We start from the raw sequence: 115343 nt of genomic DNA, 5'->3' as shown, positions 1-115343 counted from the left end.
AGAGATTGAGCATGTTCATCCTCGACTCCCGCATGTGGAATGCGAGGATGAGACATTCTTTGTAAGAACTGGCGGTGAGACAATGGAGGAGTCAGTCTTATCGAATCATTTCTTGCGATGGAGCATGAGTGACTCGTATGGACGTAACAGGAGTCTTCGTCCGTCCGTCTGCACTTGAGAGTAATTGTGAAGCAACACCGTATAATCCGATCCGTCACGAGGTAACGTGAACGTCGTATCTGTTCCGTAAAAGTTCGAGACGACGAGCAACTCTTCGTCACTCGTTACACGTTCGTACGCCCAAAGTGACGAATCGTCTAGCGTCAACAGGCGATAGGTCCCGTCCGTCAACACATCATACTGCTTTCGTAATTGAATCAAACGTTTGTAATGATGGTAGACAGAGTCAGGATCCGCAATAGCGGTCTCGACGTTGATTTGATCATACGTCGGCGAAACAGGAATCCAGGGTTCGCTTGTACTAAAGCCACCGTTACGTGCATCCGACCACGGCATCGGTGTCCGCGCATTATCGCGCGATTTTTGTCGAATCGCAGCAAGAATCGCGTCTTCTGATACACCCTGTTCTCGTGCTTCTTGATAGGCGTTCAATGTCTCGACATCGCGGTAGTCGGATAGATCCGTAAAGTCCGGATTCGGCATACCGATTTCTTCTCCTTGATAGATGTAAGGCGTTCCTTGTAAGCCGTGGAGTGTCGTCGCAAGCATCTTCGCACTCTCGACGCGATACGTGACGTCATCACCGAATCGACTGACGACGCGTGGTTGGTCGTGGTTACACCAAAAGATCGCATTCCATGCTTGTCCGTTCATGCCGGCTTGCCAGTCGGAGAAGATTTGTTTCAGTTGCTTAAAATCAAACGGAGCCGCCGTCCATTTCTCACCGTTTGGGTAATCGACCTTCAAGTGATGGAAGTTGAACGTCATTTTCAGTTCCTGATTCTCAAGCGATGAATAACGAAGACAATGCTCAAGAGATGTCGAAGACATCTCACCGACGGTCAACAGGTCGTGCCCAGTAAAGACTTCTGCGTTCATCTCTTGCAAGTAGTCATGGACGTTCGGTCCGTCCGTATAATACGCACGTCCGTCTCCATTTGGGTCGTTCGGTAATCCAGGCGTCTTCGAGATCAAATTGATGACATCGAGTCGAAAACCAGCGACACCTTTATCACGCCAAAAGCGCATCATCTTGTAAACGTCTTCTCGAAGACGTGGGTTTTCCCAATTCAGGTCCGCTTGTGTCTTATCGAACAGGTGCAAGTAATACTTACCAGCAATCTCATCAAATGACCAAGCAGGACCGCCGAATTTCGACACCCAGTCGTTCGGCGTATCGTGCCAGATGAAATAGTCATGGTAAGGACTATCCGGGTGACGTCCTTCTTCGAACCAGACATGCGACGTCGAGCAGTGATTGACGACGATGTCCATCATGACGGACAGATCACGTCGTTTCGCTTCTTTCAGTAACGTCTCGAAATCATCCATTGTTCCATAAGACGGGTCGATGGCGTAATAGTCGCTGACATCATAGCCATTATCGTTTTGCGGTGAAGCGTAGACCGGCGTCAACCAAAGGTAATCGACACCAAGATCCGCCAAATAATCGAGTTTAGCCGTGACCCCACGTAACGTACCGGTCGCTTTGCCTTCTGGACTATAGAAACTCTTCGGATAAATTTGATAGACGGCGGATTTGCGCCAATCGGTTGTCGTGATCATCAGATACACACCTTTCTAGAATTACGCTGCTTTTTTCAGGGCAGCTTTTTTTGCGCGTTTCGTTGAGACATAGTGGAACAAGAACGTACAGGCAACAGGAACGATGATCGCGATCACCATACCGACGATGAACGATAGAATCGAGCCTGGTACGATCGAAATGAAAGCAGGTAATCCACCGACACCAATCGCAGGAGCAAGAACACCGCTGACGGCGATGAAGGAAGACGCAATCGCTGAGCCGACGAGTGCCGCGTAAAACGGATACTTGAACCGGAGATTGACACCGAACATGGCGGGTTCCGTGATCCCGAAGTAAGCAGAGAGTGCCGATGTCGATGCCATGTTCTTATCGTTGACGTTTTTCGCGAGGAAAAGCATCGCAAGCGTTGCTGAACCTTGAGCGATGTTCGAAATCGCGATCATCGGCCAGATGAACGTCGTTCCGCTTTGTCCGATCAATTGTAAGTCGACAGCGATGAACATGTGGTGCATACCGGTGATGACGAGCGGAGCATAGAGTGCACCAAAGAGTAAGGCACCAAGTAACGGAACAGCTTCGAACGTATTAACGACACCAATCGTAATCCAGTCACCGACTTGACGTGTGACCGGTCCGATGACGGCAAGAGCAAGGAAGCCCGTCAACGTGATCGTCGTAATCGGTACGACGAGTAATTGAATCGCATTCGGTACCCGTTGTTTAAGCCAACGTTCAATCGTACTGAGAACATATGCGGCTGCAAGTACAGGGAGGATTTGTCCCTGATAGCCGACTTTTTCAATTTCAAAGAGACCGAGGATATTGAACGTCGGGATTTCACCTTTTAGAGCACTTTGTCCGTAGTTCCAAGCGTTTAAGAGGTCTGGGTGAACGAGCATCAGACCCATGACGATCCCGAGAATCTCACTTCCACCGAAGCGTTTCGTTGCCGACCAACCGACGAGTGCCGGGAGGAAGACGAAGGCAGTGTTTGCCATCATATTGATTAAATCCCAGAGTCCTTGTAAGTTCGGATAACGGTCAATCATCGTCTTACCACCGAACTCGATGCCGAACAGGTTATTGATCCCCATCAGGAGACCAGCGACGATGATGGCGGGAATGATTGGCATGAAGACGTCAGAAAAGACTTTGATTAACTTTTGGAACGGATTCATCTTTGCCGCTCCGGACGACTTGACGTCTGCGATCGTCGTCGCCTGCAAGCCGGTCAATTGAATGAATTCAGCATAGACCCGGTCGACATCTCCAGCACCAATGACGATTTGATAGACACCCGCATTCAAGAACGCTCCTTTGACGAGTGGGACTTCAAGCAAAGCGTCTTGGTCGACGAGCTCTTGGTTTTTAAGCGTTAAACGAAGACGAGTGACACAGTGAGCCGCCTGTTCGACGTTCTCCTTGCCCCCGATGTTCTCAATGATTTGCTCTGCAATTTGACGATAGTTTGGTTTCATCTCGATGCTCCTTTTTGGAAGTGACCTACTCGACACCTATTGAAATGAAAACGTTTTCTTATCTGCGCACACTTATCTTAACTTATCTATATAAGTAGGTCAAGAACTTATATAGATAAGTTAAGGGAACAAAAAGAGAGAACCCGTCATGTACGGATTCCCTCTTGGATCATCGTGTATTCAACGACGGGCAATATCAGTGAACTGAAACTTATCGAGACGATGGCGCGATTCGGTCCGTTCGAAATGCTGTCCTTCATAGAAGTACGTATCGTTCGTGACGACGATGACGTGGGTCATATCGTGAAGGTCAAGTCGTTCCCGGTCTTCAGCTGTCGCAGGACGAGCCTCGATTTTTCGCTTCGCGTAGCTGATTTGGCGTCCGAGTGTCTCCTCGATGTAGTGATAAATCGAGCCAGCAGCAATAGATTTCGTTAAACCGGGTACGAGATCGGTCACAAAATGATTGATGTCACGAATGACACGTTCACCGTCAATTCGACGGATCCGCTCGACGCGAGTCACGTCTGTTCCTTCTGCAACATGTAATAGCGAAGCGAGCTCGGAGGAGGCTGAGAGGACATCGCATGAGAGGACATCCGTCTCAACAGTATGACGCCCCATCCGGCGATGTGCTTCCGAAAAGCTGACGATACCATTGAACTGGAACTCGATTGCTTCTTGCGACAAGACGAAGACACCTTTTCCTTGATGTTTGCGGACGAAGCCTTTTTCCTGTAGGGCATCAATCGCTTTTCGGACCGTACCGCGGCTCGCTTCGAACTCCTGCATCAGCTTCGTTTCTGACGGCAACTTCGTCTCAGCAGGTAACGTTCCTTCCTGGATACGTTGCGCGAGCTCATGGTAGATGTTTAAATACTTCGGCATATCATCCGTCCTTTGCATTCAAATAGTGCTTTTAGTGTAGCATGGAACGATTACAGGCATCAAAATAGCTCCACCTATGATCCGGGCATGACCGGAAAATAGATGGAGCGTAGAAGCAGAAATGACATTCAACGAAGGGATGTCGAAAACGTCGTGCCTTTTTTGAGGACATCTTGTTTTTCATCGAGGACGTCACTCGTCAAGAGCTCGATCGAATCAACCGGTCGTTCTAAAATGAAGCCGAAGTTACCGCTCCGTGACTCGGACGGAGCGTACGTCTTCGCGAGCGATTCCAGATAGACGTCGTCCTCAAGTGTCTTTTCGGTCGCGGCATCGAGTTTAAAATGGGCGACCGGATTGAACGTGACCGGTTCATCACTTGTGTTCTTGATCGTGACGCGTGTCTTGATCAAATCAAAAGATTCATCGTGCGTGAAACCATGGAAGAAATCAATCATGCCATAGCTTGGACGCGCATGAAATACTTTGACTTCTTCGATCGTCATCTCGATTGGACCAATCTTTTGCGTTTCGTTCACTCGCTTGAATTGTTTAAGCGTCAGGTCACCCTTATCATCCGTGACGGTCTGATCGATTTTTGTTAGTTCACGATCGTCTGGAATTTGCGGGTTCGGAACATAGGCGCTTGTTTTTTCAAGCGATACCGGCTGCTCCTGTTTCGCAGACGATGGTTCTTTCGGCGTGTCTTGTGATGCGGAAGTGCCACAACCTGCGAGCACCGTCCCGAGCATCAAAGTAGCAAGTATCTGTTTCATGAACATTCTCCTTATTTTTTCGATTTCAAGAGATCAAAGATGATTTTCGCGTGATCCGTGTTGTCGACTTGTCCCGCGAAACGTTCCTTGGCAGGACCGAACGCATAGACGGGTACGTCTTCACCTGTATGTCCACCTGTCGTCCAGCCTGTATGCGAGCGTTCGTTGAAGATTTCTTCGATCGCATTATCAATCTCGAGTAATTTCTTCGATTCAGCAGCGCGGGAGACGCTATCGATTTCTTTGTCCGTTAAGGCGAGTTTGTCTTGATCGATATACGTCGTCAACGTCTTGCGGACGTCCGCACCATCAACGATTTTTTGCGCCATGAAGTCAGGTGTTTTCTTTGCTGCTTTGATCGGTTCAGCGAACCAGTTATAGATGCCATCCGCACCGATCGAGTATCCGCCTGTTGAGTGGTCAGCCGTTGCGACGACGAGTGTATGTTTATCCTTCTTCGCAAAGGCGATTGCGGCTTTGAATGCCCGCTCGAAGTCTTCCATCTCACTCATGGCGCCGACGATATCATTATCATGACCAGCCCAGTCGACTTGACTTCCTTCGACCATCAGGAAGAATCCTTTTTTATTCGAGTCGAGTCGCTTGATGGCAGAGTTCGTCATTTGAGCAAGCGATGGGACCGAGTTTTCGCGGTCGATCCGTTTTGGTAATCCACCATCTGCGAACAGACCAAGGACTTGTTTATTTTTATCAGCTTGCATTTGATCGAGGTCCGTGACGTAACTGTACCCGTCTTTTTTGAACGCTTTCGTCAAATCGACATCCGGACGGACGAAGTTTGACTTCCCGCCACCGAGCATGACGTCGATTTTATGCTTCCCATTGACGCGTTCCTTGAAGTAGTCGTCTGCGATGGCGTTCATGTTCTTCCGGCTCTCATCATGAGCACCGAACGAAGCAGGTGTCGCATGCGTGATTTCAGATGTTGCGACGAGTCCTGTTGATTTACCGCGTTCTTTTGCCGCTTCGAGGACGGTCTTGACTTCCGATTTATCGTTATCGACAGCAATCGCTGCATTGTACGTCTTTACGCCAGATGACATCGCCGTTGCTGCGGAAGCGGAATCGGTGACGTTTTCTTTCGGATCTTCTGGATAAGTCATCTGTTGACCGACGAGGTATTGGTCAAACGCTGTTTTTTCAGCGACCGGTGTCGATGGGTCATTCTTTAAGTAACGATGGGCTGATGTATACGAGACACCCATTCCGTCGCCGATCAAGAAGATGACGTTCCGGATTTCCGGTGATTTAACAGGTTTTGTCTTCGCTTCAGCTTCTGGCATTGAGAACATCGTACTGAGGGAAAGTGTCGATAAGGCAAAAATCGGGATGATACGTTTTAATTTCATGATGGTTCCTCCTCGAAAGGTGATGGGTTTGACGATCGATACGACCTACAAACTCCACCTTACGGGTGGAATGTGAAATCCATGTTTATCGTTTGTAAAGCTTTGTGAAGAATCGATGACAAGAGGTTTTTAACTCAAATGAAGCAGTGAACATGTGTGTCCACTGCTTCATTGAAAATAATTTGAATTTCTCGACCCATTAGCGTTGTTTCAGTCCTTGCATCGCTTCGAATATATAATGGGACTCTTTCATATCCATGAAACTGCATTCATACTCTGTTAGTCCATTCTCGAGCTCAAATGCCTGCGTTGGTTGGATGATCAGAATATGATCGTTGATTTTTAAAGCGAGTTCAATTTCTTCGTTGATTGGAAGATGAAGTGATGAATAGAAGGAAACGGAATGCAAAGTCCCTTTGGAAATCAGGATATCCGTATAGCCAACATGAATTTGTTTTCCTTTCAAACGGTGAATCGTGATTGCAGCAGTCACTGTTAATTGGTTGGCGGTAACACTCATCGCCTCAATAGCGCTGACTTGACGTTCCTTTAGAACAGATTCAAACTCTCCTTTCGGGAGAGGGCGACTAAACAGATATCCTTGAATCGTCGTACAGTCTAGCTGGCGTAAATAATGCAACTGCTCCATCGTTTCAACCCCTTCAGCAATGACATCCATTCCGAATTCATTTGCCATGAATAATACACTTCGGACGACTGATTGTGTTTTTTTATCATGTGCCAATGACGTAGCGAATTGCCGATCAATTTTGATCGTATCGATTGGATACTGCTGTAGATAAGAAATAGAAGAATAACCTTTTCCAAAGTCATCAAGTGCAATTCGAATCCCCATAGCACTCAGCATCTGTAATGATTGATGAATTTTTGTGTTATCAAAGAGTACATCTGTTTCAAGAATCTCAATTTCAAGCATTCCAGGTGAGACATCGAATCGACGCAATGTTTCTTTAACCGTCTCAGCGAAGTTTCCATACATCAAGCGCTTTGGAGAGACATTAATGGAGACAGGAACAGCTGGAAGACCTGCTAGTACCCATTGATTTATACTACGACAGGTTTCTTCAAGCACCCAGTCTGCAATCAAGATATGCATATCACTTTCTTCAGACAAAGGAATGAAATCGTTTGGAGGAATACGCCCCCACTCAGGATGTTGCCAGCGTACAAGTGCTTCCGCACCAACGATGATACCAGACCACGCATTTACTTTAGGTTGGTATTCTAAAAACAACTCATCACGACGAATCGCAGTACGTAGGCTATTTTGAAGTTGGTGTCTTCTATACGTCTCGATATTGTAAGTAGAAGAATAGACGCTGTAAGAATTCGTATTCGCACGACCAAGTGCAATGTTAGCTGCTTTGATCAATTCGTCCGGCTGAGAAGCGTCTTCCGGGTAACGGCTAACACCGATTGTCATCGAAGGATACCACTCATAGGAATCCACTGCTATTTTCTCCTTCGAGCTTCGGAGAAAGGTTTGGCAGATGGTCTGAATATCAGATTCGCTGACAAGATGGGGGAGCAAGACGATGTATTCGTCTCCATATAAATGACCGACGTAAGTCTCCTTAGATAAATGATTCAAAAGACGCGTTGCAGTCTGTGTTAACCAACGATCTCCGATTTTATAACCAAAATCATGATTGATGGAACGAAGTAAGTTATAGCTTACTGTAAAGACGCTGAAGCATTCATATGTATCAATCCAGTGTTGAAGTTGCTCAAGGACAAGTGCACGGTTTGGTAGTCCAGTGACTGGATCGTGCATGGCTAATTGGAAAATACGTTCTTCCTGATGTTTTAATTGCGTAATGTCTTGGACGACGCTTTGGTAGGCAATGATGCGATTCATCTCGTCTCGCAAGGGAGTTCGGTTCTCAAGAATCCAAAATAATGAATCATTAGTACGGATACGATATGCGATTTCAACATCGTGACCGGTTAAAATTCTAGCGTGTGCTGATTCGAGTTTCGTCTGGTCTTCCGAAACGACGATGTTTTGTAACCATTCGATGGGACGTGTTTTATACTCGGACAGCAATCCTTTGAATAAATTTTCAAAGCCTTGCGTGGAAAAATCGATTTTTTGATCCAATAGATTAAAACGATATATGGCACTTGTAGCAACTTGCTGGAACGTGGAAAGCTTATGACGTTCGTCATGAAGCTGCTGATCTAATTGTTTGTGATCGGAAAGATTATAAATGGCGCATGTAATTTCGGCATTTTCGCCGTCTTCTGGATTACGATACGCACACCGACAAAAGACATCTTGATAACCATCTTGTGAATGCAAGACACGAGTCTCGATTTCAAGAGGTTCGGTTGTTTGTTGAAAACGAAGGATATCTAAATAAGCTTGAAATGCGTCTAAATTTTCTGGATGAATCAGACGCAAAATGCTCTTCTTATCAAAACGGTCCAATTGACGATTAGAAATACCAAGTAACTGACCAAATGAATGAGAGAAGCGTAACAAATAGCCTGCTTGATTGAAGGTGGCAGTCGCGATGCCTGGGAGACTCTCGACGAGTTGATGATCGAAAGTAATCGATTCTACTTTCGACTTCAGTAAACGTGTTTGGGTGATATCTCGAGCAATACCGTAAGCCCCGACGATGAGTCCCTGATCAAAAATTGGAATGTTAGCAATGAGCATCTCTAGGTAATGACCAGATGCGTGACGAACACGAACGATGTAGTTGACGCTTTTTCCTTGTAAGACTTCTTGGAAATATTCGTTTGCAATGGTGTGATCATCAGGATGAATGAAATCATTCTTGTGGCGTAACAAATCATGTTTTGTATAACCAAGTAACAACGTTGTTTTTTCATTCAGACTCGTAGTGACGCCTGAAAGATCTAATGTATAAACAGCGTCCGGATGATGTTCGATGAAGTTTGCATCAATCGATGTTGTGGACAGTACATTAGAAGAGGATTTTTTTGGAGAAAAAAGTGTTGATAATCCTTTTTTTAGCGGCAATGAAATCCCCCCTCGATAGAGTATTCAAAATATATTGTACATTTTTATTATATAACAATTATTTGGTTTTGAAATCTTCATTTGTATGATTTTGAAATAAATACAATTTAATACAGTAGATTAACAAAAAAGAAACCGGAGTCGAATAAACTCCGGTTAAAACATATGATATTAGCGACTCCATCCGATCATCCGACGATAGGAGCTAAATGTCGGCCATGCGAGAATTGCAATCGCGAGCCAGTAGAGGAACTGATTCTCAGATGAGATCAGACCTATGATACCGGCAAGCAGAATCGTCGTATAGATCGAGAAGGTGATGATGAGTGCTGGGTGTAGCTTTGGAAAAATCGTGAAACGACCGAGTCGTTCATTCGCGCCTTTGACATAGAGACGACTACCAAAAATCAGTAAGGCAATCGTTAAAGCCACGTTGAACAATACAGCATAGGTAATGTTAAATTCGGTATTGTACTCGAAGAAGAGTGCAAATGGCGTCGTGATCGTCATCAGGAAACTGAGTGGTTTATCTAGCTCTTCATAGCCGACGCTAAAACCAAGCTGAGCGACGGCATAGATGCTGAAGTACGTGAAGTAGTTCAGGAACAAGAAGAACGTTCCGAGTAAGAGTTGTCCGATGATATCACCAGCGATCGTTCCAGCGAACAGGAAGATCGTCAAAATCGTCACATCAAATAGAAGGAACAGACCAAAATCTTTTAAGAGTGATGAGAGAGTGACGTAATCAAACGGATCGATACCGAATCCTTGCAGTAATAACCAACTGGCGAAAAAGCCGATGATCGGGAATACGATTAGCGTCACAGTGCCAATCGCCCATTTAATCCAGAACAGCCAGACCTTCGGAAACGGCAACGCATGTAAGATCAGACTGCGACCACTTCCGCGCTCAGAACCAAGCATCAAAATCGCAAAGACGGCAATCAGGATGGCAGCGAACCCAGCGAAGAACGGACTGACGAGGACAGCTTGGAGCGAGTCTGTTTGATAGGAGACTTCATATGTTTCAAAGTCATTGATGATTGTATAACTCCCAAATCCATAACTGAAGATCGCCAGTAAAATGAAACAAGCGAGCGGCCAAATGCCTTGCTTGATGTGATAGCGGATCAATTGCTTAACCATGTCGTTTCCCTCCAAATGTCCCTAAGAAGTAATCTTCCATCTGCACCGGCAAAGCATCCTTTAATAGAGGATTCGTCGTTTCAAGATACTGCGCGCCTGCATCGGATAAGACGAGCAATGTCACGACCCGACCGGTTTGGGATAAGACGTGGAGATCGGCATGACCGAGCTCTGGAACATCTTCATAGACGACTTGCCACTTCTGCATGCTAGCTTTGGCATCATCGAGTGCCTTCGGTTCGCGGACGAGGTGTTTTTCGATCGTCATGACGCGATCAGCGAGTGAATCAAGTTCCTCAAGTTGGTGTGAGGCAATCAAGACGGCAGTTTGGCGCTCCGCGAGCAACGAGACGAGTTGTTTTAAGTAATCACGTTTATTAATCCGGTCAAGTCCATCGGTCGGTTCATCGAGCAATAAGACAGGTGCATTCGTCGCAAACGCGAGTTGGAGAAGGAACAATTGTGCTTGTCCTTTCGATAAGGACGTCACGCGACGTCCACGATCGAGATTCGAGGAGCGACAATAGTTTTCGATATACGTCTTCTCGAAGTTCGGATAGAACGCGTGATAGAAGTTGATCAATTCACCGAGCGTCATCTGACGGTAGACGGAGACGGAGTCTGGAACGAGAAAGAGGTGTTCCCGCGTCTTTGGGACGTGGTGGATCGACTCGCCGTTCCATTCGACCTTTCCGCGTGTCGGCTCAAGGGCACCGACGAGTGTTTTGAGTAATGTCGTTTTTCCGGCGCCATTACGACCGATCAAGGCAGTAATCGTTCCTGCTGGAAGGGTGAAGGATGCATTTTCATAAATCATGGTACGGTCAATTTGTTTCGTTAAATGAGAAACGATCAACATGAGGAATCCTCCCTTATGTGTAAGATGAGTTGATAGAGTTCTTCGTTTGAAATAGAGAGTTCGTCGGCGACGGAACAAAGTCGGATGAGTGGATCTTGAATAGCGGCTTGTTTGACTTCACTGAGGGGGATGTCTGAGATGAAGGAGCCTTTGCCGCGCATCGTGACGATGAAGTTGCGGCTCTCGAGTTCCTGATAAGCACGGGAGACAGTATTCGGATTGACAAGGAGTGTACCGGCAAGTTCACGGACAGATGGCATCTGTTCGCCAGAGCGGAGTAGACCACGGGCAATCGAGCGGATGATTTGCGTCACCAACTGTTCGTAAATCGGTAACGGACTTTTCGGATCGACGGTGAACATTTCTTCACCTCCTTAAGTGTACTAATTCAATTAATACACCAATTATAGGAAGAGGATACCAATCTGTCAATGCTTCTTTTCGAGAAGACGGTTACGCCAACGATCGCAATATTTGCTATACTGACGACAGAAGAATCGCCAGGAAGGATGACCGAGATGTTGGATCGATTGAGTGCCTTAGAGGACCGTTATGAAAAACTGAATGATATGTTGGCTGATCCAGCCATCATTAATGATACGAATCAATTGCGTGAGGTCTCAAAAGAGCAGGCACAACTTGCTCCGACTGTTGAGACGTATCGCGTCTATCGTGAGAAGATGGAGGCTTATCAAGAGGCACGTCAAATGTTGACGGATCCGGAGATGCGCGACCTTGCAAAGGAAGAAGTCGCGATGCTTGAGCCGGAGATCAAAGAACTCGAAGCTAAGCTGAAGGCTTTATTATTACCGAAGGATCCGAACGATGATAAGAACGTTATCGTCGAGATTCGTGGTGCGGCAGGGGGAGATGAGGCAGCCTTGTTTGCCGGGGATCTTTTTAAGATGTACTCGAAGTTCGCGGAGAAACAGAGCTGGAAGATTGAGATCATCGATGCGAGCTATACCGAACTCGGTGGCTACAAAGAGATCATCTTCATCGTCAAAGGAACGGGCGCCTACTCGAAGCTGAAATACGAGAACGGGGCACACCGCGTGCAACGTGTCCCGTCGACGGAATCCGGCGGACGGATTCATACATCGACCGCAACGGTTGCGGTGTTACCGGAAGCAGAAGACGTCGAAGTCGAAATCCACGACAAAGATGTCCGGGTCGATACATTCACGTCGAGTGGCCCAGGTGGACAGTCCGTCAATACGACACAGTCCGCTGTCCGTGTCACGCACGTGCCGACAGGGATCGTCGCGAGCTGTCAGGATGAGAAGTCGCAAATCAAGAACAAGGAAAAAGCGATGAAGGTCTTGCGTGCGCGCGTCTACGATAAAATTCAACGCGAGCAGCAAGCTGAATACGATGAGAAACGGAAATCGGCTGTTGGAACGGGTGACCGTTCGGAACGCATCCGAACGTACAATTTCGCCCAAAATCGCGTGACGGACCATCGCATCGGATTGACGATTCAAAAGCTTGACCGAATCTTGCAAGGCGAGATGGATGAAGTCATCGATACGCTCGTCATGGAACATCAGGCGCGGGCATCGGAGGCGGCAAACTGATGCGGATCGCAAAACGACTAAATGATGCAAAAACGATGATGGAACAAGCAGGACGAGAGGGTTCGAGTGCCGAATGGTTACTCATGCACGTCTTAGAAGTCGACCGGACGGGACTCCTTGTCCGTTTATCGGATGAATTGACACCAGAGCAGCATTTACGGTTCAGTGAATACTTGCTCGCTCACGTTCACGGGGTTCCCGTTCAGCATCTAATCGGGTATCAGCCCTTTTATGGACGGGACTTCAGTGTCACACCGGATGTCTTGATTCCACGACCGGAAACGGAAGAATTGATTGTCTTCGTCACGGAGCGTCTGAAAGATGAGACGTTCACGACAGGACAGATCGTTGATATCGGAACGGGGAGTGGCGCGATCGGAATCACGCTTGCGCTTGAACTCGAACAACCGGTCACGACCGTCGATATTTCACCAGCTGCAATCGCGGTCGCAAAACAAAATCAAGCAGTGCTTGGTGGAGACGTGACATTCCTTGAAGGAGACTTGCTAGCACCGCTCGCGGATAATTCCGTGCGGGTGCTCGTCTCGAATCCGCCTTATATCGAGGAAGAAGAATTACTCAGTGAGGTCGTATTCGACCATGAACCACATCTCGCCCTGTTCGGAGGTAAGGACGGTCTTGTCTTTTACCGACGTCTCGTCGAAGAGAGTGGACGGGTCCTACGCGATGATTTCCGACTGATTGCGTTTGAAATTGGACACAATCAAGGACCAGAAGTGCAAATGATGTTAAAAGAACGTTATCCAAATGCGGAAACGGGTATTTTAAAAGATATAAACGGTAAAGACCGTATCGTGTATGCGGAACGAAAGGATTGTACAGCGTGAAGACGGAAATGATTGACTTACAGACAATGGATGAAGCAGTAAGGTTGTTGCAGGAAGGAGAGGTCGTAGCGATGCCGACCGAGACCGTCTATGGTCTCGCAGGGGACGCCACGAACGAAGCGGCTGTTCGGCGAATCTTCGCCGCGAAGGGTCGACCTTCCGACAATCCGTTGATTGTCCATGTCGCATCCGTAGAACAGGCACATCAGTTCGTCACGCACATTCCAGATGTCGCGGCTCGTTTGATGGAGGCGTTTTGGCCAGGAGCCTTGACGATCATCCTCGAATCGAACGGCACCGCATCCACACTCGTCACAGCAGGACTAGATACGATCGGATTACGGATGCCAGACCATCCACTCGCGCTTCAGTTAATTGAGGCGACAGGGTTGGGTCTCGCAGCACCGAGTGCAAACCGTTCCGGAAAACCTTCACCGACGTCATCTGCGCACGTCGCGCATGACCTCTCGGGACGCATCGCTGCGATCGTCGATGGAGGGGAAACGGGCATCGGGGTCGAATCGACTGTCATCGATTGTACGATGATGCCGCCGGCGATTTTACGACCGGGTGGCGTGACACGCGAACAAATCGAGACAATCATCGGCCCTGTCACACTCGATCCTGCCTTATCGATGAAAGATGTTACACCGAAGGCACCCGGGATGAAATATACCCACTATGCGCCGGAAGCAACACTGTCCGTCGTCGAGGGGGATCTCTCATTCTTACAGCAACTCATCGATGATGCACGACAAACCGGACACAAGACGGGCGTTCTTTTGTTTGATGGGGAGGACGTCGACGCAGATGTTCGCTGCTCCCTTGGTAATTCGATGGAGACGGCGGCACAACGTCTTTACGATTGTTTACGGCGATTTGATCAGACGACGGTGGATCAGATTTTTGTACGAGACCTATCAGAAGAAGGGGTGGGGCTTGCGGTCCGCAACCGCCTCCATAAAGCAGCAGGTGGTCGGGTCATTCGCCCTTGAAGAAGGAGGATACGGAGATGAGCACACGTCGCGTTTTATTCATCTGTACAGGAAATACATGCCGTAGCCCGATGGCGATGGCGTTACTACGCTCGAAAGTCGCTGATCAGGAATTTGACGTCCGTTCAGCAGGACTACGTTCGATGCAAGGATTCGATGCGTCCGAGAATGCATTACAAGTGTTACGCGAGCGCGGGATCGAACTCGAGCACTATACGCAAGTCTTTGATGATGTACTCGGACGTTGGTCCGACATCATCTTGACGATGACGCGTCAGCACAAGCAGGAAGTCGGTGAACGCTATCCGGAACTGAAGGAACGGACGTTCACCTTATATGAATACGTGACAGGGCTTGAACGGGACATCAACGATCCGTACGGCGGATCGATGAACGTCTACCGGCAAGTACGCAATGAACTCGAACCCCTCGTCAACCGTCTTGTGTTAAAATTGACGCAGAACGGAAACGGAAGAAAAGCTCCGGATACACGGAAACTTCCGAAAAAACAACCTAAACAAACGGGGGAATAGTAAAGATGAAAGTAGCAATCGGCGCGGATCATGGCGGTTTTAAGTTAAAGGCAGAAATCAACGACCTCTTACAAGAGCTCGGCATCGAATATACGGACTTCGGTACGTATTCGTCCGACTCAATTGATTATCCGGATGTAGCGATTCCTGTCGCTGAGGCAGTCGCGAACGGAGAGTTCGATCGTGGTATCTTGATTTGTGGCACAGGAATCGGAATCGGTATCGCAGCGAACAAGGTCAAGGGCATCCGAGCAGCACTCGTCCATGATACGTTCAGTGCGAAAGCGACGCGTCAACACAACAACTCGAACATCTTGACGATGGGCGAACGCGTCATCGGTCCAGGACTGGCTCGTGAGATCGCACAACTTTGGCTTGAAACGGAATTCGAAGGCGGACGTCATGAGAACCGCGTTTGCAAAATCTCAGATTATGAGGTGAAGTAATGGACGTAACACGCATCCAGCACGATTTAGAAGAAGCACTGAACGCTCTGGATGAACGATTTTCCTTAAAAGGAAAATTGCTCGTGATCGGCTGTTCGACGAGTGAAGTCATCGGTAAACAGATCGGCAAAGCCGGTTCACCAGAAGTCGCGGACGCGTTGTTCGACGTCTTCGATGCCTTCCGTCGTTCGCATCAAGTCGATCTCGTCTTCCAAGGCTGTGAACACATCAACCGGGCGTTGACGCTTGAGCGACAAACGGCAGAGCGACTTGGACTCGATCCAGTAACCGTCGTTCCCGTTCCAGAAGCCGGTGGATCGATGGCGAGCGCTGCCTATCAGCGGTTCTCGGCACCGGTCGTCGTCGAAACGATTCAGGCAGATGCCGGGATTGATATCGGTGACACGTTCATCGGTATGCATTTGAAGGCTGTTGCGATTCCAGTGCGTTTGCCACATAAAGAAATTGGTGAGGCACACGTGACAGCAGCCGTGACACGACCGAAATTGATCGGTGGAGCACGTGCTAAATACGAATGATTGATGCAAGGGGTTGCGCACCCCTTGCTTTTTTGATGTTGTTTTGGGGGATGCCTGGAATGAAACATTCGTGTTAAGATAGGTCTATCGAAATGAAATGGGGGAATTCAGATGGAACAAACACCGCTTACGTATCTGAAACAACAAGATGAGGCACTCTTTTCGGCAATGCGCCAGGAACTAGGTCGTCAACGCGATAACATCGAATTGATCGCATCCGAGAACTTCGTCTCGCAAGCTGTCATGGAAGCACAAGGCAGCGTCTTGACGAACAAGTACGCAGAAGGTTATCCAGGTCGCCGTTATTATGGTGGCTGTGAGTACGTCGATCTCGCTGAGAATCTCGCACGTGACCGCGCGAAGGAAATCTTCGGTGCAGAACACGCGAATGTGCAACCACACTCTGGTGCACAAGCGAACATGGCGGTTTACTTCACGATTCTTGAACAGGGCGATACAGTCCTCGGGATGAATCTGTCACACGGTGGCCATCTGACGCACGGTAGTCCCGTCAATTTCTCCGGTGTCCAGTATAACTTCGTTGAATACGGTGTCGATCAAGAGACAGAGATGATTGATTACGACGTCGTCGCGAAATTAGCAGAAGAGCACAAACCAAAATTAATCGTCGCGGGCGCATCGGCGTATCCGCGCGTCATCGACTTCAAACGTTTCCGTGAAATCGCGGACAGTGTCGGTGCTTACTTGATGGTCGACATGGCGCATATCGCGGGACTCGTCGCAGCTGGTCTGCATCCGAACCCAGTCGAGCACGCCCACTTCGTCACGACGACGACGCATAAGACGTTGCGTGGTCCACGTGGTGGAATGATCCTCTGTAAAGAAGAGCACGCGAAAGCAATCGATAAAGCCATCTTCCCAGGAATCCAAGGTGGTCCACTCATGCACGTCATCGCTGCAAAAGCTGTTGCATTCGGTGAAGCACTTGCACCAGAGTTCAAGGACTACATCGGTCAAGTCGTCACGAACGCAAAAGTTCTCGGTGAAGAATTGACGAAGCGTGGTCTCCGGATCGTCTCAGGCGGAACGGATAATCACTTGCTCCTCGTCGACTTGCAACCACTCGGTATCACAGGGAAACTTGCAGAGCACGCGCTTGACGAAGCAGGTATCACAGTTAATAAGAATACGATTCCGTTCGATCCAGCGAGCCCGTTCGTCACAAGCGGTATCCGGATCGGAACGGCAGCGATGACATCACGCGGCTTTAAAGAAGCAGAGATGAAAGAAATCGCCGAGTTGATCGAACTCGTCTTGAACCACCCAGAAGAAGCCGACGTTCTCGCACAAGCACGCGAGCGTGTCGTTGCCTTGACAGGTCGTTTCCCACTCTACCCAGAGCGCGGATGATCGTCATCCCCTTCGTCCTTTTCATTATGAGAAGGGGAAGGGGATTTTTTGTTTGTCTAAAAAAGGAGGAGTACGATGCATATTTTAGTCGTAGAAGATGACCCACATATTCAAGCACTTGTCTGTTCGACGTTACAAGCCGACGGACATTCCGTACAAGCGACAGCAGACGGAAACGAGGCGCTTGCGTGGATTGAGACGATGACGTTCGAAGCAGCAGTACTCGACGTCTTAATTCCGGGTCAGACCGGTCTCGTCCTGTGCGAGCAGTTGCGGCAAAACGGGGATATCCCGATCTTGATACTGACGGCACTCGGCGAACTGACAGATAAGCGAGATGGTTTTGCGGCAGGTGCCGATGATTACATCACAAAACCGTTTGATCCAGAAGAACTGCTGTTTCGGCTCCATGCTGTTGCTCGGCGCTATCAAAAAGCGGCGCAACCCGTTCTGCATCTCGGAGACGTCACGATCGATAAACGCAGTCAGCTCGTCACGATTCAGTCAACCGAGTGGACGTTACCACGGCGCGAATTCGAATTATTACATCAGTTGGCCAGTTTTCCGGGACGGGTCTTCAGCCGCGAGGAATTGATCGAACACGTTTGGGGTCTTGATTTCATGGGGGATGACCGGACGATTGATGTCCACATCAAACGACTCCGTGGACGCTTGAAGGAAACGAAGCAAGTGAAGATCGAGACGGTGCGCGGACTCGGCTATCGGTTAGAGGTGAACGCATGAGATCACTCTATACGAAGATCGTTGGTCTCGTTTGTGTCGTTCTACTCGTGTCCGCACTGCTGGCACTTTTAATCAGTAACATGGCCTACTATTCATTCTGGCAGGACAGCTATAGCCAAAAAGTCGAGGAAGCGGTCGAGACAGCGATCGATTATTACGAGACGCATGGGGATGGGAAAACGGAATCGTTTTATCAAATGTTGCAGGCGACCGGATTTCAACTGTATGTGCGAACCGATGACGGGATTGAGCGTTACGGAAACGCCTTTCGTGATGAAGCCCTCTCGAATCAAGTCGTCGAGCAAGTGAAGAACGGTCAACCGTACTATGGAATGCGTGAATATCCGTTCCATCTTTTCCTGCTCGGTCTATTCGATAACGAAGTCATCAATACGTACGGGACGTCGGTCAAGACGGCGCAAGGAACGGATGCGATGTTCGTTCGTCCGGACTTGAGTCGACAAATCCGTGAGTTGCATCTGTTCGTTGGTCTGTTTCTCGGTCTGCTTGTCGTCATCAGCTTCCTCCTGCTCGTCTTCTCGATCCGGTATCTCGTTCGTCCAATCCGTCGATTGACAAAAGCAACGGAACAGATGGCGGACGGGGACTACGGAATCCGGGTCGGAACGAAGGCGCGCGATGAGATTGGTGAGCTGTCTCGCCGGTTCGATGAGATGGCAACGGCAGTCGAAGCATCTGATACAGAACGACGCCGGTTCGTTGCGAACGTCTCCCATGAATTTCAGTCACCGCTCACGACGATCTCAGGATATGCGGGACAACTCAATGTGACGGGAGAAGACGTTACGAAACGGGCGATCATTCAACAAGAAGCGGAGCGAATGTCGGAGTTGACGCGTCAACTGTTGATCTTAGCGAAGCTCGATGAAGGACGCCGATTCAAGCGGCAAGCTCTCGATCTGCGCACGAGTCTAGAGGCGACACTAACAACACTTGCTTTTCAGCTGGATGAGCAAGGGATTGCGGTTGCGTTTGACGTACCAACGACATTGCAGATTCAAGCAGATGCCAGTGCACTCGAACACGTCTTTCAGAACGTCGTTCGAAACGCCGTCTCGGTCTCGGCAGAAGGAGCGACGATTCACATTCAAGCGCAAGAACAGGCGGATCAGGTCATTGTCCGAATCCAGGACGAAGGACCAGGCATGACCGAACAACAGATTGCACATGCCTTCGAACGTTTTTACCAAGGCGATGTTGCCCGGACGTCGCGCGGGGCGGGACTCGGTCTTGCAATCGTTAAAGAGACGATGCGTCAACTCGGTGGGGATGCGAGCTTGTCGTCTAATGCATCCGGTCTGACCGTGACGTTGACTTTTTTACGCGCATGATGCGTTCGTTCATGTTCCGTTCATATTGCAGTCGTATCATCAATCCTGTAGCGAACATACAGGAGGGATCACGCAATGAAATTAGGATGGAAAGAACTCGTCCGGATGAAAGGGCGATTCAGTTGGATGACGATCGTGACGATGTTGATCGTTTTATTGATTTTGATGATTACCGGACTTGCGGATGGACTGGCTTATGACAACGGTGCTGCCGTCCGTAATCTGCCGGTCGAGCAGTTTGCGCTGAGTAAAGATGCAGAAGGGCAGCTGACCCGTTCATTCCTAAAGGTGGACGAGACACCGAAGGGGGCGGAAGCGCTCGGCGTCCAGAACATGGTGCTTGAGAAAAAGAATAGAACAAAGGATGATGTCACGGTCTTTGCTTTACCGCAAGCGACACAGTACGGTCCAAAACAGTTGCAGTCGTTACAAAAAGGCGAAGTTCTCGTCGATGCCGCATACGCGGAGCAACGGGGAACACGTGTCGGCGATACGATCACTGATTTTCGGACGAAAGAGACGTTCCGGATTGCCGGTACGGTAACAGACGGTCGTTATAGTCATGCCCCTGTCCTTTGGATGACGGATGAATCATGGCAAGCGTGGCAGTCAAAGATGGGGACATCATATGTCTCAGCGTACATCGGTCAATCACTTAAAACGGATCAATCGCTGTTTACGAAACAAGAAGTCGTTAAGAACGTACCAGGTTACGCAGCGGAGCAAAATTCCTTTCAGATGATGCGCATCGCACTCGTCGTCATCGGGGCGTTGATCCTGACCGCATTTTTCTATATCTTGACGATGCAGAAAATGAAACAACTCGGTGTCTTAAAAGCAATCGGTATCCGGACCCGGACGATGGGAATGAGTCTGCTCGTACAAGTCGTCATCCTGACGAGCCTTGCGTTTTTAGTTAGTGTTGCGATCACTTATTTGACGAGTCGTTTCCTCCCAAGCGATCTTCCGTTCCGTTTTGAATGGACGACTAGCCTGATATACGGCGGAATCTTACTCGTCACGGCAATCCTCGGAGCACTCGTTCCGTTACGGATGGTTAAGAAACTAGAGGCGGCAGACGCGATGGGAGGAATGAACGGATGATTCGATTAGAACAGATTGAGCAAAGTTATGGTGAGATGACGGTTCTGCATGACATCAACCTACAAGCAGAAGCGGGTGAGTTGATTGCCCTCGTCGGACCGAGCGGTAGTGGGAAAAGTACGCTGCTCCAGTTACTCGGTTTATTGCAGACACCAACGAATGGTGCCGTTTATTTTGACAATACATGTGTCAGTGAAGCAACCGACGCGGAACGTCGTCGCTTACGACTAGAAGAAGTCGGATTCATCTTCCAAGAATCGCATCTCGTTCCGTTTTTGACGGCAGGAGAACAACTCGAACTCGTCGCGAAGGAAGCCGGACGATCAGTTGACGCGACGGCAGCACTCGCTGTATTCGGACTCGAGCACCGAAAAGATCACCTACCACATGCCTTATCAGGCGGTGAACGCCAGCGGGTTGCGATTGCACGAGCCTTCGTGAATGATCCACGGCTTGTACTCGCGGATGAACCGACAGCAAGTCTCGATTACCCGAACGGACGCCGAGTGATGGAGTTGTTGCAACAACAAGCACACGTCTCGAACAAGACGGTCATCGTCATCACGCATGATGAACGGATGCTTGACGTCTGTGACCGGATTTGGCGAATTGAAGATGGACACATCACAGAAGCGGAAGCATTTCAATCCTATTCTCATAGTTAACTCACTACTCTATTGTTTTCTTGCGACAACGCGTAAGGGAACAATAGAGTTTTTGATATTTTGTCCACAAGATAGGGGAAACGGACCATTTGCGGAAGCGTTATCTTTGCTATACTTAACCGTAGTAAAAAAAGATAAAGGTGGAAATAAATGTGAACTTATCAGCCTTGATCCAATCAGAACTTCAAGCCATTCAGACCGAACGACTAACGGAATGGTTTACACATAAAAGCCATGAACGCCGGGAATATCAACGGATGCTCGAAGATTTCAAAACCATCGTCATCATGCAACAGGCGGGATTCTATGAACAAGCGGATGCTCGTTTTGAACAGTGGAAGACGTTACCGATGCCAGCGGAAGTCTATCGTTATCGTCTAGCGATCGCAGGAAAAGCAGGTGGGAAACGTCTTGCCCAGAAACGATTGGCATCGTTTCCCGTGACCGTTCAGAATCATCCACAACTGAAAGACTGGAAACGACTCGGCAAACTGAATCCATGGTGGATCGGTGGAGTAGTCGCTATCATCGGTCTTGGTCTCGTCTGGACACAATTAGACGACGAACCGGTGACACCCGTCGCGACGAAACAGACAGAGGTCGAGCAACAACTCGCAGCACTGCAAACGGAAGTCGAACGATTAAAAGAGAAAAATGAACAGCTAGCAAGTGAGCAAGAGAAGGCGAAGGCGATCAAGCCAGAAAAGAAGGAAACTTCACCCGAAACGAAGGAAACAAAGCTGCCTGCGAAAGATGCACTCGAACAAGGAGTCGCTGCCGTTCAAGCAAAAGACTATAAACAAGCGAACAGTGTTCTGACTGGACCTGTCCTAACGAATAAAGAGACAGCAGGTATGGCACGCTTCTATAAGTTGATTGCCGCAGGGAAGTTGAAGCAGACGACGCAGGCAGATTATATTGCTTACCAGGAAGATTTTCCGAAGTCTGGTTATATGAGTGATGTTCTTTGGATGCAAGCTGTTTATGAACAAAAATATAAAAAAGGTGACTATCGTGCGACCTTGCAAGAACTCGCGAAACAACCTGACAATGAATGGTCTTACGCTGCGAAAGCGATTCTATCAGGTAAGAGTACACTCGGAGATTGACGAAAAAACAGTTCCCAAGCAGTGCGCTTTTAGAGTACAATGCGAAAAGAGAATGGAGAGGAGATGCAAACAATGAGTAAAGTACATGTATTTGATCACCCATTGATTCAGCACAAGATGACGATCATGCGTAAAGTCGAAACAGGAACGAAACAATTCCGGGAACTTGTCGACGAGGTGGCTTCATTGATGGCATATGAACTCACACGTGACCTTCCACTCACAGATGTCGCGATCGAGACACCGGTCACGAAGACGACGCAGAAGATGATCGAAGGCAAGAAACTCGGGATCGTCCCGATTCTCCGCGCTGGTCTCGGTATGGTCGACGGAATGCTCCGCATGATGCCGAACGTTAAAGTCGGTCACATCGGTCTTTATCGTGATCCGGAGACACTCGAGCCAACGGAATACTACCTCAAGCTTCCAACAGACGTCGCAGAACGTGATTTCGTCGTCGTTGACCCGATGCTTGCGACAGGTGGTTCGGCGGCAGACGCCATCTCCTCGTTAAAGAAACAAGGGGCAAAGAGCATCAAGCTCGCATGTCTCTGTGCAGCACCTGAAGGCGTCAAACGCGTTCAAGAAGAACACCCGGACGTCGACATCTATCTCGCAGCGCTTGACGAGAAGTTGGATGACCACGGATACATCGTCCCAGGACTCGGTGATGCAGGAGACCGTCTCTTCGGAACGAAGTAAAAATAGTAAGATACATGGAAAAGTCGCAGACGATGCTCTGCGGCTTTTTTCGTTGCTATTTCGTAAACTGCGCAAGGCTGCTGAAATATGCTTTAATGAAAAAAGGAAAAAAGGAGGAAGTCACCATGCCGATTACAGTCATGCCGATTTTCGGGACACGACCGGAAGCCATTAAGATGGCACCGCTCGTCAATGCCCTGAAGCAACACCCTGCATTCGATGTTCATGTTACGATTACTGCCCAGCACCGCGAGATGCTCGATCAAGTGCTCGAACTGTTCGAGATCGAACCGGATCACGACTTGAATATCATGAAGCAACGTCAGACACTCGTTGATATCACGACACGTGGTCTCGAAGGACTCGATGCGATCATGAAAGAAATCAAGCCGGATCTTGTCCTCGTCCATGGCGACACGACGACGACGTTCGTCGGAAGCCTTGCTGCCTACTACAATCAAATCGCGGTCGGTCACGTCGAAGCGGGACTGCGCACCTATAATAAATATTCTCCGTTTCCGGAAGAGGTCAATCGTCAGTTGACGTCGACGCTCGCGGACTTACATTTCGCTCCGACGGCGCAAGCGGCGGCGAATCTCGCGTCCGAAAATCGTCATGCGGGTGTCTACATCACGGGGAACACAGCGATCGATGCCCTGCAAACGACAGTTCAAACCGATTACGTCCATCCGATGCTCGAGACGGTCGGGGACCGGAAATTGATCTTGATGACGGCGCATCGTCGTGAGAACCAAGGAGAGAAGATGCATCAGATGTTCCGAGCAATCCGCCGCCTCGTCGATACGTTTCCGGATACGCACGTCGTCTACCCGGTCCACCTCAATCCAGTCGTTCAGGAAGCAGCAAAGACTGTCTTTGAAGGGCATGATCGAATTTCGTTGATTGCGCCACTTGATGTCTTCGATTTCCATAACTTCGCGAGTCGTGCTCACTTAATCTTGACTGATTCCGGTGGGGTACAAGAAGAAGCACCGTCACTCGGAGTACCAGTGCTTGTCTTACGAGATACAACAGAGCGTCCAGAAGGGATTGCGGCTGGGACGTTAAAGCTTGCCGGAACGGAAGAAGAGACGATTTATCAGATGGCAACAGAACTCTTGACGAACGAAGCGCTTTATCAAGAGATGGCGCATGCCTCAAATCCGTACGGAGACGGACATGCATCCGAACGGATCGTCCAAGCAATTTTGCATCACTTCGGTCAAGGGGAAGCACCGGCACCGTTACTCACGCAATAAAAAACGATTATCCTCGAATCGCTTGTATTCACTTGCTTTCCTCAGACGAGACGTGAGCCGCGCCTCTTTCGTCTTTAGACGAGGAGTCGGGTCTCACTTGTCTCTGACAGCACGAAGACTCGTGCTTTTTCCTGTAGGAGTCGCGTGAAATAAGCGATTCTTTGTTATGTCTCGAAGTTCGTTTAATCGCAATAGTTGATTTAGGGGAATAATATCTTTAAATCTTACCAATTCCGCTAAATTCAGCCCATTTGTTTAGAAAATGTAAAACCAGATGACCTTGAAACTGGAAAGGAAACGATGAAGATTCAAGCTGTGACGCACCTCACGATTGAAAAAATGGAAATCGTTGAAATACATTGTTACAAACAGATGTCAAAGGTGTTTTTACATCCCGATTCGGAAGCGTTTACAATTGTGAACAAAAATTGTTTTTTCACAAAATCGACACAAATCAATTTTAGAGGTCTTGTTTCGGTTGAACAGGCACGATATAACGTTACTATTCAACGGTTTTGTTCACCATATGAACAATCTCTTTAACCGTTGATAGTACTACATATTTTCTTCACATCTTCGTGAAATGACTTGCATGGATGACATCTGTGAAAACCTTATCAATCGTTGATATGTATAGGTTTTTCGGCTCTGTTTTTATTGTGAATTCATTTGACTATGAAAGCTGCTTCATTGTATTCTTGACTAGTATGAAAATCCGCAAATTGTGGGAAAGAAAAAGAACTCACAATTGGGAAAAAGGGGGTCGTCTCTAGTGCGCCAAAGTGGGCTCGCGAAGAGTATGGTCATGGCCTCGCAAATTTCGACGGCACTGGCTGCACCGATCGTCATTGGCTTTTTGGTTGGGAACTATGGGGAACAACAACAATGGTGGGAAAAAATGGGTGCGACGTTCGCCGTGTTCATCGGGATTTTCATCGGCATTCTTTGCATGATCGCCATGATCAGGCACTTGTTAGGGGAGAAGACATGAACATCATCCTTCAAGATGCGTTGTATCGTGCGTACTTACGATGGTTCGGACTCTTTTACGGAATCCTTGCTGTCCTGCTGCTCATCGGACGCCCGAGTGATCCAGTCATCTATGGACTAGCACTTGGTGGAACTGGCAGCTTCTTGATCTTGACGCTTCAACGACTGAGCGTCGATCGTATGTATCGTGTAATTGAGACAGGGCGTAAGCCAGTGTCTCGAGGGACCGTTTCACGCATGGCGGTCGCGGTACTCTGTGTGATGATCGGTTTGAAATATCAAACTGAATTGTCATTAACTGCGGTGGTAATAGGCCTTCTCGCCGGCCACGTCATACAATTTTGTGAGTTCTTGACTCACGAACTCAAGCGGGAAAAGAGGTGAATAGTCAAATGAACCACGAAATGCCACTTTACGAAATCCCACTCTGGGGTGACTTCGTTCTGTACGGTAGCTGGACGAACTTGATCACAGTATTGATTGCTGCTGCTCTCGTCTTCTTGATTGCCGTGGCCGGTACGCGACGTCTTGTGATGAAGCCAACCGGTGCTCAAAACGTGATGGAGATGTTCCTCGAATTCGTTCGCGGTATCATCAGCAGCACGATGGACTGGAAAACAGGGGGTCGCTTCCTTACGTTCGGAATGACATTATTCCTGTTCATCCTTGTGTCCAACATCATGGGTCTCCCATTCAACGTCGTGACGGGACACTACATTTGGTTCAACTCACCAACTGCAGATCCTTACGTGACACTGGCACTTTCATCTCTCGTAGTAGTCTTAAGTCATTACTACGGTGTGAAGATGCGAGGCTTCGGTGCTTATGCGAAAACATTCATGACGCCGATGTTTATCATTACCATCATCGAGGAGTTTGCAAACACGTTGACGCTCGGTCTTCGTCTTTATGGAAACATCTTCGCTGGTGAAATCATGATCGGAATCATCCTTTCGATCGGTATCGTCTCTGGTACGAACGATTTCCAATTCCTCGGACCAGTCGGCGCGATCATCTCGGGTATCCCGATGTTGATCTGGCAAGGATTCTCACTCTTCATCGGTGGTATCCAAGCGTATATCTTCCTTATCCTGACGATGGTTTACATCGGACATAAGGCAGCGCACGACCATTAATTCGAAGGTAAAGCATCCGCTTTTCCGATAACAGCACGACAAATCAATGAACATACTCTAGGGAGGCAATTTATCATGAATCTTATTGCAACAGCGATCATCATCGGACTCGGCGCACTCGGCGCAGGTATCGGTAACGGTCTTATCGTAAACGGTACAGTATTAGGTCAAGCACGTCAGCCAGAACTCAAAAACGAACTTCGTCAAACAATGTTCATCGGTATCGGTCTTGTTGAGGCACTTCCAATCATCGGTGTAGCGGTCGGTTTCCTTCTTCTCAACTCTTAATCCACGATTAACGAGAACGGACTACATAGGGCGCTATTCGTTCAACGTTTGAGTGAACCGTCACGGGAGCTTAGGCTCCCTTATGTAGATATTGAAGTTGAACCAACCACGAGGGGAGTGTAATCGAATGAATCTAACGTATCTTGCGGCAGAGGCTGGTGGCGAAAGCAACCATCTCTTATTAGCCAACATGATCGTCACGATCGTCGTTTTCCTCTTGCTCCTCATCCTCTTGAAGAAATTCGCATGGGGCCCGCTCGTCAACATGATGAAAGCGCGGGAAGAGCATGTGGCTAGCGAGATCAACTCGGCTGAAAAGAGCCGTAAAGACGCTGAAGTCTACGTAGAACAACAACGCGAAGAATTAAACAAGGCGCGTACGGAAGCACGCGATCTTTTAGAAGCATCACGCCGTCAGGCAGAAGCAGAGCAAGCACGTGCGATGGAGCAGGCACGTCTTGAATCCGAAATGAGTAAGGAAGAAGCTCGCCGTGCGATCGAACGTGAACGCGCTGAAGCACAAGCTGCTTTGAAGAACGATGTCGCTCTTCAAGCAATCGCTGCAGCACGCCACGTCATGAAAACACAGCTTGCGACAGACGAAGCCGCTCAAAAAGCACTCGTCGACCAATTCCTTGCTGATACTAAGGGCACGAACTAATGCGTGATCACGTAGCGGGACGCTACGCAAAAGCGCTCTTCGATCTTGCGCTTGAGCACCATGTGCTCGAGCAAGCAGAAGCTGATGTGCGGACGCTCGGCGAAGTGCTCCACGCAACACCAGAGCTCGCTTCGGTTTTAGATAACCCATCGATTTCTGCTGAAGAGCTCAAGCAAGTTCTTCAAACAAGCTTCACTGGCTTCAACTCGATCGTCTTAAACACATTGCTTGTCATGGTCGAAAACGACCGGGCAGCAGAGATCGTTACATTACCGGAACACTTCATTGCATTGTTGAATGAACACCGCAATGTCGCGACGGCAATCGTCACGAGTGCATACAAATTGTCGGACGAGGAACTCACGAAAGTGAAAGAGACGTTTGGCCAAAAATCAGGTAAAACGCTTGAAGTCGAGAACGTCGTCGACACGCGTGTCATCGGAGGACTTCGCGTCCAAATCGGTTACACGACATATGACGGTACGATCGAAACTAAACTAACGCGCCTTGAGCGTGAGCTGTTAAAAGCGTAAGAAAATAGGGGTGAAACGCATGAGCATTAGAGCTGAAGAAATCAGCGCCCTGCTTAAAGCGCGTATCGCGCAGTACGGTTCTACGATGGAAGTGAACGAGACAGGTACGGTCATCCAAATCGGTGATGGTATCGCTCGTGCACACGGACTCGACAACGTCATGTCGGGAGAGCTCGTAGAATTCGCTAACGGCACAATGGGCTTGGCGCAAAACTTAGAAGAAGGCAACGTCGGTATCATCATCCTCGGTGACTACCTTGAAATCAAAGAAGGCGACTCTGTTCGCCGTACGGGCCGCATCATGGAAGTACCAACGGGAGACGCACTCCTCGGACGTGTCGTTAACCCACTCGGTATGCCAATCGATGGTCTTGGTCCAATCGAAACAGAACACTACAACCCGATCGAGCGTAAGGCGTCTGGCGTCATGGCGCGTAAATCGGTACACGAACCACTTCAGACAGGAATCAAGGCGATCGATGCCCTCGTTCCAATCGGTCGTGGACAGCGTGAGTTGATCATCGGTGACCGTCAGACGGGTAAAACGTCGATCGCAATCGATACGATCATCAACCAAAAAGAAGAAAACATGATCTGTATCTACGTCGCAATCGGACAAAAAGAATCAACAGTCCGTGGCGTCGTCGAGACGCTCCGTAAAAACGGTGCACTCGATTACACGATCGTCGTTTCGGCAGCAGCTTCACAGCCAGCTCCACTTCTTTACCTCGCACCATTCGCAGGTGTCGCGATGGGTGAACACTTCATGGACCAAGGCAAACACGTTCTTGTCATCTATGATGATCTTTCAAAACAAGCAGCTGCTTACCGTGAGCTTTCACTTCTCTTGAAACGCCCACCAGGCCGCGAAGCTTACCCAGGGGATGTCTTCTACCTCCACTCACGCCTTCTTGAGCGTGCAGCGAAGTTAAACGACGAGCTTGGCGCAGGTAGCTTGACTGCCCTTCCGTTCATCGAAACACAAGCGTCGGATATCTCAGCTTATATCCCGACAAACGTTATCTCGATCACGGATGGTCAAATCTTCCTTCAATCGGATCTCTTCTTCTCAGGTGTCCGTCCCGCGATCAACCCGGGTCTCTCGGTATCGCGTGTAGGTGGTTCGGCTCAAGTAAAAGCGATGAAGAAGGTAGCGGGTACGCTCCGTCTTGACCTCGCATCTTACCGTGAGCTTGAAGCATTCGCACAGTTCGGATCTGACCTTGATAAAGCGACTCAGTCGAAGCTTAACCGTGGTGAGCGGACAGTTGAAGTCTTGAAACAAGACTTGAACCAACCCCTTACTGTCGATAAGCAAGTCATCATCATCTATGCCTTGACTCGTGGTCACCTTGATGATGTTGCTGTAACGGATATTCGTCGTTTTGAAAAGGAACTCAACCTCTGGCTCGATCAAAACCGCAAACAACTTTGCGATGAGATCCGTAAGACAGGTAACCTTCCAGCAGACGAAGAGATCGTAGCAGCAATCTCAGAATTTAAGAAAACGTTCCAAGCGACGGTTTAATCCGGCGGAACGCTCTTGATACTAACAAGGTGGTGAATCGAAATGGCATCGTTGCGCGAGATACAAACGCGGATCAACTCGACGAAAAGTACGAAACAGATCACGAAAGCGATGAACATGGTTTCGGCGTCGAAACTGAACCGCGCTCAAGCACATAGCGCGAAGTTCCAACCTTACATGCTGAAAATGCAAGAGGTACTCGGAACCATTGCGAATGGCACGACAGGTGCGAGCCATCCGATGCTCGAGAAACGTCCCGTCAAAAAGACAGGATATATCGTCATCACATCGGATCGCGGCTTAGCTGGTGCATATAACGCCAACGTGCTGCGTGAAGTCTACCGGGAAATCAAAGAAAAGCATACTGCGGACAGTTACGTTCTCTTCGTGGTCGGTAAAGTCGGTGTCCAGTTCTTCCGTTCACGCGGAATTACGGTCACGGATGCGATCACAGGCTTGAACGATTCTCCTTCGTATGTCGACGTCGCTGAAATCGTGAAGCGCACAGTGAGTGCGTTCACGCTCGGCGAAATCGACGAGCTCAAGCTGTGCTACAACCACTTCTTATCTGTCATCAGCCAAGAAGTGAAAGTCGAAACTCTTCTCCCACTCGGAGAAATCGAAGCTTCGTCTTCGACGACTTATGAGTACGAGCCAAGTGAGGAACAAATCCTTGCTGAACTCCTCCCGCGTTATGCGGAGAGCTTGATCTTCGGTGCGCTTCTTGACGCGAAAGTAGCAGAACATGCGTCACGTATGACAGCAATGCAAAGTGCGACAGATAACGCAGATGACTTGATCGGTCGATTGACTCTCGTCTACAACCGAGCTCGACAAGCTGCAATCACGCAAGAAATCACAGAGATCGTCAGTGGGGCTGCTGCGCAGCAGTAATCCCGACTGACGTAACGATAGGTAGGAGGAAACACGATGAACGAACTCGGTTTAAAAGGCCGCGTCGTCGCGGTCATGGGACCTGTCATCGACGTTAAGTTCGAAGGACACTTACCGAACATCTACAACGCGCTTCGTATTCAATATACGCCGCAAACTGTAGAAGAAGTGGCTATCGACTTGACGCTTGAGGTCGCCCTGCACCTTGGTGACGACGTCGTCCGTACCATTGCGATGGACTCAACGGATGGAGTACGCCGTGGAATTGAAGTAATCGATACGAATGCTCCAATCTCGGTACCCGTCGGAGAAGCGACACTTGGTCGCGTCTTCAACGTACTCGGTAACCCAATTGATGAAAAAGAAATCGCTGCTGACGTGGAACGTCTTCCGATCCACAAAAAAGCACCGACTTTCGATAACCTTTCAACGAAAGTTGAAATCCTCGAGACTGGAATTAAAGTCGTCGACTTGCTCGCTCCTTACATCAAGGGTGGTAAGATCGGTCTCTTCGGTGGTGCCGGTGTAGGTAAGACCGTCCTCATCCAGGAATTGATCAACAACATCGCGCAAGAGCACAGCGGTATCTCGGTATTCGCAGGTGTTGGTGAGCGGACGCGTGAAGGTAATGACTTGTTCCACGAGATGACGGATTCAGGCGTTATCAAACAAACAGCGATGGTCTTCGGTCAGATGAACGAACCACCTGGTGCACGTCTTCGTGTTGCCTTGACTGGTTTGACGATGGCAGAATACTTCCGTGATGAGCAAGGACAAGACGTTCTTCTCTTCGTTGATAACATCTTCCGTTATACACAAGCAGGTTCTGAGGTATCAGCCCTTCTTGGTCGTATGCCATCTGCCGTTGGTTACCAACCAACACTCGCAACAGAGATGGGTATGCTTCAAGAGCGGATCACATCAACAAACAAAGGTTCGGTTACATCGATCCAAGCGGTTTATGTACCAGCCGATGACTATACTGACCCGGCTCCTGCGACGACGTTTGCTCACTTAGATGCAACGACGAACCTTGAGCGCCGTCTCTCTGAGATGGGGATCTATCCTGCCGTGGATCCACTTGCTTCAACATCACGTGCCCTTTCACCAGAAATCGTCGGCGAAGAGCACTACGGTGTTGCACGTCAAGTTCAGGAAACACTTCAGCGTTATAAAGAACTTCAAGATATCATCGCGATCCTCGGTATGGACGAGTTGTCAGAAGACGACAAATTGACTGTACACCGTGCGCGTCGTATCCAGTTCTTCTTGTCGCAGAACTTCCACGTAGCTGAGCAGTTCACAGGACAAAAAGGATCGTACGTCCCAGTTAAGGACACGATCCGCGGCTTCAAAGAAATCCTCGAAGGTAAACACGATGACTTAACGGAAGAAGCATTCCGTCTCGTCGGTCCGATCGAAGATGCGATTGAAAAAGCGAAGGCGCTTGTCTAAGTGACAAAGCATAAGGGGGACTTGAGATGAACACACTTCATGTCAATATCGTCACCCCGGATGGCGAAGTGTATGATGGCGATATCCGTATGGTCGTTGCGAAGACGATTTCTGGTGAGATCGGGGTTCTCCCGCACCACGTCCCACTCGTAACACCACTCGATATCAGCATCTTGAAGTTGCGCCACGAAGATGGCGGACGCACGTTGATCGCTATCAGCGGTGGCTTTATGGAAGTGCGCCAGGATACTGTAACGGTTCTTGCGGAAACTGCGGAGCAAGCAGACAAGGTCGACTACGACCGTGCTGCAGCTGCGAAGGTTCGTGCAGAACGTCGTCTCCAGGACACGAAATTATCAGAACTCGAATTCAAGCGTGCTGAACTTTCACTGAAACGAGCAGTTAACCGTCTCAGCTTGAAAGACTACGGTCGCGATTGATTTGATGAAACCCCGGTTCCGTTCGCGGAATCGGGGTTTTTTTGTACGAAACATCAATGATTGATCGTATGGCAACCGTTTTCGCAATACGCTAAAAGATACAGGTTTAACATACTGGAAAAATGTAAAAGTACATTATATGCCTCGTCTTCACGAATTCTTCAACCTTTTTTGTGTAGAAGACCAAATTTATCTTCAATAAATATATTTTATACGCTAAAATTAATTCAGCGTGTTCTTTTTTGTTTGCGCAATCATTCATTTTATGAAATCATAGTAGAGTTGAAGAAACTATGAAGAAGAGGTGCAACGAAAGTGACATCTATTGGTGTGAGTGCGTTAGTTAGTATGCTAGTCTACATCGTGGCGATTTTACTCGCTTGGTGGTCCTTGTTACCAGTCAAATGGGAGAAAATCCTGCAACATCCTAAAGGACCGCATGCGGTAGCCTTACGAACGATTCTTGCGATTGCACTCGGGTCGATTGTCGCTCGCTTTTTACTGGATTATGCCGGCTTTGCACAACGTCTTCAGTTTTTAATCGGGTGAACTTGTAACTGCATTGTAAACCCTGAAATGGTAATTTGTTTTAACATGGAACAGGACACTGCTCTTTTAATGAAAGAACACAGTCATTTAGCAATCATCTAACATTACAATCGAAACGTCGTATTGGCTTTGGAGTAAGAGATCAACTATAGGGAAGTTTCTTTTCTAACATTCGTTGAATTCCAACTATGATCCTCACCAATCACGAATTGAACATACTAGAACAGAAACGAAGTAGAGGAGTAGGGAGAATGGAAAAAATCGTTGTCCGTGGCGGACGTAAATTAGCTGGAACAGTCAAAGTAGAAGGTGCAAAGAACGCGGTCTTAAAAACACTCGTCGCGACATTGCTTGCATCAGAGGGACAATCCGTTCTTCAAAACGTACCACGTCTAGCAGACGTCTATACAATCAATAACGTCTTACGCAACTTGAACGCAGAAGTCGAGTTCGACGCAGAAGCGAACACGGTGACGGTCAATGCAGAGCCGAATCTCAAAGACGAAGCTCCACTCGAATACGTTCGCAAAATGCGGGCTTCGATTCTCGTCATGGGACCATTACTTGCACGCCTCGGTCGCGCACGTGTCGCGATGCCAGGTGGTTGTGCAATTGGTTCACGTCCAATCGACCTTCACTTGAAAGGATTCGAAGCGATGGGCGCAAAAACGATCATCGGAAACGGATTCGTTGAAGCCCATGTCGACGGTCGCCTCCAAGGTGCAAAAATCTACCTCGACTTCCCATCTGTCGGTGCGACAGAAAACATCATGATGGCTGCAACACTCGCAGAAGGAACGACAGTCATCGAGAACGTTGCAAAAGAACCAGAAATCGTTGACCTTGCGAACTTCTTGAACGCAATGGGCGCAAAAGTCCGCGGTGCAGGTACAGAAACGATCCGCATCGAAGGCGTCGAGAAATTACACGGTGCAACACACTACGTCATTCCTGACCGAATCGAAGCAGGTACGTTCATGATCGCAGCAGCAATCACTGAAGGTGACGTCGAAGTCATCGGTGCCGAGCGTGAACACCTTCGTCCACTCATCTCGAAGATGGAAGAGATGGGCGTTAAGATCACGGATACAGAAGAAGGTCTCCGTGTCGTCGGTCCAGCGAAACTCGAAGCTGTTGACGTCAAGACGATGCCACACCCAGGTTTCCCGACGGACGTTCAAGCACAAATGATGGCACTCGTCCTCAAAGCAGGCGGAACGTCAGTTATCACGGAAACAGTCTTCGAAAACCGCTTCATGCATGTTGAAGAATTCCGTCGTATGAACGCTGACATCAAGATTGAAGGTCGTTCATCGATCATCAACGGTGGCGTGCAACTGCAAGGGGCAGAAGTGCTTTCAACAGACCTTCGCTCAGGTGCAGCACTCGTCACAGCAGGATTGATTGCTGAAGGTGAAACACGCGTCGGTGCACTTCACCACATCGATCGTGGATACGTTGACTTCCACCTTAAGCTACAAGCACTTGGTGCTGATGTAGAACGTGTAACAGAAGAAGTAGCAGTCGTTGAAGAAACAGCTGCAACAAAACTCTAAGCACTCATTCAAGAGCATCATCTCATTTGTGAGATGGTGCTCTTTTTGTCGTCTTTTTAAAAAGACGACAATGAAATCAGAAAAGCTAAAAAAGAAAGTCGTTTCGTGATGAGGCGTATGCTAGAATTGAAAGGTATGTATACATAAATGGGTTAGACGTCCAAACGACGTTCTATATTTTGGAAGAATAGCCAGTGGGTAAAGGAGAGCACACGAGATGTTTTCAAGAGATATCGGAATCGACTTAGGGACGGCGAATGTCGTCATTCATGTCAAAGGGAGAGGCATCGTCCTCGATGAGCCATCGGTCGTCGCGATCGATAAGGCAACAGGTAAGATTCATGCGGTAGGTACGGAAGCACATTTGATGGTAGGGCGGACACCGGGGAACATCGTGGCGATCCGACCACTTCAAGACGGCGTCATTGCCGATTTCGAAATGACGGAAGCGATGCTTCGCCATTTCATCGATAAGATTGAAGTCCGTAAGATGTTCGGTGGGGTACGTATGTTGATCTGTACACCAGCAAGCATCACGACGGTTGAGGCAAAGGCGATTCGTCAAGCTGGTGAAAAGTCAGGCGCAAAGACGGTCTTCCTTGAAGTCGAGCCGAAGGTCGCAGCAGTCGGTGCCGGTATGGACATTTGGATGCCAGCAGGGCACATGGTCATTGATATCGGTGGTGGGACGACAGACGTCGCTGTGCTCTCGATGGGTGATATCGTATGCGGTGAGACGATTAAGGTCGCAGGGGATCGGTTTGATCATGACATCATTCGTTCGATTAAGGATACGCATAAGTTGATCATTGGGGAACGGACGGCGCAAGCGGTCAAGACGACGGTTGCTACTGTATCAGAAGACGGACGTAGCGAACAGATGGATATCCGTGGACGAAATCTTGTAACGGGCTTACCGCACAACATCACGGTGACATCGGAAGAGATGCATGAGGCACTTGCGGAAGCAGCGATGGAGATCGTCGAAGCAACGAAGCGGGTGCTTGAAAAGACACCACCAGAGCTTGCAGCGGACATCATCGACCGTGGCATCATCTTGACGGGTGGGGGTGCACTCCTTGACGGAATCGATCAGTTACTTGCAAAAGAACTCGGTCTACCAGTTCTGATCGCAGAAGATCCGATGTTATGTGTCGCACGCGGTACAGGAATCATGCTCGACAATCTTGGGAAGTAAGAAAATCGAGAGTGATTAAAAGATGGTTCTTCTCAATGACGAGAGGAACCACTTTTTCATTTTTTGACGATATTAAAGAAAAGAGAGGCTTGCCCCATTTATCCGCTTTCCTCAGGCGAGACACAAGCCAGTCTTCACTGTTCGGATAACAGTGAACCCGGGTCTTGTTTGTCTCTAACAGCGCAAAAAATTGCGCTTTTTCCTGTAGGAGTCGGATTAATGGTAGCAAGCCTCTTCGTATGCTGAACCTATTGGTCCTTACTGCGTACTACGCATGAACGCTTGGTACGCTTCAAAATCATGATAGACGATTGCACTTGGTGGCAGTGAACTTGCCATCGTTTGATTGACGAGTTGATTCAACTGCGTCCGTGTTTTGCCGTAGAACGTGATGTCTGGTGTTTCCGGAAGTTCGGTGAATTCGATCGCATACGAAAGACGATGCCCGTGACTCGCAGCATAAAGCGCATCCGTCATCGTGATGGCGCCGAGTCCATTACCTCCACCGTAAACGGTCCGGTAACTCATCAACGTGACTTCGTCAGCGAGTTCCATTGCCCACTCACTGAGAGAGCGACCATTGACGTCCTGAATCGTATGGAACCAGAACGGCAGGAACAGTTGCAGCGGTAAGCCTTCAGCAGATGCTTTCTCACGGAAGGCGAGTAAAATCCGCTCATAGGAGGCGATGATACCTGGCTGGTTCGTCTCCCATTCCGGTAAGGCATACGGTTCGAGATCGACACTGATGCCGTCCGGATGACTAATCGTTTCCATTTGATAGGTCGAGATCCAGGCAAGTGGATCTTCAACGTTTGGTCGAGCTGTCGTTCCTTCGTTTGTAATCCAGCGTGGCTGTCCGAACAGGAAATAAACTTCAATTCCAACAGCATGTGCTTTTTCAACGAATGTTCGGTAGAGAGTACGGTCACCCTCGACAGCGACATGCAGATAGACACGTTTCATCTGTCTGTTTGCCAGCTGATTGATCTTCGTTGAAATGGATTTGGCCTCTGGGATGGACCAGATGACCGTGTGACGAGTGACGGAAACGGCAGCTGAACTCTTGAGTGGTAGTCCGAATTGAAGTAACGATAGACAGACTACGCTAATCAAAAAGCGTTTCATTTCAATTTCACTCCTTCGTGTGGATTACCTTACTATCGGTCGTAGTGCACTAGCTTATATGCATCAAAGGTCCCGTTCTACACTTTGACAGTTCAAATCCTAGACATTTCACAATGTGAAGTGTATATTAAAAGTTGTTGTATTGAAACGAATTGTCAATTAAAAGGAAGTGATACCACAATGCCATTGTGGAAAAGAAATTTAGTCGTCGTCTGGTTCGGTAGTTTTTTGACCGCTGCAGCCCTCAGTCTCGTTTTACCGTTTTTGCCCTTATTCATTGAAGAACTCGGTGTCGACAGCCGACAAGATATTACAACCTGGTCCGGAATCGCCTTTGGTGCGACCTTCCTCGTCGCTGCGATCGTCTCACCAATCTGGGGTCGTCTCGCCGACCGAAAAGGTCGTAAGCTCATGTTACTTCGAGCAAGCCTTGGTATGTCGATTGTCATGTTCTTAATTAGTTTTGTCCAAGACGTCTATCAACTCGTATTCTTACGTCTTGTCATGGGAGCTGTATCCGGATTCATTTCAGCCGGGATTACACTCGTTGCTTCCCAAACCCCAAAAGAGAAAAGTGGCTGGGCGCTCGGCACCCTGTCGACCGGTGGGATTGCCGGTGGATTGCTAGGACCTCTCATCGGAGGATTCCTCGCCGACGTTGTTGGGCTTCGACCCGTTTTTCTCTTTACGAGCGTTCCGCTCTTCATTACCTTCCTCGTGACATACTTCTTAGTTAAAGAAGAATTCGTCCCAATGGAAGTTAAAAAAATGGCGTCCGCGAAAGAAATTATCCAGTCGCTTCGTCATCCAGAACTTATCTTAAGTTTGTTTTTGACGACGTTCCTGATTCAGTTCGCGGCACAATCAATTAGTCCGATTCTGTCGCTGTACGTCCGGGAACTCAGTCCGGGGACAGAACGTCTTGCGTTATTGTCCGGGATCGTCGCCTCTGCACCTGGGATCGCCGCATTGATTGCAGCACAACGACTCGGTCGTCTCTCAGATAAGATTGGGGCAGAACGCGTCTTGTTCTTTGCGTTACTTGTCTTTGCTGCCTTCTTGATTCCGCAAGCATTCGTCACAGATACTAGTCAATTGATTGTCTTACGGATGGGAATTGGTTTTGCGACAGCAGCACTGATGCCATCGGTACAAGCGTTGCTTCGGAAGAATACACCAGCGAATGCGTCAGGACGTATCTTCGGGTACAATCAGTCCGCGCAGTTCATGGGGAACTTCCTCGGACCACTAGCAGGTGGACAGATCGCTGGACACTTCGGTTTTGAAGCGCTGTTCCTCTTTACTGGTCTAATCGTCATCACGAATGCCGTACTTGAGCGGACACAAACCGCTGTCTTGAATAAAAATCCGAATAACTAAGAAAAAGCTTCCGTTCCCTTTTGCTTGAGGGGACGGAAGCTTTTTTCATACAGTCGACTGTTCGAAAAAGTCATCGACGCGGGAATGCTGGGAATGATTCAACTGTTCTTGGACGATGAGCGACAGGGCGCGGACTTGGAAGTCGGCGACGTAGTAGAAGAGACCGTTATCAAGTTCAGAAATCGACGTCGGTTCAATGAAGATATCAGGATGTGTTAAGTGATGCAGTTGCAGTGAGAGTTCTAATTTATGCTTCACCGGTAGACGGATCGAAGAATAGAAGGCAATCGTCCGATTCGTACAGCGATTGATCAAAATCGGAGACGATCCTACTTCAATCGTCTGTCCGTTCAGCTTCGAAATCGTCACCTTCGCATGGAGACTTAGAATCGGCTCCTTCGGTGGAGCAGTCCCCGTATCTTTTGGATAAAGGGTGCCGTTTTCAAGGAGTTGCTTAAACGTCTCGATATCGACCGGTTTACTGAAGAGATAGCCTTGAATCATGTCACACTCTAGATCCCTGTACAGGTTCAGCTGTTGCATGTTCTCGATGCCTTCTGCAACGACGGTCAGACCGAACTCTTTCGCCATGTAGATGACACTTTTAATGACAGAGAGGCTCTTTGGATCATGTTCGGCATGAATCGCAAACGAACGATCGATCTTCAGGCAATGAATCGGATAACGCTGGACGTAAGAAATCGATGAATAGGCGGTTCCGAAATCATCGAGTGAGAGTTTGACACCGAGATCAACGAGACGATCGAGTGTCTCGAGGACTTGTCCGCCTTCGAGCAGTACGTCGGATTCGAGTAATTCAATCTCTAACAGATGACCAGGAACACCATGTTTTTTTAAGTGTTGTTCGACAACACTCGCAAAGTCACCGTAAAATAGCCGTTTCGGTGATAAGTTGATCGATAGCGGAACGACGTTTTCTGGTTGTTCATCGAGCAGATCACGGATCAATCGGCAGGCTTGATCGAGTACCCAGTCACCGATGTGGATATAGAGATCACTTTCTTCTGAGAGGGACAAGAAATCTTTTGGTGCCAGTCGTCCCCATTCAGGGTGGTCCCAGCGGATCAAGGCTTCTGCACCAACGATACGTCCACTCCAACTATCGACTTTCGGTTGGTACTCAAGGAATAGCTGGTTCTTCTTTATGACATGCCGTAAATCGCGTTCGAGTTGATAACGACGATACATCGTGATGTCGAGTTTCGATGAATAGAACTGGAAGTTACTCTTAGAAATCGACTTAGCACGGCGTAGTGCCGTATATGTCTGTTTAATCAGTTCTTCTGCCGTATGATCATGATGGGCGGAATAAGTGATACCGATGAAGACTTTCGAAAACAGTTCATAGGACAAGACGTCGAACCGATGATGGGTCAGCTCAAGCAATTGATTGGCGAGTCCAATCGCCCGTGTTTCATCAATTTTACCTTTTAAGATGATAAGGAATTTATCTCCAAATAGATGACCTATAAATACCTCTTTTTTGATAAGCTTTTTCACGGCTGCACTTGTTTGTCGGATCCATTCTTCTCCAATCTCGTGACCAAATCGCTCAGCGAGACGGCTATGTTGGTTGAAGGTGACTGTTAATAAAGTAAACGGCGAACGATGCGTCAACAATTCACGAACTTGCTCTAACGTGAAAGCGTGATTTGGTAAATCGGTAATCGGGTCATGCATCGAAAGGTGCCAAATTTCATGTTGTTGTTCTTTCAGACGGGTGATATCGGTCGAGACACCATAGTGACCAAGAACCTCACCCTGTGAATCGATGATCGGGATGCAGGTCTCCTCGACCCAGAATTGACGATCGGGATAATTCAAGCGATAGACGAGTCGCACGACTTCACCTTGTCGGATTTTTGGATATGCTTCCTTCATAAGGACAAGATCTTCTGCTGAGACGAGCTTCGTCCACAGTTGATGATCCTGTTCGATTCGCCTGAGATAATCAGTGTACGGTTCAAGAAAACCGACAGCATGAAAAATCACCGTGTTATCGCTATAACGATGTTCGTAAGCGGTCGTATGCAGGGACGTAAAAAACTTCTTTAGGGAAGCGATGGCAAGATCCCGTTCCTGTTCGAGCTGGATGAGATGTGTCGCATCCTTGAGAATGAAGAGGAGTGAACTCGGAATCGTATCCGTCTGAACGACACCTTCACAGTGAACAATCTTTTGGAACTGATCTCTTCGTCCCATCCGTAACTGCATCGAGAAGGTCGGAATTTGACCTTTATGAAGCGCAAGACTTTGCTCTCGGAAAATTGTTCGATCTTCTGGATGAAGTTCTTCTAGAAAGTCGTAAGCGTCCATTCGTACTAAATGTTTCTTGGAGAGTTGTAATAGTGTAGCGAGAGAGGGCGACGCGACAATTTCTTTTGATGTTGGAACGTATTCAACGAAACTGACACCCTCGATGGCGTTCGTTAATCGGTCTTTTATCAATAGACGCTGGTAATCACTTCGGATTTCCTGCTGATGCGATATATCACGGGCGATTCCGTAGAGACCGATGATGACACGTTGATCGTAAATCGGGATGTTCGTGACGTTCAGCGTCAACCAGTGTCCATCTTTGTGTCGGACCATCGTCGTAAAGTGGACGGTCTCGCCTGAATAGACACGTTTCTTGAACTGCTTGATCTGATCAACTTCGTTCGGCTTTAAAAACGTTTCGAAGTGGAGTTCCCTCAGGCTGTCTCGATCGTATCCGAGCATGAGTGGAAATTTATTGTTGAAGGAAATGAAGTGACCCTTTGTATCCATCGTATAGACAGCATCCGGATGGTTCTCCAAAAAATAAGTGACGTCGGACAGTGTGTATAAATCTAAAGACCCAGGCACAGTTCGTTCAGTAGCACGTTTTTTAAAGAAGCTCATAGGTTTCACCTCGAGGATCATTTTTTTGTTGTCTACAGCATAACAATATTTGTCAATTTTGAATATGTAATCTATTAAAAAAAAGGCAAACAGGATTTTAATAGGCCTTTCGATTCATCTCTGTCGGATATTACCTTTTTGTTCAAAAAAACTCATAATTCACGCTAAGTCGACCGATATACTGAGAGGAAAGAATTGAACATGAAGTCAATGAGGAGATGAACGCATGCTACGAGGAATGTACACGGCGTCGAATGCGATGCAGGCATTACAACGCCAACAGGAAATGCTCAGTAACAACTTGGCGAATGCGCGGACGCCGGGCTTCCGTGCCGATCAAGCGTCACTCCGGACATTTCCGGAGATGTTGATTCAGCAGACAGCAAACAATGAACGGACAGGTGTGCGGGGAGTCGCGACGGTCGGAAAACTCGCGACCGGTGTCTTCATGCAGGCAGCAACGCCGAACTTCACCCAAGGATCGATCACGGAGACGGGCAATGCAACGGATTTACAAATCAGTTCGCTTGAAGGGGCGCCACTCTTTACGATCCGTCATCAGGATCCGCTGACGGGAGACGAAGAGACCCTTTATACGACGAATGGACAGTTTGCCGTCGGTCAGGATGGATTACTTCGGACGACGGAGAATGATCTCGTCCTTGATACGAACGGACAACCTCTCAACGTCGTCAATGAAGATTTCCTAGTTGACGCAAACGGTGCTGTCACGGACGGAAACGGTCAAGCCATCGGAAACCTAGGTCTCGTCGTAACGGATCAACCGGAGACGCTCGAACGGACAGGAAACGGTTTGTTCCGTTCCGCTGATCCATTGAATGCCGGAAACATCCGGGTTGATCAAGGCGTACTCGAACTTGGGAACGTCGAGGTTGAACAGACGATGGCAGAAATGAACGCCGGTCTGCGCCAGTTCGAAGCCAATCAAAAAGTCATTCAAGCGTACGACCGGACAGCGGAGAAGGCTGTTTCCGAAATCGGACGCGTTCGCTAACTGAGGAGGATACGATGCAATCAATCTATACATCCGCAAGTACGATGGGACAGCTGCAAAAGCAGCTCGATACGACCGGTCAAAATCTTGCTAACGTCGATACGAATGGCTATAAACGTCGGGATGCCCAGTTCAATGAACTGCTCGTCCGTAATATCAATAACCAAGCAACAGGATTCACACCGGGACCGTTGACGACACCAGAAGGACTTCGACTCGGTGTCGGAGGGTACGTCGCAAACGAAGCGACACGGTTTGGCGTCGGAACGTTCCGGACGACGGACCGGAAACTCGATGCAGCACTCGGCAATCCACATCATTTCTTCGGCGTCGTCGATACGGATGGTGTAACGAAGTTTACGCGCGACGGAAACTTTCAGTTGTCGCCGCAAGCGAACGGACAAGTCCTGCTGACGGATGATGCCGGACGTTCTGTCATCAATCAGGCGAATGATCCGATCGTCTTACCAGGGAACGCGACAGAGATTGAATTGAACAAGGACGGAAACATCACAGGCATCTTAAACGGAGATCGACGCGTACTCGCTCGAGTAGGTGTCGCGGATATCCCGAACTACGGTGAGCTGACAGAAGTCGGTGGTGGCTTGTTCACGGCAACTGGACAATACCAGAATGCAGCAGGTAATCCATTGACAGTCGGCCGACTCGAGACATCAAACGTCGATATGGCGCTTGAGATGACGAACTTGACGCAGCTCCAGCGGGCGTATCAGTTCAACTCGAAAGCGTTGATGACGAGTGATCAGATGATGGGAATCGTCACGTCGCTTAAATAATTTCACAGCAAAAGGGTGATGCTTCTCACATCGAGAGGTATCACCCTTTTCATTATTTTTCTTGTAACGCAAGATAAATCGCTGCCATGTCGGCATCGCCATAATCAGGTTTCGCTTCAGCGTAGCTAGCGTTCGTCGCTTGCGCAAGTGGTAGCTTGAGCCGTTGGCGTCTCGCTTCAGCCGTGATGAGACCGAGATCCTTCGCCATCAGACGGAGCGGGAAGGCGGACGGGAAATCGTTCTTCCGGTACATGTCACGTTTGCCGGTGAAGAGTGGGGTGTTCATCCCGGAAGCACTGATCATCTGGATCAGTTTCTCTTTCTCAAGACCTGCCCCCTCTCCAAGCAACAACGTCTCCGCGACCCCTTGTCCGACGACGGCAAGCAATAAATTAATCGCAAGCTTCGCCGTACTCCCTGTGCCGTGTGCTCCAAAATGAATCGTTTCCTTGCCGAGTAAGTCAAGATATGGCTGACAGGTCGAAACGACTTCTCCGTCACCACCGGCAAGCAGGACGAGCTGACCGTTTTCTGCGACTGGAACGGATCCTGAGACAGGCGATTCGAGATACGTTCCGCCACTATTTTCGACGAGGCGAGCCATCTCCTTCGTTTCGTCTGGTGAGATCGTACTTAAATTGATAATCGTCTTACGAGCTAGGTCCTCTTGCACGCTTTCGAGAACGGACGCGACAGCTGGTCCGTCTGCGAGCATGACGAAGATGATATCGCTTTGATGCACTACGTCCTGTGCTTCTTTGACAGCTGTTGCTCCTCGTTCAGTCAGCGGAGCTGTCTTTTCATACGTCCGGTTGTAGACGGTCAAGCCATGCCCACCGTCGAGCAGGCGTTTTGCCATCGGTACCCCCATATGTCCTAACCCAATCCATCCAAGTTGCATGTCGATTCCTCCTTAAAATAATGCGCTTTTGACTATACCCTCACTTTATCCAATCTAACGACAAAAAAGACCGTCCACGTGATGTGAACGGTCGAATGATTAATCTTCGTACGTAAGGATCGTCGAGATGACAGCAATCGGGAAACGAATCGTAAAGGTCGATCCGACACCAACGACGGATTCGACATCAATCGTTCCGTTATGGTGTTTGACGATTTCCTTACAGATCGACAGACCAAGACCGGTCCCGCCGATTTTTCGTGTCTCGGAGTTATCAACACGATAGAACTTATCGAATAGCTTCGGGAGAGCCTCTTGCGGAATCCCGATGCCTTCATCCTGAATTCGGATTTGAGCGAAACCGAGTTCGTTTGAAATCCGGATCAAGACCGTACCCCCGCTTGGCGAGTACTTGACGGCATTACTGAGTAGGTTGTTCAGCAATTGCTTCATCTTCTCCGCATCCCCGTCGATCATGATTGGTCCACGTGCCTCGAAATCAATCGTATGTGTCTCATGTGAGACATCATAGAACTCGATCAAGTCCTGAGCCAGTTCGACGACATCAAACGTCGACATCTCATAGCGATGTTCGCTCGACTCCATCCGCTGGACGTCGAGGAAGTCATTGACGAGTGTCGTCAGGCGACCGGTCTCCGAGTGGATCGTCTGGAGATACTTCCGTTGCCGTTCTTCCTCGAACCGTTTGTTGAGCATCAGTTCCGTGAAGCCATAGATCGAAGAGAGCGGTGTCCGCAATTCATGTGAAACAGTCGAGACGAACTCTTCCTTCATCCGCTCCGCTTCTGTTTCCTTCGTGACGTCGCGCAGGACAAGCATCGTACCGACCCAGGTACCGTCGACTTCAATCTTCTCGGCGTAAATCTGAATATAGGTGCTGTGTTTACGAATCGAGACGATCAAACTATCTTTCGGTAAGTTCAGTTCAACAATTTGTTCGATGTAGCGCTCGAATGCTGCCGGCTCATCAATGATGTCAGCGAGTGCTTGCATCGCTTGTTCGAAAGCAGAGCGCTCTTCGTCTTCGAACTGTGTCGGAACTTCTGGGAACAACGTCATCAGCGGTTCGTTGACGAGCAACTCATCCGTCTCATGTTCGATGTAGACGACAGCTTCACGAATCGAGTTCAATAGTTGCGTCGTCTTGTTCTTTTCGCGAATCATCTCCTCATAGATCCCCATCCGTAAGAGTGAGAGAGACAATTGATGCGAGAACGACAGAATGTCGTTCATTTGCTCCGTCGTGAAGGCATCGCGATAACGCACGAGATAGATGCAGGCGATCATGTGCTCTTTCGTCGGATCAAGAACCGGTACGGCGACTTCATACATATAGTACGGGTACGGGAGTGGGCTCTCGTGTGCGACCTGTTTTGATGAATGGACAGGACGCTTCAAGAGACGTGCCCGGTGCAAGAGCGATTGATCGTCAGAGACGAGACGCCCGACCATTTCTTCCGTCATTCCGTAGTCGATCGTTGAGCGGACTTCTTGTTGATCAAGGAATAACAGGGCACCAATCTCAGAATGCGTGATCGAGACGAGCTTTTCGATGATTTCCGGATATGCCGTCAACGTCTCGCGGGAGGCGAGTGTCTCTGTCAATTCATTGCGGTACTTCAGATGTTGTTCACTGCGAAGCGTGATATCGAGTGCTTCTTCAAGTTCTTCCTGTTGTGCTTGCAGTTCTTCTTGCTGGGCGACGAGTTCTTCCTGTTGCGCCTGAAGCTCTTCGTTCTTCGCGAGCATATGGACCTTATTATCGGCAATCGACGCCGCCATCTGATTGAATGATGTCGTCAACGTGTACAGCTCGTCCTTACGTTTTGGCAATGGAATCGCTTGGATGTCTTCACCTGTTGCAAGTAGTGCACTATCACGAGACAGGGCGTTGACTTGTTTTGTAATACGACTGATGAACGGACGTACGAGCGACAAGAGGACTAGGATCAAGACGACGAGGTTCGAGAGCCAGATGAACTGCGCGACGCGCATTTCACCTAGAAGATCGTTCTTCGCATCGACTTCTTTGCCTTGGATCAGTGTCAGATAATCAGCAAGTAACGTATCAATCCGTGTCATGTCGACATCAGCATCTGATAAACTGACCGATCCACGTAACGTCCCGTTTGCAGTGAACAAATCTTTTCCGTTCGACAGGGCAGCAAGTGTGTTCGGATCAACGAAGTCTTCGTTGATTTTCCCGTCTTTTTTTCCCTCGACGTATTCGTTAAGGAGCGGAAGTGATGTTCCGAAATAATCATCATAGATTTGACGGGTTGCCGTTGCATATTCCTTTCCTTGCTCATACACGGCATACTTTTCGAACCATGTCGTTAAGCGATTGATTTCTTGTTGGTTCGTCTTGACGGCATCAAGTGTCTCTTGTGAGCCAGTCAATAAGTAGGTTTTGACGTTGCTTTGCGCGACAGTCCACTCGTTCGCTAGTGCATTGGCGTTCGTCCGTCGTTCTCGTAAATCATCGAACGTCGTATTGGCTTGATCGATTTTCTCTTCCGTATAGAAGTAAACGATTGCAGACGTGATGCTGAGAGCGACAAACACCATATAGAAAGCGAACATCAATTGGCGACCGATCGTATGGTTGATCCATTTCACTGAGGTATCCTCCGTATTCTATTTTTACATGTATTAAAAAGATTTCTTAAGTCCGAATATACTCATCTTACGCACATTCAAGAGTCTCGGCAAATCTGAATCTGCAAAGATGACTAAAACTAATATATCATATACAGGTAAAAACCGAATAAACGATATATTTTTTGAGAATAAGGATTAACAGACGCTATTTTAAGGGAAACATATAGGGGATATTGAACTTTATTCTTTTAAGTAGGGAAGTGGTTAGATGCAAAAAATGTTCGAAAATAAATGGTACCGATTCGCCTGGTGGATCATGACGTTACTGATCATCGTCTGGATCGGTGATCATGTCACGTTCCTGTTCCGACCGGTTGCGATTTTGCTCCAAATGGTCGTACCACCGCTCGCGATTGCCGGGATTCTCTATTATGTCCTGTTGCCGATCGTCGAGTTACTTGAGAAAAAGATGAAGCGGCGACCAGCTGTCTTGATCGTACTTGTTGGTCTGATCGGGATTCTAACAACGCTCGGATTCATCTTTGGTCCAATGCTGTCGGAGCAGATTACGCAGTTCGTCAACTCGATTCCGACGCTTGCGACACAGTTCCAGCGGCAATTGATTGATGTTCGAGAGCAGCTTGAGAACAGTTCTGTCTTTTCCCGTTTCATGTCAGGTCCGGATAATCTATTCAATAAATTCTCCGGTAACATCTCAGAATACGCGTCGACATTCCTGAAGAACATCGGCACGGGTGTCGGTGGGTTCGTCAGTGTCCTGACGACGACGGTCGTGACGATCGTCATCATTCCGATCATGTTGATTTATATGTTGCTTGATGGTGATAAGCTGAAAGGTAATCTCGTCAAACTGATGCCGTATGAATATCATAAGGAAACGAAAAAAATTCTCGGTGACGTTCATTTGACGATCATGAGCTATATTCGGGGGCAAGTCATCGTCAGTATTGGTGTCGGAATCATCGCCTATATCGGCTACTTGATCATCGGGATTGATTATGCGTTACTACTCGCCTTGTTTGCGACACTGACGAACATCATTCCGTTCCTCGGTCCGGTCCTTGGTGTCATTCCAGCGTTGATCGTCGGGTTCATTCAGGATCCGATTCTTGCGATTTATGCAATCATCGTCATGACCGTCGCGCAGCAAATCGATTCGCATATCATGTCACCACTCGTGCAAGGGAAAACGCTTGACGTCCATCCGTTGACGATCATCATCGTCTTACTCGTCGCAGGGAACATCGCTGGTTTCTTCGGTGTCTTGCTAGGTGTTCCATTCTACGCCGTCATGAAGGTCGTCATTCTGAATATTCGTCGTCTCTATCATCTTCGGTCACAAAAGAAGATGGTCATCACGGAGGAAGAGAAGACGTTCGATACGATCATCACTGATCGCGATTGAGTTTTGAAATTCACGTAAAAGTGCGTCATACTGGAGAGGTAGCTAAGAAAAAGGGGGCAGGAATCAGATGGATTCACGTCATACCGAAGAACAAGCCGATTTACTCGCATTACAGAAATTCCAACACAACTTCGAGAACAGTCTGAAGTCGAGCATCATTTATCTTTTGCGTGATGGTGCGTTGACGATTGGGGAACTCGAGCAACGGATCGATCAGTCGCACGGTCAAATCCTTGAGCAATTGCAGGAATTGATCGAAGATGGACTCGTGATCCAACAGATGTCTGAAAAAGTACACGGACTAGCCTATTATTTAACGGCACCCGCTGAAGATCTCGTCCGACAGTTTAAGGAATCGATTCGTTGGAGTAAACAGCACATCCGATATTAAATCAGCAGGTTCCTAGACCTACGAGCAGACGCTCGTAGGTTTTTTTACGGTTTTCAAAACTATGGTTATATAAAATTGAATTAAGTCGTTTTTACACAAAATGGATAGAACTAGTATGAAATAAAATTACAATATATATTAAGTGTTAGTTATTCATAATATATATTATTTATATTTTAATGGTAAATTAATATCTGAAATACTGGTTAATAATAACTATTTAACCATTACTTTTGTAAAAAATTGTATATTTTTAAGGGGATTGCATGCATAATAATAGGTGTACGATTATTTTTTCCGTAGAAAAGGAGTGTTGAAATGAAGAAAAAAGCACCTGATTTTCGAAAGAAGATGAATCGACACCATAGAAACCACACACGAAGACTAGTGAAACTGCTGGCAGCGTCCTCTCTCGCCCTCTCTCCGATCTCATTCACTTATACGAAAACTGAAGCAGCTGAGAATTCTGAAAAGAAGTTTCAGACGCAACAAAGTCAATTCGCGAACTCGGTTCGAAATTCGCTCGTCCAAGGACCGAATCGTGTCAGCTTAGCTGAAGTTCAGTTATTGACGGATGTCGCGGTCAACGCAAATCTGACGGAACAACCGGATAACTATGATTTAGTCCTTAATTTGACCGGTGTTGGATTAGCCGATGCGGAAGTATTGAACCCGGACCGGGTAGCTGTCTTCAACATTCCAGATTTAGCGGGAAAAATGCAGGCGAATGGTAATGCGTCAGTCAGTGTTGAATTGTTACCAATTACACTTGAAGATTTACCGACGCTCAAAGGTCAGCTTGATCCGTTGACGGGAACAGTAGCAGATACTGTGACTGACCTATTAGCGGGTATTGATCGATTACAAAGAACGCCAGTCGTAGGTAGTTTGTTGAGAGTGGAGGGGCTAACCGAATTAACGGATGCCCTGGATAATCTACAGAATTTAGATACCGCACTGTCGGATCTTTTGGATTACGAAGGTTCTGCTCCAGTTACTGTTAATCCGGATGGTTCAATCGTGATTGACTTTAGTGATGGTTTAGGACAGCATCTTGATACGTTAACGAAGCAAGTCGTTCAAGATGCATTGACCGATTTGGTCAATGCCATCACGAACTTAAAACTATCCGGAATAGCAGGAAACTTAATTGATCCCGTTTTAAACCCAGTCAAAGATCTATTGCCAGGTGTGAACAGCCTTTTGACGGCAGTGACAAACGATACGGTTAACTTGTCAAATGAACTCGCAGGTGTACAAGTACTCGGACCAACTTCTGTTAGTGCCAATATCATCGTGGATAAACCGGCTGGAGTTGCTCAAGACGAAGTTGTTGTTACGGGATCTGTCGTCAATACGTCTGCAATCGATGCACAACTGCTGGCTGATCTAGATGGTCAAGATACGATCGTCTTTGATGAAGAGGCAGATGGAGACGCGGACGCGGATGCGGATGCAGATGCTGATGCAGATGCCGATGCAGATGCTGACGCCGATGCCGATGCCGACGCTGACGCTGATGCTGATGCTGATGCTGATGCTGATGCGGATGCTGACGCTGACGCCGATGCGGATGCGGATGCCGACGCCGATGCCGACGCCGATGCTGACGCTGATGCCGATGCTGATGCGGATGCAGATGCTGATGCGGACGCTGACGCCGATGCGGATGCCGATGCGGATGCCGACGCGGATGCTGACGCTGATGCTGACGCGGATGCTGACGCCGATGCTGATGCAGATGCAGATGCCGACGCGGATGCGGATGCCGACGCAGATGCCGACGCAGATGCTGATGCTGATGCGGATGCTGACGCTGATGCAGATGCGGATGCGGATGCCGACGCCGATGCTGATGCGGATGCAGATGCTGATGCGGACGCTGATGCTGACGCCGATGCGGATGCCGATGCGGATGCCGACGCGGATGCTGACGCTGATGCTGACGCGGATGCTGACGCTGATGCGGATGCTGACGCTGATGCCGACGCTGATGCTGATGCCGACGCGGATGCGGATGCTGACGCCGATGCGGATGCTGACGCAGATGCTGATGCGGATGCGGATGCCGACGCGGATGCTGACGCGGATGCAGATGCTGACGCAGATGCTGACGCAGATGCTGATGCGGATGCAGATGCGGATGCTGACGCTGACGCCGATGCGGATGCCGATGCGGATGCCGATGCTGACGCTGATGCTGATGCCGATGCGGATGCTGACGCCGATGCTGACGCCGATGCCGATGCGGATGCGGATGCCGATGCGGATGCCGATGCTGACGCTGATGCTGATGCCGATGCGGATGCCGACGCGGATGCTGACGCTGATGCTGATGCCGACGCTGACGCCGATGCTGACGCCGATGCAGATGCTGATGCTGACGCTGATGCTGATGCGGATGCCGACGCTGATGCGGATGCCGACGCGGATGCCGACGCGGATGCTGACGCTGATGCTGACGCCGATGCTGATGCGGATGCAGATGCTGATGCGGACGCTGACGCTGACGCCGATGCGGATGCCGATGCGGATGCCGACGCTGATGCTGACGCTGATGCTGACGCTGATGCTGACGCCGATGCTGATGCAGATGCAGATGCCGACGCTGACGCTGATGCCGACGCAGATGCCGACGCTGATGCGGATGCTGACGCCGATGCGGATGCTGACGCTGACGCCGATGCCGATGCGGATGCCGACGCAGATGCCGACGCCGACGCTGATGCTGATGCAGATGCAGATGCGGATGCTGACGCTGATGCCGACGCAGATGCCGACGCTGATGCGGATGCTGATGCGGATGCTGACGCCGATGCCGATGCGGATGCCGACGCAGATGCCGACGCTGATGCTGATGCAGATGCGGATGCTGATGCGGATGCTGATGCTGACGCAGATGCTGATGCGGATGCCGACGCTGATGCGGATGCTGACGCCGATGCTGACGCCGATGCGGATGCTGATGCGGATGCTGATGCTGATGCTGATGCGGATGCTGATGCTGACGCAGATGCTGATGCTGATGCTGACGCAGATGCTGACGCAGATGCAGATGCAGATGCCGACGCCGATCAAGATAATGACGGCGACAATGATAACAACAATGGTGGAGACAATGACAGTGGTAACGATAACGATGGCAAAGAGGATCCAGACAATGTCTCAAGTGCGAACGATGATAACGACAATGTCATCATTCCGATCCCAGTCGTCACGCCACCAACGACTCCACCAGGAAATGGTCCAGTTGTCGCACCAACTCCTGGCATAAGCCCGATCTCTAGCCCGAATGTGAAACCAGCTCCTTCGACTGGTGCAGTAAACGGACCGAACGTTAGACCAACTTTGCCAGTGAATACAGTCAGTGCACCAACGAATAAATCGCCACTCCTTTCAAAACCGATCACGCAACCGGTCAAACGAATCGTCGGTGGCACGTTACCGAACACTTCGGAAAATCTGTTCTTGATCACCCTCATGGGAATGCTTGCGACAGCAGCCGGATTGTTCACGAAACTATTCCGTCGCCGTCCACAAGAGTAAGTCATGCTGTAGTTGATCGTAGTGGGGCAATGTGTGCCTCACTGCGATTCATCCTTTTAGAATAGGAGTGAAGTTGAACATGGATTTGCTCAACCGATTCACCACTGCCATGGATGTACTGGAACAACACATGAATACCGATGATATTTACTACTGGAATCGCCAGATGATTTTGTTCGTCTCACTCGGACAATGGTCGGAACGAGCTCATGTCGTTCGATTTCAAGGAAAAGGACTACAATCTGTAACGGATCAAGCACGCAATTGGCTCCGCAAACAACCAGAAGTAGAATGGTTGAAGCTCGACATCGCCCGAAACTTTGAGGCACTCTCGTTTGAAACGTTAAACGAACGGGTGAAAGAAACACGGAAAAACTACTTCCGGTGCGGAATCGCGTTTGATCGGAAGATGAAATGTGCTTATCTAGAAGAAGAATTGAATGGAAATGCTGTTTTGACAAAGGATCCAACGCATCAAGAACTACACATCAATCTAACGAACTTGAGCAACTATGCACAACAACAAGGGCGGACGGAACGGATTGCTTTTCATCCGACAAGTCCATGCCTCCTCTTTGATACACTCGGTGTCTTCGCAGATGAGACGCCACACATACTTGAAGTGACGCGTGATGTTGAAAAAATCCGTGATACGACAAGTGAACTTCCTTCTGAAATCAAGACGATCGTCGCCCAGTCGAGTGAGTATCTTGCTCACCAAGTCCGAACGAATGGTCGCTTCCAATATGGTTACTTCCCATGCTTTGATAAACCCATCAAGTTTTACAATAGCTTACGTCATGCGAGTACACTTTATTCGATGATTGAAGCCTATCGACTGACGCCAAATCGGACGTTACGTCAAGCAATCGATCGAGCAAAACGCTATTTGGTCGAAGAATTAATCGTACATGAGGAGGAGCGATCCTTCGTTCTCGATCGCGAATCAAATGAAATCAAACTCGGTGCGAATGCTGCAGCCATCTTAGCGTTGACGGAATACATGCAGACATTTCAGACGATGGAAGATTTACGACTGAGTCAACGACTCGCAACAGGTATTCTTTCACTGCAACAACCGTCGGGACAATATCTCCATGTGCTTGAGTATCCGTCGTTTGCGTTGAAGGATGCGTTTCGGATCATCTATTACGAAGGAGAGGCGACGTACGCCTTGATGCGGCTGTACGCACTCGATTCCAATCCACGTTGGCTCGACAGTGTCGTCCAATCGTTTGATCATTTCATCGCGAAATCGTACTGGAAGTTCCATGATCACTGGTTGAGTTATAGCGCAAACGAGCTAACAAAATGGCTGCCGGAAGATCGTTATTTTCAGTTCGGTCTCAAGAACGTCGCGCCGAAACTCGACTTCATCCATCACCGGGAGACGACATATCCGACGTTCCTTGAGTTGATGCTAGCGGCACGCGAGATGATTGATCGGATCGAAGCGATGGGACGAGCGGACTTATTAGACGACTTTCCACTCGAATGGCTCGACCAGACAATCGAACGACGGATGGTCTATCAACGGAACGGCTTCTTTTATCCGGAAGTCGCGATGTATATGAAGAAACCGGAGCGGATTCTCGGAAGCTTTTACATTCGACACCACTCGATGCGAGTACGGATTGATGACGTCGAGCATAACTTGTCGGGTTATTGCCGGGCATGGACACGGATGCTGAAGGAGGTGCCGTCATGATGCGACGCCTGTCAACGGGATTGCTAGTTATTGGACTTTTGTTGCTCGGATACGTCGGCTATCAGAAACTGACGGTTCAGCAGACTTTGACGACGGAACTGGCAAAAGCAAAAGATGTCGTCCAGGCAGAAGGAACGTCATCGACCACAGCAAAATCAGAAACAAAGAGTAAACGGTCGAAGGAGAAGACCGAGGATGTCCTCTTTCAAACGGGTGAGACGGTCGGTTATTTAGAAGTTCCGTCACTTGAAATGGAGTTGCCGGTACTTGAAGGCGTCGATGATGCGACACTCGCAAAAGGAATCGGTCATCATCCGGAGACAGCATTTCCGGGGCAAGGTGATCGGATTTTTCTCGCGGGGCACAACGATACGACGTTCTCGAAAATCAGTAAGCTAAAGAAGGGAGACGAAGTCGTCCTCTATCTCGCGAACGGCTCCTATCGCTACGTCATGCAGTCGAGTGAAATCGTCGATTATAAAGACACACGGGTTCTCGAGTCAACGAAGCAAGAGTCACTCGTCGTCTCGACCTGTTATCCGTTTTATAACGTCACGAACAGCACGGAACGTTATTTGATCTACTTTGAACCGGTCGAGGGGGATGCGTCATGACACGAATCGGAATTTTACGCTTAAATGAGACGCCCCAGTTTCGCGATAAGATTGCCTGCGTCATCGGTGCCTCGATGGGGGTCGACATCTTCTTTTTCCGACCGCGTGATGTCGATTTCGAAAATCGGACGATCCGGGGACTCTTCTTTGACGAAGATGCGTGGCATCAAAGTATGTATGAGTTTCCGGACGTCATCTATAATCATTTGCCACTCAGTGATGCGGATAAGGAATTGTTTAATCGTCTCGCAACCGAGATTCCGTTTACGACGCACCGGATTGGGAATAAAAACGTCGTCCTACGTCAATTGGCACAAGAAGGCACGTTTCAGGATGTCTTGATTCCAATGCACCGGGTAAAGAAAGGAAAGACGATTTTGCCGCTGATGGAGAAATACGGAAAAGTCGTTTTCAAGCCGGCGAATGGTAAACAAGGACAACGGATTTATACGATTGAACCAGAAGGCGACGAGTATCGATTCAGCCATCTATTGGAGTCAACTGTCTGTTCGACAGGGGAATTGATCACCCGCATCGAAGAAGAGACCAAACGGAATCCGATGATCGTCCAGCCGTTCATCGCCTCGCAAACGATCCATGGGCACTCGTATTGTATGCGAATCCATGTCGCGAAGGGAGCAAACGGGCAATGGAAACTCGTTAAATATTTTCCGTTCGTCAGCAACAATCACCAAGAATCGGTCAGCCATCTCAGTCATGGAGCGTTTTCGACGACGCGGATGGACATCTTCATGAAGCAGAACTATCCGGATCAACATGAAGCGATTTCGCGACGGATCGTTGACTTTGCGCGACGGTTCCCCGTCTATTTCGAATCGTTTTATGATTACCCGCTCGATGCACTCGGGATCGATGTCGGGATCGGTGCGGATGGAAAAATCTATCTCTATGAGGTCAATAGTCTACCGGGAACGCGGTATGTCGAGTTTCAGGCAGAGTATCTCGCGGTCCAGTATTGCCAGTACCTTGCGACACATGGGCGTCCCGGTGTACATGGACTCGATCGGGGATGGATGAAGGAACGGATCGAGGCTTAGAAAAGAGGCGACGTGTGAAGACAGTATTGTTTTATGTGATGTCGGGCTTGCTCGTCCTCATCATCGTAACGAAATTTATGGTCCCGCTCTTCGGTTGGTTTCAGGCGGAAGAGCCTGCGAAAGAGACGAAACCGCGGACATCGATCCGTCTTGATGAAGCGCAGTTGAAGCAGTTTGATCGCGAAGATAGACTGGGCGTCGTCTATGAGATGGCAGGATTGAAGCTGAAGACGCTAGACGTTGATACGACGGAAAAAACACGACAAACGCCACTCGTTCAGATGAAGGTCGAAAAACAAAAGCTCCTCCAAGTGATGGGGGAGACGGGACGGTTGCTTGCAATCACGGTTAAAGTGACGAATCAATCAGCGGATGAAATCGAGATCTTACCAAAAATCGGGGAGTATGAGACAGCGGACGAGATCGTAACGATCGCGGATCAGTTTAATGCCTTGAACGGTACGTATCAGCCGGATGAAAGCCGGATTGGGATCGTCTTCATTCCGTCGGAACAGCTCCGCGTGACGGAAGGGCGACTTAGTCTATTTTATGAGACGATGTCTGGTAAGAAACAACTCCGAATTGCATTACCAGCAGCGAATAAATGAACAACGGGATGCCTCCGACTTGGAGACATCCCGTTTCGTTATTTCTGAACAGCGCTGAAAGCGTCTTCTGATTCGATTCCGGCTTTACTGACAGCTGTGATGACAAAACGACCGGTTGCATCTTCAGGAAGCGGGAACGCTTTACGCTCGATCGATTCTGTCGTACCGAGTTTTTTACGTTTTCCGTCTTTTTCTTGGTAGACATTGTATTTGACGACGTCTTCATCAGGTGACGCATACCAGTTGATGAAACCGCCACTGACGCGGATATTCGTCGCGGGTTTTGGTGGTGTCTTGACGGGATCTGATGCTTTCTCATCAAGTTCCGTGAAGACGACGAGACGATCATCATACGTCCCTTGATTCTCATCATACGTTCCAATACACGTGATCAAGTTTAAGTTCCGTGTATCTGCAGGACCGAATATTTTCTTCAGTGGTGCTTTTAAGTGATCGTACTGGACGATTTCTTTGACACGGAAGACGAGCTTTCGTCCAGACGCATCTGTGATTTCGACCGGATCACCTTTCTTCAGCTCATGCAGTTTATAGAAGATCGCAGGACCGGTCTTCGTATCGGTGTGACCGTCGATGACGGCATTGCCGACGTCACCGGGGCGCGGACCGAACTTATACCAGCCGGCTTGTTGTTCGTTTTTAGGAGTTGCCATCGCACCATCTTTATCGAGTCCGACTTGTTCGACTTTCGTCTTAATGTCGTGCTTCGGGATGACGAGTTGTTTCGGAAGCTCGACCTCTGTTGCCGAGAGGTCCTTGAACTCTTTCTTGAAGATTTCAGACGGCTTGAGCGGATCTTCTTCCTTCGTCTCGGAAGAGGCCGCGGATTCTGTTTTTGGATCACCTTGTGTGATGTTCGATGTATCTGGTTTGGTTTGACCGAACAAGAGGAACAGCAAGGTTCCGACCGATGCGACCATCAAGAGGATGCTCGCCGGTAATAACCAACGTTTCATAAGCGCGTATCTCCTTTCCGAGAGAAGGGATTCCCTCTATGTACAAAAATAACAGGATAGCATGTCGCTATCCTGTTATTGAGTATACCCAATTTCTTAGGCGTTTTGACGTTTACGTGCGAGGACAAGACCAACTGCTCCGAGTGCAAGACCGAATACTGCGATTGCACCAGTTGTTGCAGCTGCGTTGTTGCTGTCGCTCATACCACCGTTACCTGTGTTAGGCATTGATCCTGGAGTACCATCCATGAACTTCTCTGGTGATTGTTTGACGATTGCATCACCGAGGTTAGCTCCTACGCCGTACATGTAAGCGTAAGACTCACGGAATGTGTCGACAGAACCTTTGTAGTCGCCTTCAACATACTGCATGAACGTATCTTGGATGTATGTCTCGTGACCTGATACCGCTTCTTGTGCTGCTTTTGTTGGAAGGTTTTCTTCTGTTGCTGCACCAAGGAATGCACCGAAATCGTTCGAGAACATTTTGAGCATGTCTTGTGCGTCACCCATCAATTTCTTGTCGTCATTGATTGCTGCTGTGACGAGGTTCGCTTGTGCTTCGATGTGGTTTTTCGTCCACACTTGTTCGAATTGATCTGCACCGGCTTGACCGTAGACTGATTTCATTGCTGCTTTGAAGTCAGCTGTGTGCATATCTTCAGCCCAGTTTGCTGCATCGTAGTCTTTCGCTTGATCGACGCCAGCTGTCATGCTGAGGTTTGCAAGAGCAACGTGTTCAGCTGCAAGGCTGTTGAGTGTTGAGCGAAGATCTGCTGCTTTAGAATCAGCTTTCGTGTTGTCGAATTTCTCAGGCATCTGTGTTGTGATTGCAACAGAGAGTGCTTTTGAGATATCGTACATGCGGCTGTAACCTTCACGGAACGTGTTATATGATCCTTCATAGTCACCAGCTGCATATTGCTGGAATGTTTTGTAGACGTCTGCTTCGTGAGCACGGAGGACTTCTTCAGCTGCTGCTTTCGGGAGTTTACCTTCCGTTGCTGTATCGAGGAAGCTTGAGAGATCTTGTACGAACTCTTCTGTTTCTTTCTTCGAAGCGTTGATACCGTCTTGGTCGTCAGCTTTTACGGCTTTGACGAGGTCAGTCGTATATTTATTGTGATCTACGAAGATTTTCTCGAACTGTTTTGCGCCTTCTTCGCCGTAGACTGAAGCGATTGCTGGAGTCATGTCGAGTGCATTTTGTTTGAGTGCTGCTTCGTAATACTGTGCGTCTTTTGAACCGTCGTATTGTTTTTTCATGTCCATGACTGCGAGGACGAAGTGCTCAGAGAGTAACTGATCGAGTGTTGCACGAAGGTCAGCGGCTTTTGTTTTGACCGTGACGTTTTTCGGTGCATCTTGTTTCATGTCTTCTCCGCCACCGGAAGCGAATGCTGCCGTTCCTGGTAGTACGAGTGCTGCTGCCATTGCTGATGCTGCGAATTTTTTCGTGTGTTTCATCTTAAATCATTCCTCTCAGTTTATGGTTTATTTGGTAGGTGTTTCTTGCCTGTTCTGAATAGCTTACGCAACGTCGGTTAGTTTGGATTGCATCAAGTTTTAATTTTTTTAAATGAATGGTGAACTTGTATTTCATGCTGTCCAATGGACCGTTGCTGCGTCGTTCTGGAAAGCTTACGCCGAGTAGTTCATCTTGGATTTAAAAAAGTGTAAAAAAACCGCAGAACGTGGGAAACTGTTTTTCTCCTTCCTTATATACACAAACTAAAATTTTTTAGAGGAATTGCCTGTCTGGTCGTGTTACACTAGTTGCGGAACACGTTTTGTAGCGAATTTGGAACTATTTAATACCAGGTACTAATATGCTATACTGTTCTCAGACTGAATCAATGAAAGGTGATCAAGATGGTACAAAACCAAACAGGCACGGATCAGCCAACGCGTGAACGCCTGAAAAAGAAGCAACAAGCTTCAAACCAGGAAACCGGCAATTCGGAGCACAAATCAGAGCAACGTCTTCGTGCGTATTCGACACGCCGAGTTCCGATCATCGTACGTGTACTGATCGTTCTCGTTCTCATCGTCGTAGCACTGATCGTCGGCGCAATGGTGGGTTATGCGACGTTTGGTGGTGGCGAGGCAATGGATGTGTTAAAGCTCGACACATGGACCCGCATCACCGATTTTTGGATGAAATCTTAATTTAATCAGTGATGGGAGCTGTCGAATATGTATACGATCGAACAAATCAAGGAAGTCATTCCGCACCGGTATCCATTTTTACTCGTTGACCGCATTCTCGAGGTCGAAGAGGGCAAACGGGCTGTCGGAATCAAGAACGTCACGGCGAACGAAGAATTCTTCAATGGCCATTTCCCAGAATACAATGTCATGCCTGGCGTTTTGATCGTCGAAGCACTCGCACAAGTCGGTGCGTTCGCCGTCTTAAAGATGGAAGAGAACCAAGGGAAGCTCGCCTTCTTCGCAGGAATTGAAGGATGCCGCTTCAAACGTCAAGTCGTTCCCGGGGATCAGCTCCGCCTCGAAGTCGAATTGACGAAGGTCCGTGGACCAATCGGTAAAGGTCGTGCCACAGCCACAGTCGATGGGGAAGTCGCCTGTGTCGCTGAACTGACGTTTGCTATGAAGTGAAGCGAACATGAAACGCTGGCTTCTCCCCCTCGCGATTTCCTTACTCGTCGTTCCTGGTTGTCAGCGCGCAGAACAAGCGAAGACCGCTTCCCCGACGGTCATCGTGGATCCTGTTAAGCGTGCAGGACAGACCGAGAACATTTCCGCGCAGGTCACACTGACGGAAAATGACCGGATGCGTCTCGTCATCCGGACAGCGAATGACATTCGACTCGATGACCAACAAGTCGATATCCGACTCGAAGTCGCCAACCAATCGATTCCGTTTCCGTTCGTCTCCTTCGAAGCGAAGAAGATGGGGGAAATCCGGACCTATACGTCCAATACGACGATCGAAAAAGAAGTCTTCGATGACCAACGTCTCCCGGTCCTCATCATTGATGCAGGAGCAGGTCGTGGGATCGAGATTCCGCTTGAGATCGTCAAATAAGACAGCATCGTGAGCTTCTAGCTCCATATGCTGTCTTATTTTTGTTTTGTTTCAAGTCATGAGGGTACAAAAACATATACAAAGGAGGAATCAATATGGATCACGCAGTACAGCAACGACTGACCGATTGTATTCTCGCTTGTAATCATTGTTTTGATGCCTGTCTGAATGAGAAACACGTCGGACATATGGCAGATTGTATTCGACTCGACCGCGATTGTGCTGATATTTGTAGCCTATTGCTACAAGCCATCGCTCGGAACAGCTCGAATGTCGCAGTCCTCGCAAAGGCATGCCAAGAAATCTGTGAGTCATGCGCTGCAGAGTGTAGAAAACATGATCATGACCACTGCCAAGCCTGTGCGAAAGCTTGTACGGAATGTGCAGAAGCGTGTCGTCAGCTTATCTAAAACCTTGTCCTTGGACGAGGTTTTTTGATTATAAAAAAATAGCAGGAATTCAAGATTTCTTCTGGTTATTTTTGGCGAATTTGTTTACTATTTAGGGAGGTAATATTAAATCACGATAGGAGCATACATACACTCATGAAAAAACTTAGCTTACTTTTGATGGCACTCGTTGTTGCATTTGGTCTGAAGTTACCAGTCTATGCGGAAACAGTCGAGTGGGACGTCACAGGAACGGGCACAGGTCCGTACACGTTGACGTTTGAAGGCACGGGCATCGTCGATATTACGTCTGAGACGGCACTCGTCTTTGAAGACGGCGTAACAGGTGAAGATGTCAATATCGAAGAGACTCCGGTTGTGACGTTCACCGCAGAGACGGCACCTGTCGTCAAGGTCGTCTCAGCAGATGGTCAGCGGACGATTCTCGTCGAATTCGGAAAAGTCGTCACACCTGACGAGCCGACGACAGAAGAACCAACTCCGGATACACCGGTAACAGACGAACCCGTCAAAGAAGACCCAGTAACAGAAGAACCTGTCACGGAAGAACCAACACCGGAAGAGCCTGTGAAGGAAGAACCGGTCACGGAAGAACCGACGACAGATGAGCCGGAAAAGGGCGATGACGCGACACCGACACCAGTCGAGACATCGACGACAGGAACGATCGAAGGCACGATCTGGTTTGATGAGAATGAAGATGGTATTCGCCAAGACAAGGAAACACGTCTCGATGATGTCCTCGTTTATTTGATGGACCGGAATGAAGATGTCATCGACGAAGCATATACGAAGAATGGACTCTACAGCTTCAAGGATTTAAAACCAGGGACATACGAAGTCGAAGTCGATGGATATGACATGGGCTACTACTTCTATTCTGAGCAAAACGTCGGTGACGACCGGACGATCGATTCCGATGTCGATGAAGACATGGGGATGAAGACCGTCCGTCTCGTCGCAGGTCAGACGGAAGTGGTTGATGCAGGGATTTATGGTGACGAAGAGCTCGATGGTATGTTCGAGCATTGGTTAGCAGTCGTCAATTTCTTTGATGCGAACGGCAACCAAAAACCAGATTATGACGAAGGAACAGTTCCTGCGACGTATACGGTGACGGATGCGATTACAGGAAAAGATGTCTATCAAGAAAAGATTTCAAAAGATGATTTGATGATGATCCAGCTCGATCCAGGAACGTACACGATCAAGACGGAAGTCGCAGAAGGCTACACAGTTAAAGCGATGCACCATCTTAACATGGATGCCTTGATGATGGATATGGACGAAGAAATGTATGAAGAGTATGAGTCATTCGCGCAACAAGCGAAAGCGATGAAATTGATGGCGAGTGACGAAGAAGCATTATCTCCGGAAGAGCAAGAAATGATTGATGAGTTGTTGAAGTACTTCGAGCGGAAATCACCAGAAGCGGGTGTGACGCTCGAAGAAGGCAGCCTCGGTAAGATCTTGCTCGCGGAAATCGCGAAAGCAGAACCGGTCGCGAAACCGACGCCAAAACCAACTCCAACGTCAACAGAAACACCTGTTCAAACAGTTGAATCGGCTGAAAAACAATCGACACCTTCAACAACAGCAACGGGTACGTTACCACAAGCAGGTGAAGACAAGCCGTTCCCATATGCAGCAACGGGAGCAGGACTTGCCATCGTCGGTCTTTGGTTACTCGTTCGTCGTGGTGCATAACGATTAGAGAGACCTTCTATAAGAAGGTCTCTTTTTTTTGATGTGTGTATCTTTTGACACACACGCACACATGTGTGTATATTGAAGGTACTACTAGAGGGAAAGAGGGATGACAATGTTAACGACAAAACAGATCAGTGAATTGTTGCGTGTCTCAGAAGAAACGGTCCGTCGCTGGATTCGGACGGGCGAATTGCATGCCGAACAGGACGGAAAAGGGTATCTCGTCGATGAACTAGCGCTCAAGCGCCTCGTCGATGAAAAGTCACAGATTCCAGGAACAGCGATGAATAAGATTCTCCCGCTCATTCAGGATATGTTTGGACCGGAAGCGGCTCAATTCGCGAAATCGAACCTGTTCGATCCACTCCGTCAATCGATGGAGCAAGCACCTCCAAAACCGGAAGCATCGAACGAGTCTCTCGCGGAAGAACTCGATCGCCTGAAACGCAAAAAACGTCGTCTCGAGCTCGAACACGAATTGAAGTTACTTGAAATCGAAGAAAAAATTGCGGTAATCGAACGCAAGGTCCAGTCTTAAACACGAAAAGCGATGTACTCCGTAACGCAAGGAGTCATCGCTTTTTTCGTTCATCTACATGAAAAACCCACTTCACGAGTCGGAAGGGGTTTTGTCGGTTGCTTGTTTCTTTTTACGGTACCAGTACCAGTAAGCAAGTCCCAGTCCAATCGGGATTGCAGCCAGGTACGGATTAGCTTCGATGAAGCTGATCATCTCAAAGAGCGCGAACCATCCACTAAGTAAACCGAGGATGAGTAAAATCGTCCGTAGTGCTTCGGGAAGCTTGCGGATCCGATACGCAATGAGACAGACGAGGCAAAAGATAATAATAGCCACGAGCATTCCTCCCATTCCCGTAATTCAGTATAGCGTATTCGAAAAGCTTTTTCGATGTTGAATGATGGGAAAAGATTTAAATCCGTTTCGAACAATCGAACCGTTTGACCTGTCATGATAGGTGAGCCCCTCGCGGACTCGCCTATTTTTGATGAAAAGGAGCAGATACATGGTCATTGATTATTTCGCAGTTTTACCGAGTGGGAAAAAAGGCGCACTAGAACCGCACTGTCTGACACAGGGAACGTGGTATCAGCGCGTCAACGAGGAATTGTTTCGAGCCATTCATTATGGAGCCGGCATCATTCGGATACGCGACAAGGGAGCGGAACTGCGGATTCCAATCGAGTTCGGATTTGGTTATGTCCTTCAGTATCTGCGCCAGTTCACGGAGGCGGAGCGACAGAGTGGACAAAAACGTCATGTTTTGCAACGGCAGCTCGATTGGATTGGTCGCGGATTACCGATTGAACTTAAACGACGCGGAACGAAGATTGAGATGTGGGCAGATGATGTCCATCGCTTACATCGTGAATCATTTCTTCGAGCAATTGAAAAAGCAGATCATTTCATCTCGTAAAAACAAAACTTTATTTTAATAAAATGAAAACAAAACAAAAAATCAATAAAATGTAAGCGTTTTCTTTAAAGGGGTGAATCCAAAAATTAATTTCCATGTACAGCCCATTTAAATATATTTAAAGTTACTACTATTCACCTATTTTTTACAAAAAATCTATTGTGGCGTCTTTCCTAGTTTTGTATATTTGACCTGTAGCATTCTTACCGATTCTTAAAAATGAAGTGGTAGAGTGTACAAATCTACGATGGAAACGGCTCTTTGGAGCGGTTTCAACAGTTTTCTTTAGTTCATCCCAGTCGGATACATAATGGCTCACGAATGAATCGTCTTGATGATAGACGAAAAGTCGCACGTGAAACAGAAAGTACTCCTCTTAAGACGACTAAAGAATTTTTTTGACTGTTATAAGTAAAATATTTCTATATTTTACTTATATTGTAGATTTTAAATTGGGATTATGCGCTTTTGATTTGTTTAGAAAAGAGGAGGAATAGTAAACATGGGTTATTCAAAGAAAACGAACAAATTGTACGCTGCTGCAGCTGCGCTTGCAGTCACAGCGTCTGTCGTAGCACCGGTTGCTGCTGATGCAGCATCAAAGGTCTCGGTTAAATACATCTCTCCAATCTTGATGAAACACGCAGGTGGTTCGAAATATGCAGTCAAGAAATTGACGCTTCCGTCGAAAGTCAAAGTCAAACTTTCAAACGGCAAGTACGAAATGCGCTCAGTCAAATGGAGCGGTTCAGTCAAATTCGAAAAGAAATACATCAACAAATACCAAGTTCTTTACGGTAAGGTAGCGGGTACGACGAAGAAAGCTGTTCTTAAAGTCGAACTTCAAAACTATCCAGTTGATGTCATTGAACCAGTCCTCGAGCCGGTCGCTGTTGGTGGAAAAGTTCAATTGCCAAGCACGATTAGCATCCAGTACAAATCAGGCATCATCGTTAAGCGTCCGATCAGTAAATTTAATCTTAAGACACCGTCTACCAAAAAATCAGGCAAATATAAATTGGCTTATTCTTATAAAGGTGCTAACTCTGTCGTGACAGGTTATATCAACTACGAAGTCAAATCAGCGAATATTTCAAATGTCATGGGAAGCGTCGATGATCAGATGCTTTCAGTCAAAGCAGACGTCATGTACCCGGCAGTAGGGGCAATGGCTGAACTCTTGATTTACCCAGGTAAAGACATGTCGGTAAAACCAATCATGGTTAAGGGAAAATTATCTAAGGGTAAATTCACGGCTATGAAGAATGGTATTCCAGAAGGAACACACAGCTATGTCGTGAAAATCGGAAATGTAAAATCATCTCCAATGAACTTTACGATTGCTAACACCGTCCTCACTTCAGCAAAAGCAATCGGTAAAGAGAAAGTCGAAGTATCGTTCTCACGTGCCGTTGATTCTGTAAAGGCAGATAACTTCAAAATTTCAGGAGCGACGGTTAAGTCAGCAAAACTCAGCCCAGACAAGAAGTCAGCGGTTCTTGAAGTCAGTGGTTTAGACTATGGCATGGACTATTCAGTTGATGTAAAAGGAATCATGGTCGGAGGCGTCTCTAAAAATCTTGGAGCGTTGAGTTTCATGACACAAAGTGTCGAAAATATCTGGATGCTCGAAGTGACACCGAAAGCTTCTTCGATCCTTGCAAACGGTGCAGATAACACGGAAGTTACATTCCAGTTGAAAAACAAAGCGACGGGTGAAGTCGATACGAAAGCCGACGATATCGTCTTGAAATTGTCGACATCGTTCGGTTCACTCGCGAAAGAACGCGTCACGATTCAAGATGGTAAAGCAACTGTTCTTTTGACTTCTGAGTTCAGTAACACAGATATTGAAGCGACAATTGATGCGCAAATCATTGAGACGGTCAATGGTGACTACAAGGACTTAATCGGAAAAATCGATGGGCAAGCGAAAGTCAAATTCAGCACAGTAATGGTTACCCCTAAACCGGTTGAATTAGTCAATGTCCTCGCAGCTGAATCGAACCAAGCGGATCGAGTGACGATTTTCCTTGATAAAGCAGTTTCTCGTGATCTTCTCTTAAAATCGTTCGGTCTTAATAAAAAGTTACCGACAGTCAAAGAGAGTGATTATCTTGCGAATGGAAACATTATCGTTGAGCAATTCGAGGACGCTAAACGTGTTATCGGTATCAAGTCTATCCCGTCAAATCCAAAAGCATTTGAATTGATTCTTGATAAAAAGACACCATTGCGCGATAACGCGATGGTCACAGTAAATGCTACGATCATCAGCAGTACAAATACAGAAATGAACTCGTCGGCGAGCTTCAAGTTGACGGACGCGCGTCAGCCAGAAGTCACTTCGGTCAAACCGGTCGGTCTGAATCAGCTAGAAGTGAAATTCTCAGAAGCCATTGATAGTGCAATGTTTAAAATCGATGGTCAATATGGCGGGGAATACTTCAAAGTAAAATACCTTGGATTTGATAACGAAACAGGTGTCGATCGTCGCGATACAGTCATCATTACTCTGAATGACGAAAAAATGATGATGGGAGCTGAGCCGGAAGAAGCTTATCCTGGACCGAAAAAAGGATACTTCACACCTGGTAAGCACTCACTCCAGATTTGGAACGCTATGGACTTCGCTGCACTTTCGGATGATGCAAATATCGGAACGACTCAAAACCTCGATTTCACAGTCGATGCTGATACAGTCAAACCGACTGCAGGAGTCGTTGTTGAGTCACCAGAACAATTCCGTATCATGTTCAGCAAAAAGTTGAAAGGTCTCGATCTCGATGAAGTTAAAGGACTGCTTGCTTCGAATAAGTTGAAACTTGAGCGTTACAACTCAAAAACAAAGTCATATGAGGACTTCAGCCAGTATGCTGACGTCACATATTATGATGATGAGACGGGCGAAGTCCTCCTCGAACTCAATAAGGACTGGACTGAAATCTACGATACAGTCAACACGAAAGAAAACTACTATAACGATAAGTTCAAAATTACGTTGGCGAAAGACTCTGTCAAAGCAACGGCAAACGGTGAGAAGAATGATAAGTTGACACTTGATCTTAATTATTCAGGTTCACCACTTAATTCGCCAGATCTGAAGAGTGCGGAAATTACGACAATTGATCGATACCTCTTAACAAATGACTTTACCGTCATGATGAATGAACCAGTGAAGTTGCGTGGCATGGATGAAGCTGATACACCACTCATTGGTGCTGAGGGTACGGTACTTCCACCTAAAACGACAGTTGAGTTTATCGGTAAAGACAAAGATGGAAAAACAGTTACAATTGATGGATCTGTCGTTGGTTATACGGATAGCTCAGATATGAACTTCCGTGTCAAAGCGAATGACAACCTTCAAAGTCTTGTCGATAATAACGGATACGGCGAAGCTTGGAAAGTTGTCGTCAAGTCACTTTCTGACGATGTCGGTAATACAGTTGCTACGGCGACTCATGACTTTAAAGTCACAAAAACACCAGTTGTTCCAGTGGCAACACCGTTCAAAATTGATAACGTTAAAGTTAAAGTCAAAGAAAACAAGGACGTTATCAAGATCCAATTCACGGAAGGTGTTCAGTATACAGGAATGTATGATGCGACGAACACTGCACAATATACGTTGAATGGAAAAAATCTTCCGGTGGGTACGAGCATCTCACTCGATGACTCGAATGATGAACCAAAAGATGGTCTTGATATCGTAAAAATCAAACTCCCAGAAGGGATGTTGAAAGATATTTCGAACGTCATTACGGTCAATAAAGATCTTCAGTCATATGATAATACTGAATTGACTGGTGGTTTTGAAAAAGTAGTTCTATTTGATAAGAACTAAGCCAAAAAAACCTTTTCACTGTCTTGGTGAAAAGGTTTTTTTATTTAAGTCAATAATTCATTAAATTCCACATAATACCATATAATCTGGGTATTGGTAAGAAAGACCTAGAAGGAGGAACGATGATGCGAAAATGGATAACAGGGAGCTTAGCGCTCGGTTTGATTTGTAGTACGATACCAGTCAATGCGTTTGAAAAGCAGGAGAAGATTCGTCCCGCGACATTAATGAAAGCAAAGGAAGTTCCGGTCTTCTCCAAACAATCCGGTAGTGCTTTGACAGGACGATTTGATTCGGATGGATTGGCGGTCTGGTATTTTGACGCGAAGAATTTCGTGGCAAAAGGAACACACTTCGAATTCGAGCTCGACTACGACACGTACGGAACGATGTTCGCCAGTAAAGCTGACGCGGAAGCAGGTCGCGTCTACAACCGCTATTACCAAGTCACAGGTGATACGCTCTACTTCCCACTCAGTTGGAGCGGACGACAATACTTAGTCCTCGAAGGTTACCCAGGCGATCGTTATTCTATTCCTGCCTATATCTCACGTTACGAACCGATCGAGGAATCGATGACAGCTGCTGTCAAAGCAGTCAAACCAGCACTACTCGTGCAGACGCGTCCCGGTGCGATGCGGGCACAATCCTTTGGTGCTTCGAAAGTCGAAGTGGTCGCGTCTGAGCTCCGAATCGAGCGACTCGTCTATGCTTCCTATGCGGAAGCTGAAGCAGCGCAACAAAAATTCGAACGCTCATCAGTTGTCGCGTTCGCAGAGTTCGATGCACCGATTCAAGCGTTCGGTGTCGATGCCTATCAAAAACATCAATGGTCGTTGCAGAACACGGGACAAAAGAAAGGGCTTAAAGGAGCGGACATCGGCTTCGTCGCCATGCAAAAACGCATCAAGGGTAAGAAGCTGTCTGCGACGAAAGTCGCGGTCCTCGACTCCGGCATTAATCCGACATATGCCGACTTCGCGGGCAAAGTCCGGATGGATCTCGGCTATGATTTTATCAATGGCGATAAGACGGCGTGGGATGATAACGGACACGGTTCACATGTCGCTGGTGTCATTGCGGCGGGAGGGAATAACACGTACGGGATGACTGGTATCAATCCGATGGTGACGTTGATTCCGATCAAGGTCCTCGATGAGTCGGGGGCTGGTTCAGTATCGGGACTTGTCAAAGGGATTCAGCACGCGACGAAACAAGGTGCCCGGGTCATCAACATGAGTCTCGGTGGCAGTTCTTCTTCGAAATCGATCGAGTCGGCATTAGCTGCGGCGGTCAAGAAGAACATCCTAATCGTCGCCGCTTCCGGGAACGAAGGACGCGGAACGATCGCGTATCCGGCCCGTTCGAAATATGTCGTATCGGTCGGTGCGACAGGGAGAAAGGATACAAAAGCGTCGTTCTCGAACTACGGAACGGGACTAGACCTCGTTGCTCCCGGTGTCTCGATCCCAAGTTATCTCGCAGATGGGGAGTTGCTATACGGTAGCGGCACCTCGATGGCGACGCCACACGTCGCGGGTGTCGCCAGTCTCTTGATCAGTCTGAAGCCGTCCTTAAAGGCAAGTAGTGTGGAAAGTATCCTCAAGAAATCAGCGAAGGATCTCGGTAAAAAAGGCTACGATACAAGCTACGGTGCCGGCCGTTTGAACGCCGATAACGCAGTCAAACTGATTCCTTAATGCAGTCAAGAAGTCCTGTGCGAACAGGGCTTCTTTTTTCAGTCAATTCATTGATTGATAGAGGTAAAAAGAACTAGGAAAATCAATTTTTTCCATTATAATGAAAAAGGATACAACGATAAGGAGTGAAAACAAATGAAAAAGATCATCGTCAGTGCCCTCCTCGTGAGTGCATTTAGTACATATACATGGGATACGACAGAAGCAGCGACAACGGCCAAAAAAGTCCCGGCAATCGAAGCAAAAACGAAGAAAGGCTACATCAAAGGAACGTTTGATGCGAGCGGTAAGGCCTTGTTCTATTTTGATACAAAGACCTACTTATCAGGTGGAACACACTTGAAGTTTGCTTTTGACGCTTCAAAAAAAGCGACCGTTTATACGTCGCAGACGGAATACAAACAAAAAGATCCGTATGCGCGGTATGCGAACAGCAAAGAGACGCTCTTTTTCCCACTGACTTGGAGTGGACGACAATACATCGAAGTGACGGGAGCGAAGAATAAAGCATTTACGATTCCCTATAAACTCGAACGTCTTGAACCAATCCGGGAATACGCAAAAAAATCAACGACAGCCGTACAAGCGACGAGTCTAGTCGTTCGTCTGAATGGGGCGATGAAAGCGAGTACCTTATCACAGACGTCACGCGCCACTCATCACGAAACAATCGACAGTACGTTACGTCTTGAAAAGTTCTCCTACAACAGCTTCATCCAAGCCATGTCAGCAAAACGACAACTTGAAAAAACGAAGGGAGTTCGGTACGTCGAACTCGATCAACCGATGAAGTTACTCAGCACTGATCCGTTTCAGTCCGTCCAGTGGGCGTTAAAAAACACGGGACAACGCGGAGGTGTCAAAGGAGCCGATATCGGCTATCAAGCGATGGTCAAACGGATTGCCAACAAGTCACGTTCGACCGTTCGCGTAGCGGTCATCGATACCGGCATCAATCCGACGTATGCGGATTTCGCCGGACGCGTCCGGATGGATCTCGGATACGATTTTGTTCATAAACGTCAGCTCGCCTATGACGATCATGGACACGGCACACATGTCGCGGGTGTGATTGCTGCAACATCGAACAACGGCTACGGGATGACGGGTATCAACGACCGGGCGAGCATCATTCCGATCAAAGTCATCTCGCGCAACAACTATGCGTCGAACTCGAACATTGCGAAAGGCATTCTGTTCGCCGTAAAACAAAAAGCAAAAGTTATCAACTTGAGTCTTGGCGGTGGTGGTGTCTCGCTGGCGATTGAAGATGCCTTAGCGGAAGCGCGCAAAAAAGGAATCTTCGTCGCAGTAGCAACCGGTAACGAAGGGACGTCGAAACTGTCCTATCCGGCACGTTCAAAATATACCTTCTCGGTCGGGGCGACGAACCGATCCGATAAACGAGCGTCGTTCTCAAACTATGGTCAAGGGCTTGATCTTGTGGCGCCGGGACAAGATATCGCGAGTTATCTGCAAGACGGCGAGTCCATCTTCTGGAGTGGCACGTCGATGGCGACACCGCATGTCGCAGGGGTCGCGAGTGTCCTCTACAGCTTGAAGCCAAGTATCAAGGTGACGGACGTTGAATCAATTCTTCGCAAGTCGGCGAAGGATCTTGGAAAGAAAGGTTACGACACGACGTATGGATACGGTCGCTTGAATGCCGAGCGTGCCGTTCAGCTCGTGAAATAAGGAGAGGGGTCAAGCGATGAAAGTACTGGGAAAAGTGATGGTGATCGTCCTTATTGCAATAACCGTTTTAGTTCCAGATGAAGCATCTGCAGCAACTAAAGAAGAAACCCGCTTAACAGAATTGTATAAGGACTTAAAGCATGGGATGACGATCGAGCAGGTCGCCACAACACTTTATGGAAAAGAAGCGAAAAAACACATTCGATATCGTAAAGCACAGCCGACGATTTTACGCTTACCGATCAATGACGAAACAGTCGAAGAAGGGCATAAGCAATTGATTCAAGTGATGGAAGATCGCTCCGTGAAGCAAGGTCCAAAACTTGCCCTGCATTTCATGACAAAGAAAAGAAGTAACATCTATCGATTGGTCATCAAAGCCGTTTTCATCGAACGGAAGTCAAAAACGGGGTATCGAGAAAGTACACGTCAGCTTAAAAAAGGTGCGAAACCAGAAAATGGGATGACGGAAAAACAGATTGATGCGATGCTCTCAGGTAAAGGATTAGGTCACTGGACGGCTGTTGCCAATATGAATACGACGTCGGGTTATTCGAAAGAAGAAGTTCGTCTAGATTTTCAAGAATTGTATCGGATGAAGACCTATGTATTTCCGACTACACAAAAAAATAAGTGGAAAGAAATCGATTTCGCCTACAGTCATGAACGAAAAAAGTTTGTCGTAGATAATATCCGTACAGTAGGACCGAACGATACGGCGCCGGAATTTTAATGAAGTGCCTATAGTGAACAATGAAAAACTAAAGCAAGCGGGAATGGAAAGTGAGTGGAACGGATGCAGAAATGGATCAAGGTGAGCATTGTCTGTTTGATGGCAATTAGCTTGCTCGGAAGTGGTGCGGTCTCGGCAGCAACAAAAGCCGAGACGATCGCCACAAAACAGTATCGTGCTTTAAAACCGGGGATGACGGTTGAACAAGTCGCAAAAGTCCTCTATGGAAAGACTTATAAGAAGCAGTTGAAGATGAAAAATGGTTCACAAGTCTTACGATTGAGCACAGAAATCAAGATGGAGGAATGGGATCGGAACGTCCTTCTCTATGATCTCGTGAATCGAAAAGTTGAATTCCCGTCAGCAATCGGTGTCCTGATGTTCATGACGGAGACAGGTGGAACGAAGTACCGGCTGACGATGAAACAAATGGAGTTCAAGCGTGACACCGCAGCCGGATTCCGGACGAGTGATCGCAAACTGATCAAGGGCGCGAAGATCAAAAACGGAATGACGGAACAACAAGTCGATCGAGTACTGACGGGAAAAGGGCTCGGAACATTCGGAACACTCGGTCACGTCGATACGACATCCGTCCTTCGAAAAAAAGAAGTCAAAGCAGGAAAAGCAACGATCATTCATACGAAATCATACGTTTTTCCGACTGCAACAAACAAATGGCAATACATCTTTTTCATCTATGACATGAAAAAGAAAGCGTATCGTGTCGAAGATCATAGTCAGTATTAAAAAGGAGAGTAGAGTATGAATACGACATTCATGAAAATCACAGTGGCGACAATCATCGCGGGATCAACACTTTTTAGTGGAACAGCTTCGGCAGCGACGAAGGTTGAGACAGTAGCTACAAATCAATATACGGCACTAAAAGCAGGTATGACGATGGAGCAAGTCGCAAAAGTCTTATACGGCAAAGACTACAAAAAACATTTAACGACAAAAAGCGGTTCACAAGTATTGAAGACGAAAGAAGAGTTTAAGGACGTTGAAGATAAGCGCAAGGAAATTTATTACGAAATCTATGATCGGAAAGCAAAGATTCCTCCGACCTTGATGTCGCTCGGTTTCATGACGAAAAAGAACGATTCCGTGTATCGTCTTATTTCGAAACAAGTCGAAATGGGACGGAATACATATTCCGAATACCGAGAGAGTACACGGAAGTTAAACACGGGCGCTAAAATCAAGAGGGGAATGACGGAGAAACAACTCGATGGTGTGCTCTCGGAGTCTGGTCTTGGGGAATGGGCTGGATTGCTTGAGGAAGATGCACGAAGCGTCTTCAGTGCGAAAGAAATCAAAGACTATGAGATTGAAGCGTTTAAAGGAAAATTGTATGTCTTCCAAAAATCGACGAAATCACGTGTTTACGTTGAGATGAGTTATGACACGAAAAAGAAAGCCTACGTTATTGAAAATCACGAGACATTCTAAAAAGGGGATAGGAACATGAAAATGACATTCACAAAAGTTGCCTTAGCAACAGTAATCGCAGGAACGACTCTATTCGGAGGCGTAGCGTCTGCTGCGACAAAAGACGAAACGAAAGCAACAGATCGTTATACAGCGTTAAAAGCTGGGATGACGATTGAACAAGCAGCAAAGGTCATCTATGGAAAAGACTATAAGAAGCAGCTGACGAAAAAGAACGGCTCGACGGTTTTAAAGAAAAAAGCAGATTCTACAAGTACTACGAATGGGCAGAAGGCGACATTCTATACATTTGTCAATGAGAAAACCTATATGGATACGACAGGCTTGATGTTCATGACGAAGAAGAAAAGTTCTATCTATCGTCTGACAAGCAAAACGGTCAGTCTGTTACGTTTTGATTCGGCTACAGGGTTCAGGGAGAGTAAAATGAAGCTGATGAAGGGGAAGAAAATTAAAAACGGCATGACAGAAAAGCAATTGGATAGTATTTTGTCTGGAAAAGGATTAGGGGAATGGACGAGTTTGACGACTGTTGATTGGACACCCGTTCAAACGAAACAAGAACTTGATTTAGGATTAGGTATTAAAGGATATACAAAATGGTATGTTTTCCCGACGTCAACGAGTCAACGGAAATATGTCATCATGGACTATGATTTCAAGAAAAAAACCTATAAAGTAGCTAGTCAAACATCTCTTTAATTGATAAAAGAGCTTATCTAGACGATGAGCTCTTTTTTCATCTTTTCCCGTTTTTGACAAATTACTCAAAAAAATCGTTATAATGAGTTGTAATTTTGTATAATAAATCCGATAGTTGTACGAAGCAAAGTAGAGAAAGGGATGGAAACATTTGGAACGAGTAAAGAAAAAACGTAAGGTGAAAAAACGCTGGACCCCATTAAAGATTATGCTGTTAATCGCACTTGTTCTTGTTGTCGGTATTGGCGGGTTCATTGGTTATACATATTATCAAGTCGACCAGACCGTGAAGAAAATCCAATCTCCAGTCAAAAATACAGGGGATAAAATCGTCGACGAGCAAAAACCGGTATCCGTCTTACTGTTAGGTGTCGATCAGCGACCAGGAGAACGAGGACGTAGTGACTCGATCATGATCATGACGTTGAATCCGACGCGAAACGAAAGTCGTTTGATTAGTATTCCTCGTGACACGAAGGTCGATATCGTCGGTCACGGAACGAACGATAAAATCAACCATGCCTATTCATTCGGGGGACCGGAAATGGCAATCAAGACAGTCGAAAAATTCCTCAATATTCCGATTAACTACTACGCGGAAATCAATATGCAAGGATTCACTTCACTGGTTGATGCAGTCGGTGGGGTAACCGTTAATAACGATCTTGATTTTAAAGTAGGTGGGACGCACTTCCCAGTTGGTAAGATTAATCTTGATGGTGATTCAGCTTTAAAATTCACACGGATGCGTTACGAAGATCCACGTGGTGACTTCGGTCGTCAAATGCGTCAGCGGGAAGTCATCGCTCAAGTTGCTAACAAACTGTCATCTGATGTATCAGTTAGTAACTTCAATGCCATCATGGATGTCGTCGGTAAAAATGCACAAACAAACGTTTCGTTCAAACCGATGCGTACACTTGCATTTGATTACATGGATGCTTTCCGTAATCAAAAGAATCTAAAGCTTGAAGGCGCAGGTGGTAAAGAAGGAGACGGAATCTACTACTGGCACCCGACAGATGATTCTCTTAAAGAGACACAAACGGCACTTCGTTATTCACTTGACCTCGAGTAAACACAAAAAGCACCGGATCCTAACGGATCCGGTGCTTTTGATTTAGAAAGATTGTTCTGCCAGACGGACACGGCTGACCGTACCATCCTTTGCGAATCGCTGTAGGCGATAGGAATTGCTTGTGACAAGTCCGGTTGTATCTGTTTCGAGTTGTAGGGGAGCGAGAGTAGCTAACTGATCATTCGTAATCGATGTGTCTGTCCAATCAATCGCGACGACCCGATTTTGATCAAGAATGAAAAAATGTGTAGCGTAGAAAAGATAAGAATGTACATCGTCCTGGTATGTCCGGTTCGGTGGACCAAAAGAAGCCGTGAGGTCTTCACTCGATTTTCCCATCAGGTCCGTGATTGATCCTTCGGCGAATTGAGTATTTAAATTATTCGTTACCCATGATACTAATGCTTCGTCTGTAATCGGATCACCCGTTAACTTCGTTGTCGTCTCAGCTGTTTTAACATAACCAGATAATTGATCTGTCACTTTTACTTGAATGTTACCGTCTAATTTCTTCACGATCGGATACTGATCGCCAAAATCTGCTTCATACAAGACGGTCGTCATGCTTTCATCTGTATAAATATTGCTGTTTCGTTGATTAATGTATAGCGAAGTCGCCTCTTCTGTTGGAGTTGCTTTTTCTTTTTTCTTTTGTTTTGTCTCGGATTTATTGACAGTGACAGGCTGTTCGACAGTCGATTCAGGAGTTGACTTCGATGCGACGAAATAATTAGAGTACACGTATGTACCAGTAGCGCCAAGTAAGAAACAAAGAAGAAGTAACACGAGCCATCCCCAAGGAATTCTCTTCTTAGTATGAGAAATATTCGAATCATCACGTTTTCGTCGAGCTGACGGTTCACGATAACTGCGTGACAGAGTCGGCAGTGGTTCTTCTGTTTCAGCGATTACGGGACCATCTTCTTCAAGGATGGGGCGAGAGACGAGCAAAGCTAAAAAGTCAGCGAGCACCTCGTGATGTTTTCCTTGCAGAAAAGCATTCCATTCCGCTGCAGTGACGGTATCTTCCTCAAATGGGACAAGAGGAGCACTACCTGTCAATCGGATCATCGTATCTGTCAACGATTCAGTTGAAGAAAGACTTGATTGAATTCGCTGATGCAAGCGAGAAATGTCTTCTTGTGAATGAGATGTATAGTACTGGAGTACTTGTAGTGAACGATGCATAAAAACGATTCCTCCTGTGTATGGATAGGGAAATGAATGAAAATAATAACAATCCACTTTTCATTATACGCAAACTTATAAAAAAACATATGGAATTTCTTAAAAAAAAATCAACCATTTCCCATTTATTTGTTATACTATTTTCTAGTTGATGAAAAATAGCCAGTGAATTAGAAAAATAAAGGAGAATTATCAAGCCATGAATGAAACGATTAGTTTACAAGAGTTGTTTTCGATTTTACGGAAATCGTTTTGGCGTATCCTTGCGCTAACGATTGTTGCTGCAGTCATTTCGTTTGCAGTCAGTACTTTTTTAGTCGATCCAACGTATCAAGCAGGTACACAAATCCTTGTCACACCGAAAAAACAGGAAAATGAAGTCATCGACGCCTCACAAGTCCAGTCGTCTGTCACATTAGTCAATACATACCGGGTCATCATCAAAAGTCCCGCTATTCTAGAGAAGGTTCAAAAAGAAGTCTCAAACGCTCCAACCAATCTAACGACATTGAATAACATGATCACGGTCGAAAGTGAACAAAACTCTCAGGTCATCAACGTTTCTGTTCAAAGTACGGATGCGGCATTAGCATCGAATATCGCGAACTCAATCGCGAATGTGTTCAGTGAAGATATTCCAGAATTAATGAACGTCGATAACGTTAAAGTCCTTTCGGTATCTGGTATTCCAACGACACCGGTCAGCCCGAATATTCTTTTGAATACAGCGATTGCTGCTGTCGTCGGATTTTTACTTGGTGTAGGTCTTGCGTTCCTGCGTGAAGTACTGGATCGTCGTATTCGGACAGAAGAGCAAGTTCAACAAATCCTCGATCTCCCGGTCCTTGGGAGTATCCCGGATATCGATAGTAAGATTTTCAAGACTTCAGCAAAAAAGGCAAGTAAGCGAGAGGTGGTCAAACAGTATGGCTAAGAAAAACAACAAGATGAATAAAGACGCGCGAAAGCTGATTACTGTTACACAGCCAAAGTCTCCTGTAGCCGAGCAATACCGAACGATTCGCACGAACATCGAGTTCATGGCAGTCGATCAGGAAATTCAAGCAATTCTCGTCACGTCTGCGACGCAAAGCGAAGGGAAATCGACGACTGCTTCGAACTTAGCGGTCGCTTATGCCCAGCAAGGTAAAAAAGTCTTGATCATTGATACGGACATGCGTCGTCCGACAGTTCATTACACGTTCAAGGTAGCAAATGGACTAGGGCTTTCTAGTCTGCTAACGCGCCAAGCGGAAAAAGACAAGGCGATTTTACCGACAAAAATTGAGAATCTGTCGATCCTGACAGCAGGTCCGATTCCACCGAACCCGGCTGAATTATTATCTTCACGAGCAATGGAACATCTCGTTTCACAGCTACGAGAGGAATTCGAGATCATCATCTTCGATGCACCACCTTTATTACAGGTGGCGGATAGCCGTATTACATCGAAGCTGACAGATGGTGTCGTTCTAGTCGTTGGTTGTACGACATCAGATCGCCAACGCGTTCTGAAAGCAAAAGAACAACTGGAACTAGCGGAAGCTAAAATTCTGGGCGTCGTATTAAATCGCCGCGAACTGACGGATGATTCGGCATATCAATACTACTATTCCTATGAGTGAGGGAACTAATCATGATTGACGTACATTGTCATATACTGCCTCTTGTCGATGATGGTCCAGCGAGTGTCGAACATGCACTTCAACTCGCAGAACAAGCTGTCGAAGAGGGTATTACGCGTATTATCGCGACACCGCATCTCTATCATCCTCAATTTGAGACAGAAGATGTCGATGTCAAGTTGACTGTCAATGAATTCAATGTGTTATTAAATCAACGCAACATTCCGTTAACTGTCTATCCAGGTCATGAGATTCGATTGATTGGTGAGTTGATGGAAGAGCTGGAGGCAGGGAAAGCCTTGCCTCTCTCAGGTTCGCGTTATCTGTTGATTGAGTTTCCGTCAACAGGAATTCCGTCGTATGCTCGACAGGTATTCGCAGAATTGATTTCAGATGGTTTTGTACCGATCATTGCGCATCCGGAGAAAAACAAAGCAATCATTCAAAATCCGTCTTTATTGTTTGAGCTTGTTTCTAACGGCGCAATCAGCCAAGTGACATGTGCAAGCTTGGTCGGTAAATACGGAAAAGATGTCCAACGATTTGCAGTTGCTCTACTCGAAAATGGATTAGCGCACCTTGTTGCTTCAGACGCCCATCATATCGAGAAGCGCCCATTCTATTGGAAGCAGTGTGAAACGTATCTCGAGAAGACGCTAGATGATTGGTTATTTGAAGAGATCTATGAAAACAATGAAGCGGTATTCTTAAATCAAATGGTTACCATTAATCCACCAAGTCCAATCGAAAAGAATTGGAAAGGGCACTGGAAGTAACATTAAGACTTGTAAAGAATAGAGAAGAGAGTGAATTAACACTCTCTTTTTTCTATGTTAACGCTTACATTATGAATATATGGAAAAGTTTATGGAATTATGTAATAGGTATATGGTATTGTATTTTACATAAAGATTGGAATACTAATAATAAATTGGTAGCCATTTATTCATTTGATAGGAGTGTTTTTCATGATTAAAGTAAAAAAGGCAGTCATTCCAGCAGCTGGATTAGGTACACGATTTTTACCGGCTACGAAAGCGATGCCAAAAGAAATGTTACCAATCGTTGATAAGCCAACGATTCAGTACATCATTGAAGAAGCTATAGAATCAGGGATTGAAGATATATTGATCATCACTGGAAAAGGAAAACGAGCAATTGAAGATCATTTTGACTCTGTTCCTGAGCTTGAGGCGAATCTGATTTCCAAAAATAAATCAGAATTACTATATCTGGTTGAGGCAACGACGAACATCAATATTCATTTCATTCGTCAGTCAAAACCTAAAGGTCTAGGAGATGCGATCTTGCAGGCGAAAGCATTCGTCGGGAATGAACCATTCGTCGTCATGCTCGGCGATGACATCGTTCAAGCAGAGACACCATGTACGCGTCAATTGATTGAGCAATACGAGATCACGAACAGCTCGATCATCGGTGTGCAACCGGTAGCAGATAAGGATACGCATCGTTATGGGATTGTCGATCCAGGAACAAGCATCTCGAATCAGTTACATAAAGTAAAATCATTCGTCGAAAAACCGGCACCAGGAACGGCACCTTCTAATCTAGCGATTCTTGGTCGCTACTTATTGACACCAGAAATCTTTAAGTACCTGGAAACACAGGAAGAAGGTTCAGGTGGAGAAATCCAATTGACGGATGCAATCACACGATTGAATGAGATGCAACGTGTCTTTGCGTACGAATTTGATGGAAAGCGCTATGATGTCGGCGAAAAATTAGGCTTCATCCAAACGACACTTGAATTTGCGTTGAACCGTGAGGATTTGAGCGAAGAGGTCGCAGCCATGATGAAGGAATTATTAGCTATGTATGAAGCGAAATCTTCACTTGTATAAAGATACTTTGATTCAGGAGAGAGGAGACCAAAGGTAGTGAAGATCTATTATTATATCCGAACGATCACACTGGCCTGTTTAGACGCAATCGCACTCGTCATCGCAATGGGATTTGCTTATTTTTTCTTATATCCGAAGGAATTATTCCAAACCATCGATAGTCGTTCTTTGTTACAATCAGCGGCTATCTTTGCGGTGCTGTTCGTGATTATTGCTTTTGCGATGAAGTTGTATCGCGTCAATTGGAAGTATGCAAGTATTCAGGAAGCGATGACGTTATCGTTATCACTCGCTCTTAGTTCACTTGGACTCGTGATGGTTCAAGTGACGATGTTCGGTCAAGTATTGGAACGAATCACGATTCTGAGTTTTATAATCAGTCTCTTATTACTAGGAGCAATTCGTGTCACGTTACGGCTACTTGGTGTGGGTCAGCACTGGCGCAAATATGCACTACCAAGACGGATGGTGAAGTCACGGAAACGGACGCTTGTCATCGGTGCTGGACGCGCAGGTCGAGCATTGGTGAGACAGCTATATGCATCACCATTCCATGAACTGAAGCCAGTCGCATTCGTAGACGATGATCCAAAGAATCTGCATTTCATGATTCAAGGACTTGAAGTCGCTGGTACGACGAACGATTTAAAAGCAGTCATCGAGCGACACAAAATTGAAGCGATTGTCTTAGCGATTCCTTCATTGTCGCAACAACGGCGGATTGAATTGATCACGGAAGCGAAAACGCTTTGCGAGGATGTTCAAACGTTGCCGATGATCGAAGAACTCGTCACCGGAAAAATCTCGGTCAACGCAATTCGGGACGTCTCGATTGCCGATTTACTTGGACGTGAACCGGTCGAGTTGGATATTTCCGGGATTAAAGGAGAAATCGAAGGACGAACAGTTCTCGTTACAGGTGCAGGTGGATCAATCGGATCAGAAATCTGTCGTCAAATCATTCAGTTTAATCCAACGACGCTTCTCTTGCTCGGTCACGGGGAGAACAGTATTTATTTGATTGAACGAGAACTACGTGCTCTGCAGACATCAATCAACTTAGTACCGGTTATCGCAGATGTACAAGATCGAATGCGATTAGAAGACATCTTTACACAACATCGACCAGATGTCGTCTTCCATGCAGCAGCACATAAACATGTGCCATTAATGGAAGCAAATCCATATGAGTCGGTCAAGAACAATGTATATGGAACGAAAAATGTCGCGGAAGTTGCTCATTTACATCAGGTCGAGCGGTTCGTCATGATTTCAACGGATAAGGCAGTCAACCCGACGAACGTCATGGGTTCGACGAAGCGAATTGCCGAGATGATCGTTCAGGATTTAGGAAAACGAAGTGAAACGAAATTCGCTGTCGTCCGATTCGGAAATGTTTTAGGAAGCCGCGGCTCGGTCATTCCACTCTTTAAGTCACAGATCGCGGGCGGTGGGCCGGTCACCGTGACGCATCCAGAAATGACGCGTTTTTTCATGACGATTCCAGAAGCAAGCCGTCTTGTCATTCAAGCGGGTATCTTAGCGGATGGGGGAGAAGTTTTCGTCCTTGATATGGGAGAACCGGTTAAAATCGTTGATCTTGCGAAGAACATGATTGAATTAAGTGGGTTTACGGAAGATGAGATGCCAATCGTCTTCTCGGGCATTCGTCCAGGTGAAAAGATGTATGAAGAGTTGCTGAAAGATGGAGAAGTCGATCCGGAAGCAATCTATCCGAAGATTTTCGTAGGACGGACAAAACAGGTCGAACCGGTAGAAGCAATTCTACAAATGGTCGAAAATCATCACTTGAATCCGATTCAGTTACGGAACGTATTACTCGATATCGCCAACGATGTCGCAATGAAAGAAAAAAAATTAGTATAAACATAAGGAGCTAAAGCAAATGAGTTATATGGCGTTTAAACGTTCGCTAGGGTTTTTCTTGGCGCTGGTAGCGTGTATCGTGTTGATCCCGGTTTTCCTCTTCATCATGGGGGCAATCAAATTTGAATCTCGCGGACCCGTCTTCTTCAAACAAAAACGGGTAGGTCTGAAAAAGAGTCATTTCAATATTTTGAAGTTCCGGACGATGTATATCGAGACACCTCAGGATACGCCGACTCATTTGCTTGCTGATCCGGATGTCTATATTACACGTGTCGGGAAATTCTTACGTAAGACAAGTCTCGATGAATTACCACAACTATTCAATATTCTTAAAGGTGAGATGAGCTTTGTCGGACCACGTCCTGCACTTTGGAATCAATATGATTTGATTGATGAACGCGATAAGTATGGCGCGAATGATACGTTACCAGGATTAACAGGGTGGGCACAAATCAACGGACGAGATGAACTACCAATCGGAATCAAAGCGAAGTTAGATGGCGATTATGTTAAGCGTATGGGGATTATCATGGATACACGTTGTTTCATTGCAACGATTTTCAGTGTGTTGAAAAGCGATGGTGTAGTTGAAGGTGGTACTGGAACAATTTCATCAAAAGAAGCTGCAAGTGCGAAGGAGTAAGATAGAAAAAATGAAATCAATTTTGATTACTGGCGAAAATAGTTATATAGGTAATGCTCTTAGCAATTGGATTGATGAAAGATACAGTAATGATATCACTTATACTAAATTAAGTATTAGAACAGATAGTTGGAAAAAGGAAAATTTCAATAAATTTCAATCTATCGTTCATGTTTCTGGAATCGCACATAATTCTAACGATAAAAATTTAAAAAATATTTATTATGAAGTAAATACGGATTTAACAATAAAAATTGCTCAAAAAGCTAAAAAAGATGGTGTAAAGCATTTTATTTTTCTTAGTAGCATAATTGTTTATAACGCGAATAAAGATAAAAAAATAGATTTGAATACAATACCTAATCCGTCTAATTATTATTCAGATAGTAAGTTGAAAGCAGAAGAAGGTCTTTTACAATTACAAGATCATAACTTTAAAATTTCAATCATACGACCTCCAATGGTATATGGACCTAATTGTAAAGGTAATTTTTCTAAATTATCAAAAATATCTAAAAAAACTTTATTATTTCCTGATATAAAAAATAGTAGAAGTATGATTTTTGTATCTAATTTGTGCGAATTTTTATCGAAAGTAATCATAAATGAAGTGGATGGTTTTTTATATCCTCAAAACGAAGAATATGTAAAAACTTCAGAAATAGTTAAAGAAATTGCAAGTTATCACAATAAAAAAGTATTCTTTGTGAAAACACCAAAAATTTTAATTTTCTTTTTATCTAAAAGTAAATTATATAAAAAAATTTTTGGAGATTTAGTCTATGACAAAAAAATGAGTTCGCAAAAAATATATAATTATAATATTTTTACTTTTAAAGAATCTATTGTTGAAACTGAAAAAGAAAAGAGAATCTAAATGCAAAAGTATAGTGTTCTAATGTCAGTATATGATAAAGAGTCACCAGAAAATCTAGAATCAAGTTTAAAGAGCATGCTTGATCAAACAGTATGCCCAGAAGAAATTATAGTTGTAGAAGATGGTCCTTTGAATAAGCAACTTAAAATGGTCATTAATAAATTATCAATTGAGAATCCTAATATAATTAAATCAATACCACTCGAAAAAAATGTCGGTTTAGGTAAAGCCTTGGATATTGGGATTGAATATTGTAAATACGAATTGATTGCAAGAATGGATTCTGATGATATTTCTTTACCTAATCGTTGCGAACTACAATTAAAAAAATTCAATTCTAATCCTAACCTTGTATTATTAGGAACAATGATTGATGAATTTTATGATGATCCAAACAAAATAATTTCTTCTAGAGTAGTTCCAACTGAATATTCAGCAATAAAAAAATTTATGAGAAGAAGAAGTCCTTTTAATCATCCAACTGTCATGTATAAAAAATCGGCAGTTAAAACTGCCGGTGGCTATGGTGAAATGAAACGAAAGCAAGATTTAGATTTGTTCTCAAGAATGATTAATAAAGGATATCATGCTGAAAATTTGTCAGAATCACTACTATTATTTCGTTCAAATAGGGACAATTACAGAAGAAGAAAAAGCTGGAGTTATTGCAAAAGCTATATTGATGTACAACTGCAAATTTTCAAAAGAGGACACTGTACATTCCTCGATTTTCTATATGTATTAATAACACAAATGATAATTTATATAATACCATACAAATTGTGGGTTTTTGTGTCTGATAAGTTATTGCGTAAAAATAATATAGTGAAAGAGGATTTGTATGAAAAAACTAATTAAGAAGTTAAAGTTAAATAAATTATATTCATTGTTTGATGTGTTACCAGATAAATCAGCTGTAAAAATGCAGCATTTTTTATCAGTAGGGAGAATACCTAATTTACAAGATCCACAACGATTTTCTGAAAAAATTCACTGGTACAAGTTAAATTATGAGAATGATTTAATGACTCAATGCGCTGACAAATATTTAATGCGTCAATATATTGAGAAAAAAGGCTACGGAGAATATCTTCCGAAATTATACGCAGCATTTAATTCTGTTGATGAAATTGATTTCGAAGCACTCCCAAACTCCTTTGCAATTAAATGTAATAATGGATCAGGTACTAATGAATTTGTAGCGAATAAATCTAAAGTAAATTTAGAAGAATTAAAAAAAGTGATAAAAGGATGGGAAAAAGTAAACACTTTAAGTATTGGAAGAGAATGGGCGTACAAAAATATACCTCAAAAAATTATTGTTGAAGAATTATTAATTGCCGAAGACGTTTTTCAAAAGAAAAATGGTCTAAATGATTATAAAGTATTATGTTTTAATGGTACACCTGAATATATTTGGGTGGACGTATCTAGACATACCAATCATCAAAGAAATTTTTATAATTTAAAATGGGATTTTAAGGATATAAAAACTGATAAGCCAAACTCTTCTGCATCAATAGATAAGCCAGAAAATTTAAAAAGAATGATAGCAATATCACAAAATTTAGCTAAAGATTTTCCGTTTGTAAGAGTTGATTTTTATGAAGTTAATAAAAAATTATATATTGGAGAATTGACATTTTATCCATGGAGCGGTTGTATAAAGTTCACTCCAGATCAGTTCGACTATGAGTTGGGAAAAAAATTCGATATAGAACAATTAGCGAGGAAAAATAAGTATGCCTAAAGTTTCGGTAATTATACCTACCTATAAAAGAAGTGAATTGTTAGCTGATGCAATTAAAAGTGTTACATCTCAAACTGAAAAAGATATTGAGATAATTGTCGTATCGGATGGAGTAGATGAGAAAACTCAAGATGTAGTGAGAAAACTTCAACAAAATGATAGCAGAATCTTATATTTTGACTATCCAAAATCTAAGGGTGGAAATTATGCAAGAAATTTTGGTGTGAAAAAATCTCAAAGCGATATTATTGCGTTTTTAGATGATGATGATACTTGGAACAGTTTAAAAATACAAAAACAATTAGAAATTTTGAGTAAAAATAAAAGTACAGGTTTAGTCTATACAGGTATTAATCAAGTATATCCAGAAAAAAATATATCATTTAAATCGATCCCTAAATTTAAAGGATCTTTAGCTAAAAAAATTTTTTTCAGGAATTATATTGGCACTACTTCAACTGTTTTGATGAGAAAAAAAATTTTTGTACAAGCTGGCGGATTTGATACAAACCTTAAAGCTATGCAAGATTATGATTTATGGATTAGGTCTTGTCAGTTATGTTTAGTTGATTATGTTAAAACGCCTGAAGTGAATTATTATAATCGCTCAAGTTCTAATCAAATATCAATAGATACGGATAAATACAAGGAAGCATTCAAGTATATTTTTAATAAATACTCAAATAAATACGAACAGCTAACATCAAAAGAACTTCGATTTATAAAAGCTAATCATTACAAACTTATAGCCAACAAACATAATAAAAACGGTGATATTAAAAATTCTCTTAAATATAGTATAGAAGGATTTAAAAAAGAAAAAACCTTTAAGAATTTTATATATATTTTTATAATGACTTTCAATTTTGATTTACAGATATTTATTAGATCATTGACTCAAAAATAGGAGAAAAAAATGAAGATACCTATAGTTTGTTATAAATTCCCTCCGCATTATTCTGGTTATGGAAAGCAATTATCTACAATACTTAAAGAAATGCAGAATGTTGATAAAAAACGCAAATTTATTATTTTAACTGCTTTTGGTAAAAGTTATGAAGGGGAAAATTTTTCTGTTAAATCCTTTGGCTTTGATTACAGTAAATCTAATAAAAAGACCCTTTATTCATTTTCATTAAAAGTACTGCTTTGGATTATTAAAAACAGAAAAAATATACCATTAGTTCATTGTATAAAAGCTGGGCCAGAGGCTTTTTTCACAAAAGTTGGATGTATTATAACAAGCAAGCCTATAATTGTAAAAATCGCACAAGATGAACTTAGCAGTAGAGAGTTAAAAAACAAAAATATGATAAATAAATTAAGGATTAGATTTCGACAAAGATTTTTATTACATTCAACAAATTTAATTGCAATAAGTTCTGATATTCAAAAATTATTGAATAACTCAATTAGTGGAAATTCGAAAGTTTGGTTTATACCGAATGGGGTTGACACAAGAAAATTTAATGTTGAATCAAAAATAAATGAATCTGAAAGTGTGGATCTTTTATATGTAGGTGCAATTAACAGAAGGAAAGGGATTTACGATTTACTTGAAGCATTAAACACAATTAAGTTAGATAAAAAAGCAAACTTAACTTTATGTGGTCCGTTACTGGAGGATTTAAATTTTGAAAAGAAACTCAGAGATATAAATGAAAACAAAAATAATCTTGAAGTGAAGTATCTTGGAAATGTCGACAATGTTGATCAAATCATGAATAGATCTGATGTATTTCTATTGCTCTCATATTCAGAAGGATTGCCTAATGTTTTGCTTGAAGCATCTTCTTCTGGTCTACCTTTAATAGGCACAGATATTCCTGGAAGTAGGGACATAGTTCAAAATGATTTTAACGGAAAAATAGTTGATCCTGGAGACATATTAGGTATAAAAAATGCTATACAGTTTTTTGTTAATAAATCCGATTGTATTGATAAAATGGGCAATAACTCTAGAAAATTAATAGAGTCTAAATACGATGTTAATGTAGTTGCTAAACAATATTTTAATATGTATAACGAACTATCAGGAGTTAATCATGAGAAAAATTAATACCCTTGTTATATTCTTGTTTTGTTTATGCGTACCTATTGATTTTTTGACGGGTAGATTACTTTCAGGTATGAGTGCTTCAACTATTTTTTCTGCACCTATAATTCTATTTTTTATTTTTGACCTTGTTTTAAAAAAAGTAATTTATTTGCCTAAAGCATTGTTAATTTTGATCTTAATACCTTGTTTAGGCCTTCCGCAGCTGGTGATTAATAGTAATTATCCTTTGGATAGAATCGCTGCATACATTTATTACTTAACTACAACAATTGCAGTCGTCAATTTAGCTGTAAACTATAAAATAAAAACTAATGTACTAGTTATTTCTTCAACCATTGGTGTTCTTATTATGAGCATTTATTTGTTAACTGAAGGTACTATTGGTTATGGAGGTACAAGACTAGCTACTACTACTCGTGATTTAAATCCAAATAATGCGAGTGGGTTTATTTTGCTAGGTATCGCAACAAGTATATGGATGTTATCAATATACTCTAATAAGTTACTAAAGACATTTGGTGGACTGTCATTAGTGATATTTGCTTTAGTATTATTGCTTTTGCAGAGTAAAACATCGTTTATTGCAATTACGGTAGCGCTATTTTTTATTTTGTTCCTTAAAATATTTAATCAACATCAAAGTTCACAAAGATTGGATTTTAAAAAAATAGTCACTAATTTTTTTAAGTTATTTATATTTTTCGGACTTGGATATTATATTTTAAACAAAGTGTTAGAGAATTTTAATATAAACTTTAGTAGCTTAAATCGAATAAATGATTTATTTTCCGGAAACTTAGACAGTGCAACTACGGGGAGAAGTGATATATGGGAAAATGCATTTTCTCATCCCAATTTTATTTTAGGAACTGGCTTTTTAAGTTTTAGAGAAGAATATGCTCGAAAAGCACACAGTGTGTATGTATCTACCTTTATGGAAACAGGTATAGTAGGAATTTTACTTTTAATCTCGTTTTATTTTGTATTATTATTTGCCTTAAGAAATATGATTAAATCTCACAATAATGAAATATACACATATGGATTTATTGTAGTTTTCTTAATTATGTTTGGGTTTGGTAATGAAATAATGGAATTTAAGTTTTTTTGGCAAGGGCTAATAATAATTCATCTAATAAGATACGATTCAAAATTAAAAAAAATAAAGAATGGGGAAAGTAATAATAATGAAAATGAATTTAACGACTTTACATGGAGCATATCATCCAAATAATTTTGGAGATGTCTTAATATTAGCAATTCAGACTTCATGGATCAAAGAAATTACTAAAGGTGATGTGGCATTACCATTTGCTACACAAGTATACAGAGAACAGATTGAAGTTTCTTCTCTGAAAGGTATTGAATCGATTGAAAAAAGTGGACAAATAGTTTACGGAGCTGGTGGTTATTTAGGAGAACCACCTACTCAAAAATGGCGATGGGGATTTTCATTTTTTAAAAAACATGTACAAGTTGCTGATACTGGTTTTAAAAACAATAAAGATTTAGCAATAGTAGGAACTGGTGTAGGAGAAATTACAAATATTTTTACAAAAAGAAAAGTTAAAAAAATATGTAACCGTGCAAAATTAATTGCAGTTCGAGATGAAGAGTCAAAAACATACTTGAAAAAAATAGGAATAGATGATTCTAAGATAAATGTTACTGCTGATGTAGCACTTTCTCTAACTAAGGATGCTCTGCCTGAAACTGCTTTTGATAATCTCCCGACTACAATTAAATCAATTAACGAAAATTTAAAATATGGAATTCATATAGGAATCAGTAAGACTGAACAAAATAGAAATTCACTAGAAAATCTTTTTAAGGACGTATTATTATTTTTAAACTCTCGTTCAGACATTCATGCTGTTTTAATTATTGATAATGATAACAAAGCGCAAAATGATGCTGTGAAGTATTTAAGCGAAAACTTAAAAAATGGATATACAATTTTTAGACACAAAGAAATATGGGAAACAACAGCCATGTTATCTAGTTTAGATGTAGTCCTTACAAACAAACTTCATGTGGGTATTGTCTCATACGCCTTGGGTTCAATACCTATTGCGATTCCGTATCATTCAAAAACGAAGAGATTTTACAGACAAATTAAAAGAGATGATCTTTGTTTAGACATAAACAATATCAAATCTAATCAAGTGTACGAATTACTTAATAACACATTAGATGATAATTGGAAAAGAGAGTATAAAAATACTTATGATGTTGAACGAAAAGAATTGTACAGAAAATCATTAGAGAATAAAGAATTACTAAAAGGATTTTTAATAAAGTAATGGGGAAAGATAGTTTGAGTTTGAGAAACAAAACGTATAAAGGATTCTTTTGGATAGGTTTATCTACGTTTTCAAGTACATTAATGAAATTGATTACAATTGCTGTTCTATCTAGATTTTTAACACCTAAAGAATTTGGAATTGTGGCTGCAACTCAAATCATTATCAGTTTTGCTGAAATTTTTTCTACTGCAGGCGTTGGTCCTGCAATAATTCAAAAAAAAGAAGTATCTAATAAAGATATTTCTACAGGAAATTTAATTAATGTAATTTTTGGAGGAATCCTATTTTTAATATTATTTATGCTTTCTAGCCAAATTTCTGGATTTGTAAATATAGAAAATCCGATTTATTTAAAAATTTTATCAATTATTTTTCTAATTAATAGTATATCTATAGTTTCTGAAAGCTTAGTACAAAAAGAAATGGATTTTAGATATATCGCAAATGTTAATATTATTTCTTTAACAATTTATAGTATAGCTTCAATTGTGTTAGCATTATTAGATTTTGGTGTATGGTCAATAATTTATGCGCAATTGCTTCAAAGTACTATTCGAAGTATTTCGTTTCTCTTGAAAAAACCTACTCTGAAAAAAATTGATATTAGTTTAGAATCTGCAAAAAATTTATCATATTTTGGTCTAGGCTTTACTTTATCTAGAATATTTAACAATATCGCTAACCAAGCAGATAATTTTGTTGTTAGTAAGTATTTAGGAACAAGTGCTCTTGGATATTATAGTAGATCCTATCAACTATTAATGCTACCAACAAACATTCTTGGAACAATAATGGATAAAGTAACATTTCCTTTGATGTCTAAGTTACAAACTGATAATAAAAAGCTGGGATACATTTATACAAACTTTATGCTGATTTATGGAGTAATATCTTTACCTATTATGCTTATTAGTATTATTTGTTCAAAAGAGCTAATACACTTATTTTTAGGTGAGAGATGGGATAACGTAGTATTACCTTTTCAAATTTTAATGGGAGGTTTGTTTTTTAGAGTTGGGTATAAAATTTCAGATACCGCTGTACGAGCGCTAGGCGCTGTTTATAAAAGACTTTGGGTTCAAGTTGTATATGCTATTGCGGTCTTTACGGGTGCACTTATTGGAAGTCAGTGGGGAATAGTTGGAGTTGCTATTTCAACTACAATAGCTATAACGCTAAATTATATTCTAATGATTATACTAATTTGGAAGATAATAAAATTTGACTACATTTACTTGTTTAAGAATCTATTTTTGTTACTGAGTGGATTGTTATTATTATTAGGTACTCTAATGCCGATACTTAATAAATTTATTAATTTTGAAATATACAATGATTTCTTTAATAACTTAGTTGAAATGTTTTTGAAGTTGACTATAATACTATTTTTTGTAATTCTTATGTACTTTACTTATTATAAGTTAAATCAAAAAAATGAATTCGTTCAGTTTATTTTAAATCAGAGCAAAATAAAACGTAAAAAGAAGAAGGTTGTTTAATATGAATAATATTTTAATTACTGGTGGAGCTGGTTTTATAGGTTTTCATTTAGTAAACACATTAATCTTAAAAAAAGATGTAGATAATATAATTGTTATAGATGATATGAATAATTATTATTCATTGAACTTAAAAAACGATAGGAAAAAACAGCTTATCTCAGTTAAGAAAGTAAAATTTTATGAACTTAGTTTAGAAAATAAAGATGAAGTTGAATCTATATTCAACAAATATAAGCCCAATATAGTTATCAATTTGGCAGCTCAAGCCGGTGTTCGTTATTCAATTGAAAATCCATATGCTTATCTAGATTCAAATCTAACAGGGTTTTTAAATATTTTAGAGGCATGTCGTAATTATCCTGTGAAGCATCTCTTATACGCGTCTTCTAGCTCAGTGTACGGTGGGAACAAGGTAGCACCTTTCTCAACGAATCATAATGTTGATCACCCAGTCAGTCTTTATGCAGCCACAAAGAAATCAAATGAATTGATGGCGCATACATATAGTCATTTATATGGTATCCCTACGACAGGTTTACGCTTCTTTACCGTCTACGGTCCATGGGGACGACCAGACATGGCATATTTCTCGTTCACGAAAGACATTATCGAAGGCAATCCGATTAAAGTTTTCAATCACGGGAAGATGGAGCGCGATTTTACTTACATTGATGACATCGTCGAGGGAATCGTCAAACTGATTCCACGTGCCCCGGAACCGAACCCAGAGTGGGATGAGAGCACAGATGAATTAGGTGCAAGCTTTGCTCCATATCGTGTCTATAATATCGGAAATAACCAACCGGTCCAGCTTATGAAATTCATCAATGTCTTAGAAGAGAAGATCGGTAAGGAAGCGAATAAGCAATACATGGAGATGCAACCAGGTGATGTTTTGCGTACGTATGCCGATGTCTCAGAACTAGAGCGAGACATCGACTTTAAACCGAGCACGAGTATTGAAGAAGGGCTTGGGAAGTTCGTCGATTGGTATAAAGAATACTATAATATTACAGACTGAAGAGGATGAGACACTTGAAAATCACAGTAGCAGGAACAGGATACGTTGGTCTATCAATGGCCGTATTACTCGCACAACATAATGAAGTTACATCGATTGATATTATTAAAGAACGAGTCGAAATGGTCAACAACCGTAAATCACCAATCGTTGACGCAGAAATTGAAAACTTCCTTCAACATAAGGAATTGAACTTACACGCTACGACAGACAACTTCGAAGCTTACAAAGAAGCAGAATTCGTCGTCATCGCAACGCCGACAGATTATGATCCAACACGGAACTACTTCAATACACGTACGGTTGAGAGCGTTGTTGCGACAGTCCTTGCGATTAATCCAGATGCGACGATGATCATCAAGTCGACGGTACCAGTCGGTTATACACAAGAATTAAAAGAAAAGTTTGATACACCGAACATCGTCTTCTCACCAGAGTTCTTGCGTGAAGGTCAAGCGTTACACGACAACCTTTACCCATCACGAATTGTTGTTGGGGAACGTTCAGAGCGTGCGCAGCAGTTCGCAGACTTGTTACTACAAGGAGCAGTGAAGAAAGACGTTCCTGTCTTATTGACTGACTCGACGGAAGCAGAAGCGATCAAGCTCTTCTCGAACACCTATCTTGCAATGCGTGTCGCCTTCTTTAACGAACTCGATACATATGCAGAAGTCAGAAGCCTAGATTCTAAACAAATCATCGAAGGTGTTGGTCTCGATAGCCGTATCGGTAGCCATTACAATAATCCATCGTTCGGTTACGGTGGATACTGCTTGCCGAAAGATACGAAGCAGTTGCTTGCGAACTATGAGGATGTCCCAAATAACATCATTGGCGCAATCGTCGAAGCAAACCGGACACGTAAAGACTACATTGCGGATACGATTATCAGACAAAATCCAAAAGTCGTAGGTGTCTATCGCCTGACGATGAAGACGGATTCGGATAACTTCCGTGCGTCATCGATCCAAGGAATTATGAAGCGGATCAAGGCAAAAGGAATCGAAGTCACTGTTTTCGAGCCGGTCTTGACGGAAGATACGTTCTACAATTCACGTGTCATTCGTGATTTGGAAGCGTTCAAACAAGAATCAGATATTATCCTTTCGAACCGAATGCATCCGGAGCTAGGTGATGTGGAAGAGAAAGTTTATACGCGAGATTTATATAGTCGTGATTAATTAGGAACAGAAAGAGAGCCACTATTATTCGAAGTTAGTTCGAATAATAGTGGCTCTCTTTGTTTGGAGCATATGGATAAACAATCTACTTATAGATCTTTAGTGTATTTATATAATTTATCATTTTCAGTTCTGACTGTTACGACGACTTTGCTTTGATTTTGCCAAAGACCAAATCTGAAATTGATGCTAATTCCCCAGTTGGAATAGGGATTAATTACTGTATCGATTCCTGAATTTTGAAGGGCCTCCGGAGAGTATGATGTAAATAAAGAACCATTCTCGTAGATTTCAATTTTTTCGATAAATACTTGTTCCTTCGGTTCGTAGTTGTATAAATTAATGGATAAACCTTGAATAAGATTGTTGATAATGACAGAGCCATACGCGTTCATAGATACATTAGGTTGATCGGAAACGATGAGTGTTTTTGATGTAGTGATTCCGTCAGCTATTGCGGTAATGGTAACAGTTCCCTCGGATAATGTCGTTAATAAACCATCTTCATCCACTTTAGCAATCAATTCATTTGAACTAGTCCAAGTCACTTTCTGATATGTCGCATCGCTTGGGTAGATGGTAGCAGTCAACTGTTGTGTTTTATCCGTTTTCATAGTGTTAAGATTTGCAATCTCGATAGCGGACACTGAAATTTTTTTGACCGTGACTTTACGTTTAATTTCCATGCTATTTCCCGACTTGTCTGAGACACTATAAGTAACAAAGTAGTCGCCTTCAACTGAAGTGTCTACCGAACCAGTCGTTTTTATCTCCTCCGTAAGGTCTCCATCATTATTATCAGAAACTGAGACACCTTCAAGTGGATTAAAAGTTGTGTTCAAACCTGCCACTACATCCGTTGCTCCGGAAATGACGGGTTTAATATTATCAATGACAATCACTGTACGTGTTGTAGAAACAATATTTCCAGATTGATCGGTAACGGAATATGTTAAGGAATACGTTCCGGCTTTATTAACATCAACTGAACCGCTAACTTGAATGGTTGACGTGATATCACCATCGCTATTATCAGATGCGGAAATACCTGTTAACGGATTAAATTCCTGACCGAAATTGATTTGAATATCTTTGATTCCTGAAAAAACAGGAAGGATTTTATCGATTACTGTTACTTTACGTTTGATGGAAGTAACGTTTCCGGATTTATCACTAACCTTATATGTTAGAACGTATGTTCCAGCTTTATTGACATTAACTGAACCAGTAATTCGAATGGATGAGGTAATATTTCCATCATTGTTGTCAGACGCAGAAACACCTGTTAAAGCATTAAATTTATCTCCAAAGTTAATTTGAACATCTTTAGCGCCAGAAATTATCGGCTTAATATTATCAATGATTGTAATCGTACGCGTGACAACCGTTTTGTTTTTTGCCTTATCGGACACGGTGTAAGTCAGCTTGTAAATTCCAGTTTTTTTAGTGTTCACCTTACCCGAAACCTTGATATTTTGCGTGATATTTCCGTCGACATTATCTTTTGCGATAATGCCAGTCAAAGCATTGAAACTAGAGTTCACATAGATTTTTTTATTGGAGGCACCCGAAATTACGGGTTTGGTAGTATCTTTTTTTACGATGATCGTACGAGTAACAGTTGTTTTATTTTTAGCCTTGTCTAAAACGGTATAGATCAGCTTATAAGTACCAGTTTTTTTAGTGTTCACCTTACCCGAAACCTTAATGTTTTTCGTGATGACTCCATCGGCATTATCTTTAGCGACGATGCCAGTCAAATTATTAAAAGAAGAACCAATATAAATCGTCTTATTAGTAGCACCGGAAATAGAGGGGTTCACAGTATCTTTTTTCACTTTGACTGCACGAGTGACGACTCTTTTATTTTTCGCTTTATCCGAAACAGTGTACGTCAGTTTATAAGTACCGGTTTTCTTGACATTGACCGAGCCGGAAACTTTAATCTTTTTTGTAATGTTTCCATCAATGTTATCTTTTGCAGTGACACCAGCTAGAGTATTAAAAGAAGCTCCAAGATAAACCGTTGTATTCGTCGCACCGGAAATAGACGGCTTAACTGTGTCTGAAGCTGCAAATGCCGTAGTTGGAATAGACGAACAAATTGCCAAAAGACAAGTCGTGATAAAATAATTTTTGATATTTACCTTCAATCAAATCTCTCCTAAAAAATCATTTTTGTGAAACGATTATATTATACCACTTATGTAAAAAAATTCTATAAATAAAAATATATAGGTTTATCACTATAAGGTGTAGTTGACGCATAAAATCCATCGGATTTTGAATCGAACATAGAAAAAAGCGACAACGCTAGTATCGTTATTATTGATTAGACAAACTATGATTGGAGTTTTCGCTTTGTTCCAACGTGTTATGAAGAGGAACCATTTTTTACATAAAAAGGTCAATTTTATAAAAATATTTTAATATATTAAAGGGAAGTTATTTTACTTATGGAGGATATAGAACATGAATTGTGCACTAAAAATTATTAGATATGTAGGAGTTATATTTGGAGTATGTATTGCCTTGGCATATCTACATATAAACGTGAATGCAGCAGAGGCTCACACATCGGTTGATCCTTTTCAACAAAAAGATCAGGTAATTCACGGGAAACTTCAACCTAATCAGGAAGCACATCTTCAGTTTAAGAATCAATTATACACGGTAAAAAGTAATTCTAAAGGTGTATTCTCATTTCCGTTGAAACAAGCTGCTGGGAATGAATCCATCGTTTTATTCCAGAAAGATAAGGATGGTTATGAGCAAAAGACAATAACTTATTCAGCTATTGACGTTCAAACAGATAAAGTAGGCATTAACGAAATTGCACCACCTTCTTATCTAGGTATTCAAGATAATCAGTTTGTATTTGAAAGCCGGCCTTCAGTTCGCATCTATGTAATTTACGAAGGGAAAACATATTCTGGAGTAGAAACTCTACGCGTAACCAAAAATAAATCAGCGGAACTAAAGTTTTTTGCACAAGATGACTCACAAGAGTTCGGGAAAAAAAGTAAAGTTGTCGTTAAACAAGTAAATGACTTTGAACAATTGAAAATTAATTCTTTTGATTTGGAAGGTTCGCGAATAAAGGGTGTCGCTTGGCCATATGCACAACTGAAAGTACTGAATGATGATGGAGAAATTCGCGGATGGATAGACGTTGATCAAACTGGTAAAGTGGATGCCAACATTTCACTATCTTCTTCTGATGTGTCGGACGGTACAAATTTAACTGTACAGGATGGTCGATCTTCGATTCCGTTATATACTCAAAAAATCAAGATCCCTTCATTTAAACCTGAAGAAACTAAACCCGTATATTTTTCGCACAATGTCTCCGATAACTCAGTTTTAGTAAAGACCTTTAAAGATGCTCAAGTTATGTTAGATCAACAACTTTGTCCAACGATGGATTCTTCAGGAACATTTACTTGTACACTATCATTGTCAGAAAATCCAACACATGAACTAACGATGACTCTTCCAAATGGGTCCTCAGTTTCGCGATTTTTTGACACAGAGTTTAATGAAAACGAGTTTCCACTATCATTAAATATACCGTTATCTTCAGGAAACGCAGAGTTGATTGGTCAGACTTTACCAAATAAAGAATTTAAGATTGAAGCGAGTAATGGATTGTCATTGGGTTTCAATTCAGATGACAAAGGGATTGTTAAATTGAGTCTTCCGAAAGCCTACAATTTAAATTATCAAATTTCCTTAAAATACAAAGGTACTATTTATAAGCCAATAAAGTATCTTGATGTTTCAGATGATCGAAAAATTCCGAAACCTGTCTTAAAAGCTTACAATGGTGACTTAGTCATTGATAATCCTATGTACGGAAAAGATGCGCATTTGATGGGCGAACTATTGATTGAAAAACCAAATGGAGAATGGAATATTGAACATTTGAAGTTTGATCAGTGGATGGAAGAATTAAAAAGTATAACTATTGAAACTATAGATGATGGTGACAGATACACCTTGACACTGTATAAAAAACAAGATGATCCGAATGCAAGTGTTCACAAAGGTATTTTTAAACGTATCATAAAACCAGAATTCGACCTGAAAAAAAGTGACGCGACGACGTTAGTTGGACGAACAGAGCCTCTTTCGAGTGTAGCACTTACCTTACCAGTTTTTCGAAGTCGTGAATCATCTTACGTGATGCAGAGAACATTTAATACTACATCAGACAAAAAGGGAAATTTCAAAATAGTATTAGATAAAAAGACAAGTTTTCAAATTGACTACAGCGCAAATATTACTTCGAATATAACGAGCAAGGATAAATTAAAAAAGGACTACTATTATCAAACGATTGGTGATAAAACATCACCGATTATGCAGCTAGACTCAAAGTATATTGCCGACTCAGATCCGGCTATCAATTTATTATCAGACGATCGGTTGAAGAAAATAGAACTTAAGTATTTTTCGGGAAATAAAATGATTTCAGAAAAGTCGATATCTCCTGTGAAGTATTTAACATTCATTTATTCGCCTAAACATCAAAGCACATATAAAGAAAATAAAATTGATAAAATTATGGTGAGGGCTACAAATGTTAGCCAACAAGTGTCTTCATGGGTGTCTTTTAAAGTCACAAATACAGACTTTCCAAGTATTAAAGTGCAGAAAATATACATTGGTGATACATACATCAAAGGAAAAACGTCAAACAAAAATCCTTTTGAAATTATCGCTAACGATTACAAGTACACTGTTAAGCCTTTGAAAGACGGTACTTTTAAATTGAAGCTAAAAAATCAATTAAAAAAGGGAACAAAATCCATCAAAATAGTTATAAGAAATGATGTAGATAAGAAGAAAACGATTATCGAGAAGGTATTCACCCGAAAATAATGAAATTCATTAATATCTGAAAGTAGGAAATCTTCGATATGTTCATATTCATACCAATTTATTATGGATTTATTATTTTATTAGCACTTCTCACATGGTATTTACCTTTCATTGGGAAAATCATCGCTTTTGGCGTCAACTTTATGATTCCAGAAGGTCTTCCTTTTGTAGATGAATGCATTCAAATTATAGGGATACTAAGACATATTTTTAAAAGATAGAAAATCGACTATACAAAAGAATATACAAGAGGAGCTAAAAAGATGCCTTTCAGAAAACCAGTTTCCACACTAGGTGGTTTAAATTTTTGGAAAAATATTGAGCAAAATGAGTACTTTATCATGCAACAACATAAAACAGGATTTTGGGTATATTCTTATCGTATTTTAATGCGATCTACAAGTAAGGAAATTGCTAATGCCAATGACATTCAAACGATTCGAGAAGATTGGAGATATCTCGAAAATCATGCGGTTCCAAGATTGGATGAAACGGGTTTTTTAGAAATATCAAAGCTGGAAGAAATACTTACGACAATATTACGAAATAAATTATGATGATTTTTTTAAAAAGTAGTGTGATACATCATAGTCATTGATTTAATAGTTCGAAGTAAAAAAGATCTCTGTTTTCACGGAGGTCTTTTTTATATGCAAAGTAATTTTTTTTTTTTTTTTTTTATGAACTTACTTAATTAAATTCAAATAAATTCTTTCACTTATTTAGATTTCATTAGATAATCCTCGCAAAATAAATCATTTAATTAATTTGATTTGTAATAAAAGGAAACGGTTAATTTTTGTGGTAAATTAATTTTTGGAATTATTTATATAAAGATGGAGGAATCTAGTTGAAATTTCATTATTCCGGCCTAGCTTTAGCCGTAGGTGTCACTTTTCTTGGATGGACACACGTCGTATCAGCAACAGAATCAGAACAACCTAAACGAGTTATCGTGCAAGTGAAAGGAACAAACGCTGGAGATATCGAAGGAGATATCGTCTCTTCTAAGAGCGATCGAAAACAGACGATTCTTCAAGTAGATGTACCAAAAGGCACTTCGACGTCCTCTTTCATTAAAGAACTAGAGAAGGAAGACAATGTACTACATGTTGAAGAAGATCGATTGTTGAATTTAACGTATTCACCTAACGATTACTATTTTTATGCACAGTCACATCATCAAAACATTCATTCGGAAGAAGCTTGGAACCGTTCAATGGGAGCAAATGTCACAGTCGCCATCTTAGACAACGGTATCGATCTGAATCATGAAGATCTCGCAAGTAAAATCACGGATCCATATGATGTGGTTTATGACTCTCCGTATACATTAACGAGCGGTGATCACGGAACCCACGTTGCGGGTATCGTCGGAAGTTCGATTGATAACTACTATGGTGGAACAGGTGTTGCGCCATATGCGTCTATCATGCCGATTGATGTATTTGCTGGTACATCGGCTTATACGTCAGATGTCATCAAAGGCATTTATCGTGCAGTCGATCACGGAGCAAACATCATCAATATGAGTCTTGGGAATTACTACTATAGTTCTTCTTTCCAGGATGCGATCAATTACGCTTATAATCGCGATGTGTTGGTGATTGCCGCAGCTGGAAATGATGCGACGAGTTCGGCGCATTATCCGTCTTCCTACGACCATGTCATTTCTGTTGGCTCCACGACATCGTCAGACGAGTTGTCGTCTTTTTCGAATTATGGATCAAACATTGATATTACGGCACCGGGAAGCAGTATCTATTCTACAACACCTTACAATTCATATGACTATTACAGTGGAACCTCGATGGCATCATCGGTCGTCGCTGGTGTTGCAGCTCTCATCAAGTCATATGACTACAGTTTATCTTCTGATGCCATTACGGATCGCCTGACAAGTACGGCAGATGATTTAGGAACTACAGGACGTGATGACTACTTTGGTTATGGTCGTGTCAATGCAAAGTCCGCCCTTCAAACACAGAACTTGTCTGCTGTCTCGGTCAATGAAGTATCGGATGTTTCGGATTATATTTCTGGATACATTCCATGGAACAATGGGTATGGAAGTCTTTACGTATTTGATAATTGGGGGAATCTGCTTGCCTACGGTTCAGAAATGTACGGTGGAGAATACTTTACTTTACCGATTTCACGTTTGACTGCAGGAACAGAGCTTCGTGTTATTTTTGCGGACTACCATGGCAATTCCAGTCCTACCACGTATACCACGGTGGTTGATCGGACAGCGCCAAGTGCTCCGTCATTATGGAGCATGTCGGATCAAAGTGAATACGTATACGGATATACAGAACCGAATACGTACGTACAAGTAGAGTCCTCGTATCAAGGGTTCATTACGAGTGGCTATTCGGATTATTATGGTCAGTTCAACTTCTATGTCGGTAAGCAACCGGCAGGATCAAATCTATCCGTGTTTGCGATGGATGCTGCAGGTAACCGAAGTGAGACAAGCACGGTTACGATTACTGATCAGACGCCACCTGTCATTTCGACTGTCAATGAGGTGACGGATCAGTCGACAAGTGTGTCTGGTGTGACGGAGGCATATGCTAGTGTTTCCGTTTACGATGCAAGCGAAAATCTTTTAGGTCAAGCAAACGCAGGTGAGGCCGGCTCGTTTACGATTTCAATTAAACGACAAACAAGTGGACAAACATTAGCGGTTGTGGCAAGCGATGCTACCGGAAACATGAGTGAGCGAGTCAGTCTGACCGTGATCGACCGTACGCCACCTAAGGTGATCAGTGTGGAACCGGTAGGGGATTCGACTACTGAAGTTAAAGGTGTCAGCGAAGCCAATGCAACCATCGAAGTGAAAAACGCTGCTAAAGAATTGCTCGGACAATCAACAGCGGACGCAAATGGTAACTTCGTCGTTACGATTGCGAAACAGACTAAAGGTACGACATTGTATGTAACGGCTGTTGATGCTGCTGGAAATACAAGTAAGCGCATGTCAGTTTCGGTGATGGATAACACGTTACCTGTTTTCAGTGGGCTGTCAGAAATCTCTGACCGTGTCAACACTGTTACCGGTCAAACGGAAATTGGAAGTTTCGTTGAATTAAAAAACGAAACGAAAAAGACATTAGCTCAAGGGTACACGGATGAGAAAGGAAACTTCTCCTTAGTCATTGAAAAGCAAAAAGTTGGTGCTACTCTCTATCTTCTAGCCACAGATGAAGCCGGGAACGTCAGTAAACAAAAGAAACTGAGCGTACTTGATCGGACAGCACCTGTCATTAAGAAAGTAGAAGAAGTCTCTGACCAGTCGACAAAAGTAAAGGGAACGACTGAGCCGAATACGACGGTCATTTTGAAGAAAGACAGTAAAGAAGTCGTTCGCGGAACGTCAGATGCAACTGGCGCATTCAGTGTAGCGATTTTAAAACAGGCAGCTAAAACAAAACTTGTCTTAACCGTAACGGATGCTGCTGGCAATGTAAGTGATCCAAAAACGATCACAGTCACAGATAAAACAGCTCCGACAGCACCACAAGTCAATGAAGTGACGGACCGCTCGACTGTGATCAAAGGTAAGGCGGAAGCGAAGTCTACCGTCATCGTATCCATTGATCAAGCAGAAAAATGGCGGACTACCGTACTTGCTGATGGAACGTTCAGCATACCGGTTGAAAAATTGGTGGCAAATGCGATTTTAGAAGTAACAGCGGTCGATGAAGCAAAGAATATCAGCACTGTTACGAAAGTGACAGTCAAGGACCGGACGGCACCATCTCAACCGAAAGTCAATGAAGTAACGGATCGTTCGACGACGGTTACGGGAACGACTGAGAAAAATGCTAAAGTCATTCTTCAGAAAAATAAGGAAGAACTAGCACGGACGACAGCCGATGCTACTGGTCAGTTCACATTGACAGTACCAAAGCAAGTAGCCGGAACAGAACTTTCAATCATTGCTCAGGATGAGGCAGGAAATGCAAGTACACCACTCAGTGTAATCGTCGTTGATAAAACGGCACCATCTAAGCCAACGATCGAGACTGTGACGGATCACCTTGAAACAGTTACAGGAACAGCCGAAGCGAATAGTATGGTTACCGTCAAGTCAGGATCGACTGTTTTAGGAGAAGTCACGGTCAAAGAAGATGGTCGATATACGATAGTCATCGGTAAACAAAAAGCAGATACTGTCTTGTCTGTCACAAGTACGGATAAAGCAGGAAACGTGAGTCAGGCGGTCGAGACGAAAGTACTCGACCGGACGGCTCCAGCTATTCCAGTCGTGACAGAAGTAACGGATCAGTCGACTTCTGTAAAAGGGTCAAGCGAAGCCAGTTCGACAGTAACGGTTAAAGTTGGTTCGCAGGAACTGGTGAAAGGAACAGTAGATAAGGACGGTATGTTTACGCTCGCTATCCCAAAACAAACAGTAGGAACAATATTACTCATCACTAGCACAGACACAATAGGAAACGTTAGTAAAACGCTCGAAGTGAAAGTACTTGATCGGACAGCACCGGCTGTGCCAACTCTATCTGAAGTGACAGATCAAACGACGATCATTACAGGAAAGGCAGAGGCAGCATCTATGATTTCCATTAAAGCAAATTCGAAGGAAATCGGAAGAGCGACTGTCGGAAAAGATGGGGCGTTTAAAGTGACGATTCCAAAGCAAGCAGCAGGAACGACATTAATAACGACGGCAACGGATAGTGCAGGAAACGTCAGTTCTACTGTCACTACGCTTGTAGCCGATAAAACGGCACCAGTGCTACAGGTTAATCAGATTACAAATGGTTCGGTTAGTATTACTGGATTGACAGAGGCGAAAGCGAAAGTCCAGTTGGTATATGCTACAAAAACGATGGAAACGATAGCTGATGCTAACGGTAAGTTCAGTTTCTCCATTGTGACACCAAAAACAGGTGCTGAATTTAAATTCACAGTCTCTGATCCTTCAGGAAACAAAAGCGATATCTTGGTGCTAAAAGCATTGGATACGACATTACCTATTTTGAAGGGCGTAACAGATGCAACGATTGAAGCAGGGTCGCCTTTTGATCCTAAAATTAAGGTGACAGCTTCAGACGAGACGGATGGAGATCTGACGAAATCGATTTCAATTGCTGGAAAAGTAGATAACAAAAAACCAGGTCTGTATCGTCTAACGTATGGCGTAAAAGACAAAGCTGGAAACGAGAATAAACAGATTCGGAATGTAAAGGTCAAAGATACGGTCAAACCGGTGATTTCAGGTGCCAAAAACCAATCGATTAACTTGAACAGCTCATTTAATACGAAGAGCGGTGTGACGGCGAAAGATAATATCGATGGTGTCATCTCAAAAAATATCAAGGTTTCTGGCACTGTTAATGTCAAAAAGGTTGGTGTATATACGCTGACGTATAAAGTCAGTGATGCTTCCAGAAACACAGTGACGACTCTTCGGAAAATCACCGTCAAAGACAATGTCAAACCAACCATTTTGGGCGCTAAATCGAAGACGATAAAATATAAGTCGTCCTTTAATCCGAAAACGGGAGTCACGGCAAAAGACAATGTGGATGGTGTTTTAACGAAATCAATCAAAGTGACAGGTAGCGTTAATACGAAACGAAAAGGGACATATGCTCTAACCTATTCCGTCAAGGACAAGGCTGGGAACAGTACGAGTGTGAAGGTTAAGATTACGGTGAAGTAAGCAGAAGTGGTTTGAAATGAATTTTAAGTAGCGACGCTTCTAAAATTGGAAGTATCGCTACTTGATGTTTAGGATTTATCGGATGCAGTGCATTAACTCGAACCAAGCACGCCTTTCTCAGATGATAATAAAAAATATACAATAAAGCGAGCCTACATTACGAGGCTCGCTTTATTGTATTCTTCAAAGTTTACGAATCGAGTATCAAGCACTCCCGCTCGATCGCAACAGGTTTATATACCCAAACAATCCTTCTTCATTTAGCGGTCGACTGAAATAATAGCCCTGGAAATAATCGCAACCTTCTCGAGCAAGCCAGTCTGCCTGTTCGACTGTCTCTACCCCTTCAATCAAGACCTCCATCTCTAGATTGTGCCCGAGTTGAATCATTGATTGGACGACTGCTTGTTGATTCTTACCGTCAAATAACGAACTAATGAAAGAACGATCAATCTTTAACAACTGAATCGGTAACGAACGAAGCTGCTTAAATGACGAGTAACCAGTCCCGAAATCGTCGAGTGAGACGCGAATGCCTAACTCCTGTAAGCGTGCTAATTTTTCATAGGTCGCTGTCTCATAGGATAAGGCAGCCGACTCCGTGATTTCGAGTTCGAGGTATGCAGGATTCATTCCTGTCTCCGCAAGAATCGTTTCGACGCGACGTAGGAATTTTTGACTCGCGAACTGAAGCGGTGAGACGTTGACGGCAATCGAGAACGGTTCAGGTGTGATATCTTGCCATGCGACCCAGCGCAGGCAGGCAGTACGTAGCACCCAGTCACCTAAGGCATGAATCGCTCCCGTGTTTTCAGCAACCGGAATAAACTCCGCTGGTGAGACGAAACCAAGCTCGTCATGCGTCCAGCGTGCTAACACTTCTACACCTGTCATTCGTTCCGTAGCTACTGCAATCTTTGGTTGAAAGGCGAGTTCAAAGGCGTTTTCTTTGAGAGCTTCCGTCATGTATTTCTCAATCTCAACCGTCCGGAGAATCTCGTTCCGGTTTTCGACTTTAAATTCTTTGATGACACCTTGCGTTTCATTAAAAGAGGCATGTAAGGCGAGTTTCGCATATTGAAGTAACTCATCCGCTGATTGAGCATCTTCTGGATAATGACTGATTCCAGCGCGCATCGTTAGCGTAATGACCGTTCCATCGATATCGAACGGTTGCGACAGCGCAGCATAACATTTTTCTGCCTTGTGGGTCGCAAGATGACTCCGCTCATCACTGAGGACGACGAGGAATTCGGACGAATCAACTTGCGCAAGGACATCTCGCGCATGAATCGTCGCCTGCAATCGCTCAGCGATTTGCAGGAGGAGGTTTTCGATCCCGTGATGACCAAGCATGTCACTCAGAGAAAGCCAACGATCCATGCTGAGGGATAGACAGGAGATCGGAATCGCTTGTCTAATCTGTTCTTCGATGAACAAAGTGATCTTGTCTCGATTCGGTAAGTCCGTCAACCGGTTGTGGAAGGCGAGATGTTCGAGTTGCCGCTGTGACAAGACTTGATCGGTGACGTTTCGGAAGAACCACAGTGTCTGATTCAAGTTCTCGCCTTTGAGCGGGTGATTGACGACTTCAAGGATACGTTCGTCGACGTGTAGCATTTGTTTCGTATGATCGGGTACATCAAGACGTAAAGCTACGTCATGCTCCGTTAAGTATGGATGACGTTCCGGGAAAAAATCATAGAACAGCGAGTTCGCATATTGGATTAGACCATCAGGATTCGTCGTCACGACACCATCTTCAGTTGATTCAAGAATCGTCGCTTGGATGAAGTCACGTTTACGTAACTGAAGATCAAACAAAACGGAAGCGAAGAAGACGACGAATAAAAACAGCGTGACGATCGAAACAAGCGTTAGCAGCATCGTCGGTTCGATGACTTGATCACTCGTGAATGACGGAATCATCTGGAACTCTAAGCCAAGCATTCCGACGTGATGCATCCCGGAAATCGCAATGCCCATGATGAGGGCAAAGAAGACTTTCGTCTGTACCAGCATTTGTCGTTTCGCGTAACGGGAAAAGAAGCCAATCCAAAGTGCTGTCCAAGACGCAGCGATCGCAATCAAAATCGAGAGTAAGACGTACCCCGTGTGATACTGCAGGGTCATTCCCTGCAAAGCGGCAATCCCGACATAATGCATTCCAGCAATCGCGCTCCCCATCAAAAAACCACCAAGGACGAATGATTCACGGGACATGCGACGGGCGACAAGATAAAAGCCAAGGATACACCCGACCATCGCGATGATGACCGATAAAAAAACGAGTGGGAACGAGTAGGTCGCCTCCTTCAATGTACCGTGCCCAAGCATCGCGACGAAATGCATCGACCAGATGCCAAGACCTAAAATCGATCCACCGGCAATCAACCAAAGATGTTTCGAACGATTTGTCGCCGTCTTGACGCGTCCTGCAAGTTCAATTGCGATGTAAGCGGATGTTGCAGCAATCAGATAAGATAACGTGACGAGTAAAAAGTCAGTATGAGCATGCATCGTATGGTTTGGCATGATGGATGGAGTCACCTCGGCAGAATGAAATGTTTAATCAAATATAAAGGTGTAATCTAAATACCCTTTTTTATCTGATCATATACATTTTTTTCAAATAACATCTGACGGGTAAGGAAAAATCAAGCGTATCGACTATAGATGAAGACCGACGAGAATTTTATGATCCATTAATTTCGTATACTGTAACGTATGGAAAAATTGATTTCCAAAGTCGCATGGTTGGAGGTGGACATGAATCATGTGATAGCTGTATGACAAGTTAGGGTTTGCCTTTAGCAAGTTTAAAATCGTCTGTTCTTGGGATGCTGGACTGATGTCATAGATGTGAAACGAGATGATGTTATGACGGATGCGAAACGGGGCAATCGTGAGGGTGAACGGTTTATGATGGGCGAAGCGATGTTCAGTTGAGACGGTCGATCCGGTAATCACGAGCTCATGTGGGGTGATGCGCAGTTTCGGGTGCCAGAAGTCTCTGAATTCGATGGCGATGACGTCGCGTAAGTCTTCTTCCGTCACATACGTCGTGACGAGAATATCCGATGGGTTACCAAGATAGTCGTTATCCGTATTCATATGTAAGCTCCTTTGTTTGTTGGGAATGGAATCAACGCGCTGTCGATCAGGGTAAAGAAAGGTATGTTTTCTATCCTGTTCGACAGAAAGTAGATTCAATACGATTGTAACTTTTTTCCTTGTTTTTGGTTTTCGTTCATTGATCGTTTAGGGGAAGCGTTTCTTGATATTCCATAGAAAATCACTCGTGTGCTCCATCACCTGTCACCATCCAAAGGAGGAACTACCTATGACTCACTATGACTATCTCGATCACTATTTATTGACGGATTCCTCACGGACAGCCCATACAATCAAGGCGTATCGGAGTGATCTGCGACAGATGCGTTTACATCACGTCGACTGGTCAGTCGCGTCCTTGCAACGTTACTTTCACTGGATGAAAGCCCATTATAAGCCGTCGACGATTTTGCGACGGTATCACGTCTTACATCGACTCGGGAACGTCCTCGTCGAACGGCGACGCCTTAAAAAGAATCCGATGGGCGAGATCCGTCCGATCGTCCATCAACGTCTCCAAGATGAGACGTATCATGATAGTGAAGAGTTAATTCCAGTGATCCGACACATTACAGATGCCACATATCGCCTCTTCTTCGAGGTGCTCAGCCAAACGGGCCTCCGCTTCATGGAGGCCCGTTTGTTGACGGTACAGGATCTTGATGTGGGGAAGAATGAACTGTACGTTCGTTACGGAAAAGGGGGACGAACACGGACTGTTCCAATCGGAGAGGTACTCCGTGATAAGATCGTTGCCTTTTTAGCAGGTCGGAGGACGGGCTATTTGTTTCAGTCCGTCACGGGACGGATGATCAATGAACATGCAGCGAGAAGGGCACTGCGTGAAGTGGGGTTCATACATCTGAAGCGTCACGTCCGTCCCCATATGCTGCGGATTGCCTATGCAACCTATCTTTATCAGCAGGCAGGACTAAAGTTGCTCGAGATAAAGCGGTTGCTTGGTCACGCCAGCATCTCGACGACGGAAGGCTATATCCGTAGTCAGACGAACCATGTGCGGGATGTCCTTAACCGTCTGTCCGCTTGAGCCGGTTGACTGATGTATGGGCAATGTCGTGCGATGGTAGGACATAGTGCTGGGTCGTCCGGACATCGCTATGACCGAGCAACCGCATGATCGTCAGAATGTTCGTCTGATAGGCGTGATAAAGTGTCGTCGCAAACGTCACCCGGATGTCGTGCGGACGAATGATTCGTCCGAGACAGTGCACACTTGCTTCCTTCAGGACACGACGGAACTTTGCTGGATTGACAGGTCGACCGCTGTCTTCGCAAAACAGTGGAAGGGCATCAGGGCGAATCGTTTCGATGTAACGTATCAGGACACGGCGTAACGCATGGTGCAGTGGAACTTGCCGTACTTTATCACCTTTACCACGCCGGACGAGTAACTGATCATGCGTAAAGTCGACGTCTGCAAGCCGTAAGTCACGGGCTTCCGAAAACCGCAGTCCTGTATGCAGGAGCAGAAAGCTAAAGGCGTAAACGGTTTCGTCGCGAATCGTCTCGATGACACGGTGGATGTCATCGTAGGTGAAGGCAAGTCTTCGGTGGGGCGCTGGAACCGGTTTTTTGACGCGTATTAGTGGATTTGTCTGGAGTGAACGTTCTGCGACGAGGTGATCGAACAAAATCGAGAGGGCGTGCAGACGGCGGGCAGCAGTCGCTGGCGCGTAGGTGTCGCGCAGAAACTTACCGTAACGTTGCAAGGACGGGACATCAATCCGTTCAACGTGTCGGCAGAGATGCCGTACGTCCGAGCGGTAGGCTTTTTTCGTCAGCTGACTGTAGTCCGCCTGGTCGATGATTGCGAGTAGACGTTCTTGGTAATACGTCATCATCCGAGGAGATACTGGACTTTCTGTCGGAGTTCCGACTTCAATGAGCGCAGTCGTGCCGGTGAGTAACCGAGCGTCTCTTCTGTTCCGTGCATCAAGGCTTCAAGAAACGTGTACTCCTTGTTTGATAACTCACGCTTGAGTTCACTGAGGAGATAATGAAAGGAAACGTTCGGGTTGCGAGGGAGTTCTGGCATCGTTTCGACTGCGACTTCCGTTGAAAGCGTCCGGTTGCGGGTTGCGAGGTAGTCGAGCATCGCGCCTTTCGCCCGAATCCGGGCGAAGGTGACGGTCATGACTTTCCCTTCTTCGATTGATTTCCACAGTCGGAGCAAAGCGGCTTGCCGGCATTCATCATGTTCGTTCGGATGGATCGAGAGGCAAGACAGGAGGGAGTTAACGAGGGGAATCCAGTTGCGTAGTAAGTCGTTCATGAGTGTCCGTTTCTTCAGATATGCATATCTGTTATGTATTCCGCGGTAGTTTTAGTATAAGTAGAGTTATCCGCTCGATGCAACGACCGATTTCTTCAATCATGCCAACGGATTCTTCAACTTTTAAATAGCGTAAGTGACGCAATTCAGCGTCATTCTATCCGTTTGCTTTAGATAAACCCGCATTCTATCGCGAACCCTTTCAGGATAACTCTACTTATCCGCTAGGGTGTTCGGAAATATTATAAACCAAAGCTTTATTTAACTTAAAACATTTTTTGAAACAATAATACTTATTTATTTGTTTATGCAATATAATGGGATTATATATTATGATATTACAAAAAAGATAATTTATTCAAAAAAATGACTATTAGGAGGTATTTCATTGAAAAGTCGATTATCTGGTGAAGAAGAACTAATGTTCTCTTACTTTCAAGAGAGATTTGACAATCATTATGAGAGAAGTCAATTAAATATCGAAGAATACGAAAAAATAATTAATGATTTAAATAATAAATCTTCTAAAGAAAAAGAGAATATGTTTGATGACTTAATTTATGAGTATGGAGGAGTTGTTTCTAAAACTATTATACAAAGTTTTGGACTAAGTCATCTTTTTCATCAGGATCAGCACGGTGGGGAAGTGACTACGATTCATAATTCCCAAAAAAATATTATTGCACAAGATAAAGATAAATATGATCGATCGAAATATGAATATGAATCTTCAAGAAAAATTGTTTTGCAACAAAATGAAAAAAGGCATGGTGGGCATATTGATGCTTATACAGGTAAAACGATCGAGAGACCAAATGTTGATCACGTTATACCTTTACATGCATTTCACAAAAATGGTGGTTTTTTGTTAAAGGATGAAGCGAAACGGGCGTTCTCAAGTGATAACAGAAATCTTGTTGTTACCGATGAAACTTTAAATAAATCAAAAGGAAATCAACAGTTAGATGAATTTAGAAATCGTAAGGTTAATGGACAACACGAAACTAATGATTTACGGTTTTCAATTGATGAAGATAGAGCGCAAAAAATTGCTTTGAATGCAAATATTGCTTATGACGAACATCAAGTATCGACAGGAAATAAATTAAGAAGCTATGCAGTAACTGGAGTAGCAGCAGGATTACAAGACGGATTAAAATTAGGAGTACGTGAGGCGGTAGGAATTATACTTCATACTTTGAATAAGGAATTATTTAAAGAACTGAAGAGTTATACAAAAATGATTAAAAATTATCGGGAAGATAAAGTAATGATATACGAATTAAATAAAATGATGAAGAGAATTAATTTAAGTATTAATCAAAAATTAAAAGGACTTCTAAGTTCGATTTCGTTAGCATTTGGTGAAGGCGTAATAAGCGGATTAATCTCTTCAATATTGACAACGATTATTAATATGTTTGTAACTACCAAAAAAAGAATAGTTAGAATCATAAGAGAGGGATTTTTATCAATTTTTCATGCATTGAAAATTTTGATGACTAATCCTCAAAAATTATCAAAATCTGTGCTTTATCGCGAAGTAACAAAATTAATCATTACAGGAATTATTGCTGCTGGAGGGATTACATTAGAAGGTGCAATAGAACAGTTTTTAAATGGCTTAGGAATACCTTTTATTCCATTAATTACTTCTACTCTAGTAGGGATATTAACAGGTGTTGCATTGGTTACTGTACTATACATGATAGACCAAGTATGGGGGATGTTACCTTCGACAGAAGAGTTGTTAAAAAATTCGTCTGAAATAATTGAGAACCGTTACCAATTACAAGAGGAATTTGAATTTGTTACTCAGGGTTTACCATCAAAAAATATAGTAGATAGAATCGTAAATTCTGATCGTAATGTTAATGATACAGTAGATTATTTTGAGGAGTGAAAAAATGCCATTTTTTTTAATTGGAGCTGCAGCGTTATTAGCTGGTACCTCATTCGGGATAGGTCGATTTTCTAGGCAAGGTGAAGTTAATGAATTAAAGCAAAGAATTATGGAATTAGAACAAGAATTAATAATACATCAAAATATGATTAACAAACAAAATATAGTCATAAAAGAAATGAAAGCAGAAAACCAAAGTTTAAACGCGTTATTCTTTATAAAGCGTTTGGAATTGACTAAAAAAACACGTGGTATCATAATTTTCCAGTACTCGTTCAAAGAATATTTAAAATTAATTCGATTAAATGCAGATGGAAAACTAGATTCAAATTCTCCTGAAGAACTTGTATACAATATACTAAACAATTTATTTTATGGGGAAAGTGTTAGTTTAGAAGAAAAAGGATTACTTAAAGTTTATATAACAGAAAAATATCGTTATGAAATAAAGAAAATGATTTCAATAAATGAAGAAGATTTATCTTTAGCTCTGGGAGGAAGATACATTGAGTAGATTGATAGGGTTTTTGGTTGGATTTTTAATGGAATTTTTTAAAATGCTAATAGGATCTGCGGTAATTTGTGGAGCCGTAGGTTACTTTTATTTTAAAGCTTTGTATGTTCTTGTACCTCTCTTTTTAATTACTGCTATAATTGAAAGTTCTAAAAAAGGAATTGAGACAAGTAGAGTCTACGCTCAAGAAGGCTTTATAAAAAAAGAGAACAGACGTAAAAAAAGAGAATTAAAAAAGCTTCGTAAAGAATTTAAAGAGGAAGAATTGTATGAATTTGATAGATCTTGGAGAACACTACAACAAAATCGTAAATAATTTAAAACACTACTACTTTAATTTGAGCTAATAACCTTTCAAATAAAAATGTTTTTTTATTGAAATGTGATGCGATTTTCCAAAAAAAGAAACAAATCTTCAGAAAAAAATTGTACGCTGTTATCGAATCCAAATACTCTCTTAGTTAGTTGTCGATTTGAGAAAGTACATGATTCAGTTCTGTTGAGTTGGTTATTTCGATATTAGTTTTCTTTGAAAAGAACTTACGTATAAGTCAACTGATGTTTTTATTGCTTCCACATTGCCATGAAGAAAATGAATCTGCAAAGTACAATAGATTATGAAAGGGATTCTGCGTTCGTTTATGACGGCTAAATTTCTCATTATGATAAGTGACAATAGTTTAGACCGTTGCCCAAAAAGTAATGAGTAGTGTTCGAATAGAGTGTTCCATCGAGAAATCTTTCTTTACGATAGTCCCTAATCAGGAAATAGTCGCCCCTGCAATCTGTGCAGGAGACCATGATGTATCTCGCCGTTTCTCAAATTTCGGTTTTGTATATTCACTGAATTGATGCACTAAATTTTAAAATTCATTATCTAAAGATAAATAATTCGGAAATATTTCTGAATCATTCGAACAGAGTACAAATCGATTCACTACTCAATAGACTGCTGATCGAATGAATGAGTTTCATTTATTCTAAAAGAATTGTAGACGTCCTCTCATAATAAATATGATAGATTCTATAATTTATAATAAACAAGACATCCTCTTCCGCGTTAATTCGGAAGAGGATGTCTTGTTTAGTGGGATAAGTAAGCAAGTAAAAAACCTTCTTCAAGTTTAACGTGACGAATCGAACGGTAACGGGCATGACGGAAAGGAAAATAGAAGGAAAGATCAACGGTTAGGAGTCGGTTTGCGTAATGAAGGTAAGGTGGACGAATGAGGTAGGTTTCATTAAAGGATTCGGTATCATGAGGACAGACATCAAAGACTTCGAACGTGACGATGCGTTTGTTGGCTGTTCGTAATTGGAGCGTCAGTTCAACCGGTAAGTCGCGCTCTAAACCATAACGCGTCAACGGTACGGCAGCTTGAATGTGAAGGTGCGTTGGTCGAATCGTGACACAGATGTCTGTCAGCTCCGGAATTTCCTTTGTTAGCGCGCTTGCGAGATCGTATTCATCAATACTTGTGGCGAGTGTAAAACGACGAAATGTTTCAATGAGATGGCGGCCCAGTTTCATGAAGTAAACTCCTCTCTTAAACTTCCTAACTTCAGTATAAATGAATAATATACTAATTATTCCATATTATTTTTTAATAAAGTAAATTAATTCCTCTTAATTGGAGCTTCTTTTTAAAACAATACGATTTTTGCATGTTTTCGTATCGTTCAGGGAAGCACTAACCATGTTGATCTATCGTGCTTTTTCGAAAGGAGTTTGTTCATGCCTTACTTATCTGGATTTCCGTCGTCTTATTGGAAACAAAGTACTCCTGGCACTACGTATCCTGCTTTAAATCAAGACGCGCATCACGATGTTGTCGTCATTGGAGCTGGGATTGCGGGACTTGTCACAGCGATGCAACTGACTGAACGGGGCTATGATGTCGCTGTAATTGAAGCGGGTGACGTTGCTGTCGGTACGACCGGTTACACGACAGCGAAGGTCTCCTCCCAGCACGGTTTAATTTATGATACGTTGATTCGAACCGTCGGTGAGCAATCAGCGCGACTCTATTATGACGCGAACGAAGAAGCAATCACGTTTTTACGCCATCAAGTAGAACGGCTCGACATTGAATGCGAACTTGAAACGCAAGACGCTTATCTCTACGTTGCGAACTCAAAAGAGCAAGCGATGGAACGAGAAGTTCAAGCTTATGAACGTTTAGGGTTGAACGGGGGAGAGGCGACGGATGAGGTCCAGAGCAAATTACCGTACGCTGTAAAGCGAGCGGCCGTCTTGCGCAATCAAGCGCAGTTCCATCCCGTCAAATATCTTCAAGGACTCGCGCAACAAATCGTCCGTCACGGTGGTGCTGTATATGAACAGACACGTGCCGTATCGCTCGAGTCGAACCGGACGCCAACCGTTATCCTTGAGAATGGTCACCGGATCGAGGCGAAAAAAGTCGTCATCGCGACCCATTTTCCGTTTCATGACTTCAAAGGGTTGTATTTTTCAAAACTTGAAGTCCATCGCTCGTATATCGTGTCGGGTCATGTTGACGAGACGTTTCCGGACGGCATGTTCATGAGTGCCGATCAACCAAGTCGTTCCTTACGTCACACGCGGACAGAAGATGGGCATTTACTTGGTCTGTTTGGTGGGGAGAATCATTTATCTGGTCACGAGACGGAGACGATGCAGCGTTATGAGCATCTTGCTGACTTTGCACACAGTGAATTCCATGTCGAGTCGTTCGGACAGTTTTGGTCAGCGCAAGACTTGATCACGCTCGATAAAATTCCCTATATCGGACAGATGACGGCACATGATCCAAACGTATTCGTTGCGACGGGCTTCGCCAAGTGGGGGATGACGAACGGAATTGCAGCCGGATTATTGCTGAGCGACTTATTGACGGGAACACCAAACCGTTATCGTCATCTGTTTGATCCGAACCGTTCGAAACTAAAGACGAAGGACGCGACGCAGTTCGTCAAGAACAACGCGGACGTTGCCATTGAACTCGTCAAAGGAAAGCTGACGAAAGCGCGTCGTCGTGCTGACGAGTTGCAACCGGACGAGGGTGGACTCGTCACTCATCATGGAAAGACGGTTGGTGGGTATCGTGATCCAGAAGGGAATCTTCATCTCGTCTCGACGACCTGTACTCATATGGGATGCGATACGAAGTGGAACGAGGCGGAACGGTCATGGGATTGTCCGTGTCATGGTTCACGATTTGCCTCTACGGGAGAGGTGCTAGAAGGACCCGCTGTCACACCACTTAAACCAATCGATTAAGCAGAGGCGTTCGTCTCTGCTTTTTTTATTTTAAAAATAATCCGTAGACGATTTATGATATGTGATATAATCACCTGGTATTAAAAATATTTTAGCGCTAAACAATTAGAGTGCCGCTTTTGAATCGTGTTGTAGAGGCACCGTCACGACCGTTGCTCACTGGTTTCATATTTAGTTTCACTATTTTACTTAGCGTCGTGAACGCTGAAACAACCCGAGGAGGAAGCACCACTATGAGTAAAGAAAAGATTGCCCAGCTGCGCAAGCACGTGTCGCCGTTTGAAAAGGCGGACATTAAAGCCAGCGTCCGGCAGATGATCAACACGATCCTGCCGTTTCTCGTCCTATGGTTTCTGGCATATCAGGCCCTGAAGCTATCTGTGTTTCTTGCGGTTCCTTTGGCGATCCTCGCCGCTGGATTCGTCGTCCGGATGTTCATCATCTTCCATGACTGTACGCACGGTTCATTTTTCAAGAATAAGAAAGCGAATGCTATCGTCGGAACGATTACCGGAATCTTGACGTTATTCCCGTACGAGAAATGGAAGCGGGAACACGCGATCCATCACGCATCAAGCGGAAATCTTGATAAGCGTGGTGTCGGTGACATCTGGATCATGACGATTGATGAGTACATCGAAGCGTCACGCTTCACACGTCTCAAGTATCGTCTATACCGGAATCCGCTTGTCATGTTCGGTCTCGGACCACTCCTATTGATTCTTGTTTCGAGCCGCTTCAACCGGAAGGACGCTCGTAAAAAAGAACGCATCAACACGCATGTCATCAATGCGTCACTCATCGTCCTGTATGGTATTCTGATTTACTTCATCGGATGGCAAGCTTTCTTGATCATTCAAGGAACGACGATGTTCACAGCAGGCGTTCTTGGGATCTGGTTATTCTACGTCCAGCATACGTTCGAAGACTCGTATTTCGAGGATGAGAGCGAATGGGATTACGTCAAGGCGGCGATCGAAGGGAGCTCGTATTACGAGTTACCGAAGGTCTTACAATGGGTGACAGGAAACATCGGCTTCCACCACGTCCACCATCTCAGCCCGCGAGTTCCGAACTATCATCTTGAAAAAGCACACGTCTCGACGCCACCGCTTCATAAGGCGACGAAGATCGGATTATTCTCGAGTCTGAAATCGCT

General features: G+C 44.5%; 100 protein-coding genes (1 of these 100 cut by a window edge). 77 read left to right on the top strand and 23 right to left on the bottom strand.

Annotated features, from left to right (window positions below; all coding sequences use genetic code 11):
• Positions 1–105 precede the first annotated feature (105 nt).
• From treC to K6T22_RS14705, 9 genes are all read right to left on the bottom strand, one after another.
• Positions 106–1746, bottom strand: coding sequence for an alpha,alpha-phosphotrehalase (gene treC / locus K6T22_RS14745; RefSeq protein WP_238238010.1), 1641 nt, complete (start codon positions 1744–1746; stop codon positions 106–108).
• 21 nt (positions 1747–1767) lie between these two features.
• Entirely contained in the window at positions 1768–3207 is a 1440-nt protein-coding gene (gene treP, locus K6T22_RS14740) for a PTS system trehalose-specific EIIBC component (protein WP_238238008.1), read from the bottom strand.
• Between the two features lie 180 nt (positions 3208–3387).
• Complete coding sequence (gene treR, locus K6T22_RS14735; RefSeq protein ID WP_238238007.1) at positions 3388–4095, bottom strand: trehalose operon repressor; 708 nt, start codon at positions 4093–4095, stop codon at positions 3388–3390.
• A gap of 128 nt (positions 4096–4223) precedes the next feature.
• Positions 4224–4871 carry a DUF4352 domain-containing protein gene (locus K6T22_RS14730; protein ID WP_238238006.1) on the bottom strand — a complete coding sequence of 216 codons (648 nt, stop codon included), beginning with the start codon at positions 4869–4871 and terminating at the stop codon, positions 4224–4226.
• A gap of 11 nt (positions 4872–4882) precedes the next feature.
• The gene (locus tag K6T22_RS14725) at positions 4883–6241 is read right to left on the bottom strand and encodes an alkaline phosphatase (RefSeq protein WP_238238005.1); all 1359 of its coding nucleotides are present in this window, start codon (positions 6239–6241) and stop codon (positions 4883–4885) included.
• A gap of 199 nt (positions 6242–6440) precedes the next feature.
• Complete coding sequence (locus K6T22_RS14720) at positions 6441–9254, bottom strand: sensor domain-containing protein (protein WP_238238004.1); 2814 nt, start codon at positions 9252–9254, stop codon at positions 6441–6443.
• Positions 9255–9425: 171 nt separating this feature from the next.
• The gene (locus K6T22_RS14715; RefSeq protein WP_238238003.1) at positions 9426–10400 is read right to left on the bottom strand and encodes a hypothetical protein; all 975 of its coding nucleotides are present in this window, start codon (positions 10398–10400) and stop codon (positions 9426–9428) included.
• Entirely contained in the window at positions 10393–11259 is an 867-nt protein-coding gene (locus K6T22_RS14710; protein WP_238238002.1) for an ATP-binding cassette domain-containing protein, read from the bottom strand. Before K6T22_RS14710 ends, K6T22_RS14715 begins: the two co-directional genes overlap by 8 nt.
• Positions 11253–11621, bottom strand: coding sequence for a GntR family transcriptional regulator (locus K6T22_RS14705; RefSeq protein WP_023469524.1), 369 nt, complete (start codon positions 11619–11621; stop codon positions 11253–11255). Before K6T22_RS14705 ends, K6T22_RS14710 begins: the two co-directional genes overlap by 7 nt.
• Before the next feature lie 156 nt (positions 11622–11777).
• On the opposite strand from K6T22_RS14705, the gene prfA reads away from it, so the two are divergent.
• The 27 genes from prfA to mreB all read left to right on the top strand — a co-directional run bounded on the left by prfA (position 11778) and on the right by mreB (position 35731).
• The gene (gene prfA, locus K6T22_RS14700; protein WP_238238001.1) at positions 11778–12836 is read left to right on the top strand and encodes a peptide chain release factor 1; all 1059 of its coding nucleotides are present in this window, start codon (positions 11778–11780) and stop codon (positions 12834–12836) included.
• Positions 12836–13684, top strand: coding sequence for a peptide chain release factor N(5)-glutamine methyltransferase (prmC, locus tag K6T22_RS14695; protein ID WP_238238000.1), 849 nt, complete (start codon positions 12836–12838; stop codon positions 13682–13684). Before prfA ends, prmC begins: the two co-directional genes overlap by 1 nt.
• On the top strand, positions 13681–14679 hold the full coding sequence (locus K6T22_RS14690; protein ID WP_053454411.1) for an L-threonylcarbamoyladenylate synthase: 999 nt from the start codon (positions 13681–13683) through the stop codon (positions 14677–14679). The genes prmC and K6T22_RS14690 overlap by 4 nt, the downstream gene beginning before the upstream one ends.
• A gap of 17 nt (positions 14680–14696) precedes the next feature.
• Complete coding sequence (locus K6T22_RS14685; protein ID WP_023469513.1) at positions 14697–15212, top strand: low molecular weight protein arginine phosphatase; 516 nt, start codon at positions 14697–14699, stop codon at positions 15210–15212.
• Positions 15213–15217: 5 nt separating this feature from the next.
• Positions 15218–15658: a ribose 5-phosphate isomerase B gene (gene rpiB, locus K6T22_RS14680; RefSeq protein ID WP_050676957.1), complete on the top strand. Its 441-nt coding sequence runs from the start codon at positions 15218–15220 to the stop codon at positions 15656–15658.
• Positions 15658–16197, top strand: a complete 540-nt coding sequence (locus K6T22_RS14675; protein WP_238237999.1) for a TIGR01440 family protein — start codon at positions 15658–15660, stop codon at positions 16195–16197. The genes rpiB and K6T22_RS14675 overlap by 1 nt, the downstream gene beginning before the upstream one ends.
• 111 nt (positions 16198–16308) lie before the next feature.
• Positions 16309–17568 (top strand): serine hydroxymethyltransferase, encoded by a 1260-nt coding sequence (gene glyA, locus K6T22_RS14670; protein ID WP_050676955.1) that lies wholly within the window; start codon positions 16309–16311, stop codon positions 17566–17568.
• A 75-nt stretch (positions 17569–17643) separates the two neighbouring features.
• Positions 17644–18312 (top strand): response regulator transcription factor, encoded by a 669-nt coding sequence (locus K6T22_RS14665; RefSeq protein ID WP_238237998.1) that lies wholly within the window; start codon positions 17644–17646, stop codon positions 18310–18312.
• Positions 18309–19664 carry a sensor histidine kinase gene (locus K6T22_RS14660; protein WP_238237996.1) on the top strand — a complete coding sequence of 452 codons (1356 nt, stop codon included), beginning with the start codon at positions 18309–18311 and terminating at the stop codon, positions 19662–19664. The genes K6T22_RS14665 and K6T22_RS14660 overlap by 4 nt, the downstream gene beginning before the upstream one ends.
• Positions 19665–19739: 75 nt before the next feature.
• On the top strand, positions 19740–20768 hold the full coding sequence (locus K6T22_RS14655; RefSeq protein WP_238237995.1) for an ABC transporter permease: 1029 nt from the start codon (positions 19740–19742) through the stop codon (positions 20766–20768).
• Entirely contained in the window at positions 20765–21433 is a 669-nt protein-coding gene (locus K6T22_RS14650) for an ABC transporter ATP-binding protein (RefSeq protein ID WP_238237994.1), read from the top strand. Before K6T22_RS14655 ends, K6T22_RS14650 begins: the two co-directional genes overlap by 4 nt.
• 152 nt (positions 21434–21585) lie before the next feature.
• Positions 21586–22542 (top strand): plant Invertase/pectin methylesterase inhibitor family protein, encoded by a 957-nt coding sequence (locus tag K6T22_RS14645; protein ID WP_238237992.1) that lies wholly within the window; start codon positions 21586–21588, stop codon positions 22540–22542.
• Positions 22543–22614: 72 nt separating this feature from the next.
• Positions 22615–23244 carry a uracil phosphoribosyltransferase gene (gene upp / locus K6T22_RS14640; RefSeq protein WP_058704132.1) on the top strand — a complete coding sequence of 210 codons (630 nt, stop codon included), beginning with the start codon at positions 22615–22617 and terminating at the stop codon, positions 23242–23244.
• Positions 23245–23369: 125 nt separating this feature from the next.
• Positions 23370–24503, top strand: coding sequence for a non-hydrolyzing UDP-N-acetylglucosamine 2-epimerase (wecB, locus tag K6T22_RS14635; RefSeq protein ID WP_238237991.1), 1134 nt, complete (start codon positions 23370–23372; stop codon positions 24501–24503).
• 772 nt (positions 24504–25275) lie between these two features.
• Positions 25276–25494 (top strand): AtpZ/AtpI family protein, encoded by a 219-nt coding sequence (locus tag K6T22_RS14630; protein ID WP_023469502.1) that lies wholly within the window; start codon positions 25276–25278, stop codon positions 25492–25494.
• Positions 25491–25877 (top strand): ATP synthase subunit I, encoded by a 387-nt coding sequence (locus K6T22_RS14625; RefSeq protein WP_023469501.1) that lies wholly within the window; start codon positions 25491–25493, stop codon positions 25875–25877. Before K6T22_RS14630 ends, K6T22_RS14625 begins: the two co-directional genes overlap by 4 nt.
• An 8-nt stretch (positions 25878–25885) precedes the next feature.
• Positions 25886–26629: a F0F1 ATP synthase subunit A gene (gene atpB, locus K6T22_RS14620; RefSeq protein ID WP_023469500.1), complete on the top strand. Its 744-nt coding sequence runs from the start codon at positions 25886–25888 to the stop codon at positions 26627–26629.
• A gap of 75 nt (positions 26630–26704) precedes the next feature.
• Positions 26705–26917, top strand: a complete 213-nt coding sequence (atpE, locus tag K6T22_RS14615) for a F0F1 ATP synthase subunit C (RefSeq protein ID WP_023469499.1) — start codon at positions 26705–26707, stop codon at positions 26915–26917.
• 127 nt (positions 26918–27044) lie between these two features.
• Positions 27045–27578: a F0F1 ATP synthase subunit B gene (gene atpF / locus K6T22_RS14610; RefSeq protein ID WP_050676948.1), complete on the top strand. Its 534-nt coding sequence runs from the start codon at positions 27045–27047 to the stop codon at positions 27576–27578.
• The gene (locus tag K6T22_RS14605) at positions 27578–28111 is read left to right on the top strand and encodes a F0F1 ATP synthase subunit delta (RefSeq protein ID WP_050676947.1); all 534 of its coding nucleotides are present in this window, start codon (positions 27578–27580) and stop codon (positions 28109–28111) included. The genes atpF and K6T22_RS14605 overlap by 1 nt, the downstream gene beginning before the upstream one ends.
• Positions 28112–28130: 19 nt before the next feature.
• Positions 28131–29639 (top strand): F0F1 ATP synthase subunit alpha, encoded by a 1509-nt coding sequence (atpA, locus tag K6T22_RS14600; protein WP_023469496.1) that lies wholly within the window; start codon positions 28131–28133, stop codon positions 29637–29639.
• A 42-nt stretch (positions 29640–29681) separates the two neighbouring features.
• On the top strand, positions 29682–30533 hold the full coding sequence (gene atpG / locus K6T22_RS14595; RefSeq protein ID WP_047394533.1) for an ATP synthase F1 subunit gamma: 852 nt from the start codon (positions 29682–29684) through the stop codon (positions 30531–30533).
• 36 nt (positions 30534–30569) lie between these two features.
• A complete protein-coding gene (gene atpD / locus K6T22_RS14590) occupies positions 30570–31988 on the top strand; it encodes a F0F1 ATP synthase subunit beta (RefSeq protein WP_029342738.1) in 1419 nt (472 codons plus the stop codon).
• A 26-nt stretch (positions 31989–32014) separates the two neighbouring features.
• Positions 32015–32428: a F0F1 ATP synthase subunit epsilon gene (locus K6T22_RS14585; protein ID WP_023469493.1), complete on the top strand. Its 414-nt coding sequence runs from the start codon at positions 32015–32017 to the stop codon at positions 32426–32428.
• A gap of 315 nt (positions 32429–32743) precedes the next feature.
• The gene (locus K6T22_RS14580) at positions 32744–32977 is read left to right on the top strand and encodes a DUF1146 domain-containing protein (protein ID WP_029342736.1); all 234 of its coding nucleotides are present in this window, start codon (positions 32744–32746) and stop codon (positions 32975–32977) included.
• 251 nt (positions 32978–33228) lie between these two features.
• Positions 33229–34533 carry a UDP-N-acetylglucosamine 1-carboxyvinyltransferase gene (gene murA, locus K6T22_RS14575; protein WP_238237989.1) on the top strand — a complete coding sequence of 435 codons (1305 nt, stop codon included), beginning with the start codon at positions 33229–33231 and terminating at the stop codon, positions 34531–34533.
• A 217-nt stretch (positions 34534–34750) separates the two neighbouring features.
• On the top strand, positions 34751–35731 hold the full coding sequence (mreB, locus tag K6T22_RS14570) for a rod shape-determining protein MreB (RefSeq protein WP_238237988.1): 981 nt from the start codon (positions 34751–34753) through the stop codon (positions 35729–35731).
• A gap of 258 nt (positions 35732–35989) precedes the next feature.
• Here mreB and K6T22_RS14565 read toward each other — a convergent pair whose 3' ends face one another.
• Positions 35990–36859 (bottom strand): glycoside hydrolase family 18 protein, encoded by an 870-nt coding sequence (locus tag K6T22_RS14565; protein WP_238237987.1) that lies wholly within the window; start codon positions 36857–36859, stop codon positions 35990–35992.
• A gap of 180 nt (positions 36860–37039) precedes the next feature.
• On the opposite strand from K6T22_RS14565, the gene K6T22_RS14560 reads away from it, so the two are divergent.
• On the top strand, positions 37040–38239 hold the full coding sequence (locus K6T22_RS14560; protein ID WP_050676943.1) for a multidrug efflux MFS transporter: 1200 nt from the start codon (positions 37040–37042) through the stop codon (positions 38237–38239).
• 45 nt (positions 38240–38284) lie between these two features.
• Here K6T22_RS14560 and K6T22_RS14555 read toward each other — a convergent pair whose 3' ends face one another.
• Positions 38285–41143, bottom strand: a complete 2859-nt coding sequence (locus tag K6T22_RS14555) for a sensor domain-containing protein (protein ID WP_238237986.1) — start codon at positions 41141–41143, stop codon at positions 38285–38287.
• Between the two features lie 226 nt (positions 41144–41369).
• Between K6T22_RS14555 and K6T22_RS14550 the strand changes: the two genes are divergently transcribed.
• Together K6T22_RS14550 and K6T22_RS14545 are read left to right on the top strand one after the other, a co-directional pair.
• A complete protein-coding gene (locus tag K6T22_RS14550; RefSeq protein ID WP_238237985.1) occupies positions 41370–42158 on the top strand; it encodes a flagellar hook-basal body protein in 789 nt (262 codons plus the stop codon).
• 14 nt (positions 42159–42172) lie between these two features.
• Positions 42173–42955, top strand: coding sequence for a flagellar hook-basal body protein (locus K6T22_RS14545; RefSeq protein ID WP_238237984.1), 783 nt, complete (start codon positions 42173–42175; stop codon positions 42953–42955).
• Between the two features lie 52 nt (positions 42956–43007).
• Here K6T22_RS14545 and K6T22_RS14540 read toward each other — a convergent pair whose 3' ends face one another.
• Both K6T22_RS14540 and K6T22_RS14535 read right to left on the bottom strand, forming a co-directional pair.
• Positions 43008–43856: an NAD(P)-dependent oxidoreductase gene (locus K6T22_RS14540; RefSeq protein ID WP_238237983.1), complete on the bottom strand. Its 849-nt coding sequence runs from the start codon at positions 43854–43856 to the stop codon at positions 43008–43010.
• A 99-nt stretch (positions 43857–43955) separates the two neighbouring features.
• Positions 43956–46496: an ATP-binding protein gene (locus K6T22_RS14535; RefSeq protein WP_238237982.1), complete on the bottom strand. Its 2541-nt coding sequence runs from the start codon at positions 46494–46496 to the stop codon at positions 43956–43958.
• A gap of 250 nt (positions 46497–46746) precedes the next feature.
• Between K6T22_RS14535 and K6T22_RS14530 the strand changes: the two genes are divergently transcribed.
• The 7 genes from K6T22_RS14530 (at position 46747) to K6T22_RS14500 (ending at position 55829) form a co-directional block, all read left to right on the top strand.
• Positions 46747–47904 (top strand): AI-2E family transporter, encoded by a 1158-nt coding sequence (locus K6T22_RS14530; RefSeq protein WP_238237981.1) that lies wholly within the window; start codon positions 46747–46749, stop codon positions 47902–47904.
• Between the two features lie 67 nt (positions 47905–47971).
• Entirely contained in the window at positions 47972–48295 is a 324-nt protein-coding gene (locus K6T22_RS14525; protein ID WP_029342725.1) for a winged helix-turn-helix transcriptional regulator, read from the top strand.
• A 318-nt stretch (positions 48296–48613) separates the two neighbouring features.
• Positions 48614–51841 carry an adhesive domain-containing protein gene (locus tag K6T22_RS14520; RefSeq protein WP_238237980.1) on the top strand — a complete coding sequence of 1076 codons (3228 nt, stop codon included), beginning with the start codon at positions 48614–48616 and terminating at the stop codon, positions 51839–51841.
• Positions 51842–51920: 79 nt separating this feature from the next.
• The gene (locus K6T22_RS14515) at positions 51921–53549 is read left to right on the top strand and encodes a poly(glycerol-phosphate) alpha-glucosyltransferase (protein WP_238237979.1); all 1629 of its coding nucleotides are present in this window, start codon (positions 51921–51923) and stop codon (positions 53547–53549) included.
• Positions 53546–54163: a class D sortase gene (locus tag K6T22_RS14510; protein WP_238237977.1), complete on the top strand. Its 618-nt coding sequence runs from the start codon at positions 53546–53548 to the stop codon at positions 54161–54163. The genes K6T22_RS14515 and K6T22_RS14510 overlap by 4 nt, the downstream gene beginning before the upstream one ends.
• Positions 54160–55221, top strand: coding sequence for a YheC/YheD family protein (locus tag K6T22_RS14505; RefSeq protein WP_238237975.1), 1062 nt, complete (start codon positions 54160–54162; stop codon positions 55219–55221). The genes K6T22_RS14510 and K6T22_RS14505 overlap by 4 nt, the downstream gene beginning before the upstream one ends.
• A 14-nt stretch (positions 55222–55235) precedes the next feature.
• The gene (locus K6T22_RS14500) at positions 55236–55829 is read left to right on the top strand and encodes a hypothetical protein (RefSeq protein WP_047390333.1); all 594 of its coding nucleotides are present in this window, start codon (positions 55236–55238) and stop codon (positions 55827–55829) included.
• Between the two features lie 38 nt (positions 55830–55867).
• Here K6T22_RS14500 and K6T22_RS14495 read toward each other — a convergent pair whose 3' ends face one another.
• Both K6T22_RS14495 and K6T22_RS14490 read right to left on the bottom strand, forming a co-directional pair.
• Positions 55868–56803, bottom strand: a complete 936-nt coding sequence (locus tag K6T22_RS14495) for a class F sortase (protein WP_238237973.1) — start codon at positions 56801–56803, stop codon at positions 55868–55870.
• 96 nt (positions 56804–56899) lie between these two features.
• Positions 56900–58270 (bottom strand): copper amine oxidase, encoded by a 1371-nt coding sequence (locus K6T22_RS14490; protein ID WP_238237972.1) that lies wholly within the window; start codon positions 58268–58270, stop codon positions 56900–56902.
• Between the two features lie 405 nt (positions 58271–58675).
• Here K6T22_RS14490 and K6T22_RS14485 point away from each other — a divergent pair, with 405 nt between their 5' ends.
• The 6 genes from K6T22_RS14485 to K6T22_RS14460 all read left to right on the top strand — a co-directional run bounded on the left by K6T22_RS14485 (position 58676) and on the right by K6T22_RS14460 (position 62510).
• Positions 58676–58972, top strand: a complete 297-nt coding sequence (locus K6T22_RS14485; protein ID WP_238237970.1) for a DNA-directed RNA polymerase subunit beta — start codon at positions 58676–58678, stop codon at positions 58970–58972.
• Positions 58973–58999: 27 nt separating this feature from the next.
• Positions 59000–59422 carry a 3-hydroxyacyl-ACP dehydratase FabZ gene (gene fabZ, locus K6T22_RS14480; protein ID WP_029342716.1) on the top strand — a complete coding sequence of 141 codons (423 nt, stop codon included), beginning with the start codon at positions 59000–59002 and terminating at the stop codon, positions 59420–59422.
• A 7-nt stretch (positions 59423–59429) separates the two neighbouring features.
• Positions 59430–59852 (top strand): hypothetical protein, encoded by a 423-nt coding sequence (locus K6T22_RS14475; RefSeq protein ID WP_029342715.1) that lies wholly within the window; start codon positions 59430–59432, stop codon positions 59850–59852.
• Positions 59853–59947: 95 nt separating this feature from the next.
• Positions 59948–60262, top strand: a complete 315-nt coding sequence (locus tag K6T22_RS14470; RefSeq protein WP_238237969.1) for a four-helix bundle copper-binding protein — start codon at positions 59948–59950, stop codon at positions 60260–60262.
• Positions 60263–60397: 135 nt separating this feature from the next.
• Entirely contained in the window at positions 60398–61969 is a 1572-nt protein-coding gene (locus K6T22_RS14465) for an SdrD B-like domain-containing protein (protein ID WP_238237967.1), read from the top strand.
• 115 nt (positions 61970–62084) lie between these two features.
• The gene (locus tag K6T22_RS14460; RefSeq protein WP_238237965.1) at positions 62085–62510 is read left to right on the top strand and encodes a helix-turn-helix domain-containing protein; all 426 of its coding nucleotides are present in this window, start codon (positions 62085–62087) and stop codon (positions 62508–62510) included.
• A 72-nt stretch (positions 62511–62582) separates the two neighbouring features.
• Here the strand turns inward: K6T22_RS14460 and K6T22_RS14455 are convergent, their stop codons facing one another.
• Complete coding sequence (locus K6T22_RS14455) at positions 62583–62834, bottom strand: hypothetical protein (protein WP_235609842.1); 252 nt, start codon at positions 62832–62834, stop codon at positions 62583–62585.
• 163 nt (positions 62835–62997) lie between these two features.
• Between K6T22_RS14455 and K6T22_RS14450 the strand changes: the two genes are divergently transcribed.
• The 9 genes from K6T22_RS14450 to K6T22_RS14410 all read left to right on the top strand — a co-directional run bounded on the left by K6T22_RS14450 (position 62998) and on the right by K6T22_RS14410 (position 74618).
• Complete coding sequence (locus K6T22_RS14450) at positions 62998–63408, top strand: hypothetical protein (RefSeq protein WP_238237964.1); 411 nt, start codon at positions 62998–63000, stop codon at positions 63406–63408.
• Between the two features lie 502 nt (positions 63409–63910).
• Positions 63911–67255: a hypothetical protein gene (locus tag K6T22_RS14445; protein ID WP_238237962.1), complete on the top strand. Its 3345-nt coding sequence runs from the start codon at positions 63911–63913 to the stop codon at positions 67253–67255.
• A 125-nt stretch (positions 67256–67380) separates the two neighbouring features.
• On the top strand, positions 67381–68955 hold the full coding sequence (locus tag K6T22_RS14440; protein ID WP_238237960.1) for a S8 family peptidase: 1575 nt from the start codon (positions 67381–67383) through the stop codon (positions 68953–68955).
• Between the two features lie 135 nt (positions 68956–69090).
• A complete protein-coding gene (locus K6T22_RS14435) occupies positions 69091–70650 on the top strand; it encodes a S8 family peptidase (protein WP_238237958.1) in 1560 nt (519 codons plus the stop codon).
• A 16-nt stretch (positions 70651–70666) separates the two neighbouring features.
• Positions 70667–71383 (top strand): hypothetical protein, encoded by a 717-nt coding sequence (locus K6T22_RS14430; protein ID WP_238237956.1) that lies wholly within the window; start codon positions 70667–70669, stop codon positions 71381–71383.
• 63 nt (positions 71384–71446) lie between these two features.
• The gene (locus tag K6T22_RS14425; protein ID WP_238237955.1) at positions 71447–72133 is read left to right on the top strand and encodes a hypothetical protein; all 687 of its coding nucleotides are present in this window, start codon (positions 71447–71449) and stop codon (positions 72131–72133) included.
• Positions 72134–72148: 15 nt separating this feature from the next.
• Positions 72149–72838 carry a hypothetical protein gene (locus K6T22_RS14420; protein WP_238237953.1) on the top strand — a complete coding sequence of 230 codons (690 nt, stop codon included), beginning with the start codon at positions 72149–72151 and terminating at the stop codon, positions 72836–72838.
• 15 nt (positions 72839–72853) lie between these two features.
• Positions 72854–73540 (top strand): hypothetical protein, encoded by a 687-nt coding sequence (locus K6T22_RS14415; RefSeq protein WP_238237952.1) that lies wholly within the window; start codon positions 72854–72856, stop codon positions 73538–73540.
• A 151-nt stretch (positions 73541–73691) separates the two neighbouring features.
• Entirely contained in the window at positions 73692–74618 is a 927-nt protein-coding gene (locus K6T22_RS14410; RefSeq protein WP_238237950.1) for an LCP family glycopolymer transferase, read from the top strand.
• Between the two features lie 42 nt (positions 74619–74660).
• On the opposite strand, the gene K6T22_RS14405 is transcribed toward K6T22_RS14410, so the two are convergent.
• Positions 74661–75806, bottom strand: a complete 1146-nt coding sequence (locus tag K6T22_RS14405; RefSeq protein WP_238237948.1) for a hypothetical protein — start codon at positions 75804–75806, stop codon at positions 74661–74663.
• 199 nt (positions 75807–76005) lie between these two features.
• Here K6T22_RS14405 and K6T22_RS14400 point away from each other — a divergent pair, with 199 nt between their 5' ends.
• From K6T22_RS14400 to K6T22_RS14325, 16 genes are all read left to right on the top strand, one after another.
• The gene (locus tag K6T22_RS14400) at positions 76006–76740 is read left to right on the top strand and encodes a YveK family protein (protein WP_056064290.1); all 735 of its coding nucleotides are present in this window, start codon (positions 76006–76008) and stop codon (positions 76738–76740) included.
• On the top strand, positions 76733–77431 hold the full coding sequence (locus K6T22_RS14395) for a CpsD/CapB family tyrosine-protein kinase (protein WP_056064294.1): 699 nt from the start codon (positions 76733–76735) through the stop codon (positions 77429–77431). The genes K6T22_RS14400 and K6T22_RS14395 overlap by 8 nt, the downstream gene beginning before the upstream one ends.
• An 11-nt stretch (positions 77432–77442) precedes the next feature.
• Positions 77443–78207: a tyrosine-protein phosphatase gene (locus K6T22_RS14390; protein ID WP_056064297.1), complete on the top strand. Its 765-nt coding sequence runs from the start codon at positions 77443–77445 to the stop codon at positions 78205–78207.
• Between the two features lie 195 nt (positions 78208–78402).
• Entirely contained in the window at positions 78403–79293 is an 891-nt protein-coding gene (gene galU, locus K6T22_RS14385) for a UTP--glucose-1-phosphate uridylyltransferase GalU (protein ID WP_238240136.1), read from the top strand.
• A gap of 36 nt (positions 79294–79329) precedes the next feature.
• Entirely contained in the window at positions 79330–81180 is a 1851-nt protein-coding gene (locus K6T22_RS14380) for a polysaccharide biosynthesis protein (protein ID WP_238237947.1), read from the top strand.
• A gap of 19 nt (positions 81181–81199) precedes the next feature.
• Positions 81200–81826 (top strand): sugar transferase, encoded by a 627-nt coding sequence (locus K6T22_RS14375; protein ID WP_238237946.1) that lies wholly within the window; start codon positions 81200–81202, stop codon positions 81824–81826.
• A gap of 10 nt (positions 81827–81836) precedes the next feature.
• On the top strand, positions 81837–82703 hold the full coding sequence (locus tag K6T22_RS14370; protein WP_238237944.1) for an NAD-dependent epimerase/dehydratase family protein: 867 nt from the start codon (positions 81837–81839) through the stop codon (positions 82701–82703).
• A complete protein-coding gene (locus K6T22_RS14365) occupies positions 82704–83561 on the top strand; it encodes a glycosyltransferase (protein ID WP_238237943.1) in 858 nt (285 codons plus the stop codon).
• Positions 83545–84453 carry an ATP-grasp fold amidoligase family protein gene (locus K6T22_RS14360; RefSeq protein ID WP_238237942.1) on the top strand — a complete coding sequence of 303 codons (909 nt, stop codon included), beginning with the start codon at positions 83545–83547 and terminating at the stop codon, positions 84451–84453. The genes K6T22_RS14365 and K6T22_RS14360 overlap by 17 nt, the downstream gene beginning before the upstream one ends.
• Positions 84446–85360 (top strand): glycosyltransferase family 2 protein, encoded by a 915-nt coding sequence (locus K6T22_RS14355; RefSeq protein WP_238237941.1) that lies wholly within the window; start codon positions 84446–84448, stop codon positions 85358–85360. The genes K6T22_RS14360 and K6T22_RS14355 overlap by 8 nt, the downstream gene beginning before the upstream one ends.
• A 9-nt stretch (positions 85361–85369) precedes the next feature.
• Positions 85370–86512: a glycosyltransferase gene (locus K6T22_RS14350; protein ID WP_238237940.1), complete on the top strand. Its 1143-nt coding sequence runs from the start codon at positions 85370–85372 to the stop codon at positions 86510–86512.
• On the top strand, positions 86499–87746 hold the full coding sequence (locus K6T22_RS14345) for an O-antigen ligase family protein (RefSeq protein ID WP_238237939.1): 1248 nt from the start codon (positions 86499–86501) through the stop codon (positions 87744–87746). Before K6T22_RS14350 ends, K6T22_RS14345 begins: the two co-directional genes overlap by 14 nt.
• Positions 87700–88815, top strand: coding sequence for a polysaccharide pyruvyl transferase family protein (locus K6T22_RS14340; RefSeq protein ID WP_238237938.1), 1116 nt, complete (start codon positions 87700–87702; stop codon positions 88813–88815). The genes K6T22_RS14345 and K6T22_RS14340 overlap by 47 nt, the downstream gene beginning before the upstream one ends.
• Positions 88815–90317: a lipopolysaccharide biosynthesis protein gene (locus tag K6T22_RS14335; protein WP_238237937.1), complete on the top strand. Its 1503-nt coding sequence runs from the start codon at positions 88815–88817 to the stop codon at positions 90315–90317. Before K6T22_RS14340 ends, K6T22_RS14335 begins: the two co-directional genes overlap by 1 nt.
• A 1-nt stretch (position 90318) precedes the next feature.
• Complete coding sequence (locus K6T22_RS14330; RefSeq protein WP_238237936.1) at positions 90319–91341, top strand: NAD-dependent epimerase; 1023 nt, start codon at positions 90319–90321, stop codon at positions 91339–91341.
• Between the two features lie 14 nt (positions 91342–91355).
• Positions 91356–92522: a nucleotide sugar dehydrogenase gene (locus tag K6T22_RS14325; protein WP_238237935.1), complete on the top strand. Its 1167-nt coding sequence runs from the start codon at positions 91356–91358 to the stop codon at positions 92520–92522.
• Positions 92523–92611: 89 nt separating this feature from the next.
• On the opposite strand, the gene K6T22_RS14320 is transcribed toward K6T22_RS14325, so the two are convergent.
• Positions 92612–94675 carry an immunoglobulin-like domain-containing protein gene (locus K6T22_RS14320; RefSeq protein WP_238237933.1) on the bottom strand — a complete coding sequence of 688 codons (2064 nt, stop codon included), beginning with the start codon at positions 94673–94675 and terminating at the stop codon, positions 92612–92614.
• Between the two features lie 319 nt (positions 94676–94994).
• On the opposite strand from K6T22_RS14320, the gene K6T22_RS14315 reads away from it, so the two are divergent.
• The 3 genes from K6T22_RS14315 to K6T22_RS14305 all read left to right on the top strand — a co-directional run bounded on the left by K6T22_RS14315 (position 94995) and on the right by K6T22_RS14305 (position 103098).
• Positions 94995–97406, top strand: coding sequence for a hypothetical protein (locus tag K6T22_RS14315; RefSeq protein WP_238237931.1), 2412 nt, complete (start codon positions 94995–94997; stop codon positions 97404–97406).
• A gap of 263 nt (positions 97407–97669) precedes the next feature.
• The gene (locus tag K6T22_RS14310; RefSeq protein ID WP_238237930.1) at positions 97670–97963 is read left to right on the top strand and encodes a hypothetical protein; all 294 of its coding nucleotides are present in this window, start codon (positions 97670–97672) and stop codon (positions 97961–97963) included.
• A 293-nt stretch (positions 97964–98256) separates the two neighbouring features.
• On the top strand, positions 98257–103098 hold the full coding sequence (locus tag K6T22_RS14305) for an Ig-like domain-containing protein (RefSeq protein WP_238237928.1): 4842 nt from the start codon (positions 98257–98259) through the stop codon (positions 103096–103098).
• A 204-nt stretch (positions 103099–103302) separates the two neighbouring features.
• Here K6T22_RS14305 and K6T22_RS14300 read toward each other — a convergent pair whose 3' ends face one another.
• Positions 103303–105633 carry a bifunctional diguanylate cyclase/phosphodiesterase gene (locus tag K6T22_RS14300; RefSeq protein ID WP_238237927.1) on the bottom strand — a complete coding sequence of 777 codons (2331 nt, stop codon included), beginning with the start codon at positions 105631–105633 and terminating at the stop codon, positions 103303–103305.
• A gap of 135 nt (positions 105634–105768) precedes the next feature.
• Positions 105769–106212, bottom strand: coding sequence for a hypothetical protein (locus tag K6T22_RS14295; protein WP_238237925.1), 444 nt, complete (start codon positions 106210–106212; stop codon positions 105769–105771).
• Positions 106213–106441: 229 nt separating this feature from the next.
• Here K6T22_RS14295 and K6T22_RS14290 point away from each other — a divergent pair, with 229 nt between their 5' ends.
• Positions 106442–107260 carry a tyrosine-type recombinase/integrase gene (locus tag K6T22_RS14290; RefSeq protein WP_238237924.1) on the top strand — a complete coding sequence of 273 codons (819 nt, stop codon included), beginning with the start codon at positions 106442–106444 and terminating at the stop codon, positions 107258–107260.
• On the opposite strand, the gene K6T22_RS14285 is transcribed toward K6T22_RS14290, so the two are convergent.
• On the bottom strand, positions 107241–108074 hold the full coding sequence (locus tag K6T22_RS14285; protein ID WP_238237923.1) for a tyrosine-type recombinase/integrase: 834 nt from the start codon (positions 108072–108074) through the stop codon (positions 107241–107243). The genes K6T22_RS14290 and K6T22_RS14285 overlap by 20 nt on opposite strands.
• The gene (locus K6T22_RS14280) at positions 108071–108505 is read right to left on the bottom strand and encodes a sigma factor (protein WP_238237922.1); all 435 of its coding nucleotides are present in this window, start codon (positions 108503–108505) and stop codon (positions 108071–108073) included. Before K6T22_RS14280 ends, K6T22_RS14285 begins: the two co-directional genes overlap by 4 nt.
• A gap of 388 nt (positions 108506–108893) precedes the next feature.
• On the opposite strand from K6T22_RS14280, the gene K6T22_RS14275 reads away from it, so the two are divergent.
• From K6T22_RS14275 to K6T22_RS14265, 3 genes are read left to right on the top strand one after another with little or no spacing between them, the layout of a single operon-like run.
• Positions 108894–110408 carry a DUF1524 domain-containing protein gene (locus K6T22_RS14275; RefSeq protein WP_238237920.1) on the top strand — a complete coding sequence of 505 codons (1515 nt, stop codon included), beginning with the start codon at positions 108894–108896 and terminating at the stop codon, positions 110406–110408.
• A gap of 4 nt (positions 110409–110412) precedes the next feature.
• Positions 110413–110922 carry a hypothetical protein gene (locus K6T22_RS14270; RefSeq protein ID WP_238237919.1) on the top strand — a complete coding sequence of 170 codons (510 nt, stop codon included), beginning with the start codon at positions 110413–110415 and terminating at the stop codon, positions 110920–110922.
• Complete coding sequence (locus K6T22_RS14265; protein ID WP_238237917.1) at positions 110915–111238, top strand: hypothetical protein; 324 nt, start codon at positions 110915–110917, stop codon at positions 111236–111238. Before K6T22_RS14270 ends, K6T22_RS14265 begins: the two co-directional genes overlap by 8 nt.
• A 768-nt stretch (positions 111239–112006) precedes the next feature.
• Here the strand turns inward: K6T22_RS14265 and K6T22_RS14260 are convergent.
• Positions 112007–112453: a hypothetical protein gene (locus tag K6T22_RS14260; RefSeq protein ID WP_238237916.1), complete on the bottom strand. Its 447-nt coding sequence runs from the start codon at positions 112451–112453 to the stop codon at positions 112007–112009.
• 204 nt (positions 112454–112657) lie between these two features.
• On the opposite strand from K6T22_RS14260, the gene K6T22_RS14255 reads away from it, so the two are divergent.
• Together K6T22_RS14255 and K6T22_RS14250 are read left to right on the top strand one after the other, a co-directional pair.
• Complete coding sequence (locus K6T22_RS14255) at positions 112658–114184, top strand: FAD-dependent oxidoreductase (RefSeq protein ID WP_238237915.1); 1527 nt, start codon at positions 112658–112660, stop codon at positions 114182–114184.
• A gap of 233 nt (positions 114185–114417) precedes the next feature.
• Positions 114418–115343: the 5' portion of a Delta(5) desaturase DesA gene (locus K6T22_RS14250; protein ID WP_238237913.1), read on the top strand. The gene runs 94 nt beyond the window's last position; the window shows 926 of its 1020 coding nt (coding positions 1–926); the start codon lies at positions 114418–114420; its stop codon lies beyond the right edge, outside the window.

Source organism: Exiguobacterium acetylicum, assembly GCF_022170825.1.
GTDB lineage: Bacteria > Bacillota > Bacilli > Exiguobacteriales > Exiguobacteriaceae > Exiguobacterium_A > Exiguobacterium_A acetylicum_B.
The sequence above is the reverse complement of the archived record's forward strand: the minus strand, read 5'-3'. Positions and strand labels throughout refer to the sequence as shown.

Excerpts from the sequence above, each read along its gene's own strand:
- K6T22_RS14345 (WP_238237939.1), top strand. The coding sequence starts at position 86,499 with ATGAGAAAAATTAATACCCTTGTTATATTCTTGTTTTGTTTATGCGTA.
- K6T22_RS14355 (WP_238237941.1), top strand. The coding sequence starts at position 84,446 with ATGCCTAAAGTTTCGGTAATTATACCTACCTATAAAAGAAGTGAATTG.
- rpiB (WP_050676957.1), top strand. The coding sequence starts at position 15,218 with ATGAAAGTAGCAATCGGCGCGGATCATGGCGGTTTTAAGTTAAAGGCA.
- wecB (WP_238237991.1), top strand. The coding sequence starts at position 23,370 with ATGCCGATTACAGTCATGCCGATTTTCGGGACACGACCGGAAGCCATT.
- K6T22_RS14415 (WP_238237952.1), top strand. The coding sequence starts at position 72,854 with ATGAAAATGACATTCACAAAAGTTGCCTTAGCAACAGTAATCGCAGGA.
- K6T22_RS14555 (WP_238237986.1), bottom strand. The coding sequence starts at position 41,143 with ATGAGCTTCTTTAAAAAACGTGCTACTGAACGAACTGTGCCTGGGTCT.
- K6T22_RS14350 (WP_238237940.1), top strand. The coding sequence starts at position 85,370 with ATGAAGATACCTATAGTTTGTTATAAATTCCCTCCGCATTATTCTGGT.
- K6T22_RS14540 (WP_238237983.1), bottom strand. The coding sequence starts at position 43,856 with ATGCAACTTGGATGGATTGGGTTAGGACATATGGGGGTACCGATGGCA.
- prfA (WP_238238001.1), top strand. The coding sequence starts at position 11,778 with ATGTTGGATCGATTGAGTGCCTTAGAGGACCGTTATGAAAAACTGAAT.
- K6T22_RS14675 (WP_238237999.1), top strand. The coding sequence starts at position 15,658 with ATGGACGTAACACGCATCCAGCACGATTTAGAAGAAGCACTGAACGCT.
- K6T22_RS14435 (WP_238237958.1), top strand. The coding sequence starts at position 69,091 with ATGAAAAAGATCATCGTCAGTGCCCTCCTCGTGAGTGCATTTAGTACA.
- K6T22_RS14255 (WP_238237915.1), top strand. The coding sequence starts at position 112,658 with ATGCCTTACTTATCTGGATTTCCGTCGTCTTATTGGAAACAAAGTACT.
- K6T22_RS14335 (WP_238237937.1), top strand. The coding sequence starts at position 88,815 with ATGGGGAAAGATAGTTTGAGTTTGAGAAACAAAACGTATAAAGGATTC.
- K6T22_RS14710 (WP_238238002.1), bottom strand. The coding sequence starts at position 11,259 with ATGTTGATCGTTTCTCATTTAACGAAACAAATTGACCGTACCATGATT.
- K6T22_RS14340 (WP_238237938.1), top strand. The coding sequence starts at position 87,700 with ATGAAAATGAATTTAACGACTTTACATGGAGCATATCATCCAAATAAT.
- K6T22_RS14475 (WP_029342715.1), top strand. The coding sequence starts at position 59,430 with ATGAAACGCTGGCTTCTCCCCCTCGCGATTTCCTTACTCGTCGTTCCT.
- treR (WP_238238007.1), bottom strand. The coding sequence starts at position 4,095 with ATGCCGAAGTATTTAAACATCTACCATGAGCTCGCGCAACGTATCCAG.
- K6T22_RS14445 (WP_238237962.1), top strand. The coding sequence starts at position 63,911 with ATGGGTTATTCAAAGAAAACGAACAAATTGTACGCTGCTGCAGCTGCG.
- K6T22_RS14295 (WP_238237925.1), bottom strand. The coding sequence starts at position 106,212 with ATGAATACGGATAACGACTATCTTGGTAACCCATCGGATATTCTCGTC.
- K6T22_RS14515 (WP_238237979.1), top strand. The coding sequence starts at position 51,921 with ATGGATTTGCTCAACCGATTCACCACTGCCATGGATGTACTGGAACAA.
- treC (WP_238238010.1), bottom strand. The coding sequence starts at position 1,746 with ATGATCACGACAACCGATTGGCGCAAATCCGCCGTCTATCAAATTTAT.
- K6T22_RS14560 (WP_050676943.1), top strand. The coding sequence starts at position 37,040 with ATGCCATTGTGGAAAAGAAATTTAGTCGTCGTCTGGTTCGGTAGTTTT.
- K6T22_RS14270 (WP_238237919.1), top strand. The coding sequence starts at position 110,413 with ATGCCATTTTTTTTAATTGGAGCTGCAGCGTTATTAGCTGGTACCTCA.
- K6T22_RS14495 (WP_238237973.1), bottom strand. The coding sequence starts at position 56,803 with ATGAAACGTTGGTTATTACCGGCGAGCATCCTCTTGATGGTCGCATCG.
- K6T22_RS14705 (WP_023469524.1), bottom strand. The coding sequence starts at position 11,621 with ATGTTCACCGTCGATCCGAAAAGTCCGTTACCGATTTACGAACAGTTG.
- K6T22_RS14465 (WP_238237967.1), top strand. The coding sequence starts at position 60,398 with ATGAAAAAACTTAGCTTACTTTTGATGGCACTCGTTGTTGCATTTGGT.
- glyA (WP_050676955.1), top strand. The coding sequence starts at position 16,309 with ATGGAACAAACACCGCTTACGTATCTGAAACAACAAGATGAGGCACTC.
- K6T22_RS14400 (WP_056064290.1), top strand. The coding sequence starts at position 76,006 with ATGAATGAAACGATTAGTTTACAAGAGTTGTTTTCGATTTTACGGAAA.
- upp (WP_058704132.1), top strand. The coding sequence starts at position 22,615 with ATGAGTAAAGTACATGTATTTGATCACCCATTGATTCAGCACAAGATG.
- K6T22_RS14285 (WP_238237923.1), bottom strand. The coding sequence starts at position 108,074 with ATGATGACGTATTACCAAGAACGTCTACTCGCAATCATCGACCAGGCG.
- K6T22_RS14290 (WP_238237924.1), top strand. The coding sequence starts at position 106,442 with ATGACTCACTATGACTATCTCGATCACTATTTATTGACGGATTCCTCA.
- K6T22_RS14660 (WP_238237996.1), top strand. The coding sequence starts at position 18,309 with ATGAGATCACTCTATACGAAGATCGTTGGTCTCGTTTGTGTCGTTCTA.
- K6T22_RS14430 (WP_238237956.1), top strand. The coding sequence starts at position 70,667 with ATGAAAGTACTGGGAAAAGTGATGGTGATCGTCCTTATTGCAATAACC.
- K6T22_RS14455 (WP_235609842.1), bottom strand. The coding sequence starts at position 62,834 with ATGCTCGTGGCTATTATTATCTTTTGCCTCGTCTGTCTCATTGCGTAT.
- K6T22_RS14460 (WP_238237965.1), top strand. The coding sequence starts at position 62,085 with ATGTTAACGACAAAACAGATCAGTGAATTGTTGCGTGTCTCAGAAGAA.
- K6T22_RS14390 (WP_056064297.1), top strand. The coding sequence starts at position 77,443 with ATGATTGACGTACATTGTCATATACTGCCTCTTGTCGATGATGGTCCA.
- K6T22_RS14530 (WP_238237981.1), top strand. The coding sequence starts at position 46,747 with ATGCAAAAAATGTTCGAAAATAAATGGTACCGATTCGCCTGGTGGATC.
- atpB (WP_023469500.1), top strand. The coding sequence starts at position 25,886 with ATGAACCACGAAATGCCACTTTACGAAATCCCACTCTGGGGTGACTTC.
- K6T22_RS14550 (WP_238237985.1), top strand. The coding sequence starts at position 41,370 with ATGCTACGAGGAATGTACACGGCGTCGAATGCGATGCAGGCATTACAA.
- K6T22_RS14470 (WP_238237969.1), top strand. The coding sequence starts at position 59,948 with ATGGATCACGCAGTACAGCAACGACTGACCGATTGTATTCTCGCTTGT.
- mreB (WP_238237988.1), top strand. The coding sequence starts at position 34,751 with ATGTTTTCAAGAGATATCGGAATCGACTTAGGGACGGCGAATGTCGTC.
- K6T22_RS14650 (WP_238237994.1), top strand. The coding sequence starts at position 20,765 with ATGATTCGATTAGAACAGATTGAGCAAAGTTATGGTGAGATGACGGTT.
- treP (WP_238238008.1), bottom strand. The coding sequence starts at position 3,207 with ATGAAACCAAACTATCGTCAAATTGCAGAGCAAATCATTGAGAACATC.
- K6T22_RS14425 (WP_238237955.1), top strand. The coding sequence starts at position 71,447 with ATGCAGAAATGGATCAAGGTGAGCATTGTCTGTTTGATGGCAATTAGC.
- K6T22_RS14565 (WP_238237987.1), bottom strand. The coding sequence starts at position 36,859 with ATGAAACGCTTTTTGATTAGCGTAGTCTGTCTATCGTTACTTCAATTC.
- K6T22_RS14365 (WP_238237943.1), top strand. The coding sequence starts at position 82,704 with ATGCAAAAGTATAGTGTTCTAATGTCAGTATATGATAAAGAGTCACCA.
- K6T22_RS14715 (WP_238238003.1), bottom strand. The coding sequence starts at position 10,400 with ATGGTTAAGCAATTGATCCGCTATCACATCAAGCAAGGCATTTGGCCG.
- K6T22_RS14520 (WP_238237980.1), top strand. The coding sequence starts at position 48,614 with ATGAAGAAAAAAGCACCTGATTTTCGAAAGAAGATGAATCGACACCAT.
- K6T22_RS14300 (WP_238237927.1), bottom strand. The coding sequence starts at position 105,633 with ATGCCAAACCATACGATGCATGCTCATACTGACTTTTTACTCGTCACG.
- K6T22_RS14585 (WP_023469493.1), top strand. The coding sequence starts at position 32,015 with ATGAACACACTTCATGTCAATATCGTCACCCCGGATGGCGAAGTGTAT.
- K6T22_RS14360 (WP_238237942.1), top strand. The coding sequence starts at position 83,545 with ATGAAAAAACTAATTAAGAAGTTAAAGTTAAATAAATTATATTCATTG.
- K6T22_RS14405 (WP_238237948.1), bottom strand. The coding sequence starts at position 75,806 with ATGCATCGTTCACTACAAGTACTCCAGTACTATACATCTCATTCACAA.
- K6T22_RS14375 (WP_238237946.1), top strand. The coding sequence starts at position 81,200 with ATGAGTTATATGGCGTTTAAACGTTCGCTAGGGTTTTTCTTGGCGCTG.
- K6T22_RS14605 (WP_050676947.1), top strand. The coding sequence starts at position 27,578 with ATGCGTGATCACGTAGCGGGACGCTACGCAAAAGCGCTCTTCGATCTT.
- K6T22_RS14510 (WP_238237977.1), top strand. The coding sequence starts at position 53,546 with ATGATGCGACGCCTGTCAACGGGATTGCTAGTTATTGGACTTTTGTTG.
- atpA (WP_023469496.1), top strand. The coding sequence starts at position 28,131 with ATGAGCATTAGAGCTGAAGAAATCAGCGCCCTGCTTAAAGCGCGTATC.
- K6T22_RS14685 (WP_023469513.1), top strand. The coding sequence starts at position 14,697 with ATGAGCACACGTCGCGTTTTATTCATCTGTACAGGAAATACATGCCGT.
- K6T22_RS14420 (WP_238237953.1), top strand. The coding sequence starts at position 72,149 with ATGAATACGACATTCATGAAAATCACAGTGGCGACAATCATCGCGGGA.
- K6T22_RS14450 (WP_238237964.1), top strand. The coding sequence starts at position 62,998 with ATGGTCATTGATTATTTCGCAGTTTTACCGAGTGGGAAAAAAGGCGCA.
- K6T22_RS14440 (WP_238237960.1), top strand. The coding sequence starts at position 67,381 with ATGCGAAAATGGATAACAGGGAGCTTAGCGCTCGGTTTGATTTGTAGT.
- K6T22_RS14370 (WP_238237944.1), top strand. The coding sequence starts at position 81,837 with ATGAAATCAATTTTGATTACTGGCGAAAATAGTTATATAGGTAATGCT.
- K6T22_RS14315 (WP_238237931.1), top strand. The coding sequence starts at position 94,995 with ATGAATTGTGCACTAAAAATTATTAGATATGTAGGAGTTATATTTGGA.
- K6T22_RS14505 (WP_238237975.1), top strand. The coding sequence starts at position 54,160 with ATGACACGAATCGGAATTTTACGCTTAAATGAGACGCCCCAGTTTCGC.
- K6T22_RS14730 (WP_238238006.1), bottom strand. The coding sequence starts at position 4,871 with ATGAAACAGATACTTGCTACTTTGATGCTCGGGACGGTGCTCGCAGGT.
- K6T22_RS14260 (WP_238237916.1), bottom strand. The coding sequence starts at position 112,453 with ATGAAACTGGGCCGCCATCTCATTGAAACATTTCGTCGTTTTACACTC.
- K6T22_RS14395 (WP_056064294.1), top strand. The coding sequence starts at position 76,733 with ATGGCTAAGAAAAACAACAAGATGAATAAAGACGCGCGAAAGCTGATT.
- atpF (WP_050676948.1), top strand. The coding sequence starts at position 27,045 with ATGAATCTAACGTATCTTGCGGCAGAGGCTGGTGGCGAAAGCAACCAT.
- atpG (WP_047394533.1), top strand. The coding sequence starts at position 29,682 with ATGGCATCGTTGCGCGAGATACAAACGCGGATCAACTCGACGAAAAGT.
- K6T22_RS14310 (WP_238237930.1), top strand. The coding sequence starts at position 97,670 with ATGCCTTTCAGAAAACCAGTTTCCACACTAGGTGGTTTAAATTTTTGG.
- prmC (WP_238238000.1), top strand. The coding sequence starts at position 12,836 with ATGCGGATCGCAAAACGACTAAATGATGCAAAAACGATGATGGAACAA.
- atpE (WP_023469499.1), top strand. The coding sequence starts at position 26,705 with ATGAATCTTATTGCAACAGCGATCATCATCGGACTCGGCGCACTCGGC.
- K6T22_RS14625 (WP_023469501.1), top strand. The coding sequence starts at position 25,491 with ATGAACATCATCCTTCAAGATGCGTTGTATCGTGCGTACTTACGATGG.
- K6T22_RS14490 (WP_238237972.1), bottom strand. The coding sequence starts at position 58,270 with ATGAAACACACGAAAAAATTCGCAGCATCAGCAATGGCAGCAGCACTC.
- murA (WP_238237989.1), top strand. The coding sequence starts at position 33,229 with ATGGAAAAAATCGTTGTCCGTGGCGGACGTAAATTAGCTGGAACAGTC.
- K6T22_RS14280 (WP_238237922.1), bottom strand. The coding sequence starts at position 108,505 with ATGAACGACTTACTACGCAACTGGATTCCCCTCGTTAACTCCCTCCTG.
- K6T22_RS14725 (WP_238238005.1), bottom strand. The coding sequence starts at position 6,241 with ATGAAATTAAAACGTATCATCCCGATTTTTGCCTTATCGACACTTTCC.
- fabZ (WP_029342716.1), top strand. The coding sequence starts at position 59,000 with ATGTATACGATCGAACAAATCAAGGAAGTCATTCCGCACCGGTATCCA.
- K6T22_RS14485 (WP_238237970.1), top strand. The coding sequence starts at position 58,676 with ATGGTACAAAACCAAACAGGCACGGATCAGCCAACGCGTGAACGCCTG.
- atpD (WP_029342738.1), top strand. The coding sequence starts at position 30,570 with ATGAACGAACTCGGTTTAAAAGGCCGCGTCGTCGCGGTCATGGGACCT.
- K6T22_RS14665 (WP_238237998.1), top strand. The coding sequence starts at position 17,644 with ATGCATATTTTAGTCGTAGAAGATGACCCACATATTCAAGCACTTGTC.
- K6T22_RS14545 (WP_238237984.1), top strand. The coding sequence starts at position 42,173 with ATGCAATCAATCTATACATCCGCAAGTACGATGGGACAGCTGCAAAAG.
- K6T22_RS14525 (WP_029342725.1), top strand. The coding sequence starts at position 47,972 with ATGGATTCACGTCATACCGAAGAACAAGCCGATTTACTCGCATTACAG.
- K6T22_RS14655 (WP_238237995.1), top strand. The coding sequence starts at position 19,740 with ATGAAATTAGGATGGAAAGAACTCGTCCGGATGAAAGGGCGATTCAGT.
- K6T22_RS14330 (WP_238237936.1), top strand. The coding sequence starts at position 90,319 with ATGAATAATATTTTAATTACTGGTGGAGCTGGTTTTATAGGTTTTCAT.